102 protein-coding genes, 2 tRNA genes and 2 pseudogenes (1 of these 106 cut by a window edge) are annotated in these 114,629 nt (G+C 56.5%); 53 read left to right on the plus strand and 53 right to left on the minus strand.

Translation table 11 applies throughout. The features are described from left to right. Positions 1 to 404: the final stretch of a GGDEF domain-containing protein gene (locus tag GQR90_RS05970; RefSeq protein WP_158773310.1), read on the plus strand. Its footprint begins 721 nt before the window's first position; the window shows 404 of its 1,125 coding nt (coding positions 722-1,125); its start codon lies beyond the left edge, outside the window; its stop codon occupies positions 402 to 404. A gap of 31 nt (positions 405 to 435) precedes the next feature. Here the strand turns inward: GQR90_RS05970 and GQR90_RS05975 are convergent, their stop codons facing one another. The 3 genes from GQR90_RS05975 to GQR90_RS05985 all read right to left on the minus strand — a co-directional run bounded on the left by GQR90_RS05975 (position 436) and on the right by GQR90_RS05985 (position 2,416). Then, positions 436 to 1,647: a DEAD/DEAH box helicase gene (locus tag GQR90_RS05975; protein ID WP_158773311.1), complete on the minus strand. Its 1,212-nt coding sequence runs from the start codon at positions 1,645 to 1,647 to the stop codon at positions 436 to 438. 341 nt (positions 1,648 to 1,988) lie between these two features. Continuing rightward, positions 1,989 to 2,078 (minus strand) — tRNA-Ser (locus GQR90_RS05980). A gap of 248 nt (positions 2,079 to 2,326) precedes the next feature. Beyond that, positions 2,327 to 2,416 (minus strand) — tRNA-Ser (locus GQR90_RS05985). 252 nt (positions 2,417 to 2,668) lie between these two features. Between GQR90_RS05985 and GQR90_RS05990 the strand changes: the two genes are divergently transcribed. From GQR90_RS05990 to GQR90_RS06080, 19 genes are all read left to right on the plus strand, one after another. Continuing rightward, entirely contained in the window at positions 2,669 to 3,340 is a 672-nt protein-coding gene (locus GQR90_RS05990) for a Bax inhibitor-1/YccA family protein (protein ID WP_158773312.1), read from the plus strand. A gap of 182 nt (positions 3,341 to 3,522) precedes the next feature. Beyond that, positions 3,523 to 3,912 carry a sulfurtransferase complex subunit TusD gene (gene tusD / locus GQR90_RS05995; RefSeq protein ID WP_158773313.1) on the plus strand — a complete coding sequence of 130 codons (390 nt, stop codon included), beginning with the start codon at positions 3,523 to 3,525 and terminating at the stop codon, positions 3,910 to 3,912. A 68-nt stretch (positions 3,913 to 3,980) separates the two neighbouring features. Next, positions 3,981 to 4,373, plus strand: a complete 393-nt coding sequence (tusC, locus tag GQR90_RS06000; RefSeq protein ID WP_233266448.1) for a sulfurtransferase complex subunit TusC — start codon at positions 3,981 to 3,983, stop codon at positions 4,371 to 4,373. A 76-nt stretch (positions 4,374 to 4,449) separates the two neighbouring features. After that, positions 4,450 to 4,752 carry a sulfurtransferase complex subunit TusB gene (gene tusB / locus GQR90_RS06005; RefSeq protein WP_233266449.1) on the plus strand — a complete coding sequence of 101 codons (303 nt, stop codon included), beginning with the start codon at positions 4,450 to 4,452 and terminating at the stop codon, positions 4,750 to 4,752. A gap of 76 nt (positions 4,753 to 4,828) precedes the next feature. Continuing rightward, positions 4,829 to 5,182: a TusE/DsrC/DsvC family sulfur relay protein gene (locus GQR90_RS06010; protein ID WP_158773315.1), complete on the plus strand. Its 354-nt coding sequence runs from the start codon at positions 4,829 to 4,831 to the stop codon at positions 5,180 to 5,182. Positions 5,183 to 5,397: 215 nt separating this feature from the next. Further along, entirely contained in the window at positions 5,398 to 6,126 is a 729-nt protein-coding gene (locus GQR90_RS06015; protein ID WP_158773316.1) for a YebC/PmpR family DNA-binding transcriptional regulator, read from the plus strand. 374 nt (positions 6,127 to 6,500) lie between these two features. Further along, entirely contained in the window at positions 6,501 to 7,103 is a 603-nt protein-coding gene (gene rloA3, locus GQR90_RS06020; protein WP_158773317.1) for a retropepsin-like aspartic peptidase RloA3, read from the plus strand. 84 nt (positions 7,104 to 7,187) lie between these two features. Beyond that, the gene (locus tag GQR90_RS06025) at positions 7,188 to 7,565 is read left to right on the plus strand and encodes a thiol-disulfide oxidoreductase DCC family protein (protein ID WP_158773318.1); all 378 of its coding nucleotides are present in this window, start codon (positions 7,188 to 7,190) and stop codon (positions 7,563 to 7,565) included. A 140-nt stretch (positions 7,566 to 7,705) separates the two neighbouring features. Continuing rightward, positions 7,706 to 8,593 (plus strand): siderophore-iron reductase FhuF, encoded by an 888-nt coding sequence (gene fhuF, locus GQR90_RS06030; protein ID WP_158773319.1) that lies wholly within the window; start codon positions 7,706 to 7,708, stop codon positions 8,591 to 8,593. Positions 8,594 to 8,673: 80 nt separating this feature from the next. After that, positions 8,674 to 9,627, plus strand: a complete 954-nt coding sequence (locus GQR90_RS06035) for a thermostable hemolysin (RefSeq protein ID WP_158773320.1) — start codon at positions 8,674 to 8,676, stop codon at positions 9,625 to 9,627. Beyond that, positions 9,624 to 11,483, plus strand: coding sequence for an AMP-binding protein (locus GQR90_RS06040; protein WP_158773321.1), 1,860 nt, complete (start codon positions 9,624 to 9,626; stop codon positions 11,481 to 11,483). The genes GQR90_RS06035 and GQR90_RS06040 overlap by 4 nt, the downstream gene beginning before the upstream one ends. A 39-nt stretch (positions 11,484 to 11,522) precedes the next feature. Beyond that, the gene (locus GQR90_RS06045; protein WP_158773322.1) at positions 11,523 to 12,326 is read left to right on the plus strand and encodes a TenA family transcriptional regulator; all 804 of its coding nucleotides are present in this window, start codon (positions 11,523 to 11,525) and stop codon (positions 12,324 to 12,326) included. A 1-nt stretch (position 12,327) separates the two neighbouring features. Further along, the gene (locus GQR90_RS06050; RefSeq protein ID WP_158773323.1) at positions 12,328 to 13,239 is read left to right on the plus strand and encodes an SDR family oxidoreductase; all 912 of its coding nucleotides are present in this window, start codon (positions 12,328 to 12,330) and stop codon (positions 13,237 to 13,239) included. Positions 13,240 to 13,326: 87 nt separating this feature from the next. Next, positions 13,327 to 14,514, plus strand: coding sequence for a 23S rRNA (adenine(1618)-N(6))-methyltransferase RlmF (rlmF, locus tag GQR90_RS06055; RefSeq protein WP_158773324.1), 1,188 nt, complete (start codon positions 13,327 to 13,329; stop codon positions 14,512 to 14,514). Positions 14,515 to 14,855: 341 nt separating this feature from the next. Then, on the plus strand, positions 14,856 to 15,803 hold the full coding sequence (locus GQR90_RS06060; RefSeq protein ID WP_158773325.1) for a glycosyltransferase: 948 nt from the start codon (positions 14,856 to 14,858) through the stop codon (positions 15,801 to 15,803). Continuing rightward, positions 15,803 to 16,120 carry a lipid-A-disaccharide synthase N-terminal domain-containing protein gene (locus GQR90_RS06065; protein ID WP_158773326.1) on the plus strand — a complete coding sequence of 106 codons (318 nt, stop codon included), beginning with the start codon at positions 15,803 to 15,805 and terminating at the stop codon, positions 16,118 to 16,120. The genes GQR90_RS06060 and GQR90_RS06065 overlap by 1 nt, the downstream gene beginning before the upstream one ends. Continuing rightward, a complete protein-coding gene (locus GQR90_RS06070; RefSeq protein ID WP_233266450.1) occupies positions 16,117 to 17,961 on the plus strand; it encodes an ArnT family glycosyltransferase in 1,845 nt (614 codons plus the stop codon). Before GQR90_RS06065 ends, GQR90_RS06070 begins: the two co-directional genes overlap by 4 nt. Continuing rightward, entirely contained in the window at positions 17,958 to 19,916 is a 1,959-nt protein-coding gene (locus tag GQR90_RS06075) for an ArnT family glycosyltransferase (RefSeq protein WP_158773327.1), read from the plus strand. The genes GQR90_RS06070 and GQR90_RS06075 overlap by 4 nt, the downstream gene beginning before the upstream one ends. Further along, complete coding sequence (locus tag GQR90_RS06080; protein WP_158773328.1) at positions 19,913 to 21,016, plus strand: NAD-dependent epimerase/dehydratase family protein; 1,104 nt, start codon at positions 19,913 to 19,915, stop codon at positions 21,014 to 21,016. Before GQR90_RS06075 ends, GQR90_RS06080 begins: the two co-directional genes overlap by 4 nt. Positions 21,017 to 21,154: 138 nt before the next feature. Here the strand turns inward: GQR90_RS06080 and GQR90_RS06085 are convergent, their stop codons facing one another. Together GQR90_RS06085 and GQR90_RS06090 are read right to left on the minus strand one after the other, a co-directional pair. Further along, entirely contained in the window at positions 21,155 to 22,318 is a 1,164-nt protein-coding gene (locus GQR90_RS06085; protein WP_158773329.1) for an oxidoreductase, read from the minus strand. Between the two features lie 400 nt (positions 22,319 to 22,718). Continuing rightward, positions 22,719 to 23,162 carry a hypothetical protein gene (locus GQR90_RS06090; protein WP_158773330.1) on the minus strand — a complete coding sequence of 148 codons (444 nt, stop codon included), beginning with the start codon at positions 23,160 to 23,162 and terminating at the stop codon, positions 22,719 to 22,721. A gap of 305 nt (positions 23,163 to 23,467) precedes the next feature. On the opposite strand from GQR90_RS06090, the gene GQR90_RS06095 reads away from it, so the two are divergent. Further along, complete coding sequence (locus GQR90_RS06095) at positions 23,468 to 23,899, plus strand: OsmC family protein (protein WP_158773331.1); 432 nt, start codon at positions 23,468 to 23,470, stop codon at positions 23,897 to 23,899. 101 nt (positions 23,900 to 24,000) lie between these two features. Here GQR90_RS06095 and GQR90_RS06100 read toward each other — a convergent pair whose 3' ends face one another. From GQR90_RS06100 to GQR90_RS06110, 3 genes are read right to left on the minus strand one after another with little or no spacing between them, the layout of a single operon-like run. Further along, positions 24,001 to 24,996: a YihY/virulence factor BrkB family protein gene (locus GQR90_RS06100; protein ID WP_158773332.1), complete on the minus strand. Its 996-nt coding sequence runs from the start codon at positions 24,994 to 24,996 to the stop codon at positions 24,001 to 24,003. Positions 24,997 to 25,031: 35 nt separating this feature from the next. After that, positions 25,032 to 26,006 carry an EamA family transporter RarD gene (rarD, locus tag GQR90_RS06105; protein ID WP_158773333.1) on the minus strand — a complete coding sequence of 325 codons (975 nt, stop codon included), beginning with the start codon at positions 26,004 to 26,006 and terminating at the stop codon, positions 25,032 to 25,034. Further along, a complete protein-coding gene (locus tag GQR90_RS06110; RefSeq protein ID WP_158773334.1) occupies positions 26,003 to 26,356 on the minus strand; it encodes a DUF1904 family protein in 354 nt (117 codons plus the stop codon). The genes rarD and GQR90_RS06110 overlap by 4 nt, the downstream gene beginning before the upstream one ends. A gap of 357 nt (positions 26,357 to 26,713) precedes the next feature. On the opposite strand from GQR90_RS06110, the gene GQR90_RS06115 reads away from it, so the two are divergent. From GQR90_RS06115 to GQR90_RS06125, 3 genes are all read left to right on the plus strand, one after another. Beyond that, the gene (locus GQR90_RS06115; protein ID WP_158773335.1) at positions 26,714 to 27,628 is read left to right on the plus strand and encodes an amidohydrolase; all 915 of its coding nucleotides are present in this window, start codon (positions 26,714 to 26,716) and stop codon (positions 27,626 to 27,628) included. Beyond that, the gene (locus GQR90_RS06120; RefSeq protein WP_158773336.1) at positions 27,628 to 28,329 is read left to right on the plus strand and encodes a pseudouridine synthase; all 702 of its coding nucleotides are present in this window, start codon (positions 27,628 to 27,630) and stop codon (positions 28,327 to 28,329) included. The genes GQR90_RS06115 and GQR90_RS06120 overlap by 1 nt, the downstream gene beginning before the upstream one ends. A gap of 228 nt (positions 28,330 to 28,557) precedes the next feature. Then, entirely contained in the window at positions 28,558 to 29,547 is a 990-nt protein-coding gene (locus GQR90_RS06125; RefSeq protein ID WP_158773337.1) for an ABC transporter substrate-binding protein, read from the plus strand. 479 nt (positions 29,548 to 30,026) lie between these two features. Here the strand turns inward: GQR90_RS06125 and GQR90_RS06130 are convergent, their stop codons facing one another. After that, the gene (locus GQR90_RS06130; RefSeq protein ID WP_233266451.1) at positions 30,027 to 30,389 is read right to left on the minus strand and encodes a hypothetical protein; all 363 of its coding nucleotides are present in this window, start codon (positions 30,387 to 30,389) and stop codon (positions 30,027 to 30,029) included. Between the two features lie 828 nt (positions 30,390 to 31,217). Here GQR90_RS06130 and GQR90_RS06135 point away from each other — a divergent pair. The 8 genes and pseudogenes from GQR90_RS06135 (at position 31,218) to GQR90_RS06170 (ending at position 38,965) form a co-directional block, all read left to right on the plus strand. Further along, on the plus strand, positions 31,218 to 31,583 hold the full coding sequence (locus tag GQR90_RS06135) for a hypothetical protein (RefSeq protein ID WP_158773338.1): 366 nt from the start codon (positions 31,218 to 31,220) through the stop codon (positions 31,581 to 31,583). Next, complete coding sequence (locus tag GQR90_RS06140; RefSeq protein ID WP_158773155.1) at positions 31,564 to 32,553, plus strand: IS481 family transposase; 990 nt, start codon at positions 31,564 to 31,566, stop codon at positions 32,551 to 32,553. Before GQR90_RS06135 ends, GQR90_RS06140 begins: the two co-directional genes overlap by 20 nt. Before the next feature lie 58 nt (positions 32,554 to 32,611). Next, complete coding sequence (locus GQR90_RS06145; RefSeq protein WP_158773339.1) at positions 32,612 to 33,103, plus strand: HNH endonuclease; 492 nt, start codon at positions 32,612 to 32,614, stop codon at positions 33,101 to 33,103. A gap of 249 nt (positions 33,104 to 33,352) precedes the next feature. Next, the gene (locus GQR90_RS06150; RefSeq protein ID WP_158773340.1) at positions 33,353 to 35,743 is read left to right on the plus strand and encodes a DNA/RNA helicase domain-containing protein; all 2,391 of its coding nucleotides are present in this window, start codon (positions 33,353 to 33,355) and stop codon (positions 35,741 to 35,743) included. 111 nt (positions 35,744 to 35,854) lie between these two features. Then, the gene (locus tag GQR90_RS06155; RefSeq protein ID WP_158773341.1) at positions 35,855 to 36,211 is read left to right on the plus strand and encodes a nucleotide pyrophosphohydrolase; all 357 of its coding nucleotides are present in this window, start codon (positions 35,855 to 35,857) and stop codon (positions 36,209 to 36,211) included. A gap of 123 nt (positions 36,212 to 36,334) precedes the next feature. Further along, positions 36,335 to 37,231: pseudogene (locus GQR90_RS06160) on the plus strand (IS30 family transposase); the annotation flags it as partial. Between the two features lie 25 nt (positions 37,232 to 37,256). Then, positions 37,257 to 37,853, plus strand: a complete 597-nt coding sequence (locus GQR90_RS06165; RefSeq protein ID WP_158773342.1) for a pancortin-3 — start codon at positions 37,257 to 37,259, stop codon at positions 37,851 to 37,853. Further along, a complete protein-coding gene (locus tag GQR90_RS06170; RefSeq protein WP_158773343.1) occupies positions 37,853 to 38,965 on the plus strand; it encodes a hypothetical protein in 1,113 nt (370 codons plus the stop codon). Before GQR90_RS06165 ends, GQR90_RS06170 begins: the two co-directional genes overlap by 1 nt. 379 nt (positions 38,966 to 39,344) lie before the next feature. Here GQR90_RS06170 and GQR90_RS06175 read toward each other — a convergent pair whose 3' ends face one another. Next, on the minus strand, positions 39,345 to 39,872 hold the full coding sequence (locus GQR90_RS06175) for a flavin reductase family protein (RefSeq protein WP_158773344.1): 528 nt from the start codon (positions 39,870 to 39,872) through the stop codon (positions 39,345 to 39,347). A gap of 499 nt (positions 39,873 to 40,371) precedes the next feature. Between GQR90_RS06175 and GQR90_RS06180 the strand changes: the two genes are divergently transcribed. Beyond that, positions 40,372 to 41,268 carry a LysR family transcriptional regulator gene (locus GQR90_RS06180; protein WP_158773345.1) on the plus strand — a complete coding sequence of 299 codons (897 nt, stop codon included), beginning with the start codon at positions 40,372 to 40,374 and terminating at the stop codon, positions 41,266 to 41,268. A gap of 1 nt (position 41,269) precedes the next feature. Here GQR90_RS06180 and GQR90_RS06185 read toward each other — a convergent pair whose 3' ends face one another. The 5 genes from GQR90_RS06185 to GQR90_RS06205 all read right to left on the minus strand — a co-directional run bounded on the left by GQR90_RS06185 (position 41,270) and on the right by GQR90_RS06205 (position 47,967). Next, positions 41,270 to 42,775 (minus strand): AbgT family transporter, encoded by a 1,506-nt coding sequence (locus GQR90_RS06185; RefSeq protein WP_158773346.1) that lies wholly within the window; start codon positions 42,773 to 42,775, stop codon positions 41,270 to 41,272. Between the two features lie 33 nt (positions 42,776 to 42,808). After that, entirely contained in the window at positions 42,809 to 43,963 is a 1,155-nt protein-coding gene (locus GQR90_RS06190; RefSeq protein ID WP_158773347.1) for a M20 metallopeptidase family protein, read from the minus strand. Between the two features lie 229 nt (positions 43,964 to 44,192). Beyond that, positions 44,193 to 45,386 carry an HNH endonuclease gene (locus tag GQR90_RS06195; protein WP_158773348.1) on the minus strand — a complete coding sequence of 398 codons (1,194 nt, stop codon included), beginning with the start codon at positions 45,384 to 45,386 and terminating at the stop codon, positions 44,193 to 44,195. Next, a complete protein-coding gene (locus tag GQR90_RS06200) occupies positions 45,383 to 46,108 on the minus strand; it encodes an OmpA/MotB family protein (protein ID WP_158773349.1) in 726 nt (241 codons plus the stop codon). The genes GQR90_RS06195 and GQR90_RS06200 overlap by 4 nt, the downstream gene beginning before the upstream one ends. Continuing rightward, entirely contained in the window at positions 46,108 to 47,967 is a 1,860-nt protein-coding gene (locus GQR90_RS06205) for a hypothetical protein (protein WP_158773350.1), read from the minus strand. The genes GQR90_RS06200 and GQR90_RS06205 overlap by 1 nt, the downstream gene beginning before the upstream one ends. Positions 47,968 to 48,887: 920 nt before the next feature. On the opposite strand from GQR90_RS06205, the gene GQR90_RS06210 reads away from it, so the two are divergent. Then, on the plus strand, positions 48,888 to 49,493 hold the full coding sequence (locus GQR90_RS06210; protein WP_158773351.1) for a hypothetical protein: 606 nt from the start codon (positions 48,888 to 48,890) through the stop codon (positions 49,491 to 49,493). A 273-nt stretch (positions 49,494 to 49,766) separates the two neighbouring features. After that, positions 49,767 to 50,156, plus strand: a pseudogene (locus GQR90_RS17800) (IS30 family transposase); the annotation flags it as partial. 94 nt (positions 50,157 to 50,250) lie between these two features. Here GQR90_RS17800 and GQR90_RS06220 read toward each other — a convergent pair. The 4 genes from GQR90_RS06220 to GQR90_RS06235 all read right to left on the minus strand — a co-directional run bounded on the left by GQR90_RS06220 (position 50,251) and on the right by GQR90_RS06235 (position 55,669). Then, positions 50,251 to 50,793, minus strand: a complete 543-nt coding sequence (locus GQR90_RS06220) for a flavin reductase family protein (RefSeq protein WP_158773352.1) — start codon at positions 50,791 to 50,793, stop codon at positions 50,251 to 50,253. Between the two features lie 274 nt (positions 50,794 to 51,067). Then, complete coding sequence (locus tag GQR90_RS06225) at positions 51,068 to 52,102, minus strand: methionine synthase (RefSeq protein WP_158773353.1); 1,035 nt, start codon at positions 52,100 to 52,102, stop codon at positions 51,068 to 51,070. Positions 52,103 to 52,146: 44 nt separating this feature from the next. Then, positions 52,147 to 53,130 (minus strand): DUF1852 domain-containing protein, encoded by a 984-nt coding sequence (locus GQR90_RS06230; protein WP_158773354.1) that lies wholly within the window; start codon positions 53,128 to 53,130, stop codon positions 52,147 to 52,149. Between the two features lie 499 nt (positions 53,131 to 53,629). Beyond that, on the minus strand, positions 53,630 to 55,669 hold the full coding sequence (locus tag GQR90_RS06235) for a sigma-54-dependent Fis family transcriptional regulator (RefSeq protein ID WP_233266452.1): 2,040 nt from the start codon (positions 55,667 to 55,669) through the stop codon (positions 53,630 to 53,632). A gap of 442 nt (positions 55,670 to 56,111) precedes the next feature. Between GQR90_RS06235 and GQR90_RS06240 the strand changes: the two genes are divergently transcribed. Together GQR90_RS06240 and GQR90_RS06245 are read left to right on the plus strand one after the other, a co-directional pair. Continuing rightward, positions 56,112 to 57,908, plus strand: a complete 1,797-nt coding sequence (locus GQR90_RS06240) for an NAD(P)/FAD-dependent oxidoreductase (protein WP_158773355.1) — start codon at positions 56,112 to 56,114, stop codon at positions 57,906 to 57,908. Between the two features lie 84 nt (positions 57,909 to 57,992). Further along, positions 57,993 to 58,769, plus strand: coding sequence for an SDR family NAD(P)-dependent oxidoreductase (locus GQR90_RS06245; protein ID WP_158773356.1), 777 nt, complete (start codon positions 57,993 to 57,995; stop codon positions 58,767 to 58,769). 187 nt (positions 58,770 to 58,956) lie between these two features. Here the strand turns inward: GQR90_RS06245 and GQR90_RS06250 are convergent, their stop codons facing one another. Beyond that, a complete protein-coding gene (locus GQR90_RS06250) occupies positions 58,957 to 59,430 on the minus strand; it encodes an META domain-containing protein (RefSeq protein ID WP_158773357.1) in 474 nt (157 codons plus the stop codon). A gap of 227 nt (positions 59,431 to 59,657) precedes the next feature. Between GQR90_RS06250 and GQR90_RS06255 the strand changes: the two genes are divergently transcribed. The 4 genes from GQR90_RS06255 (at position 59,658) to GQR90_RS06270 (ending at position 63,500) form a co-directional block, all read left to right on the plus strand. After that, the gene (locus GQR90_RS06255; RefSeq protein WP_144727860.1) at positions 59,658 to 60,653 is read left to right on the plus strand and encodes an ion transporter; all 996 of its coding nucleotides are present in this window, start codon (positions 59,658 to 59,660) and stop codon (positions 60,651 to 60,653) included. A 70-nt stretch (positions 60,654 to 60,723) separates the two neighbouring features. Beyond that, positions 60,724 to 62,031, plus strand: a complete 1,308-nt coding sequence (egtB, locus tag GQR90_RS06260; protein WP_158773358.1) for an ergothioneine biosynthesis protein EgtB — start codon at positions 60,724 to 60,726, stop codon at positions 62,029 to 62,031. Between the two features lie 64 nt (positions 62,032 to 62,095). Then, positions 62,096 to 62,437, plus strand: a complete 342-nt coding sequence (locus GQR90_RS06265) for a DUF427 domain-containing protein (protein WP_158773359.1) — start codon at positions 62,096 to 62,098, stop codon at positions 62,435 to 62,437. 295 nt (positions 62,438 to 62,732) lie between these two features. Further along, a complete protein-coding gene (locus tag GQR90_RS06270) occupies positions 62,733 to 63,500 on the plus strand; it encodes a nuclease-related domain-containing protein (protein ID WP_233266453.1) in 768 nt (255 codons plus the stop codon). Between the two features lie 429 nt (positions 63,501 to 63,929). Here GQR90_RS06270 and GQR90_RS06275 read toward each other — a convergent pair whose 3' ends face one another. From GQR90_RS06275 to GQR90_RS06305, 8 genes are all read right to left on the minus strand, one after another. After that, positions 63,930 to 66,542 (minus strand): site-specific integrase, encoded by a 2,613-nt coding sequence (locus tag GQR90_RS06275; RefSeq protein WP_158773360.1) that lies wholly within the window; start codon positions 66,540 to 66,542, stop codon positions 63,930 to 63,932. Continuing rightward, a complete protein-coding gene (locus GQR90_RS06280) occupies positions 66,539 to 69,130 on the minus strand; it encodes a hypothetical protein (protein WP_158773361.1) in 2,592 nt (863 codons plus the stop codon). The genes GQR90_RS06275 and GQR90_RS06280 overlap by 4 nt, the downstream gene beginning before the upstream one ends. Positions 69,131 to 69,163: 33 nt before the next feature. After that, positions 69,164 to 69,982 (minus strand): hypothetical protein, encoded by an 819-nt coding sequence (locus tag GQR90_RS06285; protein WP_158773362.1) that lies wholly within the window; start codon positions 69,980 to 69,982, stop codon positions 69,164 to 69,166. 368 nt (positions 69,983 to 70,350) lie between these two features. Then, entirely contained in the window at positions 70,351 to 71,355 is a 1,005-nt protein-coding gene (locus GQR90_RS06290) for a site-specific integrase (RefSeq protein ID WP_158773363.1), read from the minus strand. Between the two features lie 275 nt (positions 71,356 to 71,630). Beyond that, positions 71,631 to 73,196 carry a DEAD/DEAH box helicase gene (locus tag GQR90_RS06295; protein WP_158773364.1) on the minus strand — a complete coding sequence of 522 codons (1,566 nt, stop codon included), beginning with the start codon at positions 73,194 to 73,196 and terminating at the stop codon, positions 71,631 to 71,633. Beyond that, positions 73,193 to 73,672, minus strand: a complete 480-nt coding sequence (locus tag GQR90_RS06300) for a hypothetical protein (protein WP_158773365.1) — start codon at positions 73,670 to 73,672, stop codon at positions 73,193 to 73,195. Before GQR90_RS06300 ends, GQR90_RS06295 begins: the two co-directional genes overlap by 4 nt. Before the next feature lie 317 nt (positions 73,673 to 73,989). Beyond that, on the minus strand, positions 73,990 to 74,118 hold the full coding sequence (locus tag GQR90_RS17740) for a hypothetical protein (RefSeq protein WP_267902047.1): 129 nt from the start codon (positions 74,116 to 74,118) through the stop codon (positions 73,990 to 73,992). 381 nt (positions 74,119 to 74,499) lie between these two features. Then, positions 74,500 to 75,426: a helix-turn-helix domain-containing protein gene (locus tag GQR90_RS06305; protein WP_158773366.1), complete on the minus strand. Its 927-nt coding sequence runs from the start codon at positions 75,424 to 75,426 to the stop codon at positions 74,500 to 74,502. Between the two features lie 489 nt (positions 75,427 to 75,915). On the opposite strand from GQR90_RS06305, the gene GQR90_RS06310 reads away from it, so the two are divergent. After that, the gene (locus tag GQR90_RS06310; RefSeq protein WP_233266454.1) at positions 75,916 to 76,893 is read left to right on the plus strand and encodes a phosphotransferase enzyme family protein; all 978 of its coding nucleotides are present in this window, start codon (positions 75,916 to 75,918) and stop codon (positions 76,891 to 76,893) included. Next, positions 76,893 to 78,227 (plus strand): aspartate aminotransferase family protein, encoded by a 1,335-nt coding sequence (locus tag GQR90_RS06315; protein WP_158773368.1) that lies wholly within the window; start codon positions 76,893 to 76,895, stop codon positions 78,225 to 78,227. The genes GQR90_RS06310 and GQR90_RS06315 overlap by 1 nt, the downstream gene beginning before the upstream one ends. Before the next feature lie 163 nt (positions 78,228 to 78,390). On the opposite strand, the gene GQR90_RS06320 is transcribed toward GQR90_RS06315, so the two are convergent. The 7 genes from GQR90_RS06320 to GQR90_RS06350 form a co-directional block, all read right to left on the minus strand. Continuing rightward, positions 78,391 to 79,428, minus strand: a complete 1,038-nt coding sequence (locus GQR90_RS06320; RefSeq protein WP_233266455.1) for a methylenetetrahydrofolate reductase — start codon at positions 79,426 to 79,428, stop codon at positions 78,391 to 78,393. Further along, positions 79,425 to 79,901 (minus strand): methylenetetrahydrofolate reductase C-terminal domain-containing protein, encoded by a 477-nt coding sequence (locus tag GQR90_RS06325; protein WP_158773369.1) that lies wholly within the window; start codon positions 79,899 to 79,901, stop codon positions 79,425 to 79,427. The genes GQR90_RS06320 and GQR90_RS06325 overlap by 4 nt, the downstream gene beginning before the upstream one ends. 292 nt (positions 79,902 to 80,193) lie before the next feature. Then, positions 80,194 to 81,186, minus strand: a complete 993-nt coding sequence (locus GQR90_RS06330) for a nucleoid-associated protein (RefSeq protein ID WP_158773370.1) — start codon at positions 81,184 to 81,186, stop codon at positions 80,194 to 80,196. 173 nt (positions 81,187 to 81,359) lie between these two features. Beyond that, entirely contained in the window at positions 81,360 to 82,382 is a 1,023-nt protein-coding gene (locus GQR90_RS06335; RefSeq protein ID WP_158773371.1) for a CobW family GTP-binding protein, read from the minus strand. Positions 82,383 to 82,445: 63 nt separating this feature from the next. Further along, positions 82,446 to 84,191 (minus strand): amidohydrolase, encoded by a 1,746-nt coding sequence (locus tag GQR90_RS06340; protein ID WP_199269479.1) that lies wholly within the window; start codon positions 84,189 to 84,191, stop codon positions 82,446 to 82,448. 90 nt (positions 84,192 to 84,281) lie between these two features. After that, a complete protein-coding gene (locus GQR90_RS06345; protein WP_199269480.1) occupies positions 84,282 to 85,517 on the minus strand; it encodes a YjiH family protein in 1,236 nt (411 codons plus the stop codon). A gap of 303 nt (positions 85,518 to 85,820) precedes the next feature. Next, on the minus strand, positions 85,821 to 86,561 hold the full coding sequence (locus GQR90_RS06350; protein ID WP_158773372.1) for a class II aldolase/adducin family protein: 741 nt from the start codon (positions 86,559 to 86,561) through the stop codon (positions 85,821 to 85,823). Between the two features lie 170 nt (positions 86,562 to 86,731). On the opposite strand from GQR90_RS06350, the gene GQR90_RS06355 reads away from it, so the two are divergent. Next, entirely contained in the window at positions 86,732 to 87,625 is an 894-nt protein-coding gene (locus GQR90_RS06355) for a LysR substrate-binding domain-containing protein (protein ID WP_199269481.1), read from the plus strand. Between the two features lie 346 nt (positions 87,626 to 87,971). On the opposite strand, the gene GQR90_RS06360 is transcribed toward GQR90_RS06355, so the two are convergent. After that, the gene (locus GQR90_RS06360; RefSeq protein WP_158773373.1) at positions 87,972 to 88,343 is read right to left on the minus strand and encodes a PH domain-containing protein; all 372 of its coding nucleotides are present in this window, start codon (positions 88,341 to 88,343) and stop codon (positions 87,972 to 87,974) included. A gap of 384 nt (positions 88,344 to 88,727) precedes the next feature. Here GQR90_RS06360 and GQR90_RS06365 point away from each other — a divergent pair, with 384 nt between their 5' ends. Then, the gene (locus tag GQR90_RS06365) at positions 88,728 to 88,922 is read left to right on the plus strand and encodes a CsbD family protein (RefSeq protein ID WP_158773374.1); all 195 of its coding nucleotides are present in this window, start codon (positions 88,728 to 88,730) and stop codon (positions 88,920 to 88,922) included. Positions 88,923 to 89,116: 194 nt separating this feature from the next. On the opposite strand, the gene GQR90_RS06370 is transcribed toward GQR90_RS06365, so the two are convergent. Then, positions 89,117 to 89,707, minus strand: coding sequence for an MBL fold metallo-hydrolase (locus GQR90_RS06370; protein ID WP_233266456.1), 591 nt, complete (start codon positions 89,705 to 89,707; stop codon positions 89,117 to 89,119). A 933-nt stretch (positions 89,708 to 90,640) separates the two neighbouring features. Here GQR90_RS06370 and GQR90_RS06375 point away from each other — a divergent pair. The 6 genes from GQR90_RS06375 (at position 90,641) to GQR90_RS06400 (ending at position 96,691) form a co-directional block, all read left to right on the plus strand. After that, on the plus strand, positions 90,641 to 91,309 hold the full coding sequence (locus GQR90_RS06375; protein ID WP_088743459.1) for an ABC transporter permease: 669 nt from the start codon (positions 90,641 to 90,643) through the stop codon (positions 91,307 to 91,309). Positions 91,310 to 91,355: 46 nt separating this feature from the next. Next, positions 91,356 to 92,546, plus strand: coding sequence for an ABC transporter ATP-binding protein (locus tag GQR90_RS06380; protein ID WP_158773375.1), 1,191 nt, complete (start codon positions 91,356 to 91,358; stop codon positions 92,544 to 92,546). 4 nt (positions 92,547 to 92,550) lie between these two features. Continuing rightward, on the plus strand, positions 92,551 to 93,282 hold the full coding sequence (locus tag GQR90_RS06385) for an ABC transporter permease (protein ID WP_158773376.1): 732 nt from the start codon (positions 92,551 to 92,553) through the stop codon (positions 93,280 to 93,282). Positions 93,283 to 93,385: 103 nt separating this feature from the next. Continuing rightward, entirely contained in the window at positions 93,386 to 94,267 is an 882-nt protein-coding gene (locus GQR90_RS06390) for a glycine betaine ABC transporter substrate-binding protein (protein WP_158773377.1), read from the plus strand. A gap of 151 nt (positions 94,268 to 94,418) precedes the next feature. Continuing rightward, positions 94,419 to 95,783 (plus strand): MmgE/PrpD family protein, encoded by a 1,365-nt coding sequence (locus tag GQR90_RS06395; RefSeq protein ID WP_158773378.1) that lies wholly within the window; start codon positions 94,419 to 94,421, stop codon positions 95,781 to 95,783. Positions 95,784 to 95,848: 65 nt separating this feature from the next. Next, the gene (locus GQR90_RS06400) at positions 95,849 to 96,691 is read left to right on the plus strand and encodes a nitrilase-related carbon-nitrogen hydrolase (RefSeq protein WP_158773379.1); all 843 of its coding nucleotides are present in this window, start codon (positions 95,849 to 95,851) and stop codon (positions 96,689 to 96,691) included. A gap of 230 nt (positions 96,692 to 96,921) precedes the next feature. Here the strand turns inward: GQR90_RS06400 and GQR90_RS06405 are convergent, their stop codons facing one another. From GQR90_RS06405 to GQR90_RS06415, 3 genes are all read right to left on the minus strand, one after another. Further along, on the minus strand, positions 96,922 to 98,409 hold the full coding sequence (locus GQR90_RS06405) for a CoA-acylating methylmalonate-semialdehyde dehydrogenase (RefSeq protein ID WP_158773380.1): 1,488 nt from the start codon (positions 98,407 to 98,409) through the stop codon (positions 96,922 to 96,924). A gap of 101 nt (positions 98,410 to 98,510) precedes the next feature. Beyond that, entirely contained in the window at positions 98,511 to 99,794 is a 1,284-nt protein-coding gene (locus GQR90_RS06410) for a M24 family metallopeptidase (RefSeq protein WP_088743453.1), read from the minus strand. Between the two features lie 55 nt (positions 99,795 to 99,849). Continuing rightward, positions 99,850 to 100,731, minus strand: a complete 882-nt coding sequence (locus GQR90_RS06415; protein WP_158773381.1) for a HalD/BesD family halogenase — start codon at positions 100,729 to 100,731, stop codon at positions 99,850 to 99,852. A 112-nt stretch (positions 100,732 to 100,843) separates the two neighbouring features. On the opposite strand from GQR90_RS06415, the gene GQR90_RS06420 reads away from it, so the two are divergent. Continuing rightward, positions 100,844 to 101,782 carry a LysR family transcriptional regulator gene (locus GQR90_RS06420; RefSeq protein WP_158773382.1) on the plus strand — a complete coding sequence of 313 codons (939 nt, stop codon included), beginning with the start codon at positions 100,844 to 100,846 and terminating at the stop codon, positions 101,780 to 101,782. Between the two features lie 180 nt (positions 101,783 to 101,962). Here GQR90_RS06420 and phnP read toward each other — a convergent pair whose 3' ends face one another. From phnP to phnC, 13 genes are all read right to left on the minus strand, one after another. Continuing rightward, positions 101,963 to 102,781: a phosphonate metabolism protein PhnP gene (gene phnP / locus GQR90_RS06425; RefSeq protein WP_158773383.1), complete on the minus strand. Its 819-nt coding sequence runs from the start codon at positions 102,779 to 102,781 to the stop codon at positions 101,963 to 101,965. A 107-nt stretch (positions 102,782 to 102,888) separates the two neighbouring features. Beyond that, complete coding sequence (gene phnN, locus GQR90_RS06430; protein WP_158773384.1) at positions 102,889 to 103,449, minus strand: ribose 1,5-bisphosphokinase; 561 nt, start codon at positions 103,447 to 103,449, stop codon at positions 102,889 to 102,891. Next, on the minus strand, positions 103,449 to 104,609 hold the full coding sequence (locus tag GQR90_RS06435) for an alpha-D-ribose 1-methylphosphonate 5-triphosphate diphosphatase (protein ID WP_035158730.1): 1,161 nt from the start codon (positions 104,607 to 104,609) through the stop codon (positions 103,449 to 103,451). The genes phnN and GQR90_RS06435 overlap by 1 nt, the downstream gene beginning before the upstream one ends. Beyond that, positions 104,606 to 105,400: a phosphonate C-P lyase system protein PhnL gene (phnL, locus tag GQR90_RS06440; protein ID WP_088743447.1), complete on the minus strand. Its 795-nt coding sequence runs from the start codon at positions 105,398 to 105,400 to the stop codon at positions 104,606 to 104,608. Before phnL ends, GQR90_RS06435 begins: the two co-directional genes overlap by 4 nt. Before the next feature lie 76 nt (positions 105,401 to 105,476). Continuing rightward, positions 105,477 to 106,295, minus strand: coding sequence for a phosphonate C-P lyase system protein PhnK (gene phnK, locus GQR90_RS06445; RefSeq protein WP_158773385.1), 819 nt, complete (start codon positions 106,293 to 106,295; stop codon positions 105,477 to 105,479). Further along, a complete protein-coding gene (locus GQR90_RS06450) occupies positions 106,292 to 107,152 on the minus strand; it encodes an alpha-D-ribose 1-methylphosphonate 5-phosphate C-P-lyase PhnJ (RefSeq protein ID WP_158773386.1) in 861 nt (286 codons plus the stop codon). The genes phnK and GQR90_RS06450 overlap by 4 nt, the downstream gene beginning before the upstream one ends. Then, positions 107,149 to 108,429, minus strand: a complete 1,281-nt coding sequence (locus GQR90_RS06455) for a carbon-phosphorus lyase complex subunit PhnI (protein ID WP_325064292.1) — start codon at positions 108,427 to 108,429, stop codon at positions 107,149 to 107,151. Before GQR90_RS06455 ends, GQR90_RS06450 begins: the two co-directional genes overlap by 4 nt. Next, complete coding sequence (gene phnH / locus GQR90_RS06460) at positions 108,429 to 109,133, minus strand: phosphonate C-P lyase system protein PhnH (protein WP_051510672.1); 705 nt, start codon at positions 109,131 to 109,133, stop codon at positions 108,429 to 108,431. Before phnH ends, GQR90_RS06455 begins: the two co-directional genes overlap by 1 nt. A gap of 2 nt (positions 109,134 to 109,135) precedes the next feature. Further along, entirely contained in the window at positions 109,136 to 109,612 is a 477-nt protein-coding gene (phnG, locus tag GQR90_RS06465; protein ID WP_158773387.1) for a phosphonate C-P lyase system protein PhnG, read from the minus strand. Continuing rightward, the gene (gene phnF, locus GQR90_RS06470) at positions 109,609 to 110,466 is read right to left on the minus strand and encodes a phosphonate metabolism transcriptional regulator PhnF (protein ID WP_158773388.1); all 858 of its coding nucleotides are present in this window, start codon (positions 110,464 to 110,466) and stop codon (positions 109,609 to 109,611) included. Before phnF ends, phnG begins: the two co-directional genes overlap by 4 nt. A 90-nt stretch (positions 110,467 to 110,556) precedes the next feature. Continuing rightward, on the minus strand, positions 110,557 to 111,351 hold the full coding sequence (gene phnE, locus GQR90_RS06475; RefSeq protein WP_088743516.1) for a phosphonate ABC transporter, permease protein PhnE: 795 nt from the start codon (positions 111,349 to 111,351) through the stop codon (positions 110,557 to 110,559). Positions 111,352 to 111,481: 130 nt separating this feature from the next. Then, complete coding sequence (phnD, locus tag GQR90_RS06480) at positions 111,482 to 112,537, minus strand: phosphonate ABC transporter substrate-binding protein (protein ID WP_144727879.1); 1,056 nt, start codon at positions 112,535 to 112,537, stop codon at positions 111,482 to 111,484. A 121-nt stretch (positions 112,538 to 112,658) separates the two neighbouring features. After that, entirely contained in the window at positions 112,659 to 113,519 is an 861-nt protein-coding gene (gene phnC, locus GQR90_RS06485; protein WP_158773389.1) for a phosphonate ABC transporter ATP-binding protein, read from the minus strand. Positions 113,520 to 114,048: 529 nt separating this feature from the next. Between phnC and GQR90_RS06490 the strand changes: the two genes are divergently transcribed. Beyond that, entirely contained in the window at positions 114,049 to 114,570 is a 522-nt protein-coding gene (locus GQR90_RS06490) for a LysR substrate-binding domain-containing protein (RefSeq protein WP_267902053.1), read from the plus strand. Positions 114,571 to 114,629 lie beyond the last annotated feature (59 nt).

The raw sequence follows: 114,629 nt of genomic DNA on the forward strand, positions 1-114,629 counted from the left end.
TCAACGACACCTGGGGGCGGCCGGCGGGGGATCAGATACTGAAGGAGTTGGTCAGGCGCTTGCAGAGTATTCTGCGCAGCGAAGACCTGGTGGGTCGCTACGGAGGAGAGGAATTCGTGCTGTTGTGCCCTGGCTTGCACGGCGAGCGTGCTGATCAGGTGGCAGAGCGCCTGTGCAAAGGCGTCTCGGCATTGCCATTCGTGATCAATGATGGCACCAGTAGCCTGGATGTCAGTCTGTCGATTGGCGTGGCATTGCGTCAGTCAGGCGATAAGGACCTTGAGGCGTTGATCGCCAAGGCAGACGTCAATCTGTTCCGCGCCAAGCACGAAGGGTGCAATCGGTTCATTAGCGACAATCAGCTAGGGCCGGTGTCAGGGTTAGGGGTGGTGAGAATTATATGAGCCCAGCGAATACTGGGCTCATTATTGTGAATTAGTGTTTGTTCGGCTGACGGCGACGGCCTTTCTGCGCTTTTTTAGGCGCGTGTGCGGTATTTGATTCCGGCACTGGCAGGGCAGGTTCAAAGCCTTCAATCACCTCTCGTGTCACGAAATAGCCCAGATGCTGCTCGATGGCGCACAGGTTTCTGAAGTCATCACGTGAGACAAGAGAGATGGCTTCACCTGCTGCGCCTGCTCGACCAGTACGACCAATGCGATGGACATAGTCTTCCGCTTCGTCGGGCAGGTCGTAGTTGACCACTCGCTCCAGATCATCAATATCAATGCCGCGTGCCGCGATGCCTGTAGCAACGAGGAACTGGATCTTGCCTGCTTTGAAGTCCGCCAGCAGTTGCTCACGAACCGCCTGGCTACGGCCGCTATGGAAGGACTCTGCAGCGATGTCGCGCTTTTCCAGCTGGCCGACCAGCTTGGCTGCGCCTCGCTTGGTTTCGATGAAGATCAGCGCCTGTTGCCATTTGTTCTCGTGAATCAGATGGCTGAGCAGCGAAGACTTGAATTCCTTGTCGACGGTGATCAGATGCTGCTCAATTTCCGGCACCGTGACGTTTTCAGGCGCAATGGATATCTCGGTGGCGTCCGTGACAGCTGTTCTTGCCAGGAAGCGGACCTGTTCAGACAGTGTCGCCGAGAACAACAGATTCTGGCGCTCTGACGGCAGCTTTTCGACAATCTTGTTGATGTCGCTGATGAAGCCCATGTCCAGCATGCGATCCGCTTCATCAATCACCAGAATGTGCGTCTCATCAAAGTGCACCGCGCGGCGCGTGTGCATATCCAGCAAGCGTCCGGGCGTGGCCACCAGAATATCAACGCCTTCAATGAGGCGTTGCTTCTGAGGTTCGATGTCGATACCGCCGTACATGGCCATGGAGGTGATATCGAGGTGACGTGCATAGTGCTGAACGTTGTCTTCTACCTGAATGGCCAGCTCACGAGTGGGCGTCAGAATGATGACATGTACGCGTTTGGCGCGAACCGCTGGGGCATCAATCAACTTTTCCAGGATGGGTAGTACGAAGCTGGCGGTCTTGCCGGTACCAGTCTGCGCTGCTGCAATCAGGTTCTTGCCTGCCAGGACCACTGGAATCGCTTTCTCCTGGATAGGCGTCGGCGTCTTGTAGCCTTGCTCGGTAACGGATTTTACAATTGGGTCGCTCAACCCAAGGGCTGCAAAGGACATTTTTTCTCTACTTTTGAAGTGTGAAGTGGTTTGGAGTCTTTGATGTCAATATAGAGGATAGGAAAGGCTGGGATGCGTGGGATGCAAGGCAATCACGACGTCACATGATGCTGAGTATCGGGCAGGCATCATGATGGGCTGTGGAGAGAGGGTGAGCTGAGATGTTGCGTCAGATCACCTGCCAGTGTCCTGCGAGCCAGCATGCTGCAAGGCAATGGCTTGCAGTCTTGGGTCGGCATGTGAATTCGTTGTGGCGAAAGCGCGTCGACCTCAAGGCTAGCGAGGAGCTGGCATAAGAAAAGGCCCGCTCACAGGGTGAACGGGCCTTTTCAATATCTAGGTGGTGGAGGGACAGGGATTCGAACCCTGGGTAGGTGTTACCCTACGTCGGTTTTCAAGACCGGTGCATTCAACCGCTCTGCCACCCCTCCAACTCACGAGGCAAAATACTACCGAAGTTGGTGAGAATTGCAAGTGCTTAATGATCGGTTGCGATATAAAAGTGATCGCGGACAGTCACTTGCACTGCAAAACAGGGGAGGGGAGCTGTCATCCTGCGTCGTAGCAGCTGAGGCATTGAAGCTGAGGCATTGAAGCTGAGGCATTGAAGCTGAGGCATGAAAGTCGAGCCATGAAAAAGGCCCGCTCATGAAATGAACGGGCCTTTAAATAGTCTGGGTGGTGGAGGGACAGGGATTCGAACCCTGGGTAGGTGTTACCCTACGTCGGTTTTCAAGACCGGTGCATTCAACCGCTCTGCCACCCCTCCAACTCACGAGATGAAATACTACGGATTTTTCAGGCTGGGTCAAGGGGTTAGCGTAAAATTCCTTGTCGTTCAGGCGCTTGAAAGGTTGTCTATGCAATACTCTAGAAAGAGACTGACGCTGTGGTTGCCTTTTATGCGTTTGGCTGTTGCATAAATCGGCTTTTCATCGTCCTGTCTCTTGATTAGGCAAACCCCTAAGGGCATGCTGAGTCAATTCGATGAATCCATCGTAGCAACTTGAGGATAGACACCATGGCTAACAGCTCCTGGCAGGTTTCGCAGGATACCGCGAGCCGTTCCCTCAGTACCCACAAGGTACTGCGTAATACCTACATGATGCTGGCGCTGACGCTATTGTTCTCTGCGCTTACTGCAGGTGTGGCAATGAGCATGGGCGTCGGCCGCATGAACATCTTCGTGCTGCTGATCGGGGCCTATGGCCTCATGTTCCTGGTGCACAAGACAGCTAACTCGACTGCCGGCATCTTCGCGACCTTCGCCTTCACCGGCTTCATGGGCTTCACCATCGGTCCGGTGCTCAACGCCTACATGAGTCTGCCCAATGGCGCGCAGCTGGTCATGACGGCACTTGGCATGACGGGTATCACCTTCGCAGGACTGTCAGCGGTCGCGCTGGTGACCCGCAAGGACTTCTCGTTCCTGAGCAACTTCCTGTTCGCCGGTGCTATCGTACTGATTCTGGCGATGCTGGCGGCGATGATCTTCAACATCAGCGGTCTGGCGCTTGCCGTTTCCGCAGGCTTCGTGCTGTTCGCCTCTGCGGCGATCCTGTTCGAGACAAGCCAGATCATCCACGGTGGGCAGACCAACTATCTGTTGGCTACGGTGAGTCTGTATGTGTCGATCTACAACATGTTCCTCAGCCTGCTGGCGCTGCTGGGCTTTGCCTCTTCCGACGACTGATACGGATTCGGTCAGGCTGTCGCGAAGGTAATCTCGCCAACAGATCGCTTGCATTGATAACCCCGCTCCGGCGGGGTTATTTGCGTCTGGAGGTCAGCTTCTCCCATTGCAGTGAGTGTCTGACAGTAGTGGTGACACACGGTAGAATACCTGTCTTCATGGACAGTCGAGTCGAGGTCTTCATGCGTTATGCTCTGGCCGTTTATGGCGGCCCTTACAGTCAACAGGCCAGTCACTCTGCATTGCGCTTTGCAGAGGCGTTGTTGGCGCGTGGTCATCAGCTGACCACCGTGTTTTTCTATCATGATGGCGTATACAACGCGGCGTCCATGATGGCGCCGCCTCAGGACGAGCCGCACCTGCGTGATCGTTGGCTCAGCCTTGCTGCGCAGAGTGATATGCGCCTGCAGGTATGTGTGGCAGCAGCGCTGCGACGCGGCCTGCTGGATGAGCGAGAGGCCACGCGTCATGGTAAGCAGGGTTGCACGCTGGAAGCGCCTTTCGAGCTGACAGGGCTTGGGCAGCTGGTCGAGGCCGCGCTTGAAAACGATCATCTGATCACCTTTGCCTGAGGCGAGAAGGCGTTACGGGACAAGGTGTGGATGACACGAGATGAGCGACAAGACCTATGAGTGATGAGATGGATATTGTGAGCCCCGGGGCGTCTTTGGCGCCCGGTGAGCTGCTGGTGATTCTGCGTCATGCGCCGCATGGCAGCAGCTGGCTGCGTGAAGGGCTTGAGGCAGCCATGGTCGCTGCCGCCTTCGGGCGTGAAGTCGGGTTGTTGTTCACTGGGGAAGGTGTTCTGGCTCTGTTGGAGGGGCAGCAGGCCGGAGCACTGGGTCAGAAGGGGAGTGATAATCTGCTGGCAGCATTGGAAATGTATGATGTTGAGCGCTGCTATGTCGATGCTACGGCGCTAGAGCGGCGTGGGTTGAGTGAAAATGATGTCTCTCTCCTGCCGGTGACGGTGCTGGAACATACCGAGGTAGTGGCGCTGACGCAATGCTTCTCACGTGTGCTCAGTTTCTGACACTTTTGATACTGTTGGCTGATATGCTTCTTGGGATGTCAGCAGCGTATGCAGGGAGAATCATATGGATAACGTCATGAATAGCGGTATGAATCTTCACCTGCTCAATCGCTCGCCATTCTCCAGTCGTGTCCATGAAGATGTGCTCAATGCCATGGGCCCCGAGGATCAGTTGCTACTGATTGAAGATGGCGTCAATGGTGCGCTTGGTAGTGCGGGACATTATCTGGTTGGGCTGGAAGGGCGATTGTTCGCCTTGCGTGAAGACCTCGAGTCGCGAGGCCTGTTGGGCCGCTGCGCAGAAAGTGTGATCGTGGTCGATGTCGATGGTTTTGTTGCGCTGACTGAAGTGGCCGACAAGACGATATCCTGGTTCTGAATCAGCTTGGAGATAGCGGATCAGAGTCGATGTCCTGCATCATTTCTTTCATGTTTGACGAGTAATCAGGATCCGTATGGCCAGTAGTGAAACCATTCGTACTCTCCTTCTTGATGGCCGTGATATTGCGCTGGATGCCGAGGGCTATCTCATCAATCTCGACGACTGGAGTCCGGCAGTGGCCGAGAGGCTGGCCGCCGAGGAGGGGCGTGAACTGACCGCAGAGCACTGGGACGTCATCGAGGTACTGCGCGATTTCTATCAGCGCTTTTCGTTATCGCCGGCCATGCGCCCATTGACCAAGGCCATGACCCAGCGCTTCGGGCCGGAAAAGGGACGCTCGTTGCATCTGATGCGCTTGTTCCCCGATAGCCCGCCCAAGGTCGGAGCACGCCTTGCGGGCCTCCCCAAACCGACCAACTGTCTGTGAGCACCTGTTTGTCGTAGCGCCAGCGATAACGGATAGCCGGTGCGCCAGCCACAACGGGTCATCCCGAGCATGGATGGCGACGAGGCGCGTTGTCTGCGTTACACTTCGTCACAGCGTTTGCAGTGCTGGCCCTTTGACGGCCTGCGCTACGGCAGGTCCCCTCGGTCACACACCGTGGGGGCATTTGAATTCAGGGCGAACAAGAGTCGACTTGCATGGGAAGAGCATTCCAAAACCGTAAAGAATCGATGGCGCGTACTTCACTCAACAAGGCGCGCGTGTATTCACGTTACGGCCGCGAGATTTATGTCTCGGCCAAGAGCGGTGGGCTCGATCCCAACGGTAATCTCAGTCTGCGTCGTCTGATCGAGAAGGCCAAGAAAGACCAGGTGCCGACACACGTCATCGAAAAAGCCATCGACAAGGCCAAGGGCACTGGCGGTGAAGACTTTACGCTAGCGCGTTATGAAGGTTTCGGGCCAGGCAATGTCATGGTCATCGTTGATTGTCTGACCGACAACAACAACCGCACCTTCGGCGAAGTCCGCACTTGTTTCAACAAGGGCAAGGGCAAGCTGGGCGCTCAGGGTTCAGTGGCACACATGTTTGACCACCGTGCCATTCTTGCTTTCAAGGGCGCAGAGGAAGACGAAGAAAAAGTCCTCGAAGCGCTGATGGAGGCGGATGTCGATGTCAGTGATATCGAACTCGACGACGGCATCATCTCTGTATTGACGCCGACGACTGAGCACTTCAAGGCCAAGGGCGCACTGGCCGATATCTACGGCGAAGACCTTGACTTCGAAGTCGATGAGATCAGCTTCCTTCCGCAGGTCCATACCGAGATCAGTGGTGACGATGCCGAGCTTCTCAACAAGATGCTCGAGTTGCTCGACGATTGTGAAGATGTGCAGCAGGTCTACCACAACGGCGAGTTTGTCTGAGCGAGATCGATGCCGCTGGTTGACCAGTATGCACGTAATGAAAAACGCCCTGTCGGCAAGCCGACGGGGCGTTTTTCATTGTGAGGCGAAGGGGGAAATGGTGCTGACTGCCAAGGAGGGCCCATGCAAGGGCTGGCAGCATCACCATCGTCTAGACCGCCAGAAGGCTCCAGTGAGACATGAGTTCCTGTAGTGTGGTTTGCATGGATGACTCTTGCTCGCAGTGATTGATGTGTCTCTTCCTCTCGTCATGGAGCACTGTCATTCTTTTAAACCGGAGGGCGGAGATGGGTTGTTAACCTGACTGTCAGCCGCCATCGTGGATCATGAAGATGATTGATACGCCAGACCGCCCATTATCCCTAGGAGTCACGATGTCGCGATATTCCACTACCTCTCTTGCACGTTCCGCCCGTCTGCTAGCCAGCGTGGCAGGTATCGGGCTGCTGGCCACGACTGCACTGCCCGCTGCCGCGCAGTCAGATGACAAGGTCTTTGGCTGGGTAGAAAAGGCCACCATCGAACCGTGGGGAGCGATGGTGAAGGCCAAGTTGGACAGTGGCGCCCTGACATCTTCCATGCACGCCGAGAATATCGAGACCTTCGAGCGTGATGATAAGGAATGGGTGCGTTTTGACATCGAGGTCGAGGATGAAGCGACGGGCAAGCAGGACGAGAAGTCCTTCGAGCGCCCGCTGTATCGTGATTTGACGGTCTCTGGCGCGGGAGGGCGCGATAAGCGTCCGGTGGTGCTGATGACGCTATGCCTGGGTGGCGAGCGTTATGAAGAACAGTTCAGTCTGCGTGATCGTGACGGCATGAACTATCCCGTATTGTTGGGGCGCCGTACCATTCAGAGCCTTGGGCTGCTGGATGTACGCAAGACCTTCCAAAGCACTCCCAACTGCAGTGACGATGCGCCGTTGCATCGCTACGAAGACAAGGAGTACTCCGACAAGATTGGCGCTGCCTCATAGTGGCAATTGGGTGGCTCGTGCTGGCGGACGCAAGAAATAGGTAATTAGCTGAGTTGGCAGAGGGGGGAGCGTATCTCAGACACGATGATCAGGCCGACACTCAAGGTCTATTATGATGCCAGCTGCCCCGTCTGTCGGCGCGAACGTGCTCGTTATGAGCGGCTGACGCGGCATGATTCGGGCGTGGAATGGTGGGATGCCACCGGCAATGTCCATCACCTGGAGGCGCAGGGCATCACGCTCAAGCAGGCGTTGCTGTCATTGCATGTCGAGACGGCGGAGGGCCAGATTGAAGACGGTATGCCTGCCTATCGTTTGCTGCTGGCCCGTATCCCGGGCATGTCGCCGCTCGGGTGGCTGATCACTCGCCCGCTGATTCAGCCGCTGCTGACGCGTCTTTATGATGCCTGGGTACGGCGACGGCTATGCAACGATGGACGTCTGGAGCGTGATGAGCGTTGACCACGCTCATTGGTAATGAGTCGCTCTGACAGGTGTGATGGGCTTTCGTTGTTCCATCAGCTAGTTTTTATATGCAAATGCTAATAGTTTTCGTTAAGATGTGAGGTAACGTCCGTCTCCTCACGTCTGCGAGCTTCCCGATGATCGACGCGCTTTCTCCACTCTACTCCGGCCCTCTGGCGGCCTATCGTGATCTCATCACGTCTCGCGCTCGCGTACAGGCGGATGCAGCACTGTCTCTGGACGGAGTGATCTCTGCTCGCGAAGTGCTGAGCCCTGGTTGGTTGTCGGCCTGTATCGCGGTCCATGGGCTGCAATATCAGGATCAGCAGAGCGAGGAGGGGTTACGTCACCCCGCTCCTGCCTCGCCGGATGAGCGCGCACTGCTATCACAGTGGTCGAAATATCTGTTGTCCTCGATGGTCTCGCTACCGCTTGCTGCAAATTTGCTGCTGGATCATCAGCTCCCGTTGGAGCTACGCCACCTGTCCTTGCGTTTGGGGGACAACGGCGTCGTCACTCAGCTGGTGCTGGATGATGCTGCTGGTCAGGGGGACAGTCTCACGCCAGGCATCATGGCGGCGGGTGGTGATGAGGTGGCCATGTTGGACGCGCGTTTCGGGCACTACCTGGCCCAGCTTGACGCTGTCATTGCACGGCTAGTGCCGCACACTTCATTGGGTGCCAAGGTATTCTGGAGTAACGCTGCACATTACTTCGTCTATATCGTCGGGATGATGGAAGAGCAGGGCTGGGCGCAGCAGGCAGCACCGGCCCGCCAGCTGATGGCGACGCGTGTGCTGACAAATGGCCGTCGTAATCCGCTTTATCAGCCAATCAGTACCGTCATGGACCGCCACGGAGAGCGACACACGCCGCGCAAGGTCTGCTGCGTCCGTTATCGCATCGAATGTCTCGGGTACTGTGATAACTGTCCCTTGTCGATAGAGCGACCTGTGGCCAAGCGCACCAAGCCCTTGTCAGCGACTCGAGCCAAGCTGATCTACAGTGATTTATCCGAATCCTGAGTTAGCCAAGATTTCGCTAAGAATTGCGCTTTAGAGTGACTCCTGGAATGCCAACCGCGGCATGTAAGGAGTCCTGAGTCATGTATATCAACGAGAGCCATCCCGCCGCTTTCTCCTCTTGTCATTCACATCCCCTTCAGGTGTCTTCCTCTCGCGAACAGGCTCAATGCGTAGATAGCGCATTGCACACCGATTCAGCTGCCTTGAATGCACCACGCCTTTCGATTCGCGTCGTGTGTGAGCAAGATCGAGTGATCGCTGAAAAGTTCATCGCAGATCATTATTGGCGCGAGCACAAGGCCCGCATCCAGGTGCGGCACCCGCATATCCTGGTATTGGAGAGCAATGAAAAATCCGCTTCATCAGTGGTTGCGGGAGACGATGCTCATGATGCGGAAATGCTGCAGGCAGGGGGCCAGCAAACAGATCAGTGGCAGGCCGCGGCGGGCCTGAAACGAGGTGATGAAGGGGCGTTGATGGTCGAGGCCTATCTGCAGAGGTCTGTCGAATCAGCGCTTGAACAGTATGGGTTGAGTCCGGGGATTGTCCCGCGTCATACCATCATGGAGGTTGGCGCCCTGGTGGGTGTCAAGATGGGCAGTGGCCGCCAACTGATGCTGTCGTTGGTCAATGCGTTGGATCACCTGCACTGTGACTGGTTGGTCGTCACGGCCTCGCGTGAGGTACGTAATGGATTAAGTCGTCTAGGCGTGACGATGCATTCCATGATTTCTGCAGATCCCGGAAATCTCGCTGCGTATTCCGCCGCAATTTCCATGAAGGAAGAGTGGGGCAGCTACTATGAACACGCCCCGCAGGTGGTCGCGATTCGCCCGCGCCATGAAGCTGCGCGTATGCGCCGCGACCCGCTATTGTGCCGCCTTCTAGCATCCGCCCCCGCTCCTCGCGAAGGCTGGACGGCACTGGAGCACCAATTCCCACCACGCCAGTCAGGCGTAACGTCTACATCGTACACCTACGTGAGTTCACTCGCTGATCTCGTGGCTCGCCGTGGCAGTGAGGGGGCGGCATGAGCGTACTGACTCCCCGCGCAATAGAAGCATGGCTGGCACGGTTTGCGCAGGCCTCGCCGGAGCGTATTTTACTGCGCGGCCACCGTGCCCTGGCTTCAGATGGCACCCTCATCACTGAGGAGCAGTGCTGGACGGCGGCAGCCTTGTGGCAGGCGATCACTCAGCGCCGTGACGACTTCGTGGCGCTAGGTATCCAGCACTTGGGATTGGGTGGAGATAACAGTCCTGACTGGCTGATCACGCAGCTGGCCGCCTGGCAGGCAGGTATCGTGGTAACGCCGTTGCCGACCTTTTTCAGTGCTCAGCAAACGGCGCATGTCCTGGAGGTGACGCGGCTGGATGCGATGATCTTCCCTGGCAGCACTGACGCCGATTCTACGACGCCTGATGACGAAATTACCGCCATTCTCGCATCCCTGCCAGGGGAGAGCGTGAGGCCTTTAACGGCCCAGAGTGAGTCTGTTGATGACAGGGGGGAACGAGAATATCTGGAACAGCGGGGTTCAGCGAAAGAGAGGCTGACACAAGAGCATCTGTCGCAAGAGCATCTGTCGCAAGAGCCTCGGGAGCATGAGCGGGCTGATGATGGCCATTCAGAGAGTGAGCCACTGGCGGATAAGTTTCAGGCCCATTGGCTTGCACCGCTGATCGCTGATCATCCTCGCGAGGTGCTTTGGCTGCGTCAGGGAGTACCCGCCAGCGTTCCGCCCGGCACCAACCTCATCACTTTCACGTCAGGTACCACGGGATCCCCCAAGGGGGTCTGTCTCTCACTGGAACACCTGGGTCGCGTGTTACAAGGACTTGATGCGCGTCTCGACGGTATTGCGACTGCCCGTCATGGCGTGATGCTACCGCTGGCAGTGTTGCTGGAGAATCTAGCCGGTGCGCTGTTTGTCATGTGGCGCGGCGGAGAGGTGGTCATTGATGCGCCCTCCCGGCTAGGGATGCAGGGAAGTGGCGGCCTTTCACCGGCGCGTCTTGCTGAATGGCTACTGGTACGTCGTCCGACGTCATTGATTCTGGTGCCTGGTCTGCTGCAGGCACTTGTGGGTTTGTGTGATGCCATGCCGACGTTGGCCGACAGCTTGCGTTCGACGCTGACGCTGGTCGCGGTCGGGGGTGGTCGTATCGCAACCTCGCAACTGGTACGTGCGACTGAGCTTGGGCTGCCCATCGCGCAGGGCTATGGCATGTCAGAAATGGGCTCGGTGGTATGCCTGGGGCGACCCGATGCGCCTCAGTCAGGGAGTGTCGGTGAGCCGCTGCCGGGCCTGGAGCTGCGCATAGACCATCGTGGCCAGATACTGATCAATGGGCCACGCATGTGTGGCTACCTTGGAATGCCTGGCAGCTATAGCGCACCTTGCTGCACTGCTATCTCTGACAGCAGTGGTGTCCCTGATGGCACTGAGGCGGTTGAACTGGCATGGGCCAGCGGAGATCTGGGACGGGTCGATACAACGGGCCAGCTCTGGCTTGAAGGTCGCGCTCGCGACGTCTTGATCACGGCTCATGGCCGCAATATTTCCCCTGAATGGCTCGAATCCGAACTTGAGGCGCTGCCCGGGGTTCAGCGCGCCCTTGTCTGCGGCGAAGGTTTGTTGCAGCCAATCGCGCTGATGAGTCTGATGCCAGGCAATTCAGGAGAGCGATTGGCGCAAGACATGGCCGTCCTCAATGCTCGCCTCCCCGATTATGCGCAGCTTGCCGCCTGGCAGGTACTGTCGCCCCACGACGCTTTCAGTCAGTCGCGTGGCGAGCTGACGGCCAATGGACGACTACGTCGCGCCGTCATACACGCTCGGCATGCAAGACGATTGGCAGCGCTGTCCGCTCAGGTCTTTCAGTTCTGATCCTTTTCTGATGGGCGATCAGCCCGAGGAGTCATACCCATGAATATCGCTGTTACCCCCGCCACGGAGTCGACTGGTACCCCTGACGCTACCGCTGAGGTACCGACCCATTCAAAGGCACACGCCTCCAGCGTCACCAGCAGTCATTTTCATTCCCGTCTACTGGCCGCCACTGAGACTGAGCGTGCGCAGTTGTTGGCGCGACCGCTGATCCGTCAGGCATTATCCGGCGAGGTTTCCTTGCCCACATATCGGGCATTTCTGGCTCAGGCCTACCATCACGTCCGCCAGACGGTGTCACTCATGATGGCCTGTGGCTCTCACCTCAGTGGGCCTGGTTTTGCGGGACGTGATTGGCTGAATAACGCCGTGGCGGAATACATCGAAGAAGAGATAGGTCACGAGCGCTGGGTACTCAATGACCTGCGTGCTGCCGGAGGCGATGAGGTGCATGCCGCTGCACGGCAACCCTTGATCGAGACTGAGCTGCTGGTCAGCTATGCCTACGATAGCATCGCGCGCATTCATCCCCTGTGCATGTTCGGCATGGTGCTGGTATTGGAGGGCACCAGCACTGCCGTGGCGACACAGGCGGGTCAAGGTATACGCGATAGCCTCGGGTTGCCGGAGAAGGCGTTCACCTATCTGTTCTCGCATGGCGAGCTGGATATCTCGCACATGGAGTTCTTCGCAGCATTGATGAATCGTATCGAGTTGCCGGATGAGCAGGATGTCATCATTCATGCTGCGCGCGTCTTCTATCGTCTCTACGGTGACATGTTGGACGCGGTAGTCCGTGATGCAGATCACTGGTCAGTGGATGCGATCGCACAGGAGGCGTGACATGCCAGTACATGATCGGAGTGATCTACGCTCGCGATGCATCGTCATTAGCGGTGCCACGGGAGGGATTGGTCAGGCACTGGTCCGCCAGTTGGCGGTACAGGGGGTTCGGTTGCACCTGTTGGGGCGCCGCATGGGCGCATTGGAGCAATTACGCGCCAGTCTACCGGCGTCGGCGGCTGAGCGCTGTACGCTACACAGCATGGACATCACTCAGGACGAGGACCGCCAGCGGCTGGTGCGTCGCCTGATCCATCTCTCCGCACTTGAGCAACCAGACGCACTGATCAACCTGGCCGGGCTCAACCATCTGGCAATGTTCGAGGATATGCGTGAGGAGGAGTGGGGGGCACTACTTGATATCAATCTTGTCGCGACCATGGCCCTGACCCAGAGGCTTCTGCCACTCCTGAAGCGAGCCCCCGCTGCCAACATTCTCAATGTTGGCTCGATGTTGGGCCATATCGGCCACCCGGGTTACGTTGCGTATTGCACGAGCAAGTTTGCTCTGCGGGGGTTCAGTGAAGCGCTGGCGCGCGAGCTATCAGATAGTCCGGTCAGGGTGCAGTACCTCGCGCCGCGTACCACTGCTACCGCGATGAACTCCGCGGCAGCCGATGCCCTGAACAAGGACCTTGGCAACACCACCGATACGCCGGAGCATGTTGCGGCACACATCGTAACGCTGCTGAAAAGCCGTCGATCGCGGCGTCGTCTGGGAGGGAGGGAGCGTGTGTTTGCCAAGCTCAATGAGCTGGTGCCCGGACTTGTCGATAAGGGCCTTGGTGGCAAGCTTTCCATCATTCGACGCCATGCCGATGAGGCACTGGTACAGGATGCTTCACGTGAGAGTGCCTATCTGACTTCTCCTTCTGAGCCACTGTCGTCAACGCAGGTGCTTGGCGAGCACTAGACGAGAGACTGATGCTAACGCTGATAGACCGTGCAGTGGCCTGCTCTGGTAACATGGCCGGCCATTGTCATCGCCTGGTATCCCGTTATGCGTCCGCCTTCTCGTCGTCGTTCTCCCACTGCCAATGCTGCTGATCGCGCTATCGATCAGTCCGCGCCCGCTGGCGACGGCGTCGCTTCACGCAAGCGCGATACCGTCGCTAAAGCGGCATCAGCGAAGGGCAGGAAGACTTCAGTGAAGGGCAAGCAGGCTGTCGTCAAAGGCGAGCTACATCCGCGTAACCCGCATCGTGGTCGCTACGACATGGCTTCGCTTACCACCGCCAGCCCGGCGTTGGCGCCTTTCATTACGCAAACGCCAGCCGGCAGTGCCTCGATCAACTTCTCTGATCCGCTGGCGGTCAAGGCGCTCAATCGTGCTTTGCTGGCTCACCATTACGGTGTCATGCACTGGGATATCCCGGCAGGCTATCTGTGTCCGCCAATTCCCGGGCGCGCTGATTATCTGCATTACCTGGCAGACCTGCTTGTCGAAGCCAATGCTGGCACGTTACCTGAAGGCGGACAGGTCAAGGCGCTGGATATTGGCGTCGGGGCCAATGTCATCTATCCCCTGCTCGGAAATCGCAGCTTTGGTTGGCAGATGGTGGGCAGTGATATCAGCACGCAAGCCATCGAGTCAGCGCGTCGTGTGGTGGTAGCCAATCCGTTATTACAGGGTCAGATTGAGCTACGCCTACAGGCCAATCGCCAGCGTTTCTTCAGCGGTATCTGGGCGCAGGATGAACGTTTTGACTTGGTGATGTGCAACCCCCCATTTCATGCCAGCGAAGCCGATATGGCTCACGAATCCCGGCGCAAGTGGCGAGGGCTGGAGAAGTCACGTCAGCAGCGGGGTGCAAAAGGGGGGCAACGTGGGCGCCACACGAGTGACAACAAGATGCCACAGCAAGCCGCACCTGCACTCAACTTTGCCGGTCAGGCCGCAGAGCTATGGTATCCCGGCGGGGAAGCAGTTTTCGTCGCGCGTATGGTCGAAGAGAGCCGCGATGTCGCTCGGCAGTGTCTGTGGTTCAGCTCGCTAGTGGCACACTCGACCAGCCTGCCCGTGATCAAGCGTGCCCTGGCAAAAAGTGGTGCCAGTGACGTGCGGGTCGTCGAGATGTCTCAGGGGCAGAAGATCAGTCGCTTCGTGGCCTGGAGCTTCCATTCGCCAGCTCAACGTTGCGCGTGGGCCGCGGAGCATTGGCAAATCGATACCATCAGTCCCGTCTAATGCTCAGACGCTGACACGTAGGTTGGTGCTGTTGCTTGCTTGAAGAATTGACTGGCATCAGCGAATAGCGCGAGGCTAGCGAACAAATGAAGAGGGTGGGAGTCTGTGATAGGTAAGTCGTGAGCGCGCTGCCGCTGATTCTTTGGGATATCAACGATCAATCTAGATAAAACGCCTCGCCGGTGAACCGGAAGAGGCGTTTTTTATTTTCACAAGGATGAGCCACCTGCGGTGGTGATGTGTCAAAAATGAGTTCAATGTCATTAAGTGCACATTTAATTTTGTCTTAATGCTAATCCCTCACAATCGTTATTCACGTATCAGGGAGTCTCTGTCATCACATGAATCCATCTACCGCATCCACTACGGGCTCTTCCCGCCAAGCATCGTCTGACGATGCATCATTGAGTGGCGGCATTTCGGTATTGATTCCAGGGCGCGATGAGCGTGACAACCTGCCGGGGCTAATTGCTGAAGTCCATGCTGCACTGGCTGGCAAGCGCTACGAGATCATCGTGATCGACGATGGTTCCAGCGATGACAGCTGGCGTTGGCTCAAGGATGCGGCGCTTGATGACTCGCGCCTGCGCCCCTTTCATCATGACACCAGCTTCGGGCAGAGCACCTCGATCTGGCAGGCTGCGCGACTGGCCCGTGGCGAGTGGCTTGCCACGCTCGACGGTGATGGCCAGAACGATCCGGCAGATCTCCCCGACATGCTGAGCCTTGCCGGACTGGAAGGGCTTGATCTCGTGGCGGGGCACCGTACCGAACGACGTGATGATGCCCTCAAGCGTGTCTCCTCGCGGCTGGCCAATGCCATTCGTCAGGCACTATTGCATGACGACACGCCAGATACCGGCTGCGGCATCAAGATCATCCGTCGCGACGTCTTCCTGCGCCTGCCGTACTTCGATCATATGCATCGCTTCTTGCCCGCATTGGTGCGTGCGCAAGGCGGCCAGGTGAAGTCCTTGCCGGTCCGTCACCGTGAGCGTGTCGCGGGTGTTTCCAAGTACGGTTTCTTTGATCGTCTATGGGTCGGTATCAGCGATATCGTCGGTGTGATGTGGCTTGTGCGTCGTTCTCGCTTGCCCTCACCGCTACAGAACACGTCAGGCCATGCGGCATCCGAAGCCCTCGGGCATATGCAGGGCATCATGGAAAGCACAGGGCAAGGTGGCACTGACAATTCGGGCCCGATACCGGTTGGCATGACAGATGGCGCCACTGAGTCGGGTTCGACTGACGTGGATGACGTCGTTCTCCAGCAGCCAGGGGTGCGCTAATGGACGTCAATCCGTGGTGGGTCGCCATTGGCTTTGGGGGCCAGGCACTGTTTTCAGCGCGCTTCATCATTCAGTGGCTCGCGAGTGAGAAGGCGCGCCGCTCGATTGTGCCGCGTGCTTTCTGGTGGTTTTCGCTGGCGGGCGGCATGACCTTGCTGGCCTATGCCATCCATCGTGAAGACCCGGTATTTATCGCCGGACAGGGGGCAGGTCTCTTCATCTATCTGCGCAACCTGAGCCTCATCAATCGTGATCGCAAGACTCAGAAAGAGAAGGATCTGCAAGAGGACGGCCAGCACAAGGATGACGTGGTATGAGCGTGCTGAGCCGGGCAGGTATGTCCCGCGAGGTTCCCGCACAGGTCTATCGTCAGCTCATGCGCCATCCGTGGTGGAGCCTTGTGCTGCTCTACCTGCTGGTCTCGATGATTGGGCTCGGCATGCGGATGCCGTGGCCGGCAGATGAACCCCGCTTTGCGCTCAATGGGCTCGAGATGTGGGTGACCGGCGATTGGTGGTTGCCGCATCGTGCCGGTGAACTGTATCCCGACAAACCCCCTGTTTTCATGTGGCTGAGTGGTTTGGCGACAGGGCTCACCGGCGATATCCGCCTTGGCTTTGCGTTGCCATCATTGCTTGGTGGGCTTGCGACGCTCGGGCTGAGCGTGGATCTCATCCGGCGTCTGCACGGTCGTCGTAGTGCCTTTATCGCCGGGTTGTGGTTGATCGCCTCACTGCAGTTCGTGTTGCAGGCCCGTACGGCGCAGATCGATATGCTTGTCACAGCATTCATCCTGCTGGGTATTTGGGGCATGTTGCGCCATGCGCTGCTGAATGATGGCGCGCGCTATTTCTATCTGGGCTGTTTCGCGATGGGCCTTGGCATCATTACCAAGGGTGTCGGTTTTCTACCCCTGTTGATGCTGCCGTCATGGCTGCTGGCCATGCGACATCAGTCACGCTGGCGCAGTGGTGGGCTGCGTGCTGGTCGGGTATCGCCGCGCCAGTTGCTGATCGGGCTGGGATGGCTGTTGCTTGCACCGCTGGCATGGGCAGGCCCGATGCTGGTGATGTCATTCATCTCCTCAAATCCTGAGCTGGCTGCCTATCGCGATAATATTCTTCTCAAGCAGACCGCTCAGCGTTACGCCGAAAGCTGGCACCACCTCAAGCCGTGGCACTACTTCATCACCAGCGTGATCCCCTGGGCCTGGATGCCATTGCTGCTGACAGTGCCGTGGTGGCCGAAGGCGTTGATGCGTCGTCTTGCACGACGTGACCTGCGGGTCTGGCTACCACTGATGGGGGCACTGCTGATTGTCGTGTTCTTCTCGCTATCGCCAGGCAAGCGTGGTGTGTACGTGCTGCCCGCCTTGCCATTGCTGGTGATTGGGCTGTCGCCGCTGTTGCCGGGCTTGTCGCGTCGTCTGAATCTTGCACGACTGGCCTTTGGTCTGTGTGTCTTGTTGTCGAGCATCTTCTTGCTGGCGGCGATTCTCGGTGTCTTCGGGCTACCTGCTCTGACGCATCTTGCCGAGAAGGAAGGGCTGGTGCCGTGGGGTTGGTGGGGGCTTTTGGGCGGGAGTGGCATTGCCCTGTGCGTATGGCTCATGCCGCGCGGCGGGCTGCTTGCACTGGGCACATGGTTGATCATCTTCTGGGGATTATGGGGCACCTGGGGTGCACGCCTGATGGACCCCGTCCGCAATCCTGCCGTGTTGATGTCGCAGGTGGCTGAGCGTAGTCATTTCGAAGCGCTGGCGATTCCGGACTTCCGCGAGCAGTACATCTTGCAGGCGCAGCAGCCGGTATGGCACTTCGGCTACAAGACACCGGATGATGCCCAGTTTGCCGGTTTGTTTGCCTGGTTGAAGGCGGCGCCTGAGTCACGCTGGACACTGCTGACACCGAAGGTACTCGCACGAAATACCTGTCTGGACGCCACGCAAGCAATTGATCTCAGTGAGCCGGATGAACACTGGGCGTTGCTGCCTGGTACTGCCGCACTGGCATGCGTGGGGGAGGCTGCGGCAGCGCCGTTGTATCTGGCCCCGACCTCCATCTCGGATGAAGCAGCACGTTTGATCGGATTGCCGGTGCGTCACGCACCGCGTGGCGAGACTGAGTCATCAGATCATACGCAGGAGCGCGATCAATGAAGCGCCATGATCAAGCGCACGATGCGGGTGCTTCGCCACTTTCGATCTCTCGCTCATCTTCGCGAGGGTCTGCCTCTCATGCTGGCGGCGTACGTCCTGCCAGAGGCACCTGGGTAGGGCTTGGCGGGTTTGTCGAGAATGAGCGCCTGTCCTGGGCTCTTTGGTTGGTACTGCTGGTGGCCGGTGTGCTGGCACGACCTTATCTGCCAATCGATGAGACGCGTTATGTCTCGGTCGCGTGGGAGATGTGGCACAGCAACCAGTGGTTTGTCTCGACCATGAATGGCGCGCCCTATGCGGACAAGCCGGTGCTGCTGTTCTGGCTGATTCATGCTGGTTGGGCGGTGTTCGGCGTCAACGGCTGGTGGCCGAAGCTAGTGATGCCGCTGGTCAGTCTACTGGGTATCTGGCAACTGGGCCGCGTGGCACGCACTCTGTGGCCAGCCGTGCCGGAGCAGGCAGAGGCATTCACCCATCGCGAACAGTGGGTACGGCTATCGCGCTGGACACTGGCTGGCTGCCTGATGTGGATGCTCTACAGTCAGGCGCTGATGTTTGATGTGCTATTGACCAGCTGCCTGCTTGGGGCACTTCGCCCCTGGTGTTCACCCCAGGGTGACATGTCAGTGGCACGTCGCGATGTGCTGGAAAGCGGGCTATGGCTAGGATTGGCCTTGCTCGCCAAGGGACCGGTCGCACTGCTGTGGTTCGTATTGGTGGTTGGCAGTCGCCCCTGGTGGGCGCAGGCGCCCGTGCGGCAAGTACTGGCGATTGAATGGCGTGGCTGGCTGGGCAGTCTGTTGCTGGGGCTGGGCGTGCTGAGTCTCTGGTTGGTGCCTGCCGTGATTGATGGCCCTGCCAGCTATGTGCAGGACTTGCTATGGGGACAGACGGCGAATCGTGTCATGGAGGCGCAAGATCATGCGCGTCCGCTGTGGTGGTATCTGCCTTGGCTCGCGCTACTGATCTTTCCTTTCAGCTTGCGTCCGCGCCTGCTGGTAGAGGGCCTGGCGTCGTCTATTGCACAGCGTCCGCATCAGGAGCGCCCGCTGTTACGCATGTGTCGCGTCTGGAGCCTTGCTGGCCTGGCCGTGTTTTCACTGATCTCCGGCAAGCAGATTCATTATCTGATGCCGCTACTGGTGCCGATGAGTCTGCTGATGGCATGGGCTGCGCTGCGCCAGCCGGCCGCACGTACCTCGCTGAGGCTGTTGGCGATGCTGTGTGGTGCGCTTGCTGCCTCAAGTCTGGTGTTGGGCGTACTGGTCATGCCGTCATTGACATTGCAGCCAGCAGACTCAGCGCTGGCGGCGTCAACTTCTGGCAGTCTGGCCTGCGTGTTAGCGGGCGGACTGCTGATATTGCTGATGCTGTGGTTATGGCCGTGGCAAGAGGCAGAAGCAGCATCACCGGCAATACAGCTGAATGCTCAGCGACGGCTAGTGCTGGGAAGTCTGCTGCTGGTGACCTGCCTGCTGACCCTGACCCTGCGTCCGCTATGGCCGCGATTGGATCAAGGCTCATTGGCCCAGTGGGTGAATGCACGTCAGCAAGCGGGGCAGCAGGTGGCAGTCGTGGCCAATGACTATCAGGCGACCTATCAGTTTCTGGGCCGGCTGACGCAACCACTGGACACGCTGAGTCGTGCTCCCCGGCAGTTGCATGCATGGCAGCAGGAGCATCCCGCTGGCTGGCTACTGATGGATGTCACCAAGTGTTTGTCGCTTGACGACAAGGTGCCCGCCGAGGAAATGCCGCAGCAGGCATCACTGATGGGAATGGACCCTCGCCCTGATATGCAGGCCTGGTGCCAGGCGCATGCCTCGGGGAGACCCACCATCGAAAACCATTCATCACGCGACAGCACGCCGATCTTTCATCAGGGGCGTCATCAGCTGATCGCCATTCCGGCACAGGCACTGATCGCACTGCCATACGACAAGGAGGGAGTATGAAGATTCTGATTACCGGTGCCGCCGGCTTTATCGGGGCTGCGTTGTGTGAGCGTCTGCTGAAAGAGGGCTTGCAGGTCGTGGGGCTCGATAATCTCAATCCCTATTATCCGTTGGCGCTGAAGCGTCATCGCCTCGCACGGTTGGAAGCTCTGGCAGCCCGGCCGAATGCAGTCGGCAGTTTCCGCTTCGTAAAGATGGACCTCATCGAGCGTGAGGCCCTGATGACCCTGATGCAGTGCGAGAGCTTTGATGTCGTAGTCAACCTTGCGGCACAGGCTGGCGTGCGCCACTCCATCAGTCAGCCGCATGACTATGTGGATAGCAATCTGGTCGGCTTCGTCAATCTACTGGAAGCGTGTCGAGCCGCGCGTCCGCGTCATCTGCTGTATGCCTCCAGCAGTTCTGTCTACGGTGACGATACGCGTCAGCCGCTCACGGAAGGGCAGGCCGGCGTGCAGCCACTCTCCTTGTATGCCGCGACCAAGCAGGCCAATGAATTGATGGCCTACAGCTATGCGCATCTTTATGGTTTGCCGGTGACCGGGCTCCGCTTCTTTACCGTCTATGGCGCACGTGGCCGGCCTGACATGGCGCCGTTGCGCTTCGCGCGCAAGCTATTGGCCGGTGAGGCGATTGATGTGTATAACCACGGCCAGATGGCGCGCGATTTCACGCATATCAGCGATATTGTCGAGAGTATTCGACGCCTGATGGTGCTACCCCCGACGCATGAGGCGAATACGGCGCCGTCGCGCGTGTTGAATGTCGGTCGCGGTGAGCCGGTCGCGTTAGGCGATTTCATCAGCGGTCTTGAGGACGTGCTGGGCATCAAGGCGCGCAAACGGCTGTTGCCGATGCAAGCCGGCGATGTGGAGCGCACCTGGGCTGATACCACAGCCCTTGAGGCACTGAGCGGCTTCCGTCCCGGTGTCAGCCTGAGTGAGGGCCTGGCGGAACTCGCCGGCTGGGTGCGTGCCTACCCCGAGCTGTTGGCGGAGGAAGCGACGGATGCTGCTATCCCAGACCCTATCTGCCAGTCATCTAAAGGCATGTTGGCATTCACGCCTGGCGTGCTATCGGATGCACGCGCGATCATCTAGCCAGTGATAACCCGAGCACCAAACGCACCAGGGCCCGTCGTGTGATGACGGGCCCTGGTGCGTTTGGTTGGCGCTGATGACTAGAAAAGCAGAGAAGATGACTGGTCTGTCATTGTCTGAGCAGCGCCTGGTGGTGGATCAGCAGCGGCCTTCACAGTTGGCGGGCTTGTCGTTGGCAATGCGCCAATCTTCCTCATTCCCCAGTGTTGCCAGCGGCGACAGCATGCCGAAGTCGAACGGCGTGATGCAGGTGCCACGCTTGATTCGCTTGGGCCAGTCATGGTTAGCCAGCGCAGAGCGCCCAATGGCGACCAGGTCTGCCTGGGTGAGTGCCACCTCAGCTTTCTCGAGATTATCGATACCCCCATTGGTGATCAGGGTGACATTGGCGCGCTGTGCTGTGCGCACCTGGGCTGCCAGTGACGTCAGACTCAGCTGGCGATCAGCTTCGTCCTCTGCTTCTGGGAAAGCCGGTGTCTGTATATCGCCGCCGGTCAGGTGCAGGAAGTCCACACCGCTATCCATCAAGCGCGCCAAGCGCTCACGTGCTGCGTCTGGGCCACCCTGCCACTGAAGACTTGGCTCCGTCACGGTGCCTTGTGACAAACGCATGCCGACAGGAAAATCGTTGCCGACAGCCTCGCGCACACTGCGAATGACTGCCAACGGGAAGGCTAGGCGTGCGAGCGCATCGCCACCCCAGGCATCGTCACGCTGATTGAAGCGCTCGCTGATGAACTGGTGAATCAAGTAGCCGTTGGCACCATGCAGTTCGACACCATCGAAACCTGCTTCCTTGGCCAGTCGCGCGCTGGTAGCAAAGCCGGCAATGGCTGCGTGAATTTCTGACTCACTGATCTCACGTGCCAGCGGGAAGGGGCCAGTACCGCCATAGAAGCTGAGCATTTCGCCGCTGGCTCGGCTCTCTGAGGGTGCGACAACCTCATCCTTGAAGCGATTGTGTTGCGTCTGTGCACCGGCATGCATCAGCTGAGCGACGATACGGCCACTCTGCTGATGCACGGCGTCTACCACACAGCGCCAGCTGTTCTGTTGGGCCTGATTGGCAAGCCCTGGCTGATTGGCATAGCCCTGACTGAACGCCTCATCGGTGTAGATGCCTTCGGTGATGAGCAGTGAGAACTGGCCGCGCGCGAAATCGCGATAGTAGTCCACCATGTCATGATGTACCCGGCCGTCATCCTTTGCGCTAGTGCGTGTCATGGGGGAAAGCACTGCTCGGTTGCCCAGTTCAATCCCGGCGAAGGCAATAGGGGTAAATAGTGACGTCGTGTCTGTCATCGGTACTTCTCCCGCGGAGCGAATCCGCTGTCATGTCAGGTAATACAGCCATCCATCACCGGCGTACTGAAAAAGGTAAAGTCCGACGCCGGGGGGCTGTGTGAATGATCGATAGATCATCAGCATGCCCTTATCCTGCCTGCCGATATTACGTGTCACAAGCGGAAAGCATGGAAGGAGAGTGTTGTCGTTTCGACAACCAATGATGCTAATGCACTGAATTTTCTTGTTTTTTTCTTATTGTTTTGTAGAAGACGTAAGCAAGGGCAACGCAGAGCTGCTCGTTGGGCACAGGGTCACGTCGCGCCTGAATGACACGCGCCCCGTCAGCGATGGGCTGCGGGGCGCGGGAGGGTCGCAAGAGACATGAATGACCGGATGATGGCGTATATCTACACGATCACTGGTCAGTACAGCGTGCGGATTTTTTACCGCCGGTGGGGGGGCAGCCAAACCAGTTTTCGGTGGGCTTGGCTTGTCCTGTCGTGGCATGACGTCCGCCTTCGCTACCTTCCTTGCCGCCCGTGAGGCTTTTCTGTACCTGCTGCTTGGCCTTGTCCTTGTCCTGTTGGCTGGCGACTGGCTGAGAATCTTGCTGATAGTGCGCGTTGTTATCGTTCATCTTGTTTGCCGTACGGCTCGAGTTGCTACCGGTGGGCAGACCTTGTGAGGAATGCTGGCTAGTGGCAGTCCCGCTGACCCCTGCTTCGGTATCCATGCGGTCGGCGGCATTCGCCGGTGACAGTGTCAGGCAGCCGATTACCAGCAGTGCTGCGCTGAGGCTATACATGAACGTGCGCGCAGGCGTATATGTTGCCGCGAGAGAGGAAACCTTGTGAGACATGTCTGGAACTCCTGACGGGTCAGACTGCCGTTGTCACTTTCTTGGGGCAGCCCCGCTGACGAGGCGGATAGTGAAACGTTGTATAACGCAATCCTGCGTTGCCATATAGGGGTTATCGGGGCAGTCGGGGTAATTTCAACTCTGAGATATTTCCTGAGTGCTATCTCCGAGGTATTTTTGAGTGCTACTGCAGAGACATTTTGAGACTGGCCTTGAAGTTGCGCCATCTCGGGACAATGTCATGGGTACGGGGCAGCCGCCCTTTGGAGCTCCTCTCGGAGTTCTCTTTGGTAAAGGAGACATGCATGACGATCAAGAAAACCGGTTCCGCGCATTGGGAAGGTAGCGTCAAGCAAGGCAAGGGTACCGTCAGCACGCAAAGCAAGGCGTTGGATGCACAGCCTTACGGCTTCAATACGCGCTTTGAAGACGGTGCAGGCACCAACCCGGAAGAGCTGATTGGTGCGGCACATGCCAGCTGCTTCTCGATGGCGCTTTCGATGATGTTGGGTGAAGCAGGCTTTGAACCCACCGCCATCGATACTTCTGCGACAGTGCACCTCGACAAGGATGACAGCGGCTTCAGCGTGACGAAAATCGCACTCGAAACGAAAGCCAGTGTACCGGGTATCAGTGAGGCAGACTTCCAGTCAGTGGCTGACAAGGCCAAGGCAGGTTGCCCCATTTCCAAGTTGTTTACCGCTGAGATCACGTTGGCAGCAACGCTCGCGAACTAATTTACGCTTGAGTATGAATAAGCGCTCAGTGCTGAAAAGCCGCCCTACGGGGCGGCTTTTTCATGCATGGCGGATGCGTATGATTGCCTGATTCTGGATGCTCAAGGTTCGCTGCCTGATATTTCGTCCTCGGCAATTGCACCGGTATGCTGCATCGCATTACGACGCGATTGCAGGCGCGTCAGCGGTGTGCGCGTCGGTGTACGATACCAGCGGATATTCTCGCGAGAGCACTGCTCCAGTTCAGCGATGACCTGTGCACCCAAGAGCAGAATGATCGCGCCAATTTCTAGCCCGAGCAGTAGCACGATCAGTGTGGCGAGAGAGCCGTAGATGGCACCGATGAATGACAGATGCGTGAAATACCAACTCAGTGCCAGTCGCGTCAACTCCCACAGGGTCGCGGCGACCAGCCCGCCGACCAGTGCGCGCCGTGTCGAGACGCGCGTCTGAGGCAGAATCTTGTAGATGGCGCTGAAGAGGCCAAACATGCCGACGATGCTGATCACGTAGATCACCTCGCTACCGGCATCGCCCAGCGTCACCTCGATGCCCGTCAACAGTGTCAGGGCATCATTCATCGCGGATGCCAGTGCCACCAGCAGTGTCAGGGCCAGCAAGCCTGCGCCGAGCACCATCACGAAAGCGTAAGGCAGCAGGGCGGAGATCCAGGCGCTGCGCTTACGTATCACCGGATGCTGATGGAAGATCAGCGCGATGGCATCTTCCAGCATGCGAAAGGCCAGACCCGCAAAGAACAGCAAGCCCCCCATGCCCACCCAGCCAATCACTTCGCGGTTATCGAGTAGCTTGCGCACTGCATCGAGCAGAATATCCTCCTGCCCCGGGCCCAGGTGTTGTACCTGAATGGCGATGATGCTCATCAGGCGTGACTCATCCACCAGGTGGGTCAACATCACGCAGCTCAGTGCGAACAGCGGCACGCTGGAGAGCAGGATGTTGTAGCCGACACCCCCTGCGAGCAGTACACCGCGATTGGCGATGAACTGTCCCAGAACTCGCCAGGCAAAGGCGATCAGGCGTGGAAGAAAGCGCAACAGGCGTGCACTTAGGCTATCGACAGCAGCGTCCGACATGTAATGACTCCCCATGATTCAGTGGCGCGAGTGGCTCAGGACACACGATCCCCAGACTCGCGTCGACGTCGTTCGCTGGCACGGTGTTCTTTCCAGGTCGAGGCGGAATAGAGCGCCAGCCCTGTCCAGATCAGTATGAAGGTGATCAACATTGAGGGTTGCAGTGTTTCCTTGAAGATCAGCAGTGCGATCACGAATTGCATCGTTGGATTGATATACATCAGAAAGCCGACGGTAGCGAGGCGTAGCCGACGTGCCGCCCCCGCGAAAGCGAGCAGGGGCAGTGCGGTCAGTACCCCGCTGGACATCAGCAGTACGCTGGCGGGAACTCCCAGCGGGCCGATGTCGGTGGCCAGGAAGTGCGACTCTCCCGTGTGCCACAGGCTGCCGATCAACAGCAGCGCGATGGGCGCGAGCATCAGGGTCTCGACGAAGAGTCCCGAGAGGCCGTCGAGCGCGACACGTTTTCTGAGCAGTCCGTAGGTGCCAAAGGACAGTGCCAATGACAGCGTGATCCACGGTAGCTCCGTCAGACCGATGAGTTGCAGGCCAATGCCACCAGCCGCCAACAGCAAGGCCACGCCTTGAAGGCGCGTCAGGCGCTCCTTCAAGAACACCATGCCGAGAGCGACGTTGACCAGCGGTGTCAGAAAGTAGCCAAGGCTCGCCTGCAGCACCTCGTGTTGCTCCACCGCAAAGATATAGATGCCCCAGTTGACCGCAATCAATAATGAACACGCCAGCCCAGGCAATAACAGGCGTGGTTTGGCCAATGCAGCACGAATCGGAGACCAGCGCCTGAGCAGACTGATCAGGACGACCAGGAATAGGCAGCTCCAGAGAATACGATGCAGCAGTACTTCCCATGCGGGAATGCCGGAGAAAAGTGCAAAGTAGAGAGGGAAGCAACCCCACATGATGTAGGCGCTCAGGCCATAGCCGACGCCCTTGAGTTCCTCACTGCGTGCTTGCTGTAATTCAGTCTCGACTGTCGATGCAGACTGGCTCATGACGCCTCGCCTGATGTGTTGCGGCTCAGCGGCTGGCCGGCGATGTAATAGCCGGAGGCACTTAGTGCGATGAAAAAGGTTTCTGCCTGAGGGTAACCGGCGTCACGCATGGCCTGATCAATCGCCGCTGCACAGGCATCACGAACGGTCTGTCCGCGCTCGAACCACAGCACTTCGACAAAGGGGAAAGCATCGACCGTCTCGCCATCGAAGATATAGTGGGTCGCCACGCATTCCAGGGTGAATTCGTCACGTGCCGTCGTGGCCGCCTCGCTCAGCTGATCGATCAAGGCCCGAGAGACAGGCGCAAGGCGCGCAGGCGTGACGCCGTGGAAGCGAAGCTGTGGCATGTGAATCTCCTGAAGCGGGTGCTGTCATTGTCTTTGATGGGCCAGAAACCGAGGTTCACACCAAGATGAAGGTGCCGGGGACTGGCTGGTTGTTTGCCAATATATCATCGGCTTCTGATGCTCACACCCGCACCACTACGTGTCGCCATCTCTGCCAGGCACTTTGCTCGAGTGCCCTGATCAGAACTCTGCCAGCTACGATGCGTAAATGATAAGCCGACGAAGAAAAGCAATAGAGGGCTGATAGCGCATTGCTACTCACATCTGACGGCCACAGGCGGTAGAATGAGCGCATTCAAGGCCAGTGCCGAGGGAGTACAGCACCCTACAGGCATCGAACGTGATCAGGGAGGCAGCATGACAGAGACGATACAGGCACAGACGAAGCAGTCTCAATCATCGGCAATATCAGACAGGCAGTGTCTACGCGTGAGTCTGGTGCAGGCGGATCTGCGCTGGGAAGACCCTGCGGAGAACTGCCGTTTGTTGAATGAGCAGCTGGATGCTGCCGGTCTGATCGCTGGACCTGATGGCCGTAATGTCGTGACTGATTTGATCGTGCTGCCAGAGATGTTTGCCACTGGCTTCACCATGAACTCGCGCCAGATGGCCGAGCCGATGGCGACCAGCAGTAGCGTTGCCTGGCTCAAGCAGCAAGCCGTCACTCGTGGCTGCGTGATGACCGGCAGTGTTGCCATTCTCGACGATGAAGAATGCTACAACCGCATGCTGTGGGCCACGCCAGACGGGCAGGTGGCGCACTATGACAAGCGTCATCTGTTCCGCATGGCAGGCGAACATGAACGCTATGGCATGGGATATGAGCGAGTCATCGTGGAGCTTGAAGGCTTTCGCATTCAGCTCTCTGTCTGCTACGACCTGCGCTTTCCCACCTGGCTGCGTCAGCGGCCGGTGATCGGCGGTGTCAGTGAAGCAGAAGCGGCCACCGAGAGTGCTTTTGAGTATGACCTGTTGCTCTGTGTCGCCAACTGGCCCGGTGTGCGGCGTCATCCGTGGCGTACGCTGCTTCAGGCCCGCGCGATCGAGAATCTGGCTTACGTGGTGGGCGTCAACCGTGTGGGTGACGACGCCAACGGCCTGCATTACACCGGCGATTCCATGGTCTGCGATTTCAAGGGAGAGCCCATCCTCGACCCTGCGCCAGACCAGCCTTTCATCGAGACCGTGACGCTTGAACGCGCGGCGCTCGACGAGTTTCGTACCAAGTTTCCGGCGTGGATGGACGCCGATCATTTCACTCTGGAGGCCTGATGCGCCTGGACAAATTCCTTACCGAAACCACAGATCTTAGTCGCAGCGATGCCAAGAAGGTCGTGCACCGCGGCGATGTCACCGTGGATGGTGAGGTAGTCAAGAATACCGCGAGCGCCGTCAAGGATGGCATGCGCGTCGAATGGAAAGGCGAGCACCTTGAGCTGATGGGGATGCGCTACCTGATGCTCTACAAGCCGGCCAATGTCGAATGCACTACCAAGCCCGGCCTTTACGAGCGTGCGCATGACCTGATTGATCTACCCAATGTCGATCGCCTGAGCATTGTCGGCCGCCTGGATGTCGACACCACAGGTCTGGTGCTGATGACAGATGACGGCCAGTGGAATCATCGCGTCACCTCGCCCAAGAGAGCCTGTGCCAAGCGCTACCGCGTGACCCTGGCGCATCCGCTGGAAGGTGATGAGCTGACCAGCGCCGTGGCCGACTTTGACCATGGCCTGATGCTGGATGGTGAGGAAAAGCCGACCCGTCCCGCGCGTCTCGAGATGGAAACGGCCACCGTCGGCCTGTTGTGGATCACCGAAGGCCGTTATCACCAGGTCAAGCGCATGTTCGCGGCGATCGGCAATCACGTCGAAGCGCTGCACCGTGAAGCGATTGGGGATCTGGAGCTGGACCCTGATCTGGAACCGGGTGAATGTCGCTTCCTGCGTCCTGAGGAAGTGGCCAGCTTCTAGGCTTTTCTGCGACATGGGCTCTGTCATCGCATGTCGAGCCAAGGCATAAACGCCCCCGTCATCTTGACTGATGACGGGGGCGTTTGCGTTTCGCGGGTAAGGATGTACCTGCATCTCGTTAGTGACAGTGCCAGACAAGAGGTAATACGTAGTGTGTAGTAGCCTAAAGAAGCAGCATGAGATGGAATGCATTACCCGCTTATATATAATAAATAGGGAATATTTACCATGTCGACCCCATTACAGAAATCTCGCCGTATTGGCGCACTTCCGCTTCACCTGCTGCTGACGAGCAGTGGATTGTTATTGGCTTCACTCGCCTCCCCTGTTAGTGCGGCGGAGGATGCCAGCATAATGTTCGCGGCTCCGCCCTGGCCTGGCGTGACCATGAAAACAGAGATTGCCTCTGAGATATTCGAGGCATTGGGCTACTCCCCGAGTACACGTCAGCTAGGCGCACAGATTACTTACGAAGGTATGTCATTAGGTGAAGTCGACGTCTATCTCGCAGCCTGGCTACCGGGACAGAGCACCATGTACAACGCCGCCATGGAGAAGGATGCCATGGTCGATTTCGGTAACAACGTGAATGGCGCGCGGGCCAACTTCGCCGTGCCGCGCTATGTGGCAGAAGCCGGCGTCACGTCACTGAACGATGTCGACAAGCCAGAGTTTGCCGACAAGTTCGAGAAGACCATCTATTCCATCGAGATCGGCTCCGGTTCCAGCGAGATAGCCAATCGTGCGGTAGACGAGGACATCTATGGTCTGGGCGATTGGGATCTCAAGGAATCCTCCACGGCAGGCATGTTGGGCACTGTTGCCAATGCCATCAAGCGCGAAGAATGGGTCATGTTCGTCGGGTGGACGCCGCACTGGATGGGCATCGAATATGACATGGTCTTCCTGGATGACCCGAAAGACCTGTGGGGTCCGGGCGGCGGCGAGAGTGATGTAAGAACGCTGGCCAACAAGAAGTGGTCAGAGGCACACCCCAATGCCTCCGTATTCCTTGACCAGATAGCCTTCACCTCCGAAGAGCAGAGCGCGCTCATCTTCGGCTACGGCAAGGAAGAGCGTCCTCAGGAAGAGGTGGCGGGTACCTGGATGAAGGCCAATCCGGCCAAGGTCAAGGGCTGGCTTGACGGCGTGACCACGCGTGACGGCGAACCTGCCTGGCCTGCGGTGCAGGAAGCGCTGGGTCTACCGGATGCCTGATAGAGATGACAGCGTTACGGTAATGGCGTTGATCAGGATCTGCTCTGTCCTCTGATCCAGGGAATTGCCGCAAGACTCTGGAAATATGACCCTCGCCAAAGCCCGCTCTCGTAGCGGGCTTTTTCATGCCTTGGATATATCGGGTGCCAAGCGGAGCAAAGATCTCTAACTCACGCCATGCAAACTTTGCAGGGACACACAGAACAAGGGCGTGGTCGAGCACTGTGCCGCGATATCACCCTTGTCCTGAAACTGGTCAGCCGCCTTTGGATCGCCGGTAATGAGAGGTACGCGGCACCACTGGATATCTGCCTGACAGATACGCCGAGCATGATCAACATGTCGCTGAACGTATCTGATAGGCCTGCCTATAGGTAGGGAGAGGGTTGTCTGGCGAAGCGTGACTAATAGTTGCGCCTGGAGGACCAGAGTGCAGGGCAGGCCATGGCTGATGCTGATGAGCGGGTATTGCCCTGACTTCAGGACAGGCGACGCGAGTTGGCTGTCGTACGTTTATGGAGCGGTTTGATGAACTGCGTACCTGTCGTCCACCACGGCGCCACCTTGCCGCCCGTCATCGCACTGGACCATGCCTTCTGCATCACGAACCACATTTCCCAGCTCGCGGCGATCTTCTCCGACACCATCTTCTGGTTCTCGACGATCATCTTCGGGTCCAGTGGTGACTGAGTCCCCCACAACTGCGTGCGAGAAAAGATGGTCGACAGCGTTGTCGACCACAACTCCACCGATGTCGTCCCCAACTTCCAAACATCAAACATCGCTGCAGGTGTCGTCGGGACCATTGACTCGATTGTCATAATTTCAGATTGCTTGCTCATCAGTCTCTCCATCAATAGTGAATCACGTACTCAGTCATACGCCTGTTTTTGTTGCAGTGCAACATGAAGAGATGATGTACAACCAATCTTGACGTGATCACGAGCCTCGATTATCACCACTTTTCATATAAAACAATGAGTTATCGATAGAGGAGGCTGTGAAAACCGGAATTTTCCGTGCGTAGGCGGAAATTTCCCAGGGGAGTGGGGAAAGTGCGTTATCGAGGTTGTGGGCGATATCGTACCTGGTATCCAGCGTTATGGGATGTTGTGTATCAGTGAAATATGACAATAAAGAATAAGTCATGCGGTATTGCCCAGAAATTTACAGTTTTTAGTCGGCAGGGTGTCTGCGGCGATCAATGACTGGATGCAATGATAGTGTACCGTCTGTGCGACGCAGGATGTCGTTTAAGACTGACGATCTATACCCAAGTGAGAGTCAAGTCAGCTACTATGAGATTTCATGAAATTTCACATATTCGGGTTTGCGGTTGTTGACTGACTCAGCAGGACGTTGGTTCGTACGATTCCTGGACGGAGCTTGCCCTTATGCAGCGCCGTGCGGTAGCAATGCATATCGTTTTTATAGTGTAATGAAAAGTCACATACCCTTCATTGGTCATTTATTACAAAAATACATGAGTAGTAATACATTCTCAGCCCGTCCGTGGATTAGTATGTGAAGTTAGATATTAACAAGTATCTTAGGCTGCCCTTTTATATGCCGTGCCAGATCTATAAATATTATAGTTGTCGTATATGCAGCAGCTGTTAAAAGATAGCAATTATTTTTATTAAGTCAAGATCGCTACCTTGGTGATATGTATGAATCAAGAAACAAAAACTGAATTTGTGAATAGGTTTATGGATGTGCCTTTTAAATCTATTCAAGGTAAGTATTCCTTTTGTAATGAAACAGACAAAAAGGTACTGTTTAGCTTGGATGTCGGAGGCAATGAAGATAATGACGTTATCTTAAGTTCTGACTGGAGTCGTAATGGCTATGCGCACTCAGTTAAACATATTGACAAGATCGTAAGTCAAGGTTATGACCTTTTTGTGTTTAAAGTAAGAACTAAGTGTAGGGTGCCGGATGATCAAATTTCACAACGAAGCTATCCTTTGTTAGCCTCTTGTGAGCTCATCAAGCAATTTATTCAGGAAAGGCTTCATGGACATCAAGCTGCATAAGCAAGCGACGACGACACCGAAAATTCGTGCCGACATCCAAGCAGCTCCTGCCAGCATGACGAACAAAGATCTCGCTCGTCAGTTTGGGGTCAGCATCTCAACCATCCAGCGCTGGCGTTACCGTGATCATATCCAGGATCGCTCACACACACGCCATAACCTGCTGGCGACTCTGACCTCTGAACAGGAGGAGGTGGTCATCGCCACCCGCGAACTGATACGCCTGGGGCTTGATGATCTACTTGTCGTCGCGCGTGAATTCCTGAACCCCAAGCTGTCACGTTCCGCGCTTCAGCGCATGCTCAAACGACGTGATGTGCCGACTCTCGCCAAGCTGGCGCGGCGAGATGCGGAAGGGGACGAGAAGCCCAAACACCGGCCTTTCAAGGATTATGAGCCCGGATATGTGCACATCGATATCAAGCACCTTCCCCAAATGCCTGACGAAGATCAGAAGCGCTATCTCTACGTCGCGATTGATCGCGCCACTCGCTGGGTATATCTGGAGGTCAGATCAAGCCAATCTGCGAAGGACGCCCAGGCGTTCATGAAGCGGGTGAAGGAGAAGGCTCCCTTCACGATTCACACCGTGCTCACTGACAACGGCAAATCATTTACCGATCGTTTCACCGTGGGAGGTGAACGTAGGCCCAGCGGGCGCCATCTATTCGATCAGGAGTGCCAAAGCCATGGTATCGAACATCGATTGATCAAACCGGGAAGACCGCAGACGAACGGGATGGTGGAGCGCTTCAATGGCCGTATCAGTGATGTATTGGCGACTCGGCGCTATGACTCAAGTGAGGACTTGGAACAGACGCTTGAGCGTTATTGCTGGCTATATAACTACCACATTCCTCAGAAGGCACTACATCACAAGGCGCCAATCGCAGCGATGAAGGAATGGCAAGCCGAACGGCCGGAGTTATTCACTAAGCTCGTAGTTAATCAGACGGGACCCGACAACTAAGTATAAAGACGGTAAAACTATACCGGTTGGGTTTGATAAGGTAGTGGAAAAAAGAAAATTGGTTCGTGATGATGGAGGTTTATATCGTGCGACGCCTATTGGTTATATAGTTTTTGACGAGAGTATCGAAGCCCAAATACGTAATGACCTCAATCTGACCGAGACTGAAAAGTATCAGCTTGTAATGGCACGCCGTGGGCAAGGTCGTTTCCGGCAGGCTGTGGCAAACATTGAACCACGGTGTCGTATCACCGGTCTCGCTGACATGCAGCACCTTAGAGCTAGCCATATCAAGCCTTGGCGTGTGGCCTCAAACCTTGAGAGATTGGATGGACACAATGGTTTGATGCTGACGCCACACATCGATCATCTCTTCGATCAAGGTTATATCTCCTTCTCTGATGAAGGCGATGTTATCTTGTCAGCAAGTCTTGGCCAAGAAGCCGCCCAAGTTTTTGGGATATTTAATGGTCTGTCTACTGGTAGCTTCAGTGATATGCAGAAAGCTTATCTTGCATACCATAGAGATAATGTGCTGAGGATTTTATAGGTTAAGGAGGCATATCCACTGGTTTACCTTTATGAGTAAATAAACGATTAATGTTCATGCTCGCTTTTATGTTGTGGTGGTAAAAAGCTTTTTTTGAAGTTTTTCATGTTCAGAAATGTAATTCTCATCAGGCAGGATTCCATTATATAAGACCATCAGACGGAACTCGCCCCAGTGGTAAGCGTCGTGCGGTAGCCGTGTGATTGCATCAGTGAAGTCACGTACTCCACCAAAAGGATTTTAAAGGGTATGTTGGTTTATAACGCCACCAAGCAACAGTTCATCGACGATGTTCGGGCCAATGTTATTGCTGACGCCATCGAGAATGAGGTGTCACGCAAACTAAGCCGCAATTCGCCACGCAATGAGGTGGCCTCCTGGGAGAACTCCTTGCGCTTCATGATGAGCGTTCTCCTCGACGAGGGGATACCCGCTTCGGCAGGTGTGGCCATCGAATACAACATTCCGCTGACCAATCGCCGAGTGGACTTCATTCTGACCGGCAAGAATGATCAGCGTGAAGATTCTGCTGTCATCATTGAATTGAAGCAGTGGCAGACCGCTGAGGTGACGATGAAAGATGCCATCGTTCGCACTCAGCTAGGGGGCGGTGTGCGGGAGACCAACCATCCCTCCTATCAAGCCTGGTCCTATGGTGCGCTGATCGAGGACTATAACGAGACCGTCCGCAAAGATTCGATCCGGCTGGTGCCTTGTGCCTATCTGCACAACATGAAGCAAGGCAATGCCATCAATGACCCTTTCTATGCGAACCATACTAGCCGCGCTCCTGTCTTCATCTCACCGGATGCCTTGAAGCTCTCCAGGTTTCTGAGTCAGCACATCAAGTACGGCGACAGTAGCGACATCATGTATCGCATCGAGCACGGTGTGATCAAGCCAAGCAAGAATCTGGCGGATGCGCTCAGCTCGATGATGCAGGGCAATGCTGAGTTCTTGATGATCGATGAGCAGAAGCTTGTCTATGAAACCGCCGTGGATCTCGCTCACAAGGCTAGCAAAGGTCAGAAACAGTGCCTGATCGTCAAGGGTGGCCCGGGGACGGGCAAGTCAGTTGTCGCCATCAACCTGCTCGTCGAGCTGACGAATCGAGAGATGATGACGCAGTACGTGTCTCGCAACTCTGCCCCTCGTGAGGTCTTCAAAAAGCGTCTGACCGGTACGCGCAAGAAGACCCACATCGATAACCTGTTCAAGGGCTCAGGCAGTTATGTCAGTGCGGAGCCTGATACCTTTCATGCGCTGATCGTGGATGAAGCACATCGCCTGAATGAAAAATCCGGGATGTATCAGAATCTTGGCGAGAGCCAGATCAAGGAAATCATCTCGGCATCGCGATTTTCCATCTTTTTCATCGATGAAGCGCAGCGGGTCACGCTGAAAGATGTCGGGACGGTTGAGGAGGTCACGCGTCGGGCGGACGAATGCGGCGCCGAGGTGTATGAGCTCGAGCTATCCTCGCAGTTCCGTTGCAACGGTTCCGATGGCTACCTCGCCTGGTTGGATCATTCCCTGCAGATACGGACGACGGCCAATACCGATCTCGACGGTATCGATTACGAGTTCAAGGTATTCGATGATCCGTGCGAACTGCGCAAGGTGATTCTTGAAAAGAACCGCAAGGCCAACAAGGCACGGATGGTAGCGGGTTATTGCTGGCCCTGGGCGAGCAAGAAGGACAAGCACGCCATGGACATCGTCTTTCCCGAGTATGGCTTCGCCGCTCAGTGGAACCTCGATGACGATGGGATGCTGTGGGCGATCGCCGATGGATCAGCAGAGCAGGTTGGTTGCATCCATACCTGCCAAGGGCTCGAGTTTGACTACGTCGGCGTGATCATCGGAGACGACTTCGTGATTCGAAATGGTCGAGTCGTGACAGATGCGGCCAAGCGGGCAGGGCAAGACCGCTCGGTGCATGGGTACAAGAAGATGCTCAAGGAACAGCCAGATCAGGCTCGTGCCGTGGCGGATCAGATCGTCAAGAACACCTACCGTACGCTGATGACGCGTGGCCAGAAGGGCTGTTACGTCTATGCCACGGACTCGGAGACTCGCGAATACTTCTCAGCCTTTGCTCGTTCACAGGCCTCATTGGAGCATGCCGAGCTGGCTGAAGAGGCCGAGACGCTGGATGGCATGCACCTTCCTATCGTGACGCGTGATGAGGCCGCGCCGTTCGAGCGCCATGTGCCCGTTTACGATTTGAACATCGCCGCTGGCGAGTTCAGTGAGATTCAGATCGCAGAAGCCGAGCACTGGGTCGAGCTACCGGATCATATCCGTGTAAGTCCCGATCTGTTCGTCAGCCGAGTAGTGGGGGAGTCGATGAATCGGCGCATCCCCAACGGTGCTTGGTGCCTGTTCCGTGCCAATCCTGGGGGCACACGGCAAGGTAAGGTCGTCGTGGTACAGCATCGCGCCATCGAGGACCCGGACCACGGCGGCAGCTTCACTATCAAGCTGTATCAGAGCGAGAAGGTCGAGGAGTACGGCGAGTACGTGAACCAGCGCATCGTGCTCAAGCCCCAGACCAACGCCTTCGGTTACAAGGACATAGTGCTCGAGGACGAGCTTGAAGATTTGAAGGTCATCGGCGAATTCCTCTCAGTGCTGTAAGCGGGTGGGCGACCGGTTGGCTGTCTATCTATAGCGATGCTAGCTGGATAGCGGGTGGCAGAATCGTCATGCTACTCGCTATCCAATACCCAAATATCAGGTGAGTTCGATATGTCAGACCCGTTCAAGTACCTCCACGATGCGATGGAAGAGTTCTCCGCCGAACGTGACTGGGACCAGTTCCATTCCCCCAAAAACCTGGCCATGGCACTTACGGTGGAGGCAGCTGAGTTGCAGGAATGTTTCCAGTGGCTGACCGAGGCACAGTCCCAAGAGCTCGCTGAAAACCAACTGGCCGCCGTCCGTGATGAAATCGCTGACGTTCAGCTCTATCTGGTCCGACTGGCGGGCAAGCTAAACGTGGATATCGAAGCAGCTTGCCGGATGAAGATGGAGAAGAATGCGGAGAAATATCCCGCCGTGCAAGTGAAGGGAAGTGCGCAAAAATACACGCACTATCAGGATTGACGTGATGTGTGGCCGCTTAGTCCCCTGCAGCGGCCTTCTCTGCCTGGCTTCGTCCCTCAAGCTACCTCCCGTTGAACTCGGGCTCAAGCAGGGCCGAAGAATTAGCTTTCGGTTCCTAGATTCATAGAAAACAGCACGATCAGCCGTGAAATTCGCCGTAACGCCACCGCTGATGGCTATGATCCCGAGCAAGCCCAGACACTCAGTGATCATCGGCGCCGCACTGCTACCAAGTGGACAAAGCGCCTTCCAGGCATGATGGCCGCCGTTGCCGGTCGGCTACGTGAGGAATGGAGCCCACAGCAAATCAATGGCTTCATGGCGCCCTTGGCCGGCGTTAGTGTCAGTCATCAATGGATCTACTCCTTAATCTGGGACGACAAGGCACGGGGTGGTGACCTTTGGCAGCATCTTCGTCAGTCCAAACGCCGCAATAAGTACCGTGCGCATGCCAAGAGCGCCGGGTTGGGCAAGATCTCCAACCGAGTCGGTATCGAGCACCGCCCAGATGAGATTGATGACCGGCGCTTCATCGGCCACTGGGTGGGCGACACCGTGATACAAGGCCACAAGCAATCAGGCCTGGTCACGCTGGTCGAGCGTCGAAGTGGCTATTTACTGTCAGCACGACTGCCCAGGATCTCGGCCGAGTTGACGCAAGCAGCCATAATCCGCTTGTTGAAGCCGCGTCGGGGAGCGGTCCAGACGATCACACTGGACAATGGCTCGGAATTCGCTGGCCACGAAGCAGTGGCCAAGGCTGTGACGGCGGCGATGTACTTCTGCGATCCCTACTGCTCTGGACAGCGTGGGACCAACGAAAATACGAATGGCCTGATACGGCAGTACTTCCCCAAAGGAACGGATTTCCGCTAGGTCAGCAATGCAGAGCTACGCAAGGTGGTCGAAAAGCTGAACGACCGTCCTCGAAAGCGACTCGGCTATCGGACACCGGCGCAGGTGTTTCTAGGGGAATACTCAGGAGGCTTGGATACCGCAGGTGCTGCGCTTATTGCTTAAATTCAGGATTCATAGGAGCGAACAAATGCACGACTACGCAATATTTGGGCACAGCAGAGCCGCTATTGGAAGATGGCTCGGTGTTGCATCTGTAATATTAACAGGTGCTGTTTCTTCGTTATTGGTTTGGTTATACGAAGCGACAAACATAGAAGCATTCGCAACTGCCATAATAACGCCAGCCATAATCTACTTTGTCCTTCACTACTGTTTTGATCGGTTTGGCTGGAAAATTACATTATTCAGCATCCCTGATATCAGTGGAATATGGTTAGCGAAAGGTGAAACGCTAAATGAAGACGGCTCCACAAAGTACAACTGGGAATCCGAAATAGATATCGAACAAACTTGGGAGAAAATCTCTATAACCTTAAAGACGGCAAAGAGTTCAAGCGAAAGCTATACTGCTACTCTAGGAAAAAAGCCAGGAACAAAAGGGGGTTGGATTCTTCACTATAGCTATACGAACAACCCTGATAACGATCAATTTCATGAATTGAATTCTCACAAAGGCTATTGCGAATTAGTTTTTAACAAAGATTTAAACCAAGGTGAAGCCGCTTACTTCAATAGTAACGGGAGAAGGACTTTCGGGAGAATGACTTTAAGGAAAGAACAATAATGATCAACTTTGAAAACAGACTAGCAAACCTAAAAAACCGTCGCCAAGGGACAGCCGAAAGAGATCGCCTAGAAAAAGGTATGTATTCGTACTACGGCGATCTAAGGCCGACAGAAGCGCATGAAAAGCTACATGAAAATACTGCAATAAAATATGTGATTGGTTCCATGGCGGCAGTCAGCCAAGAGTCTACAAAAGTTTCGAAAGATGAGGGTGAGCGAGTAGCATCAACATTGATTGATATGCTTAAAACATCGGGGATCAATGCCGAAGCTAAAATGCAAGGCTCTGTTGCATTGGATATTCATATCGAAGGCCATTCTGATGTAGATATGTTGATACTGAAATCGGACGTAATTACTATCCAAGGGCCAGCTTTGCCCGATACCTACTACTCAGATTCAAGCGATACTCGGCCAATGGTTGATATTGTAAGAGAGCTGAGGCTTCAGGCGGAAACGAAACTCAAGTCTCGCTATCATGCCGCTGAAATAAACACTAGTGGAGCCAAGTCGATTGCCCTTAGTGGGGGTAGCCTTAGACGAAAAGTGGATATCGTTCCAAGTAGTTGGCACGATACGCATGACTACCAAAGATCAAAGCTTGAGCACTTCAGAGCAGTAAAAATTTACGACAAAGCCAATCATGCTTTAATTGAGAACATGCCTTTTCTGCACATCAAGAAGGTAAATTACAGAGACACTCAGTACGACGGCAACCTTAAAAAAGTAACTCGGTTAATGAAGAACATAATTGCCGACATGCCAAATTACAAGAAACCAAAAGCAAAAAAACTGACTAGTTATGACATTGCTGCGATTGCCTATTCTATGAACGAAAGATTGTCTTGCAGCCAGTACCTACCGCTAACACTCCTCGATAACTTGCGTTCATACTTGCGAATCATTTCATATCTTGATGACGAAAGAAACGCGCTAATAGTCCCTGATGAATCAAGAAAGATATTCAATGCAGAAGAAAAAGTAGAGGCATTAAGGATACTCTACAACGAAGTCAATGATCTTGCTGAAGCTGTTCAAAAAGCCATTAACCCTCTGAAAGATAAATATGACGGTGAGGTATTACGAAATCGCCAAGTGGTGTTTTTTTAGCAGACGAATTAAATTCCCTTCTCGCAAAGAGGGGGACATCACACTTAATCAGAAATCAAATCGGAAACTGACACCCTCAAAGAATCAAATATCTGATAGATCTTGGCGAGGGTAGTGTTCTGATCACTTCTCAATCCGTTTAGGTGACAACTACGCTGGCAGATAGGGACCCGGAGAAACGCTTAGCTGTAAGGTGCCGGATGATAGGACTCCACAATGAAGCTAATCTTTCGTGAACTCCAAACATCCGGCATCCTACAGTTAAAGCAGAATATCAGTGTTTAATAACATCATGAGTCCTGTAATAATTCTTCAGCGATTCCTTAAATAAGCTTATGTATGAACTCGAATCAGATTACACGCTGAGCTTCATGGAATGTCACTCTCCCCCAGCCAAGCCCCCATACTTCCCCTTGAAATACAGCAACGGCCGTGAGGTCGCTGAAACATCCAGATTCAGTCCCTTCACTTCCCTGATCACGATCAGGTAATCGCCTGCAGGATGCTCGGCGTGAATCTTGCAGTCGAGCCAGTGCAAGCTGTCATTGATCACCGGGTTGCCAAGCGGGGAGAGCTGCCAGTCGATGCCTTGCCATTTATCCGCGCCGCGCATGGCGAACTGGTTGGAGACATGGCTTTGCTCACTGGAGAGAATATTGACGGCAAATCGCTCTGCCTGGCGAATCTTCGGGTAGCTGAAGGAGCTTGCCTTGACGCTGAAGGCGACCAGCGGCGGATTCATCGAGACGCTGTAGAACGACTGGCAGGTGAAGCCGATCGGCTCGTCGTCGACCTGGGTGGTGATGATGGTGATGCCGGAGGCGAAGTGGCCGAGGGCTCCACGGAACCTGGCGGGTTCGATGGTGGTGTCTGAGTGGATGTCTGAGTTGGTGTCGGGAAGAAACATGACAGGTCCTGGGGGAGTGTCGGGAGGCGGTGAAGATCAGCAGTAGGGAAGGGGGCTGCAGCGATGGCGCGGGACTGGGGGCTTGGCTGACAAGAGTGCGAGTGATGAAGAAATGGCCGTCGTGAATTCTTCACGATGGCCATTTTTGTTTGCGTTAGCGTTAGCCGCTGCTACCTCTAGGGCTATCACAAGTTGTATTTCTCATGGACTGTTATCTCTACTGACCAGCTTCGACATACAGCAATTGGTGAGGGGGCTTGCCGGCGTCCACTTTCTCGCCTGATTGACGACTGTGGCCTTAGAGGAAGCAGGTAATTGCGCAGCACCATGCACGAAGATGTGAAATGAGCGGAAAAGAACCCAATCCCCCGTTCGCTTCGACACGATAAGGCTGTCAGATTGGTAATATCTTCCGAGGATAGTCTGCAATCCCAGAAGGTTCGTGGTTCCTGGCTAGTCATCAACCCATGACGGTGAAACACCAGAGGCGTAGTGGCAAATGGAGTGTCTGGACAAGCGTGCGCTTTATCTGCAGGAAGTTAGCAGTTGTGGTGGGGTACGGGCGGCAGCGGAACATCTGGAGGTAAATCCTTCTGTGGTGACGCGTCAGATCCGAAGCTTGGAGAATGAGCTGGGCGTGGCGTTGCTAGAGAGAAATGGTCGCCATGTGTTGCCAACAGAGGCGGGGAGGCTGGTGCTGGAGAGTTATCTGGCACAACGGCAACTCAATTCCGAGCTTCGCGATACGCTGTCACGCTGGAAGAATCTGCAGACGGGGCAGGTCACTGTCTCTGTTGGTGATGGTTTCGTGGACAGCTTCATCAAGTCGGTGCTGAGCACCGTCGCAGAGCGTTATCCGGATGTAATGATCGATATGCGTACTGGCATCTATGTGCCGCGCGAGCCCCATGACATGGTCTTGCATGATGAGGTGGATATCGCGGTGACTTACGGCCCGGTGGTAGACCCACGTCTGGTCGTGCATTCCTTTGCCCGCGGGCCTTTATGTGCCCTTGTGGCGAGGAGTCACCCTCTGGCTCGCCATGAGAGTATCTCCGTAGCGGAGTTGGCGCGTCACAAGTTGATCTTCCTGCCGGAGGTTTCGGGGTCGCAGCGTCTGGTCAATGACATCTTCCGAACGGCGGGCCAGGTCGCGACACCTTCCTATCGCTGCAATCTGCACTCCATTTCGCGCCGGATGGCCTGTGCGGGTATCGGTGTCGCCTTCATGACGGCCGCCGCCGCACATGAGGAAGTCTCGGCGGGGCTTCTGTCTGCCATTCCGATCGAGCATCCCCTGGCAGAGGCGACCCAAGGCAATCTGGTACGCAGAGTCGGCAGACGGCTAACGCCGGCTGCCGACTATTTATGGAAGGTGATGATGGGGATGCACTGACTTAACTCGCCATCATGTAGACCCCCGGCCCGATGGCCCAGCCCAGAGAGAGCCATAGCATCAGGAAGGCCGACCAGGCGATCAGGAAGCCAAGCGCCAGCGGCAGCATGGTGGCCACGAGGGTGCCGAGTCCCATTTCCGGTTGATAGCGCTGCATGTAGACCAACGCCACCGAGAAGTAGGGGCTCATCGGCGAGATGATGTTGGTACTGGAATCCCCGATACGGAACATCGCCTGCACGAAGGCAGGGTCGAAATCGATCATCATCAGCATGGGCACGAAGACCGGTGCCATCAGCGCCCATTGCGCGGAGCCGCTCGTCATGAAGATGTTGAGCACTGCCGTCATCACGATGAAGGCACCGACCAGTGGGAGACCCGTGAATCCGGTACTTTGCAGGATATCGGAGCCTTCAATGGCGATGAACTGCCCGAGCTCAGACCATTTGAAGTAGGCGATGAACTGCGAGATCGCAAAGAACAGCACTAGTGTCGGGGCCAGCTCGCTGGCAGATTCCGCCATCTTTTTTGGCACATCGCGACTGCTGGTGATCTGGCCGACAGTCGTGCCATAAACCAGGCCAATCAGTACGAAGTACAGGAACATCAGCGGCACGAGGGACTTGAGGAACGGAGAGGGGATCAAGCCGCCATCTGCATTGCGCAGCGGGGAAGCCTCAGGCAGTACCGCGATCAGTACAAGCGCGATATAGGCAAGAGTGGCCAGACCAACACGCTTGATACCGAGCCATTCTTCTGCCTTCAGTTCAGGCTTTTCGCCCTGTGCCGTGAAGTCCTTGCCCATGGGCAGGACGCGCTGCAGACGCGGCTCCACCACCTTGTCGATGATGAGAGTCCCGGCGATGGCCAGCACGAATACCGAACAGGCGACGAAGTAGTAGTTGTCGACCGGTGAGACATAGGCATTGGGGTCCACAAGCCTGGCCGCATCCGTCGTGATACCGGAGAACAGTGCGTCCCCCACGGTCACGAACAGACTGGCATCGTAGCCAGCGCCTGCGGCGGCATAAGCCGCCGCTGCCCCGGCGATGGGGTGGCGGCCTACGGAGTGGTACACCATCGCAGCCAGAGGAATCAGAATCAGATAGTTGGCATCCGAGGCGATACTACCGCAGATACCCGCCATGAAGACGCAGAACGTCAGCAGGACCGGAGGCGCTTTCGCGACGCTGACCTGCATGAGGGTCGATAACAACCCCACCTTGTCGGCCAGGCCAATCCCGAACATGACGACCAGGATGAGGCCCAGGGGTGGGAAGTTGATGAAGTTGCTGACCACGCTGGTCAACATGAACTCAAGTCCTTCCGCCGACACCAGGCTACGCACATGTACTACGGTATCGCTTTGCGGATTGACGGCAGAGACGCCGAGCAGATCCAGCACTGCAGAGATGACAATGATCAGCCCTGCCAGGATCGTGAAGAGAATGAAGGGATGAGGGAGCTTGTTCCCTGCACGTTCGATGGAAGCGAGAACGGCTTGCATTGTTGTTGTCCTTTTTATGTTGATCACACTGACTCAATCGCGCGCCAATAGATCCTTGGCAAGTGACAGGAATACGCCGCCCGCAATCGGGAGGATGTCATCGTTGAAGTCATAATGCTCATTGTGCAGATAGGCACTGTCGCCATTGCCAACAAAGAAGAAGCACCCCGGAATTTCCTTGAGATAGAAGGCGAAGTCCTCAGCGCCCATGGTGGGCATGTAGTCCAGCTTCTGGATGTCATCACTGACCTGATGGCGTCGAGCGATCTCGAGTACCTTGTCAGACCATTCGGCGTCATTGAGGAGAGGGGGGATCTCGAGCTCATGCACCATTCGGTAGCTGGCACCATGCGCACTGCACACGCCTGAAATGACTTGCTCAAGTTTGCCGGCCAGTGCATCACGCGAAGAAGTGCGGTCACTGCGGATATTGATCAGGATCTCGGCTTCGCCCGGGATGATGTTGGCCGCATCACCGGCATGGAAGGCGGCGATCGTGATCACGCCCGCTTCTAAAGGCGATTTGTGGCGTGCGACCAGCCCCTGAAGCTGCTGGATGATGGACGTGCCCACATAGATCGCATCCACTGCCAAATGTGGCATGGCGGCATGCCCTGTTTTCCCTTCGACAGTGACCCGGAAGGTGTCGTTACCCCCCATGGCCGGGCCGGGTTTGACGAATACCTGGCCGGCCGGGAAGTTCGGGCGATTGTGGTAGCCGAATATCGCGGAGACCTTCGGGTTGTCCAGTACACCTTCCTCGATCATCCGCGCCGCGCCGTTGCCGCCTTCCTCCGCCGGCTGGAAGATCAGCTTCAAATGCCCGGACAAGGTGCCGCGCTGCTCCATGATGGCTTCAGCCGCCAAAAGGAGTGTGGCGGTATGGCCATCATGCCCGCAGGCATGCATCAGTCCGCGCTTGGTGGAGCAATGGGAAAAGGTATTGGCCTCATCAATCGGCAGCGCATCCATGTCGGCGCGAAAGGCGATGACGGGACCCGGACGACCAGTATCCAGCTCTGCCAGAACCCCCGTCTCTGCGATCCCTTCGGTGACCTGGTAGCCCAGCTCGCGCAGTCTCTCTGCGACCACCTTGGCTGTCTGGGTCTCCTCGTACTTCAGCTCTGGATGCTGATGGAAGTGATGCCGGAGCGACTTGGCCGTCGCTAATTGGCTGTCGGTAAACATCGTTTGTCCTTGTTCTGGTTTGGGAGCTGCTTGCCTACGCTAGAACAAGGTGGGGGCACGGAGGGAGACCAAGGAGGGGCGTGTTTGTTGACTTGAGTGCAACGGAGGTTGGTGAGTGCTTACGAATTTCCAATAGATCTCCAGGTTTTGGAGAGTCGAGTTAGGCAAAAATATCAATGGATATCGCACGTGGAGCATCAGCGCGCCACATGCGATAAATGCTGAATATCTAGCCTAAGTTCTTCACAAAATAATCCGGATGCGCTAAGACCTGCTCGACCGATAGAGTGTTCCAGCCTTGCTGGCGGGCAGCTACCGCATCCTCGTCTGTAATGGCAATCGCGAGTTTAGCTACGGGCCATGCCAGCTCCAGGGTAGCGACGACAGCTTCGTTATCATCCTGAATGTCCAATCCCACCGCCGGTATCGGGACTTGATTGTGCTGCAGAAAGTGCATCACTCCATTCATCCCCGGGTCCGCAAGGTCGAACACATGACGCCAATCCGCAGGCGCAGGCATGTCCTGGCGTTGGCGAAGCTGTGCAATCAAGTGTCGGTCTTCAATACTCACGACCATATGGTCGTGATAGGGCTGTTTGCTATGACAATCGATGCAAAGCGCACGCAGATTTTCGTCACGATTATCCTGCTTGTTGGCATTCACGTGATGAGAATGGAGCAAATACGGGTAGTCATTGAGATCTACCGTGCACTCTTCACAGCAGTATTTCCGTGACGTGCGATATTGGCGTGAAACCTCCGCCCAATCTTCTGTATAGCCCTTTTCCTGCAAAGTCCGGGTGGCTCCACGCTGTGGATGGGCAGAGAAGAACGATGCATAGCGTTCGAAGAAAGCCTCAAAGGAGAAGTCCTTGAAGATCGTTCCCTTGCGCCGCCCGGGAACGGCGTAGCCGTCATAATTGAGTGTGTTCAGACAGTACTTGCATACCTTGAGATCCGTTACTCCCTTCGTGCCACTCTTGTTGTCATGGATGGTGAAATTGCCATCAATGGCTTGAGTCGCCCGATATTTGGCGTCGTATTTGCCAGTCTGTTTCATTTTTTCCAGGTGAGTACAGAAGGCGATATGCATTCGATTGCCATCATTGCCATCCAGCAAGGCCTTCTCAAAGCGCTCACTGTAATGGCCTGGCATATACATCATGATTTGTTGACCATTTAAGGATAACAAACCACTCCCCGATCCCGTAATGATTCGCTTAAGCGTCTCGGGATCTAAATCAATCCCCCCAGCACCGGCGACAGGCACATAAGGACCGGATTCCCCTAGATCTCCTATAGGGGGATCTGGAGGAGGATCCACTATATGGGGGGGCGCAGGCTCAAGAATTACCTTGGCCCTGTTTTGCCCCATCTTGTTGACATTACTCCAGAGCTGTCCAAGATCGATCTCCAGCTTCATTGGCCGACCTCATCGAGAATCGCGCGAATCTGGCTTTCGGCATTGGTCAGAATGCGGAAGCTTACACGGCGCGAGCGTTCCGCATTTTCCTGCTGATTCTCATCCAGCTCCGGATGAGCCGAGGAGTAACCGACCGCAGCGGTCGTCTTCTTGACCCATGACTTGTCAGCCTGGGTCTCCGGCAGCTGATAAAGATATCCCAGTACGGAACGCGTTCGGTCCTGCGAGAGCTGCATGTTCAGAAAGTAAGCCTCGTCATCGCTGACACGATGGTTCCAGCGGCTGGAGGTGTGGCCCTCGATACGCACTTCTTGGATTCTGTCCTTGAAAGGCGCGAGCACCTTGAGATAACGCGGATAGAAATCGCTAAGAATCTGCTCGAAGCGTGGGCGAAGGCTGGCCGAGCCGGTGGCAAACAGCACCTCCGGTGACTGGAAGGTGAAAGCCAGCGTTTCAGGGTCTATCTCCGCTTCCCAGCCAGAGAGGTCATCCGAGAACTCATCCTGCAAGGCCCTCAGGATAGCGACCTGAGTATCCTGATAGGCCTTGGCGACATCAGTGACGCCCTGGCGTACCTGATTGGCATGCATCATCAAGGCGACGGCGATCAGCAAGAACACCATCATCAGCCCTGCCATCAAGTCAGAGACGCTGAGCCAATGGTGTTCCTCTTCGCTACCGGCCGCGCTGCCACGACCGAAGACGGCATCAAGACGACTCATCAGAAAGCTCCTTCCTTGTCAGCCTGCTGAATGATGCGATGCATCTCGTTGGTCAAGCGACCGTAATCATTGGTGAAGCCTTGAGTAATGGTTGTCAGTGCGCTTCCCATTTCATTCATGACTTTCAGAAGTTGAACCTGTGTTTCTTTATTGAGTGTCTCGAATTGGCCATTGAGTGATTTTTGAGTGTCTTCGGTTACTTTCTTGAGTGCACCTTGCAGTTGCTCCTGAGCCGACGTCAGCTGGCCTTGATACTGCTTCAGGCCATTTTCCAGCGTCTCGCGCAGTTGCTTCTGATTGGTTTCTCCGGCCTCGCCAAGCTGGCGGGTAAGCTGGGAGGAGTGTTCGCCTAGCTTGTCGCTGAGGGAGGTCACTTGTTGTTCCGCGATCTCGATTCCCTTGCGATGCGTCTCGCTCAGACGGGCGGAGCTTTCAGACAATTGCCCAGCAATACGCTCATTGCCTTCGGTAATATTCTTGCCCATGACTTCATGTTGTTGCTGGAGGTGTTCAACCATCGTGCGCACCTGAGCATTGACGGTTTCATGGGCGTCACGGAATTGACCGGCGATCTGCTCGGACTGGGTGGCTAGGTGATCCGACGTGCCTTGCAGTGACTGGTGAACGCTGTTGTAGCGTTCGTTGAGGCCAGACGCGCCTTCGATCATCTCGGCGTTGATCTTGGCGGTGCCGTCGACCAGTTCTTTCTTGAGTTCTTCACCCCCGCTGACCAGCTGAGTCGCGGCATTGAGAGCGGCCTGGGAAATATCGGCCACTGTCTTCTCGACCTGCGCATTGATCTGCGGTACTGCCTCGACGGCCTTGTCGTGCATGTCGGCGAAGGCGGCGAGGTGGGCTTCGAGGTCTGCCAACTGGCGCTGGGTCGCGGTCAGCAGTGTTTCCAGGCCTGACATCGTCTCCGGAATGGCGCTGGCACTGGTGCTGATGTTGGCGACGCTCTTCTCGGTTTCGGTGATGGCAGTGACGCCTTGAGCGTACTGATCACGCATCTCGCCCAGCTGCTGGCGGTAGTTTTCCTGCCATTCCACCAGCGATTTCACCGAGGCATCCAGTGCCTTGAAGTTCTCGCCAAATTGCTCTGTCAGCTGCTTGTTGAAGTCTTGGATGACTTCCTTCAGGGCATTGATGACTTGCTCGGTGGCGGACTTCGACATCATCTCGGCGAACTCGCGCATCTGCTCGCTCAGCTCACGCGCGAAGGCGTCAAAGCGCTGACGTTGGGCTTCGGCGTGGGTACCCAATGCCTCAGCGGCGGTAGACTGGCGATCTACCTCGCGCACCAGGGCCTTGTGGTTGTCATCCTGATTCTGACGTAGCAGGCGAATCTGGCCGGTGAGGGTGTCGCTGTCATCACCGGCAATCGCCAAGTGCAGCTTTTCCAGATTGGCAGTTTGCTGAGCGAGTTGCTCATTCTGTTGCAGCATCACTTGGTGGATGTGCTCCGGACCGACTTCATCCGGACCCGTTGCGACATCCGTCTTGGGCTGCATGGGCTTCAGGCCGCTGAGCACCTTGTAGACCATGGCTAGCGCCATACCAAACAGGCTGGTCATGAAAGCGGTCTTTAGCCCGTTCAGCAGCAAAGAGATACTGCCCTCGATATCGGCGCTATCAAAGTGCAACAGGCCAATGACGATACCGGTGAAGGTACCCAGCATGCCCAGTGAAGTGAGCAGGTTTGGAGTGTAGTGGGTAAAGCTGCGCGCCTTGTCTTTCTTGTAGCAAACCAGGGCGACAATACCTATGAGGAGTATTGCCCAACAAAATATACCGGTAATGCTATCGGCATTGCTGCTGTACAGCAGGCCTTCCAGCTGGCTGGAAATCAGTTCAATCATGTTATGTGCTCCCTGCAGGGCCTCTGTGGGCCCTCGATAAGATATGCCAGCCGTGACAGACTTTTGTTGTCAGCGGCTATTGCTAGGTAAAGGTTCAGTAATCGTGATTCAGTGGCGAGCGATCATGGCGGTGTCGTAACTCTGACTCGTCATGCGTGCTGCTATGTGGTTCGTGTCCATATTGCTCATGTCTGATGCAAAGAAGGCCCATGCCTAGAGGTGGTCAGCCTCTCTGTCTAGTTGAATTAGGGGGGCGTGATATTCCACCGTGTCCCTGGACGGTCTGGCGGGCAGTATGCCGTTCTGATAGGTCTTTCAGACAACACCTTGCTTCAGGTGCTTGATGTCTTTCCAGCTCTAGGCAATACCGTATTCGTTCAGCTCCAGTCGTTCGATGGAGTAGCGAATGCTGTTATTCAGCACTGCACTGCGTGCCTTGTAGGGCAGGTCTACGGCTACTAGTCCTTTGCTGGGTCAGTGCATTGCGAGCAGATTGACTGGGCTCCGACTGAGCATGAGCTTATGTATATATATTCAGTATGCCTATAAATTCACAGCATGCCGCTCATCGCCAAATGCTCTCCAGAATCGTGGTTGTGGCGATCCTGGCCGTGACCTGATTCTGTAGCATGCTGCACATCCGAGTTGACGGTGCTAATCTATTTGTCTCAATTGCGAGACGCAAATGTCGTTTTTTTGCACATTATTGTATACTGGTTACGTTTCGAAGGTAATACCCATGTGTCTTGAATGGACACAGGGGTAGCTATGGCGTGATGGTGCCTTGAGGGGGACCACTCGGATAGCAAATAACCTAGTTGGCCGCTGGCTCAATAAGTTACTTCGTCATCATTAAGTAGGCTATGAAGCCTGTTGACAGATTATATAGTTGATTTTTCATAAATTGATGCGGAAAGGCAATGTTCAAGAAAGTATCACGATGGTGGCGGCGTCCTGAAAGGGCTTCAGGTTATGTGGTTTACACGAAAACTATCGTAAGTGAGAAAGTTCTATACGAGTTAAGATTCATTCCTCAAGGTGAGGAGGAACTTGCTGACTTGAAGAAACATCCTGACGAATCTTTACTCCTCTCTTATCAAGAAGGTGGATGGGATATAGAGCAAACTCTTCTGGATCATTTCGGTCGGCAGGCAATCCGTATTGATAAAGGTAAACGTGCAGATCGTTATATGAGTCGTTATCGATGCGGAGCCATATTTGATAAAGATGTACTCGGCTTGGATGATCAGTTATATCTCGAAGCTATAAAAGCGCAAAAAGAAGCTGAATTGAAAGAGCAGGAGAATGCCGGTGAGGGCTGCTTGTCTTTGATAGTTGCGATCGCTTTGGCACCTTTCACACTTGGATTTTCTTTATTATTTGTGTTGTATGGTGGAGCTTGTTTATGGGAGTCAGCGAAAAGTACGGAAAAAAGAGAGCAGTATAAAAAAACTAAACGTCCAGTCCACCCTGGAAGCATTCAAGATTTGTTGAAAACTTTGACCAGTAGCAAAGTTCTACCATAAAAAGCATAGTGCTCCAAGGAGGGAGGGCGCCCTCAATGACCAAGTGCAACACGTAACCCATCAGGTACGGCATTGCCATGACTCAATGCTTTCATCATCTTCTGGATTCAGAGAATAACCGCAGCACTTTGGACTGCACGGTAGAGGCAGGAGGATCTCACAGCAGTACGATTGGCCGTGAGATTCGCCGCAACGCCACCAAGTTGAAAAACGCCTGCTGAGATCTTTTGCGGCATCTACATCATCTCCAGCGCCGCAATCAGTACCGCGCGTAAGCCATCAGGTCAGGTCATACTAGTCGAGCGTCGCAGCGGCTATCTACTAGCGGCACGACTGCCCAAGGTCTCGGCCGAGCTAACGCAAGCGGCCATGATCTGCTTATTGAAGCCGCGTTGAGGAGCGGTCCAGACGATCTCACTGGACAATGGCTCGGAATTCGCCGGCCACGAAGCGGTGGCCAAGGCCGTGACGGCGACGATGTACTTCTGTGATCCCTACTGCTTCGGGCAGCGTGGGGCCAACGAGAACACGAAAGGCCTGATGCGGCAGTACTTCCCCAAAGGAACCGATTTCCGCTAGGTCAGCAATGCAGAGCTACGCAAGGTGGTCGAGAAGCTGAATGACCGTTCTCGAAAACGGATCAGCTATCGGACACTGGCATAGGTGTTTCTGGGGGAATACTCAGGCGGGCTGGATACCGCAGGTGCTGCGCTTATTGCTTGAATTCAGGGTTTCAGCCGACCAGTATTCACCAGTTTTATTCTTCTCCCCCAGCGAACCCCCCATACTTTCCCTTGAAATACAACAATGGCCGCGCCGTCCCTCTAACATCCAGATTTAGTCCTTTCACTTCCCCGATCACGATCAGGTGATCGCCTGCAGGGTGCTCAGCGTGAATCTTGCAGTCGAGCCAGTGCAGGCTGTCATTGATGACAGGGTTGCCGAGGGGAGAGAGCTGCCAGTCGATGCCTTGCCATTTATCCGCGCCGCGCATGGCGAACTGGTTGGAGACATGGCTTTGCTCACTGGACAGAATGTTGACGGCAAAGCGCTCTGCCTGGCGGATCTTCGGGTAGCTGAAGGAGTTTGCCTTGACGCTGAAGGAGACCAGCGGCGGATTCATCGAGACGCTGTAGAACGACTGACAGGTGAAGCCGATCGGCTCGTCGTCGATCTGTGTGGTGATGATGGTGATGCCGGAGGCGAAGTGGCCGAGGGCTTCACGGAAACTGGCGGGTTCGATGGTGGTGTCAGCGTTGGTGTCTGAATGGATGTCTGAGTTGGTGTCGGGGAGAGACATGGCAGGTCCTGGGGGAGTGGGAAGGCGGTGAAGATCAGCAGTAGGGAAGGAAACTGCGCTGATATCCCGGGGCTGAACGGTTGAGTGATGAAGGGGATGATGCTGAAAAAATGGCCGTCGTGAATCATTCACGATGGCCATTTTTGTTTGCGGCGGTGTCAGCCGCTACTGCTTCCACTCTTGAGCACTATCGTCGGGCCAACTCGGTTTGGAACTAACTGGGCGCTATCTGTCAGTTCTGTGTCTTGGCCAGCTCGGTGTCTCGGCGAAGATGTCAGCGCTGTGCTTCAAGTTCCTTGCGCACGATGGCGGCACCGGCGCTCAGTGCCTGCAGCTTGCCGCGGGCGACTTCACGCGACAGTGGTGCCATGCCGCAGTTGGTGCAGGGGTAGAGCTTGTCGGCATCTACGAACTGCAGTGCCTTGCGCAGGGTATCTGCGACTTCTTCAGGGGTCTCGATGGTGTTGTTGGCGACATCAATGGCGCCGACCATCACCTTCTTGCCACGCACCAGTTCGAGCAGGTCCATCGGCACATGGGAGTTGTGGCATTCCAGCGAGATGATATCGATATTGGATTGCTGCAGCTTCGGGAAGGCTTTCTCGTACTGGCGCCATTCGGAGCCCAGGGTGTTTTTCCAATCGGTATTGGCCTTGATGCCATAGCCGTAACAGATATGGATGGCGGTCTCGCATTTCAGGCCTTCAATCGCACGTTCCAGCGTGGCGATGCCCCATTCATTCACTTCATCGAAGAACACGTTGAAGGCCGGCTCATCGAACTGAATGATGTCGACGCCTGCTGCTTCAAGCTCCTTGGCTTCCTCGTTGAGGATCTTGGCGAATTCCCACGCCAGCTTTTCACGGCTCTTGTAATGACCATCGAAGAGGGTGTCGACCATGGTCATCGGTCCCGGCAGTGCCCACTTGATGGGCTTGTCAGTCTGCTGGCGCAGGAACTTGGCATCCTCGACGAAGACTGACTTCTGGCGAGAGACCGGCCCGACCACAGACGGCACGCTGGCATCATAGCGATCACGAATCTTGACGGTTTCACGCTGCTCGAAATCCACGCCATTCAGGTGCTCGATGAAGGTCGTGACGAAGTGCTGACGCGATTGCTCGCCATCGCTGACGATATCGATGCCGGCATGTTGCTGCTCCTGCAGTGAGACGCGCAGGGCATCCTGCTTGCCCGCGATCAGCGCTTCACCCTCGAGCTTCCAGGGAGACCAGAGCACTTCCGGCTCGGCGAGCCAAGTGGGTTTCGGCAAGCTTCCAGCGGTGGACGTCGGCAGTAATTTGTTCATGAAAAAGACCTTTTATTGAGTATTGAGAAAAGTGTGAAGATTGATCAAAGAGTGAAGTCAGCAGACCACTTTTCCAGAATGTCTTGATACGGCTTGATGAAGCACTCTTCCACGAACTTGCCTTGCTCGATTGCCAGCTGGCCACGTTCTTCGCGGTCATAGACGATACGCGTCAGGGAGTGGTCCTGCTGCTTCAGGCTCGCCCGGTAGGATTTGCCGGCCGCGGAATTGGCGTTGTAGACCTCGGGACGATAGATCTTCTGGAAGGTATCCATGGTGCTGATGGTGCTGATCAGCTCCAGATTGCTGTAATCGTTGAGCAGGTCGCCGGTGTGGTAGAAGGCCAGTGGCGCGACAGTGCCTTTGGGCATGAAGTAACGCACCTTGAGGCCCATCTTGCTGAAATACTGATCTGTCAGAGAATGCTCATCCTGACGATATTCAACACCGAGAATCGGGTGCACGTTCTCGGTCTGCTGATACGTCTTGGTCGTCGATACGCTGATGCAGATGATCGGCGGCTTCTTGAAGCATTCCTTGTAGGTCGCGGAATTCACGAAGGCCTGGAACAGGTTGCCGTGCAGTACCCCGAACTGTTCCGGGACACTGAACCCTTCCTTGCCCTTGTTGTGCTCCAGCAGGCGCACGCTGAAATCGTAATCACGCACGTAGGAAGAGAAGTTGTTGCCGGTGACGCCCTGGAACCGCTGATTCGTCTGGTGATCGACGATCGTGGTCTGCAGGATCTCGATGATCGGCAGGGCGTTGTCGGAACGCGCGGCATCGATGTTCAGCTCCACGGAGATGATGTCCAGCTCGACGGAGTAACGATCGCCCTTGGGGTTATCCCAGTTGGCCAGCGCATTGAACCGGTTGTCGATCATGTCCAGCGTGCTGCGCAGGTTCTGTTGACGGCTCTCACCACGCGCCAGGTTGGCGAAGTTGGTGGTCAGGCGGGTGTTTTCCGCCGGAGTGTAGTTCTCGTCAAAACGCAGGCTGTTGATGCTGAAACCGAATTCATTGCTCATTGTCGCTCGCCTTGATCCTGAAATAGAAAATTCACTGTGTCGTCGACATCTTCCCGTGATCTTTCAGGCGTCTCGTGAGCGGGTTGCTCTCTCTGAGAACGCATCCATGCCGGGAGAGGCACGCTGCTCGCCATCACGTTCCATGTGGAGGCTGTGAAGTGCAGCGCCATGGGAAGTCTTCATCAACGATCTGATGACAGGCATTGTCTATTTCTCAAGGCGATGAGACAAACTGGATGTTTTCATTATCAATATGAATTAAATTCATAGTGATGACTGGCATCATCTTGGAGACGGCCAAATAGGGCGAATTGAGTGGAGGGAAAGCTGGGTGATAAAGCGTGCTATATAAGCGGCTGAGCAGCTGAAGCGAGCCTAGGTACAGACACAAGCTGACCAATCTTCCGCTCGGGCTTGCTTATGTTTCAACTAGATAACGCTCCAGTGATCACGAGAACTCTACCCACTCTTCATACACGGCCATGAAGATGAGGCTGCCTCATGAGGCGAGCGGCTGATGATTGGGCGCCACCAGGCCGTGGCGTCGCATGCGGCGGTAGATGGTGGGCCGCGAGACGCCGAGTTGGCGGGCGACCTGGCTGACGTTCCAGTCCGTGTGACGCAACAGCTCGAGCAATTCGCTGGCCTCTGTCCCAGCCTCCGCCCACGAGAGTGCTGGAGAGGCCGTGTTCGAGGAAGAGCGGCAGGCAGGGCTGGAGGAAGTGGCAAGTGGACTGGCAGCCCAGCGGACACTGCCAGTGTTGGCTTGGCAGACGTCCGGCAGATCATGCAGGGTGATTTCATCGCCCTCTGCGGTGGCCATCGCGAAGGCAATCGCATTGCGCAGTTGTCGTATGTTGCCCGGCCAGTGGTGGCTCAGCAGCGCACTGATGGCGTCCGCGCGCAAGTGGAGTGTCTGGTCGCGCTCGGCCTGCAGTTCCGCATGCAACTTGCGAATGAGGTAGTGGCGATCGGCGCGCTCACGCAGTGCGGGCAGCAGGAGTTCGGCGCCATTGAGTCGGTAGTAGAGGTCTTCGCGGAATTGCCCGCTGGCGATCAGCTCCATGACATCACGATGGGTGGCAGTGATGACGCGAATATTCACTTTGATAGGCATCTCGGCCCCCAGAGGTGACACCTCTCGTTCGGCGAGTACGCGCAGCAGTCGTGATTGGAGCGCTAGCGGCATGTCGCCGATCTCATCCAGAAACAGCGTGCCACCGTCGGCCTGTTGGATCAGGCCGCGCATGCCCTTGGGCCTTCCTCCCGTGAAGGCACCTGGCAGATAGCCGAAGAGCTCACTTTCAATCAGTGACTCCGGGATGGCGGCGCAGTTCACCGCTACAAAGGGTGCCTTGGCACGTGGCCCGCTGTCATGCAGTGCTCGAGCCAACACTTCCTTGCCCGTGCCCGTTTCGCCACGAATCAGGATGCTTACATTCTCGTGGCGCATGCGGCGTGCCAGTTTGAGCAGGCGGTGCATGGAAGGGTCGTCTCCCGCGAGCTGGTCCAGCTCGGGCACCGGGTCATCCTGTCGACTGACTGTGGGGTGGGCCTGCACCGGATAGCCGCGTGGCTCGATCAGTGTCACGAAAACGATGGCGTCATCAGCCCGCAGGCGAAAGGCGCGGATCTGATCCAGGCTGGCATTCGGAATGCTCAACAGCTCATTGAGCTCCCCATCAAACAGCTGCGTGACCGCAGGCAGGGTGGAGACCATCCACGGTGGCCAGCGCTCCAGATGCGTATCGATCAGGTGTCGACCTTCGTGATTGGCGGCGATCACCTTGCCATCTTCCTGAATGGCAAGCAGGCCGCGGCCATTAAGATGCACGAACTCCCGTGCCGTGTCGAAGCGCAGGATCAGGCAATCCCGATAGCGATGCAGGAAGTAGGCATCCTCGATCATGCGGGCATGCAGGGTGACGAGGGAGAGCGCAAAGGTCTGGCTCTCCTGGGGGCGTGGTGATTTCAGCGCTGAGATGTCGAGCGCGGCGATCACGCGCCCCTGAGGATCAGTGATGGGGGCCGCCGTGCAAGTCAGGTCGATGTGGGTGGCATCGAAGTGCTCGCGCTGATGGCAGGTAACGGCTTCACCATCGTGCAGACAGGTGCCCACCGCCGAGGTACCAGCGTAGCGCTCGTTCCAGTCCGAGCCAAGATAGAGGCCGGCGCGGCGCAGCTCACTCAACTGGTCGCGCTGACCGCGAAAATCCATCGCGATTCCGCGTTGATCGGTGAGAATCAATGCATAGCCATGTTGTGCGATCTGGCTATAGAGCCGCTCCACACCGGCACGCGCCACGTGCAACAGCTCATCCGCTGCTTCCTGATGATCGCGCAGCGCTTGTTGGGTGAGGACGCGTACGGGGCGAGGGCGGCTGGGATCTAGCTGGTATTCCTCCAGACAGCGATGCCAGGAACGTTGGATGATATCGCGCTGGGTGTCAGGGAAGGCGTCGCGGCCTTCGCCCAGTTGCATCAGAGTCTGGATATGCTGCCGCTTATCGGGCTGCATCGTTTCGAGTTGGCGGATCATGGCTACCTCGGCGCTGGCCGTCTCGGGACGGCTCTTTTGGTAATGGCTGGGGTCATCGTGACTGTCGTATTAGTGGTATCGCAATCAGGGACTTGGCGAGAGCTGTCGTAGCAATAGCGGTCGTAACAGTAGTGGCAGTAAAGAGCGGCGTGCCCTCCTTCAAGCGTATGCGGTGTGGCGGGAGCGTCAATCACCCTCTCCTGCATCCTTGGTCGGGGCGTTACAGGTGTAACGCCCCGTGTCAGGCGTACGGCGTACAGCTGTCACAAGGAAGGTGGAGAGCCTAGCGAGGCGAGGAGGTTGGCGGTGCGGTAGTGGCGAATTTTTGTCATTCACGACAAGTGCTTACGAGCTTTGTCAGTCGTGCATGATGAAGCTGGCATGCTTGATGCCTTGGATGAAAGGCGTGACTACAACATCCAACAACACGCGGAGAGACGCCATGACCGCACGCACGCCAACTCAGATCGCTCAGCAATGGCTCGATGATTTCGAGTCCTCCCTGACTCAGCGCGATATCGCCCGGGTTCTCTCGTTGTTTGGCGAGGAATGCTACTGGCGCGATTTGATCGCCTTCACCTGGAATCTCAAGACGTCGGAGGGCAAGGACGAGATCCAGTCGATGCTCGCGGCGACCCTCGAGCATGTCGCTCCTTCTCGCTGGCAACTGGATGGCGAGGCCAGTGAGGCCGGCGGCATCGTCGAAGCCTGGTTCACCTTCGAGACCGCAGATGCACGCGGCAAGGGCTTGTTGCGCCTGAAAGAAGGGCGCTGCTGGACGCTATTGACCGCCATACGCGAACTCAAGGAATTCCCCGAGCCGCTGGGCATGCAGCGCCCCAAGGGCGCCGAGCATGGAGCCAACAAGCAGCGTGAGACCTGGCTTGAGTCGCGTCAGCGCGAAGAGGTAGAGCTGGGGTACGAGCGCCAGCCGTATTGCGTGATCATCGGTGGCGGTCAGGGCGGTATCGGGCTGGCCGCGCGGCTCAGACAGATGGATGTGCCGACCATCGTGATCGACAAGAATTCGCGTGCGGGCGATGCCTGGCGTAATCGCTACAAATCTCTGTGTCTGCATGATCCGGTGTGGTACGACCACATGCCTTACATTCCCTTCCCGGCAAACTGGCCGGTCTTCGCCCCCAAGGATAAGGTCGCGGACTGGCTGGAGATGTACACCAAGATCATGGAGCTCAATTATTGGAACTCCACCGAGTGTGACAGTGCCCACTTTGATGAGGCGAGCGGAGAGTGGATCGTTGAGGTCACGCGCAACGGTGAGTCGGTGACCCTGCGTCCCAAGCAGTTGGTGCTGGCCACAGGCATGTCGGGCATGCCCAATGTGCCGCGCTTCCCGGGGGCCGAAACCTTCGAAGGCGAGCAGCAGCACTCCAGTCAGCATCCGGGGCCAGATGCCTATCGTGGCAAGAAAGTGGTCGTGGTGGGCGCCAACAATTCCGCTCACGATATCTGCGCCGCGCTGTGGGAGCACGATGCAGACGTGACCATGCTGCAGCGCTCCTCCACGCATGTGGTGAAGTCCAACTCGCTGATGGAAGAGGCACTGGGGCCGCTTTATTCCGAGCAGGCGGTACAAAATGGCATCGACCACCACAAGGCGGATCTGATCTTTGCCTCGATTCCCTACAAGGTACTGCCTGACTACCAGCGTCCGATCTTCGAGGCAATCCGCAAGCGCGATGCTGACTACTACCGTCGGCTGGAGGCGGCAGGTTTCCTGCTCGATTTCGGAGATGACGATTCTGGCCTGTTCCTGAAATATCTGCGCCGCGGCTCCGGCTACTACATCGATGTGGGCGCCTGTGATCTGGTCGCCAACGGCGATATCAAGTTGCGTAGTGGCGTCGGCATCGAGTGCATCAATCCGCGCTCGGTCACTCTGACGGACGGCTCGGAATTGCCCGCCGACCTGATCGTCTATGCCACCGGCTACGGCTCGATGAATGGCTGGGCGGCACGAATCATCTCGCAGGATGTGGCCGACAAGGTCGGCAAATGCTGGGGCATGGGCTCCGATACGCTCAAGGACCCCGGCCCTTGGGAGGGGGAGCTGCGCAACATGTGGAAGCCGACCCAGCAGCAGGCACTGTGGTTCCACGGCGGCAACCTGCACCAGTCCCGCCACTATTCCCAGTATCTGGCGCTGCAGCTGAAGGCGCGGCTCGAGGGTATCCCGACGCCGGTCTACGGTCTTCAGGAAGTCCACCATCTGAGCTGAGGTCAGTGGCGCTGGGCAGTGTGCCAGTGCCATGACAGCAGCGCAGCATTTGCAGAATTCAGTGAGAGATTCAGGAGACGACTCATGCAGCTGAACGACAAGATTGCCTTGGTGACAGGGGGTGGCCGCGGTATCGGTCAAGGGATCGCGCTGGCATTGGCCAAGGCGGGCGCGGATGTGGTGGTGGCGGATCTGGATCTCGCCATTGCCCGTGAGACAGCGGCGGAAGTGGAGGCACTGGGTAGACGATGCCTGGCGCTACAGGTCGATGTCTCGGATGCGGCCTCCGTGCGGCGCTTGATCGAGGAGGCCGAAGACGGGCTTGGCCCACTCGATATCGCCGTCAACAATGCCGGCATCATCGGCATCCACTCCATCGATGCACTGACAGTGGAGGAATGGGACCGCGTCATGAACGTCAACGCCCGAGGCACCTTTCTGTGCACTCAGGCAGAGGTCGCCGTGATGCGCTCACGCCGCTTTGGGCGGATCATCAACGTGGCCTCGATGGCCGGCAAGGTCGGCTTCCCTGATCTGTCGCACTATTGCGCTTCGAAGTTCGCGGTCATTGGCTTCACCAACGCGGTCGCCAAGGAAGTGGCAGTGGAAGGCATAACCGTGAACGCCATTTGTCCAGGCATCGTCGGCACCGGCATGTGGCGAGGTGATGGCGGACTTTCTGCACGCTGGAGCGAAAAAGGCGAAAGCGAGGAGGCCGCATGGGAGCGTCTCCAGAAAAGCCTGCTGCCCCAAGGCGTCGCCCAGACCCCCGAGGATATGGGCCGACTGGCGGTCTATCTCGCACAGGCCGAACATGTGACAGGGCAGGCCATCGCCGTGGATGGTGGCTTTACGCTATGAGCCAGCGTTACGCTCATAGCCACCACTGATTCTCATAGTCCGATACACGGGGGAAAGGCTGTAAGCCCGGGCCACACGACGCAATACAGACAACGCCGCCCCCGGTAACGGGAGGCGGCGTTGCGGTGTCTGTTGCGCAGAGTATTCAGCCCAACTTCACTCTGCACTGAGAGGCCAGCGATAGGGATCAGTAAAGATGAACGGCCTCCAGGTGAGCACGCGACACACCTTGGTCATCGGTCAGCGTCAGTGTCTTGCCTGCTATCTGCCAACCCGAGACGTCGCTGAGTGTCGTGAGGAAAACGCGCTCGAGCGTCGCTACTTCACCGGGGCATGCCATGCGTGTAGTGGCCAGTCGATTGAAGCTGAGTTCGTGCTCATCATGGTGATACTCGCCCATCAGGCGATTGCAGCCGGTGGTACCGGCCACTCGCGAGTGCTGTGTCGAAGAGTCAGGGCTATGCAAGACGATATGGGCTTCACGCTGGCCCTCCACCACGGGTGTCGGCTGGTCATCGAGTGTCACCAGTTTCCAATAGGTGTTCTCCAGCGGCTCGTCGACGCCTTGAGGGTTGGCAGAGGACTGAGCACCTGCGCAGCCGCCCAGGGTGAGCGCCGCGCACATCATCGTCACCAGCACTGGAATCTGCACCTGTTTCATCACGATATCTCCCTCTTCTCAAGTGATCGGACTTGACCTGATTGCTGGTTCGGCATTGCCATGGATAGCACGATGATTCAGTACCTCATAAGGCTTCGCGCCGTGATGATATTGCTGAAAAAGGAAGCGCTGAGGCTCGATGATGATGCCAACCCAATGCCAGCGTTGTAGTCTGAAGGCGGGAAGAGGCCTCACGTGCATTCTGAAAGAACCTCCAAGGAGTTGTCATGCCTGCCACCCGCACAACCTCGTCCGCCAGAGAGCGGGCACATCTGTTGTGGGACCTGTTCATTATCGTGCTGGTGATCGTCAATCTGACACTGTTGCTGTTCGATAGCCTCTTTTTGATTCCCCCCCTGGGCGCTGCTTTCGAGGCCGTTGCCCCCGGTTTGCATGGGGCTTATGAGCAAAACATCCACGCCAATTTCCTGAGCATTGATCTGGCGTTCGTCGCGGTCTTCCTGCTGGATGTGTTGCTGGGATGGGCGGTGGCCATCGCCGAGCGTCGCTATCACCGCTGGTTCTTCTATCCCTTCGTGCACTGGTATGACGTACTGGGCTGCATTCCGCTCAGCGGTTTCCGTCTGTTGCGTGTGCTGCGTGTCGTCTCGTTGTTGCACCGCCTGCAGCGCATGGAGTTGATCGACGTGCGCCATTGGTACCTCTATCGTGTGGCCGCCAAGTACGCTGATATCCTGATGGAGGAGCTGACGGATCGCATCGCCATTCGCATGCTCGACAATGTGCAGCAGGAGCTGACGGCTGGCGACGATCTCTCATCCTCCGTGATCGAGCGCGTGGTGGAGCCACGCAAGCAGGCCTTGATCCGCGAGGTCAGCCAGCGACTCGAATCCATGGCGGGGGATATCTATACGCAGAACCGTGACGATACCCTGCGTTATGTACGGGGGTTGGTCAGTCGTACCCTGGCAGAAAGTCCCGAGCTCAAGCGGGTGTCACGCTTGCCCATGGGCAGTCAGCTCACAAAAGGGCTTGAAGGCTCGCTGTCGGATCTGGCCTGTCATCTTGTCGATGAAGCCTTGTCTGGCCTACGTTCCAAGGAATTTGCCTCCCTAGTGGAGCATCTGGCCGAGAGCGGTTTCGATGCCTGGTTGCGCACAGACCCTCAAACCGAACAGATCACTGAGCAGGTACTGGTCGATATGCTGGAACTGCTCAAGGAGCGGATCGCGGTGAAGGGCTGGCAGCAGAAGTACCAGTGATAGGATGCAAGGGGCAGGCCGCGCCTGCTCGATCATGTTCCACCAAGTCAGTTTCAGGAGAGAATCATTCATGTCATCCGCTCATGATGCCGTTATCGACAGACCCGATAGCCTGCACGCGAAGGAGTGGTTACGTGCGTACCAGCGGGTGCGTGCTGCCACTGAAGCCATTTGTGCGCCACTGCACAAGGAAGACTACATGGTGCAGAGCATGGCGGATGTCAGCCCGCCGAAATGGCACATTGCCCATGTCACCTGGTTCTTTGAGGCTTTCATCCTGAAGCCGTTTTACGCCGCTTATCAGATCCTTGATCCCGCCTACGATCATCTGTTCAATTCCTACTACGAGACCCATGGCGTACCGTTTCCGCGAGCTGAGCGTGGCACGCTCTCGCGGCCCACTGTCGATGATGTCTATCGCTATCGCGCACACGTCGACCTGGCCATGCAGGCACTGCTCACTGATCCCCCTCAGGAACATCTGCCCGAGATTCTTCGCCGCCTCGAGCTGGGGCTGCCGCATGAACAGCAGCATCAGGAACTGCTGTTGATGGATATCAAGCATATCCTGGCGCAGAACCCGCTGTGTCCGGCCTATCGGGACGATCTGGCGACGGCCCACGCACCAGAAGTGAAGGCACTCGGATGGCTTGCCTATCCTGCCGGCATTCAGCACATTGGCCATGACGCCTCTGCGGGTGGCTTTGCCTACGACAATGAGATGGGGCGTCATCGCCAGTTCGTCGAGGTATTCGAGATCGCTGACCGTCCGGTGACCAACGGTGAGTTTCTCGCGTTCATGCAGGCGGGCGGGTACACCACCCCCGAGCACTGGTTGGCGGATGGCTGGGCCACGGTCAAGGCCGAAGGTTGGCAGGCACCGCTTTACTGGGTCGAACGCGATGGCGTCTGGCATCACTACACCCTGGGGGGCTTGGTGCTGGTAGACATGAATGCACCGGTCTGTCACGTCAGCTTCTACGAGGCCGATGCCTACGCACAGTGGGCGGGCGCGCGTCTGCCCACCGAGGCTGAGTGGGAGGTGGTGGCTCAGGATACCCCCCTCACGGGCAACTTCGTTGATCAGGATCATCTGCAGCCAGTCGCGGCCGAGAGAGCCGAAGGCATGCCGAGTCAAATGTTCGGCGATGTCTGGGAGTGGACGGGCAGTGCCTATCGCCCGTATCCGGGCTTTCGCAAGCTGCCTGGCAGCCTCGGCGAGTATAACGGCAAGTTCATGTCCGGCCAGATGGTGCTCCGCGGAGGCTGCTGTGCCACGCCCGCCGACCACATTCGCGCGACCTATCGCAACTTCTTCCCGCCTCAGGCTCGCTGGGCGTTTTCCGGCTTCCGCCTCGCCAGGGACACTGATGCGTAACTGACCGGGGTCCTTGATGCCCTGACGTTAGACGCTGTCTCTGCCAACCCACAAAGGAGTGTTCATGGCCGACCATCCCGAACCCCGTATTACCCTGCACTCGCTATCCTCACGTGTGCGAATTCTGGTTGGCGAGACGGTGATAGCCGATACCTGCAATGCGCTGGAATTGCGTGAGAAAGGCTATCCGCCGAGGCTTTACCTGCCGCGCGCCGATGTCGTGATGGCAAAGCTCTCGGTCTCCAGCACTGTCACCCATTGTCCGTTCAAGGGTGACAGCACCTATTACTCGCTACCTGATCTGCCGGATATCGCCTGGAGTTACGATCATCCCATCGAGGAGATGCAGGCGATCGCCGGGCGACTGGCGTTTGATGCCGAAAAGGTCACGCTGGAGGAAGGATAATTCAGGCGAACGAGTCGCTACCAATCTGACCCTCTTTCGTGGGCCACCAACTGTCCGTTGTGCTGATTTCATGGATAAGTCGATAGTAAACAGTGGCTTGTCGTTACATTGGTGGTTAGAATCCTGCGCTTGCTGCACCGCGCCCAGCCATTGGGCGCGGTCAGTGTGCAACAGCATTGGCTTGGCGCAAGCGCGCCGCAGGCTTATCTCTCTTTCATCACGACCCAGTACTCTCGGTTGGACGAATCACCCTGCTTGATTCCTTTCCGTACAGGCTGTACCAGGAGTCAAGACAGTGGTTGTCCCTTCGAACATCGCGCCAGTGATGAGTGTACTGCTATGCCTCGCCCTCGGGTCCTTCGTCAGTCGCTACCTCAAGTCTCCCCGCATGAAAGGGCGTATCGGTGAGTGGCGGGTACGTTGGATGGCACGTCGCCTTGGCAAGCAAGGCTTTCGAACGCTGCACAATGTCACGCTCAAGACGCCGGGCGGAACCACTCAGATCGACCACGTTCTGCTGTCGCGTTTCGGCTGCTTCGTGCTGGAAACCAAGAACATGAAGGGCTGGATCTCCGGCAGTGAGCATGAGGCGAACTGGACCCAGCAGTTTCCTCGTCAGTCGTTCAGCTTCCAGAACCCGCTACGTCAGAACTACAAGCATCTCAAGGCGCTGGAGGCGACGCTCGGCGTGACTCCCGAGCACCTGCATTCGGTGATCGTCTTCGTCGGCAGTGCGGTCCTGAAAACCGAGATGCCGCCCAACGTGACGCATGGCACTGGCTTCGTTTCCTTCATACGGACATTTCAGACCCCCGTCTTCAGCGAGGCACAGGTCGAGGCCATGCATGAGGCGCTACGGATGGGGCGTCTGGCACCGACTCGGGCGACGCAGCGTGCCCACGTGCAACATCTCAAGCAGCGCAATGATTCCCAGGCGAGATGTGAATGCCCGAAATGTGGCAGCCGGATGGTGCTGCGCACTGCCAGGGCCGGAGCGCGTGAAGGTCAGCAGTTCTGGGGCTGTTCGGCCTATCCTGAGTGCCGTGTCACTCAGGCACTGTGATGCCTGGATTTAGGGAACAAGTGCTGCAATTATTCTATGAACCCAGAAAGTTATCCCTATAGGGATAATTAGCCAGATATAGCGGAGCTAACCATAATTTTTCCCTATAGGGAAAATGGTTAGTATGCGGGCTGTGAGCGCTTTGATTTTTCTCTTTCAGGACAATTTGGGGCGATCAGTCTGTCAAAGTGTCATGGAAGACCGCGCCACAAAAGAGCTGCAAGTGCTCCATCCGTTCGTACTGGCCCAGGCGGCCTACACTCGCTCCTGGTTCATCCCGACCGCCAAGCGCGAAATTGGACGGATGCAGACACTAAGTGCAACACCCCTATTAATTGAGGGTGGTGCATAGTCGTTGTGCCATCTCCAGCCCGCCGACCACCTGCGCTTCGGTATCGATAGGCGATAGCTAGTATGCGGCCTTCGTCTTTAGCGTCGCTTCATCAGCTCATGCAGTACTTCGCCATGTATTTCACCAAGCAGATGCGTGTAGTGATGGGTCAATGTCTGGGAGCTACGGTGACCGATCAGCTTGGCTAGCAATTCGAGACGATGACCTCGTGCCTTGGCATCCTTTTCCAGTACGTCGTAGACCGCTCGGCGACAGTTGGCCAGTGATTTTGGAGTGAAGCACCAATGTCCTCGACAGGCGGAGGAAAGACGATCCAAGAGCTGAGGGTAGTCGTCGCTGTAGAGTCGCAGTACGAGCCACGAGACCGCATTGTGCCTCAGAAGGTGAAAGTCAAAGTGAATGTCCTCCAGGTTGAGGCCGGGCGTGAGGGCCCCTCGGAGAGAGTGCCGGACCCATGCCATCAGCGGGGTCAGCAAGCTCATCCTTGAATAGCCCAACGGAGAGCTCTCTGGGCCCAGCAAGGCAATATTCTGTAAACGATGCTGGTCAGCAAAGGACTCACGGCGCATATCAATCCATTCTCGCACTAGCTTCATCAACTCTGGTGATATCAGAAGGTGAAGTGGAACGCTGCGGCGAGCATTTGCCGTTTTCCCGGCATGAATCTCCACATAACAGTAGCTAGGCCCGTCTTCCCCCGGCTGATTGATGATGATGTCATGCAGTGTCAATGCCATCACTTCTCCTGCCCGCAGGCCCCCGTAGTAGCCAAGGAGGAAGGCGATCAGCCAGCTGCGCCGCAATCCACTCCGCCCTCGGGAGAGCGCCCGGGTCAGATGTTCTGCCTCATGTGGCATGATCAGATGTGTGCGCAGAGTACTGATGAAACGACCTCCCTCACCTTGTGGTGGGGTGATATGCGATAACCGATCGTTGCCTTGGCAAAAGCTGATGAACTGATTGAACGTCTGGAAGAAGTTGTGGGACGTCGAAGTGTCCCAGCCTTTCCGAGTCGGTAGCTGCTCACCGATCGCTTCCATCAGTTCTTCATCCCAGAGTGTCAACCATGGGATATCGGGCAACATCATCATATGGGCAGACGTCAGTCGGCTTAGATAAGTCCTGAGCGTGCTGGCTTTGTTGCCTTGAGTGCTCGACTGATAAGACAGCCATAGCAATATCCAGAGTGGGTAGCTCTCTTCGCCAAGCATGCGTATCAATATCTCAGCGTAGCGGGATGTAATGGCGTCATGCCGCTGGGTCGCGGATCCCCCTTTGGGGTTTATCAGACCTTCATGCTCCAGCTCGGTGATATACGCATATAGCTGGTTTCCTGCCTTCACATACCAGTCTGTTACTAGTTGATCCTGCCGGTATCGAGAGGAGGTTGAAGCTGGTTGTTCACTGCTTCCGGCGCTTGCTCCCATAAGCAGCTCGGGGGTGTGGAGGTCGGTCTCGATGTTTTCCGTCTCAGAGACATCCATTGCGCCAGGAGCGCTTGACGTACCGGAGGTAGGGAGAGTTTTTTTCGGGAGAAAGAGGCTTTCATCATGCTGCCAAGGGGAGCGCCAGCTGCACACTGGCAGAGGATAGCGCCGAAGCAGTTGTGACCAGACTGGCGCGGGTCCCAACAATGTCGTGCACCGGAAGGCATGACGAAGCAAGAATCGGACACGCTTTGGCGAAACGGGGGAGCGTGTCCCGTGGGGTGCCTGGCCATCTTTTAGCTGTTCCAGACCAGTGACCAGGAGCTGATCCAGATGAGCGGCTCGCGCTTCCAATGGACTGTTCAGGTCCAGCGTATTATCCGGTGAGAACCACCATTGATCTGCTCGCTGGGAGGAGAGGGCTGGTGATGCGACAGGGGACTGGCGGCAAGCCCTGAGTAGCCTTCTGAGATGATTCGGGATTTTTAGCCGGTAATGCGCCGGATGTGCTCGAGGTAGCCCTGGCAGACAGCCAATGAACCAATGGTGGGGTCCGCGTTTGGTGTTCAGGCGTGGCAGGTGTTCTGAGCTCAAGTTCAGCAGGGTATGGCGAATCACTTCTTCCTCCATTCCCAGCAGGGTGCCCATGCTCAGGGCCAGGAAGAGAAGAGACTGCTCTGGCGTGCATTGGTTGGCGGGAATGCTCTGCAGGGCGCGTACCGGATCCAGCACCCGTTGCTGAACCTTGATATCTCGTGACGAGGTAGCCGCTGATGAGGGTCTGATCGGGCGCTTGATACTGGTCGGAATCGTGGCCTCGAATTCAGGCTCCCGGTTGAGATGAGTGAGTACTAGCGCAACTTCCTTGCTGACCTTTCGGGAACTGAAGCCGAGTTCTGCCTGCTTGGCTATCTGGATGGCATTGCGAATCAAGGCTTGTACATCTCGCTGCTTCAAGCGAGTGGCATTGTGTCGAGCGCGAGAGGGCATGGTCGAGGACGCACTTTGCTGTCTGGCCTGTTCCCTGGCTACCTTTTTCTCATGTCGTCGCCAAGCGTAGCGCGCGACATCCTTGCGGAAATGCCAGTGTTCTTCAGAGGACGAGTAAAGACGATGGTCTGTATTCCCCCAGCGACGGAATATCTTACCCAGTCTTTTCGATAGTTCGATCGGAGGAAGCTTGGAAGACACGAGGTTCTGGGGGGTGGCACGCGACGGTACATCGGCATTCTTTCGAAGGTCAATGGTGGTGATGGCGCTCATTGTCCACCTCCTGAAAGAGCTTGCGCAGTGTGCTCAATAGGCCATGGGAGGTCGTCTCTGTTAAGCAATCCAGGTGTCAATCCGCATAGCCGGGCAATCTCGGTGAGTGCACTTCGTGTATCCGATTGAATCAGGCTCCGATCGCTTGACGGGGATTGGAGCGAATGTCCCAGGGTGATGTGCCCAGCGAGCGCGTGAACCGTAGCCTGGGGAAGTCGCGACTGCAGCGCGGTGATCATGCTGTGACGCGTAACATTGGAGGGCTTGCGGCTCCATTGACTCAATTCACCCGCCAAAGGCGATGACGTGAGTGTCGGGAGTTCCTTGAGCCACTGTCGCCAGTCAGCATGATACATGCGCTGTTGCTCCAATGTCTGCGTGAAGGCATTGAACTTCCAATGCACTGGATAGGCGACTCGCGCATGCCCAAGGAAATCTGCTTTTCCACTTCGACGCTCCCACCACTGCTTCCATGCCATCCGCCATTCATGTTGAAGCTCAAGCAATGCGCCAAGTGCCGGGACAAGTGGAATCTGGCGGCTTTCCTGCGCTCGAGCCGAATCCTTGTCACGTAGCCAGAGCGTATTTTCCAGCTGCTCACACTGGGTCGCGGGACCGAGAGGACGAGCCAAGGTACATACCTGCCAAGCAAGCAAGATCAGCGCTCCCAAGGCCTGACCTTGTCGGGCAATGACATCGCCGACTGCACGCAAGTCGCTGTTATGACTCCCTTTCAAGGTAATCAATGACTCGACCAGCGCGGAGTGGTTTTTGGCCCATTGGGCCAGTAGGCGAAGCGGGCGTTTGAAATAGCTCGGCTCCTCGGCTTTTGAGGAACCTACGAGATGATCTCCTCGAGACGTGAATGAGCTCTCTTGTGGAAGAGGAAATAGCCCAAGCGCAGATTGAGCCGAGAGAAAAGCCGTCTGAATGTTGTGCAGAGGAATCTGTCGATACGTTGCCGGGGCAGCGAGCGAGAGGGGGAGCTCACCTCGTAACCATGTTGCGATCACTTCATCTTCGCAGGCTGGAACCACCCAATGGTGGTGGCTGGCAGACAGGCGTCTAAGCGTCAGGGCGCTACCTGGGCGATTCTTCCCCCAGCGCTTGAGTTTTTTCTCGATCAGTGATTTCAGTGCTTTGAAAGGCTGAGACCCGATGGGCCATACCTTCCCCGCCATGAGTGATTGGTTGAGTGTGTCGGACAATGGCAACGTGATAGTGGTTTCGGTAGGCGCCTTGTTGACAGCGTAGTGGAGTAGCCCTTCCTCCGGTGACCAGCCAGGAATTTGGTTCAGCGTTTGGCAGGTCGTCCATGCATTGGTGATGGTGGGTGATAGCGCAGGGGATCGGGCAATCACGGTTGTCTGGAGCAAGCGCTCAGGCGCTATTCCGGTGCAAAGTAGGATGTTGAGAAATGCCAGGCCCTGACGCTCTTGAATGACGCTGACAGGTACTACGATAGACGCCTGATCTTGTCGCGAGGGAAAGGTACGCAAAGCTGCGAGGATCTCTTCCTTGGGCCGCACGCCGATGTCTGCAGACGTCTTGAGGCTTCGGGTCTGTTGCAGGAGCTGAATGCGTTCGAGGTGAAGCGCCTGATCACCTTGGGATAACAGTGTGTTATGGAATATTCCTTTGATTGCCGCATCGGTGGAGCTACTGCTGGTATTGTGGTCGTCGGCTGATGATTCACTCCTATCATTCTTGTCTTGAAGGTGCTCTTCATCATCTTCAAACGCGATATCTTCGAGCGCTTCGATTACCTTCTCAATTTCAAAATTATCGGAAGCTTCAGCGAGGTTTTCTCGAGAATCATCGCTGATCCAAAGGGGAGAATCTCGTAAAATGATCTCGACATGTCGGCGTTTTCTATGATTCTCGTTACGTGCTCTCGGTTGCTTTCTGCCTGCACCACGAAAGGTCTGACTTGACTGATAAATATCGTCAAGCAAAGCACGTGTCGTCTTCTTGTAGCGCAGGTGCTTGGGATCCTGCGGTAGACGATCCGTTGCTCTGTCATAAGCATGAAGAAACTGTTCAAGTAGTTTCAGATCAGCATCGGAAAAATGCTCAGGAGGAGGGACTAACTGCTCCTCCAGGCTGGGTGAGATGGGCTTGGGGATATTGTTTTGAATATCGTCCAGATCTCCCCAGTCAAGTAGCCGCTTAATCGTCTTTCTAAGCTCAAGTATCTGGGTATAATATTTGATGGCAGAGCCACGTATTACAGTATGATAAGGCTGACAAAAAATCAGTCTAAGCAGCTTGCGGATACTGCTTACGCGAGGATCAGTGAGCGATGTAAATCGGTAATTAACCGTATAATGAAGGCAGTGAGACATTCTATAATTTCGATGTGTCTCATCTTCCATAAAAAATTGGCTTACTAGGAACTCCTCTACTTGGGACACAAGGTCTGGCGCCGAGTAATCGGTGGCAAAGAGGCGAGCACTGAGGCGATATTCTGAGGCAATCAAGGGAGGGAGACTCCCCTTGAGCCAGTCTGGTACAAGGGGCCAGCGGGAGCCGATTGCATTGAGATCGTAATCAGCCAATACTTGGTCAGGTAGTTGGTGTTCACTCATGTGAAAGCCTCCTGTTTATCAGTCAATCGAAATTCATATCGCTAATTCCATTTGCGAATCTGAGTCGGTTTCCCCCTTGTTGTTTGAGTGCTTGCTTTTTTCTTTTATGTTGATTTGCTTGGTGGTATCTGATTCCTGCTTCCTATCATCTTTCCTTTTACTATTGGTGTTATTCTTCTTTGTTTTAGTGACAGTAGCCCAGTGTGCCGCATTTTTGTTTTTAGATGCACCACTTTGGCTAGTGTTTGTGTTATTTTTTGTTTCGTTCATAAACTTCCTGATCGAGTCAATCGAATAACGATGCTTGAACATTGATGAAATTTGTTTGTATGTCATTGGCAAGTTCTGTTGAGTGGCTACATTGCTCCATGCGTATTGTAATTTTTCATCCCTATTGAAGTTTCCCAGTATACTGTTCCATAGTTTTTTTTCGTTCACTTTGAAATCGCTTGCGGTATAAAGGTTGTATATATTTATCCATTCCCATCCAAGCTCAAGCAGAGGCTGTAGCATCCGGAAATAGAATCTCAACACCTGGATTTCATCTTCGTTGAGCTTGCCTATATCAATCTCGATGCAAAATACACTTTGTGAAGCGGGAACTTTTTGTGTTGAAATAATGGCCTTTATGACGTCAAAATTCACGAACTCCTCAGAAGGGTGAGTAGATTGTACGTTGCTCCGGAAGCGGACAGGTACCAGTGGCAGGCTTTCTGTCGCGACCGTTGGTCGAAAAGCATGCTCCTCACCCATGAGCTCGTCTGTGTCTACCTCGAGCATTCGCTGGTTAATGATCAGTGTCTTGTCTGCGCTGATTTTCAAGAGAGATGGCGTATAGCTAGGTACTGTCATGTTAGCGACTCCTGAGATAGGCAAAGGGGTACCGAGACGTATGAAAGAATCATTCGTCAAATCCGCGAAAGGGCAACGGAGCATTAACTTGAGAAGTGGGTAATCAGTTGAGTGATTCACCTGAAAGGTTGAATGGGGTCTCTGTGGAAACAGCCTCCTGATATGTCCAAGCCGAATCATTGTGTACTAATAGCATAACTCAAGTGGTGAGATTTTACGGCATCAGTTAACCGTCAAAATCGACCGTTTCGCGAGCATTAGGCCCTTTTAGTGCAAATCTCGGTAGTAATTTATTATCAGGAGAATGATTCCTGATTGATTTTTGTAATTCATCGGTTGTTGAACGGTGATGGTCTTCAAGCACTGCTTCAGAAATTATTGGCGCTGTTCTCAAAGGGATCTGCGACCCGGATGTATTCCGCCAACGTGTCGAGATGCTTGTGTCCTGTCACTCGCTGTATCTGCTCCAGGCTTTTCCCCCGCAGGTGAGCTTCAGTAATCAGACCAGCACGCATGCTATGTGTACTGAAACCCCGTGACGTCAGGTCTGAACGCTCGAGCGCCCTGATCAAGGCATTCTGGAATGCGGTGTGAGAGAGTTTCGAGCCTCCTGGCCTGCCGCCCAGCGACACGCTGCGAAATACCGCACCTCTCTTGATCTGAGCGGCTTCCAACCAGCGATACAGTAAATTGACGGGGCAGTAGGGGAGCGAGGCGTCCGCATTATGAATGGCTTTGACTTCATGTCGTCCCTCTTGATTTGTCTTGCTGCGAGCGAGCCTGACCAGCACACCACGTGCATCCTGTGTGAGGTGCTCGACACGAAGATTGAGCACTTCGCTGTAACGGAATGCTCCATAGAACGTCAGGCAGAACATGGCGGCGTCGCGCAGATCTCGCAACTCGCTCAAATCAAGGCTATTCAGCAGCTGATGTAGGTCATCTCTCATCAAGGCTGGAGCTCGTTTCACCGGGACTTCATTGAGACGTGCGCAGCCGCGCATGACTCCCTTGATCATTTGCTCATTGCCCAAGGTGGGATAGTTCATGACGACGTGCCACCGGCGTAACGAGCACAGCTGCCGCTTGAGTGTGTTCGGTTTATAGCCGTCCTCGAAACACCGGGTGAGATAGTTGGCAATCTCCGTGTCGGTGCTGGGAAGGGTGCCGCCACGCCTGAGAAACATCCGTATGTCGCTTTGAAACGCTCGAATGGTACTCGGCGCAAGGCTGGCCATTATCAGTTTACGTGCCGAGACCGTCAGGCAGAGTCCCGGCAGAGAGTCCTGGTTATCCTGATAAGGGAGCACTTGCATTTTCTGATGCCACCTTCTTTGAGGAGGCTGAATGCCTGCCAGTGGTCTGGACACCATGAGCTATCTCCATCGATGACGAAAAGTTGGAATGATGGCCGCCATTCTCCGATGAGATGGCCATTCAATTTCACGCTATCACCTTTCATAAATCAGCCAACCCGAAATGCATGCCCCTAAAGCTACGGAGAGTTGTAAATCATGCATATTCAAAATCATGAGGAATTTACAGGGCATGATTGATTACTATGCGTGCGTTATCTCTGGGATGGGATTTAAAAAAAAGTGAAATTCCCTGCTTGGTTGTTCTGGCGGGTCTACCTTGCCGCCTGTGTTCAGAGTGATACCAAGCGCGCCAGAAAGGCATTAGAGAACGCCACATCATTTGCCAAATCGAGCGACATTTCCCGTAATCCATCTGAGAGGCTCACACACCCACTCATCGGTGCCTGAGAATGTGATGTGCCGTTCATTTCGATAGTGGGTAGGTCTCCGCTCGTTCCAGGATCGTTGGAGGCTGTTGAATCAGTTGCTGGACAGATGGCTGGGGCGGGCACTGTCGGGGAAGCAAAGGGATTTAGTTGGATCGCGGCATGCTCGTCGGGCAAATCTTCAAACAGCCGGTTGGCGTAGTGCCGTAGCGTACTTTCATTGAGCGCATAGAAATAGCACGCATCATCCTGCGCATGTCGACGACGAATGACCCGCCCAAGCACTTGACGAAAATACTGCTCGGTTCTGACATGGCTGAGGTAACAGCAGACCTGCAGACGGGGGATATCGACCCCTTCACTGACCATGTTGACGGAGACAATCCACGAGGTATGGCTGTAGCGAAAGGCTTCGAGCCGTGCGTGTGCTCCAGCCGTTTGGCTCGTCACCAGACACACGGTCTGTCCCATCTGTTGCAGACTGTCTGCAATATCTTCCGCATGGGAAATGCTGGATGCCACTACCAGGCCGGCAGTTGTGGGGTCTTCCTCTTGAAGCCGTCGCAAACGCTGGCAACTGACTTCCAATAGGTGCTGCTGAGGGCCTGGATGGCGTAGCAAGGCGGAATAATGCACCCCGGGGTGGCGTAACAAAGCCGGGATACTTTGATAATGCAGTGTCTCACGTTGCGCATGCTGCTCGGCCACCAGACGTATATCGTCGTTATCTATTAGATAAAGGCGTGGTATGCGGCAGACGTCATCCTGAATGGCATCGCGCAGGGTGTAAGTGAAGTCTGGGATCAACGCGAGGCTGTCACTTTCGGGATGCGAAAGCGCCTGCGCCGCTCGCTGGGACGTCGAGATCACTCCATGGCCTGGAGCCATATAACGAAGCAAGGGGAGACAGCTGCCATCAGTGCGCCAGGGGGTGCCTGACAAGGCCAGGGTGAAGCGTACATCGCGCTCCAATGCCAGGAGTGCCAAGCCCCACTGATTGGCGCCGGTGACCGCCGGGTTGGTGTGGATGTTTTTTGCGGCGCCTGCTGTGGCGCCTGCGGCATGGTGGCTTTCGTCCCACACCAGCAATGTACGCCCCTGGCGACAGAGCTGCTTGAGGTCCTTCAGGCGAAAACTGAGTGCCTGGTAGGTAAGCGCAATCCCGATGTCGCCCAGACGCCCATGCATGGGATGCCCCAGAATCTGCGAAAACGTTTCGCGGGCGCGTTCCACCACCGCGGTCGTGGGGCCCAGGTAGATGACATGATCAATGCTCCCATTGAGAACTAGCTCTTCGGTCAGTACTGCTGCCATCAGCATCTTGCCTGCACCGGGTGTTGCCTGGCACAAAAAATGGGGCTGTTGATCCGAAAGGCGTTGAAGCGCTGTCTCAATGCAGCGTGCCTGCCAGGCTCTGAGTGTCGGGCTGGTCAGGGAAGGCAGTAACCGATTGATCTGACGCGGCGTCATGATTCACCTCCTGCATGGCGTTTCCCATAGAGCGCCAGCACGGCTGCCAGCTGTCCTTGGAATTCGCAGGCGCGCTGGAGCGCATCGTCTTGCAAGGGAGCGATGTCGGATTTTGCGTCTGGATAGTCTTGTGCGAGCTGGTACAGATGCTCGGCTTCGGCTTTCGCGGCATGCATGGCTTTCTTGAGGGTTCGCCGCTGTTCTTGAAGCACTGCATCCAGCGGCAAGTGTGACCTGCTATCGATTTGGGGCGGGGGTGCCGTTGCCGAGTTCTCAGCGATGTTATGCCGATTGGCGGGAGCCGTAGAGGAGGTGGGATGCCCTGAGGTGCTATCGACCAGCTGATAGACGCGCCGCCGTCTGCCGATGGTATCGACCTGGGCGACTTGCCCATCAATGACCAATCGATCAATCAGGTCGCGAACGCGCTGCAGGACAACGATAGTCTTGCAGTCCGCTAACTCAGGGTGCTTCATCAAGTCGTTGCGACAGCTGACTTTGGTGAAGGTAACGGGGTGTTTCCTCTGAGCTTGAAGCCACTGCTGGAAGTGCTGTTTGATCAGCTGCCCGCGCCGGTACGCTGCCGTAATTGACGAGTCATTGGAAGGCGAAATATCAGAGATATTGGAGGACGAGGAGTGAGCAGAGTGATGTGTCGAGGTGGGCGGAAGTTGGCTATCAGACCTCTCTGGCGTATCAGGTGTCCTGGTAGGCCCGGATAACATCCCTTCCGAAGAAGAGGGATCAAGAGGGGCAAGGGGGGCTGTCGACGTGGGGTATGAAGGATTCGAGGTCATGACAGCACCTCGCTGCAGCCGCTGATGCTGCATGCACGACAGTCTTGATAAGGGGGATCGGGATAGCCGCCGTAAGGGGTCGGTAGGTCGGGGTTGCGCGGGGTTGCCGTAGTCAAGATGACCATGGTTAAAGCTCCTTGGATATGGGAGCCGCACCCGCTGTCGCCAAACAGTGATGGGGGCGGCCGTACGCAGGTTGGCGAACCGGCATCCAAGAAACCGGCAGACCCGGAGGTCTCCCGCGCACGACCGCCATAACGCATGGCAGGCACAAAAAAAGCGCCAACCATGGTCTGGGGCGCTTATGCGCCTTGGATGATTTCGAGTCGCCAAACCCGATCGAGGATTTTGCCTCGATATATTAAATCTAGCAGATGGTTGGACTGCCGTAAATATTACTTGATTGAAGGGACATGGGTGATCGACCTAATCTCACGATTTTCTCGAAAGTTCACTCCTTCGCTTATGGCACTGGTCTTCATGTTCTCGCGGTCTTTTGAGTATGCTCATGCTTCAAGTATTGACCGGGTTCGATAACGCGAGAGCGTCGCCGATGGAGCCTCGCCAAACAGACGACGGTAGTCCTGCGCAAACTGGCCCAGATGATAGAAACCCCAGTCGCTGGCGATCTGGCCCACCGTGCTGTGGGCGTCAGGTTCGCACAGACGGCGGCGCACATTGTTGAGTCTGTTGAGGCGGATGAATTGCATGGGGCTCACGCCGAGGATACTGGTAAAGCTGTTGTGCAACGTTCTCTGACTGACATGAGCGATACCGCACAGCGTGTCGATACTGACAGGGGCGGGCATACCGCTATTCAGGTAGTCGCGCACCCGCGCCACGACCTGACGTCGGTGGTGATAGCTGGGGTAGCGCTCTGTGTGAGGCGTCTCTTCGCGCAAGATTGCCTCCACCGCCAGAGAGAGAATGCCTTGGTGGGCCTGAACCTCGAAATCAGGACTCCTGCGCTCCAGCAATCGTTCCATCAGGAAGATGACTCCCTGGCGCGTCTTCTGCGATACGCCCAGGCGCATTGTCTGCTGCGGATCGCCCTCCAACAGGGATAACGCAGAGTCCCCAGCGACATTGACCAGCCAGTCGCGTTGGATCACCAGGCAGTAGATGCCGAAGGTGTCCGGTGTCGTCAGCTCGAAATCATGCCCTCCCGGCTGACACATGATGTCCTCTTCCTGCAGGGGATAGCCGTTGATGCGACATTCACGGGTGGCGGGCAGGCCAATCCATAACGAGTCCGGCCAGACGTGACATTGCTGCCCCAAGGCATGGCTCGTGTATTCCTTGAACACCTGCATCCCTGGTAGGTGAAGCTCATCAATACGGCCATAGAATTTCCCCTGGCCATATTGATCATATTCCTGTGACCAATCCGTCAGATTCTGCGCCTGCTCGTTGACATCCCATGCCTCACGCATGCACTTGCCTGGTGCGTGCGCATCTTTCCTGTCGCTCCGTGTGGCATCCCACATCGGCATCTTTGTTCCATTTCCTGGCATTTAACTTCCAACTCATTGTTTTTTAATATCTTTACAAGGTTTGCCGGATGCTGATAACGCTCATCCCGTCAGGTCAGTAATCTGGGTCATGCAAATTCCGCGCACAACTTCAAAGAGGGAACGGGATTTCAGGATGTCGCTTCTGCAACCCCTGTCTGTTTCCTTTGCGAGGTGGCACCGAGACCACAGGGACAAGACATGCCGAGAGAGGGGCGTGGCCTCGACCATGGGGCGGCCCTTCAAGCGACACCGCGAGGCAGTGGGTATTTCGCAACGTCCCGGCACTTCTGATGTCAGCGAGGTAGTGAGATGTATACGGAAACTCTTATAAATCAAATAAAAATCGAGTTGGCACACTGTCTGGAGAAATGGAGCCTGTCTGCACAGGCTCGAGTATCACTCTTGACCATGTCGGAGAACGCGACCTTCCTCGCTGAGGATGATGCGACAGCTCGCAAGATCATCATTCGAGTCCATCGGCCGGACTATCACTGCCGGGAAGAGATCGAGTCTGAACTGGCCTGGATACGCGACATTCGGGCGACCACCGAGGTCGACACACCAGCCCCTCTGCCGACCACGACGGGAAGCCCGGTACTGAGCATTATCGCCGGAGGGCTGACATTGCAGGTGGTGGCCTTTGAACATGCTGCGGGGGCCGAGCCGGATATCGGAGACAGTCTGCCGGAATGGTTCGAGCGCCTGGGGGCTGTCACCGCCACCTTGCATGCGCACAGTCGTCGCTGGCAGCTGCCGGAAGGATTCGTTCGCAAGCGCTGGAATCTCGAGACGATGATCTCTGCAAAAGGGCTATGGGGAGATTGGCGTGACGCGCCCGGCATGACGGTCAGCGAGGTCCACACCATCAATGAGGCCATTCCCTACATCAAGTCAGAGATCGCGCTATATGGCATAGCCCCCCATCGCTATGGCCTGGTGCATGCCGATCTACGGTTGACCAACCTGCTGGTGTCGCAGGAGGGCATGTCGATCATCGACTTCGATGACTGTGGCTTCTGCTGGTATGCCTACGACTTTGCCGCCGCCATCAGCTTTCACGAGACGGACCCCAGTGTTCCGCAACTGCGAGAGGCCTGGCTCAAGGGCTATCGCTCCGTTGCTGAATTCTCGGTCGCGGAAGAGGCGATGCTGGACACCTTCATCATGATGCGTCGCATCCTGCTGTGTGCCTGGTTGGCGACGCATCAGGAGAGCAAGGAAGGCAAGACATTGAGTGATGGTTTCAGTCGCGAGACTGCCGAGATGGCGCGGCACTACATGACACAACGTGGCCATCAGGTTCGCGAGGGCCATGATCCTGTCGACCAGAGTCGAGAGGGTCAACAAGACAATCAACTGCAGCACAACAACATGAGGATGGCGTGATGGAAAAGGTACGCGGAATTCTGGATCAAAACGCCTTCAACATGGCGCATATCGACAAGGCGGATGCGCGTATCGGGGCGCTGGTGCGCAAGCGTCTGGAAACGGTCGGGCCGACCTCCATGCTGTTCTATGAAGAGCCGTTGCACATCGTGCGTGGGGAGCGTGTCTGGTTGTTCGATGACACCGGCAAGCGCTATCTGGACGTGTACAACAACGTGCCGTCGATCGGGCATTGCCACCCGCGCGTGGTTCAGGCCGTGGCAGAGCAGATGGGCACCTTGAACGTCCACAATCGCTACCTTCATGAAGGTATCCATCGTTATGCCGAGCGTCTGTTGGAGACGCTGCCGACGACGCTCAATCGTCTGGTGATGATGTGTACCGGCAGCGAAAGCAACGACATGGCCCTGCGGCTGGCGCGTGGCTGGACCGGACGACACGGCATCATCGTCACCGAGGCGGCCTATCACGGCAATACGGCGGCCGTGACCGAAGTCTCACCATCCTCCTACAAGCAGGGCACGCCGCCGGATCATGTGCATATCCTGCCGATTTCCGAGATGAGTCAGCAGGCAGACCCCGCCGCCTGGTTCACCGAGCAGGTGCGTTTCGGCATCGAGCAATTGGAGGCCCGTGGTCATGGTTGTGCGGCCTTGCTGGTGGACTCGATCTTCTCCAGCGACGGCATCTACGCGGACCCCGTCGGGTTCCTGAAGCCCGCGGTCGAGATGCTGCAGGCGCAGGGCGGGCTATTCATCGCCGATGAGGTTCAGCCCGGCTTCGGGCGGACCGGTGATGGCATGTGGGGCTTCTCACGCCACTCAGTCGTGCCGGACGTGGTCACCATGGGCAAGCCGATGGGCAATGGCTTCCCGATGTCTGGGCTGGCGGCGCGAGAGGAATTGTTGGCGGTATTGAATGCTGATGTCGGCTACTTCAATACCTTCGGCGGGTCGCCGGTCGCGGTGGCAGCCGGGACGGCAGTGCTGGACGTTATCGCCGAGGAAAACCTGATGGTCAATGCGCAGCACCAGGGCAAGTACTTCATGCGACATCTGAAGGACATTCAATCCCGCTTTGATGAGGTGAGTGATGTGCGTGGGGCGGGGCTGTTCCTGGGGTTGGACCTGTGTGATCCCTTGCGTGACGGCGCGCCGGATGCGCAGCGCACCACCGCCTTGATCAATGACCTCAAGCACAATGGCATCTTGATCGGGGGGGCGGGCAAGTCGGGGAGCACCCTCAAGATTCGACCGCCGCTCTGCATCACTCAGGCAGAGGCCGACATCTTCCTGGAGACGTTCGAGCAATCCTTGAGAGCCACGGCCAGGTAAGGCCCAAGTCAAGGCGACGCTGAAGCTTAAGAAGCGCAAGACGCCCACGGGTCATCCGGTGGGCGTCTTGCGTTGGTATGTCAGCCGTTGGCATTGTCACTTGGCAGGCAAGGCACCCGTCAGACACGTCATCAAGCCGATAGCATCGCAAGTCCGCAGATCATCAGGCAGGCGCTTTCGTGCGGGGGGTCTCGCAAGAGGGCGTCCAGGGCATTCGGTCACGCAGGACACCGGACTGCTGGATGATGCCGACGACAGAGGTTTCCTGACGATGCGCCATGATATGCACACCACTGACGCCTTCGATCTCACGCAGTTGCTGAATCATCTCGATGCAGATATTGCGTCCTTCTGCCTTCTGATCCTTGGCACCTTCAAGCCGCGTGATGATGTGATCAGGGATATGCACCCCGGGCACATGCTGACGCATCCAGTTCGCTGTGCGTGCAGAGGCGAGTGGGCCGACACCGGGCAGAATGAAGCATTTTTCCAGCAATCCCAGATCTTGTGAGCGTTGCATGAAAGCCGTGAAGCGCGGCAAGTCGAAGCAATACTGTGTCTGGATGAACTGGGCACCGGCGGCGATCTTCTTGGCCAGACGGTGCGGGCGAAAATCGAAGGGCGGCGCAAACGGATTCTCTGCCGCGCCCAGGAATATCCGTGGGGGATCGGTGAGTTTTCGTCCACTGGCAAAGGCATGCTTGTCGCGTAATCCGGCGACGATCTCCAGTAGCGACAATGAATCAAGGTCAAAGACCGGCTTGGCTTGCGGGTGATCCCCGACCTGTACCCCATCGCCCGTCAGGCACAGCATGTTGTTGATGCCCAATGCTGCGCCGCCCAGGATGTCGCCCTGGATGGCGATGCGATTTCGGTCACGACAGGAAATCTGCATGACCACCTCATGCCCCTGACGCGCCAGCAGGGCACACATCGCCACGCTGGACATATGGCAGTTGGCCCCCGAGCCATCCGTCGCATTCATGGCATCCACATGGCCTTCGAACAGGCGCGCTCGTGCGTAGACATCCTGTGGATTCGCCGAGTCGGGTGGCGCCAGTTCGGCGGTAATCGCGAAGTGCCCATTCTTCAGGACTTGCTCCAGGCGACCACGGGAGCTATGTCCGGGCAGGCCAGACTCTGGCTCCGATTCAGAGCCAGCGCCAGCGTTGCCATCTTCGATATCGACATGGAGGGTCACGGCTTGCTCTCCCGCTGTGCTGCGTGTCGTTGTGCTGTCTGGCGTGCCACGCGTAGCCACGAGGACGTGCCTTTCAAGCGATGGTCTAGCGGTAACTGCACCACCTGAATGGCATCGTCGGCTCGCATCTGCTGACTGCCTTCCCACGCCTCGACCCAGACACAGCGCTGCTCGGGGATGACTTCGCAATTCCCGTTCTGAAGCACTCCACCGCAGGGGCCGTTGCGTATGTTCTTGGGGCAGTTCATGGAGCAGGACATGCCTGTGGAGCTCAAGATGCACTGGCCACACATCTGACAGTCAAACACCAGGCCCTTGCACAGTTGCTCCAGCTTTGCGATGGGCTTTTCTGCCCGTTCGTAGCCCACGGATTTCCACAGCGGATGCAGCTTGATGATCACCGGCTCGACGGCCTGATAGGTGAGTTCCAGCAATCTTGCGTGGCGTGTCGCCCACAAGCGAATGGACAGCATGATTCTCTCCTGATGCGTCGTGACCTCTTCTTGCCATCTGCCTCCGCGAGATCATGGGGGAGATGGCAACAGCCTGCCTTTCCTGTCAGGGCACTGCAATGACCTTGCAGGAGGTGCGAGGCTCAATGTCCGGTCACTGGCTCACCGGAAAGTGTCGGCAGGGCGTCCATGGTCTTCGCCAGCGAGAGGGCGAGCTGTTCCTGAAGCGACTCGGGCAGCCTGCAGGAGCGACGGTGAAATGAGACGGATGAGGGACCGTCATATTTTGCCAGCCGTCCCGGATCATCCGCGCTCAGCGCTGCTTGAGTTGCTCGCGCAGGCCGTTCGGGACCTGCTTGATGATCAGACGATCCCCGGCCTCGTCATATTCCACGGCGGCGCCCAGCAGGTGCGAGTCAAAACTGATCGAGACGCCCGCGGCGCGCCCGGTAAAGCGCTTGAACTGGTTCAGCGTCTTCTTGTCCGGTGGGATTTCCGGAGACAGCCCGTAGTCGCTGTTGCGAATGTGATCGTAGAAGGCTTGTGGGCGCTCTTCATCCATCAGCTCAGATAGCTGATCCAGCGTGATCGGCTCGCCGAGCTTGGCCTGATCGGTGGCGTAGCCGACAAGTGCATCGGTCTTCTCGCGGCTGGCTTCCTCGGCCATGTCTTCCTGCTCGACATAGTCACTGAACGCCTTGAGCAGGGTGCGCGTCTCCTGGCCGGCATCGCGTTGTTCCTGCGCGCCCAGCGTTTCGGCGAAGGCCTCGGCGAGCTTGGTGCGTCCGCGATCACGTGCCCAGGACAGATAAGGATGAGAGGCCGAACTGCCTTGCCATTGGCTGATGTCCAGTCGCGCGGCGAGCGACATCTGCGTCAGGTTGAGCTGACGAGCCGGCGTTACCGCGAGAGTCTCGTCGATCGCGAAGCCATCACGATGGTGCAGTAGCGCCATGAAAAGATGACGGATCTCGCCCAGTTGGTGATCCACCACCAGCAGATGGCCGCCTGTCGGGAGATTGTCATCGATCAACGGCATGAGTCGACCGGCAAGCGTCTGGGTCAGGCTCGCGAAATCGGTATCACCTGCGAGGAAAGACGCCAGCTCGGTGGGAAAGGCGGCCGGCGCGTCTTCATTGAAACGCCCCCAGTTCTTGGCCTTGCCGTGGTAGGCATCATTGAGACCGGACACCAGATCCTCCAGTGCATCGGATGTCGGCAAGGGACTGTCTGCGGGCACCAGACGGGCTGATGTCTCGCTATCGCCCTTGTCGATACGGTGAATGATGCTGTGCAGGATCGGCATGGGAACCTCCCTCGGCTTCAATGAACGGGCTGAGGATGATACCCGTCACGTTGCTGAGGGGATAGGGCAAAAGGGGCCACTGACGAAGCGCCTTTTCGACTCACCGTTGTGCAATACGTCTTTCTGGAACTCACTTGTCAGAGAGAGTCTCTGGTTTATTTTGATTGAACGCATCAATCAATGACGACCCCAAGATTGCTCTCGTCATGACATGCCTCAAGGAGCGTCCTCAAGGTATTAGCGTCGATAGCACCGCGCTTCCCAATCACGATTAATTGAGTGCCTGGCGTTGCTCCCTTCCATGGCCCCGCAGGCGTGATCTCGCAACGCGTTCCTACAAGATGAAGAATGCACCTCTGGTCGCGAGCTTCCGCGACATGACAAATTCCCTTGGCACGATAGATGGCGGCAGGGAGGCTAGCCATCACGTTGCGGAGAGCCTTCAGGTTGAGCGGGATGTCGCTTTGCCAGCTCCATGTGTTGAACAGGCTGTCGTGTTGATGAGGTACTGCCTTGAACGTCTCGAATGTCGTCGTGGGTGCCGTCAATGCCGGGGTGTGACGGCCATCAGGACTGACAGGTTCAGCAGTGGTCTTTCTTTCCACGCCGAGCAATAACGCCAGCGGAACCACGCCATGTTCACTTTCTATCACGCGTGCGTTTGGATATAGCCAGCGTGACTTGAGTGCAGTGCGTTGATCCGGTGTGAGCAGGTCGGTTTTGTTGAGTATGATGATATCGGCGGCATCGAGCTGCTCGGTGGCCAGCCGTGTCATATCACTATCCAGATCATCAAACTGAGCAGCATCGACTACCGTCAGAATGCCATCGATATGGAGTGACTGACGAAACTGAGGGTAGCGCAAGGTGTTGGCGATCTTGACAGGATTCGAGACACCGCTGGCTTCGATGATCAGATGCTCGGGACGTGTCTGTGGGTCTGCCAACAGCGTGGAAAGTTGCGCGATCAGGTCGCCCTCCACCGTGCAGCAGATACATCCATTCGCCAGACTGACGGTGGTCTGGGTCTGGCTGACGATCAACTGCGAATCAATGTTGATAGCCCCGAAGTCATTCACCATCACAGCCATGCGGCGACCATGATCACTGTTGAGCAGATGATTGAGCAGCGTCGTCTTACCCGCACCGAGAAATCCTGCGACCAGCGTGACGGGAATGCTGTGCTGTTGTGACATGGAAGTTTCCTCTCATTATTGAGCCAAGCGGCTTCGCTTGGCTCGCGGTCAGGAAGGTGGGTGTCAGAATGCGGGCAGTGGTTCCTGCCAGGTAGCAGCCATATCGGTATCCGTGAAGGCCCCCATACGATCCCAGGTGACTTCTCCTTCCAGCAGAGTCAGCTCCACTTGTGTGGCATGCAGATTTCCCTTGATGGCGATATCGAAGAGGTCACGGTCCAGCACGATGAGATCGGCAGACTTGCCGATGGAAATTGAACCGGCGTGTTGCTCGATACCCATGCACCATGCGCCGTTGATCGTCATGACACGAATAGCTTGCTCGAGTGAGATGGGCTGGCCAAAGAATTGACCCTCTTCTTCACCGAAGGGATTTTGACGGGTAATCATGGCCTCGAACCCGATCCACGGGTTCAGGCTGGAGACCGGCCAGTCTGTTCCCATCACGGCATTGCCTTCCGCCTCAATGACGCCCTTGAAGTTATAGGCACGTTGCATGCGCTCTTCGCCAAAGACAGCGCGAGCATTCGCGAAGGAGGAGGGGAACCATCCGACGGGCGAGAATTCGGCAGTGACATCCAGTGCCTTGAAGCGTGCAAGGTTGGTGTCCAGTAGCGTTGTGCTATGGGCGCATTGATGACGCACGCCACTATTGCCATTACGTGCTCTTGCCTGAGCGACGGCATCCAGGAAGATATCGGAAGCTCCATCACCGGTGCAGTGCGCGATGACACGAATCCCCTTGCGATCCATGTCGACTACCATGTCGACGATATGCTCTGGCGTGAGATTCAGGTGTCCTCTCCAGTTCTTCTCGCCTGGCCAGGGAGTTGATAGATAGGACGAACGTGATTCGTGAGTGCCATCGAAGTGAAACTTCACCGCATTGGCATTCAGGCGATTGCTCCGATAGTAATGGCGCTCTCCTGCCAGTAGCTCCCAGCGCCGTTTGACCGGGAAAATATCATCCTGCCAGCTGATGGCTGCCTCTACTCGGACGGATAGCTTGCCATCTTGATCGAGACTGCGAAGTGCATTCAGGCGATGTTCGCAGACGTGCACGTACTTGGTGCCTACCACGCCATGTCCACTCTGAAAATGCAGCCCCTCTCGATAAGCGCGTGTCAGCGCATGCTGCGGTGTTGGTGGCATGGTGGCGTGAATGATGGCGTAGGCACCATCGACCAGAATGCCGGAAGGTTCATGGGTAATGGAGTCTCGCTCGATATAGCCATGACGTGGGTCCTGAGTCTCAGCAGTAATGTTTGCCAGCGCCAGCGCGCGCGAGTTGACCATCATGCAACCCCATGAGCGATCAAGAATGGCCACGGGGCGATCAGGCATGAAGCTGTCCAGCCAGTCACGATCAGCGACCAACCCAGCCTGCTTGAAGGTATAGCGCACGAAATATTGGCCGTAGACCCAGCCATCGCCCGGATGACTGTCGGCGTAGTCGAGTATTGCCTGCTTGACCTCCTCCGGGGTGGGATCCTCAAGGCCGATATTCAGATAGTCGGCATAGCCGGGTGCCAGCGCCAGGTCGGGGTGAGTATGCATGTCATAAAGACCGGGCATCACGAAACGACCTTCAAGATCGATGACCTTGGTGTGGTCTCCAATGAATGGTGTCACATCCTCTTTATTACCGACGGCCATGAAGCGACCACTGCGAATCGCGACGGCTTTCGCCCAGGGAATATTGTCGTCCACGGTATGGATGTTGGCATTGATCAATACGATATCGGCGGTCTCTTTCGGTGAGGAGGCCGCTATAAAAGAAGGTGTCGACAGGGTGCTGGAGGTAATCATTATCATGAACTCATAATCTAAAGGAGAAGGCACAGCACGAGAGAAGAGCGAGGCACGGGCGTGCATCACGATGAGATACACGCCCGTTCATCAGCCGATCATCCAATGTCCCAGCAGGGCGAGGATAGGTAGCGAGATCAGCACTCGCAGGGCATAGATCATGACCAGATCACGTAATGTGAGCCCAATGTCAGCTCTGACCAGGATGATGGCAGCTTCGGTAAAGAAGATGATTTGAGTGACGGCGACACCCGCCATCACGAAGCGTGTCACTTCGCTTTCGATTCCAGCACCCAGAATGGAAGGCATGATGCTGTCGACGATGCCGGCGAGTAGCGCGGGCGCTGCCTGAGCAGCTTCCGGAAGACGCAACAACTCCAGATAGGGCACCAATGGCAGTGATAGCACCTGGAATAACTGGGTGAACTCGATCAGTGCCAATCCGACACATCCCACCAACATCATGGCCGGATAGATGGAGAAGGCCACATCTGCGCTGATCTGAAGCCCTTGCTTGAGCTGTTCTGTGGGAGAGTTGGCTTGCTCGGCACGTTCGACGGCGCGGCGTAGACCAAGGGCCAGTACACCTTCTCCAGGACGACGGTCTGTCTTGAGCTGCTTGCCGACTGCGGGATGGTAGACAGGCAATTTGTTACGTAGCGGCGGCAGCTTGGGCACAATGATGGCGCATAGGACGCCGGTGATGGCAACGGCGATGTACCATTGAATGAACATCTCCTCGAGGCCGATCAGCTTGAGCAGCAAGTAAGAATACGCAATCGAGACGATCGAGAAGTTGGTCGCGATCGTGCACGCCTCACGACTGTTGTAAAACCCCTGACGGTACTGCTGAGTCGTAAGGATGATGCCCACGCTAGAGGCTGACAGCCAAGAGGCGAGGCAGTCCACCGCTGCTCTCCCCGGCAGACCGAAGAGACGCTCGAACATGCGGCTGCACAAGGTACCGGCGAACTCCATCAGACCGTAGTCAGTCAGCAGAGGTAATAGCAGTGCTGACAGGAAGTAGATGGCCAGGACGACTGGGCCAATATCATAGAGCATCACGCCGCCGGTATTGCGGCTCCATACCCACTCAGGCCCTACCTCGAAATAGACCATCGTCATCAATAAGGCGCCGATGATGCGTACGATGGTCCAGCCCATGCCGGGATTGAATAGCGTGATCAAGCGTCCCTTGCGGTGGCGTAATGGACTGAAGGTGACGGCCAGAGTGATCAGACTGGGAATGATGGCGACCGCGGCCGTTGCCGTCACCATGAGGGGTTTGAGAACATCATTGATGTAGTCGATGACGAACGCGATCATGATCGTCGTCCGCCCATCAACACTGATGGGCGTAAAGAAAAGCAGAACGCCGAGGAGAGTGGGGATCAAGCATTTGAGCAGCTGTTTCGTGCTGTAGCGAGATTGAGGGACTTCTGAGGCGACGGGAGTCGGACGGTCGGTCATGGGACGCGTACCTTTTTTATAGTTGTAATGACGTGTTGATGGTTGTCGTGAATCATCAATCTGTGCTTTTACGGTGTCATCGTGCAGACAACTCGTGCCAGGGCGGATGTGTCCAACGCGAGTATGTCTGCCGTGCTCATCCGGAAACGGCGTGCCGTTCTAGACACGGAAGTCGGGCGCTTCTCTATCCAGACGCCGTAGTTCCGCAGCCCAGGTCAATGCCACGCTTTCTGCGTGGTAGCGAGGGTCCTCGAACTGCTGAGCAGTGAATTCACACTCTTGTGGTGAAGGCATGATGAGTGGACGACCCATTTTCATCGCCTCAAGCTGAATCTCACAGGCCTTGTTGAGGTAGAACATGTTGAAGTAAGCCTCAGCGACACTGCGGCCGGTGGTTAACAGTCCGTGATTGCGCAGAATGGCGCATTGTCGATCACCGAGTGCTGCCACGATGCGATTACGGACCTCAAGGTCGAGTGGAATACCTTCGTAGTCGTAATAAGCCACGCGATTGTAGAAGGCCATGTTGGTTTGATTCAGAGGAAGAAGACCCTCTTCCAATGCCGCAACTGCCATGCCAGCCAAGGTGTGAGTATGCATGACGCATACGGCATCATGACGATGCATGTGGATGGCACTGTGAATCGTGAAGCCCGCAGGATTTACCTCAGGGTCATCGATATTTAGTTTCTTCCCATCAATACCGATAGTGACCAGATTGGAGGCGGTAACCTCTTCTGGCAGCAAGCCATAGGCATTGATCAGGAAAGCCGGTGTCTCACCTGGCAGGCGTACGGAGATATGAGTGAAAACTTGATCGCTCCAGCCGTTTCGCTCCAGCAGGCGATAGGCGGCGGCCAGATCGGCTCTCAAGGTCTCTTCAATCGCGGGGTTTGGCATGTGGCGCACTCTCGGACGGGAAGGCATAAGACAGCGGTGCGGCTCAGGACACGGGATAAGTGAGTACTCGTCCTGTGGCAGGCTGGCCTTGCATGCATCCTAGGTTGCTTGTGAGAGAGCGAATATCGATTTATTCTTCAGAAGATCATTCCAAAAAGTCATGACCTACCATGCAACGACAGCTCCCCAGCATGATCTCTCTTCGGTGTATCGTCGCCTTCGCACGCTTTTCCAGCGTTACACGTGCAGCCGAAGAACTGAATATTACCCAGAGTGCCGTGAGCCGCCAGATCAAGAATCTGGAGGAGTTTCTGGGCAGCCCGCTGGTAACGCGTTCTCGACAGCGGCTGACGCTCAATGAGTTGGGGCAGGCCTATGTTCATGAGGTGTTGCCATTGCTCGAGAGCCTGGAAACAGCAACTCATCATGTGCGTACCAGCCATGTTGGTCATCTGCGTATCGGGGCTGAACCTTCGTTTACCTCTCGCTGGTTATTGCCAAAACTCAAGTCCTATGCCGGACTCAATCCCGAGATTGAGCTCGAGATCATGAACGATCTGCGCCGGCTGTATGACAGTCACGAAGGCTATGATGTCGGCATTCTTTTTGGAGAGGGCAACTGGCCAGGGTTTGATGCACGCTTTCTCATGTCCAGTGAACTGCTTGCCGTCTGCACACCGGACCTTTTGACAGAGAGAGGTCCTGTCATCGAACGACAGGATATTCTGCGTTACCCGATTCTCCATCACGTGGCGCATTCACCGTTGATGAAGTCCTCCACTCAGTTGTGGTTGGAAGCAGCGGGGCTGTCGATCAGAGAGTGCAATGCATTACCGGGTCAGCGGTTGGAGCATTTCCAGTTTGTTCTTGAAGCGGCTTTGCATGGACTTGGATTAGCGATATTGCCGCGTTATTTCGTGGCACCAGAACTTGCTGAGGGACGGCTGGTGGTCGCAAGCACCTCGCCCTTGATGTGCGGTGGCTATTATGTGGTAGTGCCCTCAGGGCAGCATGATCCCAAGGTCAGTCGCTTTGCGGATTGGTTATTGTCTTGGGAATCTTGAGATGAGTCGCGATACTGCTCTTGGCAAAACGCTGTCAGTTCGTGGTCTTTTATTCTGACATGGTCAATGAATGCCGAGTGTTTAGTCCCAGGGTGTAGTGGTCTATGGTATGAATCAATCTCGCAGGAGGACTCATGGCTCAAGTACTTCACAAATGCGCCAAGACCACGTACTCCACCTGAGAAGATTTAAAACGATCATTCAACAGGCGTGGAGGGGCGATCATCAGCCCCAAATTGATGTTCATGGCCATGAGTCCCTTTCATGACACGACTACATTTTGACCGCTAATATCAAACTTGACGATATATATTAACATATCCAATTATCTTCCGGTCAAAGAGTGTTACTCGAATATATGTTTGGAAATGTATTTTGAAATCTCGACGATCTCTGTCTTTCCCGTGAATTCGAATTTTATCTTGCCGAGTGAGGAAAAGTATATCTCCAGTTCCGAATCCAGATCGAAGGTGCCAGAAGTTTCAATAGAGTAAGCGACTATATTTTTATAGGGCAGTGAAGTGAAGTCTTTCTTACTGCCCGTGATACCTTGGACGTTGACCGCGATAATACGTTTGTTAGTAAATACGACACCATCGCGCATGGTTTTATAAGCATCAATTACCTTTTCGCCATCCAGTAGCAAGGTACTGACGCGATCAGCATATTCATTGTTTTGTTTGAGCTTGAAGAAGCCTTTATTGTCGAAATCGATCATGTCGTAAGTCTCCATACCTTGAAAGTGATATTAGTCATTTAAGACAGTGTGGGTGAATGCTTGATGCAATATTCTGGACATTTCCCCCTATATAGTAAATGACGATTTTACACTAGTACTTGTAGGCGGAAAAGGCCGGTATGCCACGCAGGGCTGAAGGGAACTTTTTGTCAATAATGTTGTATCGCTTCGGCTGGATAGCACTGTGCTTTTATTCAAAGCTAATGATGATGCCGTCCATGGGTTAAATGAGAGAGTTGTTGTTGAGCCCTAATATCTGTGCTAGCTTATATTCATGGCCTGCCATGAGGTTCAATCATCCCATGTGGTTGGTCATTAGTTGGTTTTATTTGTCGTATCACCTGATTGACTTAGGAGACTGCCATGAATAGCGATATCGCTGAAGGTAAGTGGAAGCAACTCAAAGGTAAGGTTCGTGAAAGTTGGGGAGAACTTACTGATGATGATGTCGACGAAATTGCGGGTCGTAAGGAACACTTTGTCGGGAAGGTTCAAGAGCGATATGGCATGAAGAAAGACGAAGCGGAAAAAGAATGGGATAAACTATCCGATTCTTGAAGATTTGGTAATATATATTCCATGTGACCGATGCCTGCACTCTGCAGGCATCGGTTTCTTTGTGTTTGGTCATGTTTTATCGCGGTGATCTATCGTCTGTCCTACCCAGTGAACTGCTCCTGACGAAAGACATCCAGACCCATTCTCTTGTGTCAGCCATGATGCAATAGCGTTGACCGGTATCCTGGTGATGGTCATCTGCGGTCTGGTATTGAGCGCGAGGCGATAGCCGCGCCTGTCCCAGCCAGGCGATCCCAGTCCTCCAGCGTTTCACCGTCCTGGGCAATACGCACGTTGGCAGGCAGCAAGGGAGGAGCCACCAGACACTCGGCATCGAGTTCGTGACTGATATGCGTCAGGTAGGCGCGTGGCGGGTTGAGTCGCGCGATGATATCCAGCGCTTGAGTGATGGTGTTGTGATTGCGAGGGGTGGTGAACGCGGCGGGGTGGCTGGAATCCAGTATCACTACATCGGGCTCCCAGCTGCGTAGGAAACGTTCGGTTTCCGGGGGCAGGCCGAGCGTATCAGTGAGATAGGCCAGCCGTGTGCCACCGTCGTCAAGGCAATAGCCAAGTGTCGGTTTCGAGTGATTGAGCGGTACCGGTGTCACCGTCAGGCTATCCAGCTTCAAGGGCTTGAACGGCTTGAGTCCGGACTGAAAGTCCAGAATGCCGGGATTGCGGTAGAGGTCCGCGCAGCCTTGTGGGTCCTTTGGGCCGTAGACAGGAATGCGCTCACCCGCACCCCCAGCGCAGATGGAAAAGCCCCTGTACGTGATCAGCATGATAATGGGTGATCAGGATTGCCGCGGGACGCGCGAGCTTACAACTGTGCGCCAGATCCATGCGGCCGGCATCCAGCAGGTAGCGCTTGCCATCGATGCGAACCTCGGCGGAACACGGCCTACGCGTGAGGCTCGTGAAGACGCGGGCCCTGTTGCAGGCTGGGCATTCGCAGCCAAAGCAGGGCACCTGAGCGACAGAATCATTATCACCAGACAAAGCGAAGCTAGATTCTGATTTACCAACTGGCTAATAAATTGTGTGCTTTACTCTAGCCGTGTCTTGTGACCCGTGCCACTTGGTGCGGGTTTTTCGTTATTTAGCAATCACGACTTTGCGTCATCGGACGTTGATCTTCAAAAACGACATGCCGATTGTACGGAAAAATGCCTAGTACAAAGCGTTCGGCCACAGCGAGTAGGGATGGTATTGGTGCTGGCCTGTCGGTTCTTCTATGAGGGAGGCTCATGCCACGAGCCTTTACTCTTTTCAGGGAAGCCATTGCCATTGCTCATGGACAGTGATTCACTAATTTTTTTGTTAATCGATATTCTCTAATTGATTGATATTGAATGATTTTTTATTTCTTCTAGAAGGTTTTTCTTGTTTTTTCAACCCCTTGTCACGATGAATTGTGCAACAAATCTTTGTATGGCCTTATTCCTGCAGGATCAATTATTGCTTTCGCAATGCAGCCTGCCGAGTTGATCTCGTGGCCCTTTCAGACAGGTAGGATCACTGATTTTAATAACTGGCATTTTGCATACTCATCCAAAACGATAAATAGATGCTATCTCACTTTGCTAAGCTAAGCAGGCTCCAGCGCTGGCCTCTACATGACGTCCTCCCTGAAACGTCTTCTTGATACGGCGTCTGTGGTGCCATTGGGAGACTGCGCCGGCCGTGAAGAACACAACAACGCAAGGAGACCTCGCTTGGAACTGATCCAGTATGCTCTGGACAATCTGGAGCTCTTGACCACACGCACCCTTGAGCACATCTCGCTGGTCGGGGTGGCGGTGGGTATCGCCACGCTCACTGGTGTACCCATCGGTATCGCGATTACCAAAAATGAGCGCGCAGCCAAGACAGTGCTGTATATCGCCTCGATCATCGTGACGATCCCCTCCATCGCACTGTTCGGCATCATGATTCCGATCCTATCGTTGATCGGGCAGGGCATTGGCTATGTGCCGGCTGTCATTGCCGTTTTGCTGTATTCGCAGTTGCCAATCATCCGCAACACCTATACCGCGATCAACAATGTCGACCCTGCTCTGCGTGAAGCGGCCAGAGGGCTGGGCATGAGTCAGAACCAGCGCTTGTGGATGGTCGAGATTCCACTGGCGGTACCGATCATCATGGCCGGTGTGCGCACTGCCGTAGTGCTGAACATTGGAGTGATGGCGATCGCGGCCTATATCGGTGCCGGTGGGCTTGGCACCTTTATCAGTCGAGGAATTTCCCAGTCAGACCCGCGTCAGTTGATTGTCGGGGCGGTAGCAGTCAGCGTGCTTGCCATCCTCGTCGACTACGCATTGTTGGCGCTACAGAAGCGCCTGACGCCCATGGGTATGGACCGTGCAACAGCGGCCAATGCCTAACAGCGTCATACGCGCGCCATTCTGCCAACTAGACAAGGAATTCTTCATGATCGAACTCGACAATCTCACCAAAGTCTTCGACACCCCCAAGGGTGCCGTCACGGCGGCTGACCATATCAGCATGAAGGTGCCGAGCGGCGAAATTTGTATCCTGCTCGGACCGTCCGGCTGTGGCAAGACCACCAGTCTGAAGATGATCAATCGCATCATTCGCCCGACATCTGGCCGAGTGCTGATCAATGGGGAAGACACCACCAATCTCAATACGCAGGAACTGCGTCGCAACATCGGCTATGTCATCCAGCAGATCGGACTGTTCCCGAACATGACCATCGAGGAAAATATCACGGTGGTGCCCAAACTACTGGGCTGGGACAAGACTCGGTATCGCGAGCGTGCTCGCGAAATGATGCGCATGATCGCGCTGGAACCCGATGCCTTCCTCAAGCGCTATCCGAGTGAGCTTTCCGGCGGGCAGCAGCAACGGATAGGTGTTGCGCGCGCCTTGGCGGCGGATCCGCCTGTGATGCTGATGGATGAGCCATTTGGCGCAATCGACCCCATCAACCGCGCGGTGATTCAGGATGAGTTCCTCAAGATGCAGCAGGATCTCAAGAAGACCATCATGTTCGTCAGTCACGATATCGATGAGGCGATCAAGATGGGCGACCGCATCGCGATCTTCCGTGGCGGCAAGCTGGTGCAGTATTCCCCGCCAGATGAGCTGTTGGCAGCGCCGAAGAATGACTTCGTCGAATCTTTCCTGGGAGAAGACCGTGCTTTGAAGCGCCTCAACCTGGTCAAGGTGCGTGACTTGGCGAGTGAGGACATAGGCATGGTGAGGCCGGATGACACCTTGACCACGGCACTCGAACGCATCGAAGCCTACGGCTACCAGAGCAGCATCGTGATGGTGAACGACAAGCGTCAGCCGGTAGGCATCATCAGTGCTGCCATCGCACGTACTTCCAAGGGGCATTGTCGGGATCACTTCCAGGGCGTGCCTGTCGTAGTCAGCCTCGATGACGATCTGCGCAAGGTGGCCTCGTTGATGTTTGCCAATGACATGACCTGGATACCGTGCGTGGATGATGAGGGTCGCATCGTCGGTCAGATTACGCAACGGGCCATCACGCATCATCTGAGCTCCCGCTACCGGGCACATTCGGGGTCTTCCGCTGCCTTGGCTTCCGGCCAGCAGGACGAGATGTCCCCGACCACGGTGCACAAGGAATAAGCCCATGCCAACGTTGAAATTCACGGGCGTATTACGACTGGTGGCAGTGATCGCGATCTTCATGGCTGGTGTCTGGAGCCAGTCGACTGGTGTGATCGAAGAGTTCATGTTCTACCTGCCGGATATCCAGTTCCTGACGGTACAGCATCTGTGGCTGACGGCGCTGTCCGGCGGGTTAGCGATAGTGGTTGCCATTCCATTGGGGATCGTCCTGTCGCGCCCCAGCATGACGCGTTATGCCGAATCGGCCATGCAAGTACTCAATGTAGGCACCACCATCCCGACGCTGGCGGTATTGGCGTTGTCGATGAGCTTCCTGGGTATCGGCACGGTACCTGCTGTCTTTGGCTTATTTGTGGCGACCCTATTGCCCATCACCCGTAACACCTATGTGGGGCTCAAGGGAGTGTCACCCGCCTTGAAGGAAGCGGCATCCGGAATTGGCATGTCACCGTTCCAGCGCCTGGTGCGTGTGGAACTCCCCAATGCGCTGTATGTGATGTTTGCCGGAATCCGTACGGCACTGGCCATCAACGTCGGTACGGTACCGCTGGCTTTTCTGATCGGTGCCGGTGGGCTGGGTGAGCTGATCTTCACCGGTATCGATCTCTATGACCCGGTCATGATGTTGTCTGGCGCCATCCCTACCACACTGCTGGCGGTCGGTGTGGATGTGCTGGTGGCCTTCGTGGCCTTCATCGTGGTCCCGCGCGGCGTCAACCCTGCGCGAGCATGAACGAATACGCCTGTGGCAGCCAAGGCTGCTACAGGTTGGCATACCGCTAGACCTTAAAAATAACAAGTTGTTAGACCGATTTTTCATAGGATAGGAGAGCATCATGAAGACCTTGACGACCCTGCTGACAGGCGCTGCCCTAGCCGCCACGCTATCAACGGCGTATGCCGAAGAGATTGTGGTGGGTGGCAAGAACTTCACCGAGCAACAGATCCTCGCGAACATGACAGGACAATATCTGGAAAGCTTGGGCTATGACGTGGAGGAGCGTTCTGGCATGGGCTCTGCCGTGCTGCGTCAGGCTCAGGAGAATGGCCAGATTGACCTCTATTGGGAATACACCGGCACGTCACTGATCAACTACAACGATGTCAGTGAACGTCTGAGTCCGGAGGAGACCTATTCCCGTGTCAAGGAATTGGATGCCAAGAAGGGTCTGGTATGGCTAGTACCTTCCGCGGCCAACAATACCTATGCGCTGGCGATGCGTGAGTCGGATGCCCAGGAGCGTGGCATCGCCTCACTGTCGGACCTCGCGCAGGCGGTCAATGATGACAAGGGACTGACCTTCGCGCTGAACGCCGAATTCTATGCGCGGGATGATGGATGGCGACCACTGCAGAAAGCCTATGACTTCCGTGTCGGGCGCGCCGACGTCAAGCGTATGGATTCCGGTCTGGTCTACCAGGCCCTGCGTGATGGTCAGGTCGATGTCGGTCTGGTGTTCGCCACCGATGGCCGCATTCCGGCGTTCGATTTCACGGTGCTCAAGGATGACAAGGGTTATTTCCCGGCCTATGCCCTGACACCAGTAGTGCGTGAGGAATCTCTCAAGGCCAATCCGGAGCTTGAGGCCCAGATGAATGCCCTGTCTGCCGAGCTCAATGACGACACCATGGCAAGCCTGAACGCGCAGGTCGATGTCGAGAGGAAGTCTGTCGAACAAGTCGCCGAGGACTTTCTTAAGGAACACGGCCTCAAGTGACACTCGGCAGCGCTTAAGTCCGAGCGCAGCGATGTCATGACAAGGCCGCCCACGAGGCGGCCTTGTCATGTCTGACGGCTCACTTTATACCACTTACGCCTTTCTCTTTATCCCGCAATATTTTAGCCGCCCGCTACAGTGGAGAAGCCCTATGTCGGTCGTGGATTCCTCGCTTCATGTAACTACCTCCCTCGATACGCACATCGATACGTCTGCTGATATTTCTTCGCTAGTGCATATCCACGAGTATGATCTCACTTGCCTCAGCGTTGATCAGCTTCATCAGGTCAAACGTTGCCTACTGGATCTGTTGGGTGTCGCTGCTGGTGCCACTCGCACGCCTCTGGCAGCCAAGGCAGCGCGTTATGTGACGCGCCAACATGGTGGTGACTTGCCGCTGTTGTTTGCGCATGGCAGTGCCTCTTCCAGTGGCGTTGCCCTGCAGGGCGGCTGGTTGATTGATGCGCTGGATGCCCATGACGGTCAGGTATTGACCAAGGGGCATGCCGGAGTTGCCTTGTTGCCCGGCCTGTTGGCGTTGCCGGAAACCCGCGAGCTTGCCGGGCGTGATTTTCTGGCACTGCTGGCCTATGGCTATGAGATCGCGACGCGGGCAGGAATCGCTTTGCATGCACAGAGCCCGGATTACCATACCTCGGGTGCCTGGAATGCACTGGGTGTGGCTGCGGTGACGGCGCGTCTGCGTGGCTTTGATCGCGAGACTCTGCACCATGCGCTGGGCATCGCCGAGTTCTACGGGCCGCGCAGCCAAATGATGCGTTGTATTGATCATCCCACCATGCTCAAGGATGGCTCCGGCTGGGGAGCCATGACAGGGATCTCGGCAGCGCTGCTGGCGGAGGATGGTTTCACTGGCGCGCCGGCATTGACAGTCACAGCTCCTGCCGTTGCAGAGCTGTGGAAAGACCTCGGTCAGCGACACTACCTGTTCGAGCAATATTTCAAGGCTTATCCGGTGTGTCGCTGGGCGCAGCCTGCGGTAGAGGCGGTGCTGTCGTTGGCTGACGCCGTCCCTGAGCCTGAGCATATCGCGCGTATCGAGATTATTACCTTCCACCAGGGCAAGCGACTGCATGTCATACATCCCCAGACTACCGAACAGGCTCAGTACAGTCTGCCTTGGTCTGTCGCCTGCGCACTTGGGCGTGGTGTCGTGGATGTCGAGGGCGTCTGTGAGGCATTGGGTGATCCATTACTCAAAGCTCTGGCGAGCAAGGTGGTGATTGAGGAAGATGACGTGTTCAATGCTCGCTTCCCCGCCGAGCGCTGGGCCCGCGCGCGTATCGTGCTGGCGAATGATGATGTGCTCGAAAGCGAGGACCACGAGGCGCTGGGCAATCCGGACAAGCCGCTGAGTGATGCTCAGGTGCTGGCCAAATATCAGGCCCTGGCTGAACCCGTGCTGGGCGCGCGAGCGACTCAGTTACGCGATGTCGTGATGAGCCTTGAATCACGCCCGGTATCGGAGCTGCTGGCGCTACTGGGTGCGCCTTGAATCTGGCTGCCGCGGCTGACATTCTTCACGGTGCTTTCCCTTTCTTTTGTCTTCGAGATCATCCAATGCACCATCAAGATCACTTACGCGTTGGCGCGGCACAGATCAACGCCACACTCGGCGATATTGATGCCAACCTTGAGCGTCATCTCGATGTCATTCACCAGGCCCGCGATATCGAGTTGGATCTGCTTGTCTTCCCGGAGCTCTCGTTGACCGGCTACGGTATGGGGAATCGGGTCATTGATCTGGCTTTTCCTCTGCATGATCCACGCTTGCTGATTCTGGCGCGCGCGGCGGACGACATGCAGTTGGTGGTGGGGTTTGTCGAAGAGGCAAGTCCGGGCGAATACTACAATGCGTTGGCGATCTTGCAGCACGGCAGTCTTCAGATGGTGCACCGCAAGCTAAACTTGCCGACCTACGGAGGGCTGGAGGAGGGCAAGCTGTTCACCCACGGCAATGATTTGACTCAATCAAGCGTGCGCGCAGGGTGGTCCGCCACGTCATTGATCTGTGCGGACCTTTGGAATCCGGGGCTGGTGCATGCTGCTATGCTCGCGCGTCCCACCGTGTTGTGCGCGCCGATCAATTCGGCATCTGGCATTGTCAGTGATGACTTCTCCAATGAGCAGAACTGGGCGATCAACCTCCAGTTCTACGCCATGACTTATGGCACACCGGTCATCATGGCCAATCGCTTCGGGCCGGAAGGTGGCAGTCATTTCTGGGGCGGCTCACGGATTCTCGGCCCACGCGGGGAAACGCTGGCACAGGCGGAAGACCGCGAGATGCTGATACATGCCGAACTGTCGCGCACCGCGATCGCCAAGGCTCGTTTCGAGCTGCCGACGCACCGCGACGCTGATACGCCGCTGGTACGTGATTTGATGCTGGGCTATCGCTGATCGGGAGGGCAGCCTGCTGGCGATTAGCGCTGTCAGTAATGCCACTGATGAAGGCAATACGAAAAACGCCCGCTCCAGAGTTCAGGAGCGGGCGTTTTTCGTTCCGGGGCAATTTCAGAACAGGACAATTTGCAGGACGGGTGTGACATGAAAGCCATTGGGGATAACTGGACGGGGTAGCTCAGTTGCTGGCACTCATTCTTTTATCTCGCGGCGAGAACAGTGACGCCTCAGGAAGGAAAGCTGAACTGGGCGGATTCCTGGACACTGCGTTCTGGCCAGCGCTGGGACACGCTTTTGCGTCGAGTATAGAAGCGCACAGCATCTGGGCCATAGGCATGCAGATCGCCGAACAATGAATCCTTCCATCCGCCAAAGCTGTGGAACGCCACCGGTACCGGCAAGGGAACATTGATGCCGACCATACCGACTTCTATCTTGTCGGCGAATCTCCGTCCAGCTTCTCCGTCTCGGGTGAAGAGGCAGGTACCGTTGCCATACTGGTGGTCGTTGATCAGTGTGATGGCATCTTCGAAGCTTGCCACTCGTACCACGCACAGTACCGGACCGAAGATTTCGTCGCGGTAGATGCTCATCTCGGGCGTGACTCGATCAAACAGTGTCGCCCCCATGAAGTAGCCGGGTGAGCTGGAGACTAGTGAGTGAGTTCGCCCATCCACTACCAAGTGTGCACCCGCGGTAGCTCCTGCCTCGATATAGCCAGCGACCTTGTCGCGCTGTGAGGCATTGATCAGAGCTCCCATGTCGTGACCTGGCTCGGTGCCCGGGCCGATGCTCAGTGCACGTGCCTGTGGGGCGAGGCGTTCAATCAGCGCATCCGCTGTGTCATCCCCCACACAGACTGCGACAGAGATGGCCATGCAGCGTTCACCGGCGCTGCCGAAGGCTGCACCAATCAACGTGCTGGCGGCGTTGTCAAGATCGGCATCCGGTAGCACCACAGCATGATTCTTGGCGCCCCCCAGTGCTTGGATGCGCTTGCCCTGGCGTGTACCTCCTTCATAAATGCTGCGCGCCACGGGGGTCGAGCCCACAAAGCTCATCGCCTTGACCTCCGGTGCAGCGATCAGTGCCTCGACTGCCTGGCGATCACCGTGCACCACGCTGAAGAGACCTGCAGGCAGGCCAGCCTCTTGAAGCAGAAGGGCCATCTTGTTGGCCGCCGACGGGCTCTGTTCTGAAGGCTTGAGGATGAAGGCATTTCCACAGGCGAGTGCCATGGGGAACATCCATAGCGGTACCATGGCCGGGAAGTTGAACGGTGTGATGCCAGCCACGATTCCCAGCGGCTGATGGTTGGACCAGGTATCGATACTCGGGCCAGCGTTGTGGGAGTATTCGCCCTTGAGCAGTTCCGGCACGCCACACGCATACTCGACATTTTCAATGCCTCGTTTGAGTTCTCCCATTGCATCATCTAGCACTTTGCCGTGTTCTTCGCTGATCAGCGCACAGATCTCATGGGCATCACGCTCCAATAGCATTTTGAAGCGATACATGACCTGGGCACGTTTGGCGGGTGGCATGTTGCGCCACGCAGGTAAGGCAAGCTGCGCTGCGATGATGGCGCGTTGCACGATGTCGGCATCTGCCAGCGGCAGGCGGCGAACTGCCTCTGCGGTGGCCGGGTTCAGTACGTCTAGAGTGCGATCGCCAGTAACGGCTTCACCACCAATCAGGTGAGTCAGGGTATCCATCAGTCAGATTCCAGCCTTGTATTCAGTCGCGAAAATAGTCGGTGTCATGAAGCGTTAGTCACTCGAAGAGCCGCGCGTGCGTCTCATCAGGCGTTGCCTGTCTAGAACTGACGACCGAGTAGTGCTTCATCAAAGGGATAGCGCGAAATCTTCTCGATGCCGGTATCGGTGATCAGCACTTCTTCTTCCAGTTTGACGCCATCGGCTGCTCCGACTTCGCCAATATAGCTCTCTACCGAGACCACCATGCCGGGTTCCAGCACGCCATCCTTGGAGAAGCGATCAAAGTCCATGTGGTGTGCGACCAGTGGCGTCTCGCCATGCATGCCGACACCATGAATGATCGAAGGATAGCGGCGGTCGAGGAAACGCTCGGGAATCTTCCAGGCGCTCTCAGCGATTTCTCGATAGCTGATGCCGGGTTTGAGTATCGACATGTTGTGATGCACTTGCTCGTGAGCCATCTGATAAAGGGCTTGTTGATAGCCACTGGGCCGACCCGGGCCGACATGGAAGGTGCGTGAGAAGTCGGAGTAGTAGCCATGACAGCCGATAGTGTCGGTATCGAGGGCTACCAGCTCTCCGGGGCGAATCACACGATCACTGGCTTCGTTGAACCACGGATTGGTGCGCGGACCAGATGACAGGAGGCGTGTTTCGATGAACTCCCCGCCCTGGCGAATGACATCACCGTACATGATGGCGAATAGCTCGTTTTCGGTGACGCCGGGCTTGATGGCGGCCTCTACGGCAGCAACGGCAGCTTCGCTACCCGCCATTGACTGTGCGAGACAGGCGATTTCTTCGGGTGTCTTGAGGCGACGGCAATGCAGGGTGTCTTGCATGCAATCGAACACCTCCAGTCCTTGAGCCTCCAGCGAGCGCGCCAGATTCAGGGTGCAGCGATCCAGGCCTACCTTGCGATTACCGCCACCATGCTTCTCGACCAGTTGGGCGATCTCGATGCCGAAGGGGTCGCTCGACAGATTGTCGCGCTGGTTGACGGCTGACCACACCACCTTGGAGGTGCGTGCCTCATCGATAGTCTCGAGCCAGGTCGAGATATGAGCGCTACCGGGATACTCGAAAAGTATCACTGGGCCTTCGAGGGGTACGTAGATGTAACGGGTGGAGTTGCGCAGAAAGTAGCCGAACATGTTGCGCGAGCCAGTGGCATAACGCTGATTGTTGGGATCAAACAGCACTACGGCGGCATAGCCTTGTTCAGCCATCATGGCGCGCATGCGTGTCAGGCGTCCGCCACGTAGCTTTACGGGATCAAAGGCGGTGGGAATGCTATCCCCATTTCCCATCGGTGCAGAAGGTACTACCGAGAAAGAGGCGGGTTCACTGTCTGTCAGGCGTTCGAAATCGACGATGCTCATGTCAGGTAGACTCACAGTCAAAATGAAAAGGAAGATGAAAAGGTCGCCAAGAAGCTCAGTCAGCTAAGTTGTCGCTGCGCTTCATGCCTTCCTTGAGCAGTTGCTCATGGATAGGTGCCATGCGCCCAAAGATCCGCTGCGCTCGCTCGGGACGCCCAATGAAGCCTGGCTCCTTGGCGTAGGCGAAGATCACGGTATGACGTTCGCGTTCACCACTGACCTGCGTGACGCGATGCAGTGAGTAGCGCCCGAAGAAGATCTGCAGGTCGCCCGGTTTCAGATCGATGGCGGTGAGGCGTGAGCGGTCCCCATCAAGCACCTTCTCGACATCGGCGAAGTTCTCGCTTTCGGGATTACGAATGCCTGCGGCGTATTCGAAGCGGCCTCCCGCATGCGACTTACGGGTCATCATGGTGACGATGAATTCGTTGGTGTCGTAGTGCCAGGGGTGCTGACAGCCATCGCGCAGGACATTGACAACCAGGTCTGCGAGTGGATCTGCGTACTGATGGATCTGCTCCATGCCCACTACGCTTGCGATGAAGTGCTGGAAATCGGGATGCGAGTAGACCTGACGAATCAAAGTATCCGTACCGATGCGATCACCTGCGACAAAGCCATTGGTGCGATCATCGAAACGATTGCGCGGATGGGAGTCGGGCAGTGAGGTATCGCCGTCGCTGTTATAGGGATTGGTTACGGTCTGGTTGTAATGCGCCAGTGGCGACAGACGTTCTGTTTCTTGCTCCAGTCGCATCAGAGCTTCTTGGGGCACGAAGCCCTCCAGCACGACACAACCATCCTGAGCGAGCTGTTCGCGACATTGGCGCATCAGTTCGCGACCACGCGCTTCTTCCAGCTGATGGATGGGATAATGTTCAAGATCTAACAGCCCATCGAGAGAGGTATTACTTTCCTGCCCTTCGATTACGTGCATGCCCAACCTCCTATTTCCTGCTCTCTGAATAACGTAGGAATAGGTTAGGGGGTGTGTTTTGATAATAGAAATGAATGGTCAAGATCAAATGCATTGCGAGGGCTCATAGATCATGGATACCGACTTGCTACGTGCGTTTGTCACGGTTGCCGAATGTGAAGGGTTCAGTGCCGCCGGTAAGGTGCTGCATCGCACACAATCTGCCGTCAGCCTGCAGATCAAGCGGCTGGAGGATCTGATGGGAGGACCTCTGCTATCCCGAACCAGTCGTAGAGTAGAACTTACGGCCTCGGGTGGTCGGCTCTTGCCCTATGCGCGACATATTCTCAAGCTTCAGGATGAAGCTCGGCAGGCGATGGGAGTAGATCGCAAAAGTGAGCTGATACGGCTGGGGACGTCAGAAGAGCAGGCCAGTATCTATCTGCCAGCATTGTTGTCGCGCTTTGCGGCTGACTTTCCTGAGGTACGTCTGGAGGTGACGTGTAATATCAGTGCTTCACTGGTGCATGACTTTCAGGAGGGGCTGTTGGATGCAGTACTTGTCGTGCGGCACGGACCGACACAGACCGGACGCTTGTTGGGACGAGAGCGCATGGTATGGGTGGTGGCCGAGCACCAATCCATCGAGGAGTGGGATGTGCTTCCTCTCGCACTTAATTCGGAAGGCTGTATTTTCCGCGCGCATGCCTTCGCCGCGCTTGGCCGTGAAGACAGGCAATGGGACGTGCGCTATTCCAGTCAGTCTCCGACTGGTATCAATATCCCAGTAAAGGCTGGCTTGGCACTGACGGTCAAGACGCCGCGTAGTGTGCCGCAAGGGTGCCGCATTGTCGGTGATAGTGAAGGCCTGCCGCCGCTTGGGTATGTGGAAATTGAGTTACATCGCTCTCCTGGGCATGTGAGTGATGCCGTGACCGCTTTTTGCAATTATCTGGAATCGATCGTGACGGAAGAAGGAAAACTGGAGAGTTTCGGAAAGCTTAATAAATCTTCAGCGGGTGAGTGTGGTGCCATGAATCTGGAAGCCGAGAGCATTGCGAAAATGATCTGATATACCGTGAACCAATGATTCCGGGCATCAAGGTAGGTGGGAGACTCGCCACTGCAATTGAGGTGTCTTATGACGAGAGAGCGACATGCCTTTACTCCCGAATTCAAACAGGAAGCAGTCAGTCCCGGCACTGTACTGCATCGTTGAGGAGCTGATGTATATATTCGCACTCTCCAACACTCACCCAGTGGCTCCCTTCCGCGAATATATGTCGTGAGCCGCGCCTGTCCCAGCCAAGCGATCCCAGTCTTCCAGCGTTTCACCGTCCTGGGCAATACGCACGTTGGCAGGCAGCAAGGGAGGAGCCACCAGACACTCGGCATCGAGTTCGTGACTGATATGCGTCAGGTAGGCGCGTGGCGGGTTGAGTCGCGCGATGATATCCAGCGCTTGAGTGATGGTGTTGTGATTGCGAGGGGTGGTGAACGCGGCGGGGTGGCTGGAATCCAGTATCACTACATCGGGCTCCCAGCTGCGTAGGAAACGTTCGGTTTCCGGGGGCAGGCCGAGCGTATCAGTGAGATAAGCCAGCCGTGTGCCACCGTCGTCCAGGCAATAGCCAAGTGTCGGTTTCGAGTGATTGAGCGGTACCGGTGTCACCGTCAGGCTATCCAGCTTCAAGGGCTTGAACGGCTTGAGTCCGGACTGAAAGTCCAGAATGCCGGGATTGCGGTAGAGGTCCGCGCAGCCTTGTGGGTCCTTTGGGCCGTAGACAGGAATGCGCTCACCGCACCCCCAGCGCAGATGGAAAAGCCCCTGTACGTGATCAGCATGATAATGGGTGATCAGGATTGCCGCGGGACGCGCGAGCTCACAACTGTGTGCCAGATCCATGCGGCCGGCATCCAGCAGGTAGCGCTTGCCATCGATGCGAACCTCGGCGGAACACGGCCTACGCGTGAGGCTCGTGAAGACGCGGGCCCTGTTGCAGGCTGGGCATTCGCAGCCAAAGCAGGGCACCTGGGCGCTGTCACCGGTGCCTGAAAACCGAAACTCCATCGTAAGCTCTCCTGACCTGCGTTTCCGGCACCGCGATGCGGTGCCGGTCTCTCGTGCCTGCATATCTTGTCGAACCACCGAACGACTGCTGTCTGATGTTCGAGGCGTCAGGCCAGTGTCGCGCCATGCCCTTCGATGATATCGCTCAGTGCCGCGAGGCTTTCCGCGAGCGCTCCACCGTTGTCGATGCTGGCGACATCGGCGCAGGCGCCCATCAGCTCAGCCTGTACCTCCTGATGACGTTCCAGTCGACGTTCGATGTCGTCACACGACTCTCGACCGCGCTGAGTCAGACGCTGACGCAGCACCTCGGTCGAGGCCGTGATCAGCACCGGCACCAGCGCCGCCCCGAAGCGTTGTCGTGCCTGGGGCAATGCCCGTCGGCTGCCGTTGAGCAACACGGTAGCACCACGCGCCAGCCATGCCTCGATTTCCACGCCGATGCCATAGTGCAATCCATGCGCCTGCCACTCGAGGCATAGCACCTCCAGTTCACGGCGCACGGCAAACTCGGTATCACTGAGTGTCACGCATTGCTCATGGGCGCCACTGGCCCTTGTCAGATAGCGATGCGCCACCAGCCAGTCAGGTTGTTGATGGCGGACAGCCTTCAGCAGGCTGTCCTTGCCGACGCCACTGGCGCCCATCAGGTAGATCAAGCGTCCCATCAGTGCACCTGCTTGCCGGCGCTCCAGACGCGCTGCACCAGCGGGTGGCCATCCACCTCACGGACGCGCACAAGATCGGCACGCAGCCCCACCGCGATACGCCCACGGTCTTCAAGTCCTGCCGCTGCCGCCGGATTGCGCGATGCACAGGCCACGGCACGCGGCAGGTCATAGCCGTCTGGCAGTTGAGTGATCCGGAACACGGCATCCAGCAGCGCAGCGGGGTAGTAGTCCGAGGACAGAATGTCGAGCACTCCCAGCGTGACCAGTTCACTCGCGGCGATATTGCCGGAGTGGGAGCCGCCCCGTACCACATTGGGCGCGCCCATCATCACCGCCATGCCGTGCTGGTGAGAGGCACTGGCGGCTTCACGCGTGGTGGGGAACTCGGCGATTCGGGTGCCGTATTCGAGACTTTCCACGACGTGCTCCACGGTCGCATCGTCATGACTGGCCAATGCCAGCCCACGGCTGCGACAGGCCTCGGCGATGGCCTTGCGATTGGCGCTGGAATACTGGGCGCTGAAGGCCTGCTGGCGGACGATGAAGTCTTCCAGGCTGGCATCATCGAAACCGTGCTTGCCCTTGTAGTAGATGCGATAGGCCTCGAGGCTCGCGAACTGGCGTTGCCCCGGCGAGTGGTCCATCAGCGAGACAAGTCCGAGTTCAGGCGTGTCGGCCAGTGATTCAAACCGCGCGAGGGTGTCCGGGTGGCAGACCTCGCAACGCAGGTGCAGGCGATGATCGACCCGCGCCATGCCGCTGCGGTTGATCTCGCTCAGGGCCTCGACCATCTTGTGCAGCGCATCGTGGCGCATGCTCTGATCATCGACATCACCGATGGAGACGGCATCGAATACCGTGGTGATACCGCTGGCCGCCATCTGTGCATCGTGTGCCAGCGCCGCTGAGCGCGCCGGCCATGACACTTTCGGGCGTGGCTGGAAGTACTTTTCCATGTTGTCGGTATGCAGCTCGATCAAGCCGGGGATCAACAGATCACCCTCGCAATCGATGGCCCCTGGCAGAGGGGAGGGCAGTGGGGTCGCGCCTTCCGCGATCGACAGGATCTTGCCGTCTCGAATCACGAGGCTACCGAGCACCACCTCATCGTCGAGTACCAGGCGGGCGTTGGTGAGAATCTGGTCTTGGGAACTCATTGCAGTGACTCCTTGTGGGACGGTGCGGTGGCGGATGATGACTCGGATGAGACGGGCATGGCGGATGAGGCAGGCATCTCGGTACCGCCCAGCATGTGGCCTTCCAGCGGTAGCAGACGATCGGCCACCCGCGTACGTACCTCCTCATCGTGGAAGATGCCCAGCATGGCCGTGCCGCGGGCCTTGGCTTCCTGAATCAGCTCCACCACCACATCGCGATTGGCGCTATCCAGCGAGGCGGTCGGTTCATCCAGCAGCAGCAGGGGATGTTCGGCGATGAAGCCACGAGCGATATTGACGCGTTGCTGTTCGCCCCCCGAGAAGGTGCCCGGTGCCAATGCCCATAGACGCTCGGGCAGATTGAGTCTGGCCAGCAGCGTTTCGGCGCGTTGATGGGCGTCGTGGGTATCACACCCACGGGCCAATAGCGGCTCCATGACGACCTCGCGGGCAGAGACTCGCGGCACCACGCGCAGGAATTGACTGACATAGCCGATCACGTCGCGACGCAACCTGTGCCAGGCCTGGGCAGGCAGGTCTGAGAGCTCCAGCGCACCGTCATCGAAGTGAAGCGTCAACCGGCCGCCGGAGACGCGATAATTGCCGTTGACCATCTTGAGCAGCGTGCTCTTGCCAATACCGCTGCGGCCCGCCAGTACCAGACATTCGCCCGGTGCCAAGCTGAGTGACAGTCCACGCATGACAGCCAATTGCTGGCCGCCCTGTGCATGTAGCACGAAGGTCTTGTCGAGCGACGAGGCGCTCAGAAAGGGGGAGCTGTTGGCGGTCATGATGGCCTCTGGATAAGGGGATCTTGCGCTGAGCAGTGACGCGACGGGTGGCAGATGCCAGGGAGGAATATTCCGCTCATGGCGTCAGCACCGATGACACCAGCAGCTGGGTATAGGGGTGCTGCGGATCGTCGAGGATCTGGTCGGTCAAGCCGGCCTCCACGACACGGCCTTGGCGCATCACCATCAATCGATGGGCCAGCAGGCGTGCCACGGCCAGATCATGAGTCACCAGAATGACGGATAGCCCCAGCTCCCGCGTCAGGGTACGCAGCATGTCGAGCAGACGTGCCTGCACGGACACATCGAGGCCGCCGGTGGGTTCATCCATGAAGACCAGTCGCGGCTGAGTGACCAGGGTGCGCGCGATCTGCAGGCGCTGCTGCATGCCGCCGGAGAAGGTGCGTGGCGCATCATCGATACGGCGCGGGTCAAGCTCCACCCGCTCCATCCAGTCCTGTCCGGCAGCACGTAGATCCCCGTAATGGCGTTGTCCCAATGCCATCAGGCGCTCACCGACATTGGCTCCGGCAGAAACCCCCAGGCGCAAACCATCGCGGGGATTCTGATGCACCAGCCCCCATTCCATGCGCAGTAGCGCTCGGCGACGCGCTTCCCCGATCGCGTAGAGATCGAGACTCTCAGTGGCGCTCCCAGCGGCGGCGCTGGCCTGATGAGTGCTGTGATAGATCACCTGGCCCTCATCGGGTGCTTCCAGGCCTGATAACACGCGCAAGAGCGTCGACTTGCCGGAGCCGGACTCCCCGACAATGCCCAGCACTTCGCCCTGATGCAGGGTGAAGTCGATGTCCTGACAGCCCTGATTAGGGCCATACAGCCGCGTGATGTTACGGGCGTCAAGCAGAGCGGGACGCTTCAGCTGAGGGCGTTTCATGCCACCTCCTCGCGACGGTTCTGGCAGTAATCGGTGTCAGAGCACACGAACATGCGTCCGCCCTGATCATCGGTGATGACTTCATCAAGAAAGCTGTCCGTGGCGCCACATAGTTCACAGGGCGTGTCCCACGCTTGAATCTCGAAGGGGTGATCCTCGAAATCGAGACTCTTGACGCGGGTGTAGGGCGGAATGGCGTAGAGGCGCTTTTCACGTCCCGCCCCGAACAGCATCAAGGCGTCACTCATGTCGAGTTTGGGATTGTCGAACTTGGGGATGGGCGAGGGATCCATCACATAGCGCTCGTCGACCTTGACCGGATAGGCGTAGGTGGTCGCGATATGGCCATGGCGAGCGATATCTTCATAAAGCTTCACGTGCATCACGCCGTATTCCTCAAGGGCATGCATGACACGAGTTTCTTCCTCACTGGGTTCGATGAAGCGCAACGGTTCCGGTATCGGCACCTGATAGACCAGAATCTGGCCCTTGGAGAGCGCTTTTTCAGGAATGCGATGGCGGGTCTGGATCACGCTGGCGGCTTCGGTGCGGGTGGTCGTCTCGACATGGGCGACGCGCTCGAAGAAGGTGCGAATGCTGACGGCATTTGTCGTGTCATCGGCACCCTGATCGATCACCTTGAGGACATCATTCGCGCCCAGGATGCTGGCGGTCAGCTGCATGCCGCCTGTTCCCCAGCCATACGGCATCGGCATCTCGCGCCCTCCAAACGGCACCTGATACCCCGGGATGGCGACCGCCTTCAGCAGGGCGCGGCGAATCATGCGTTTGGTTTGCTCGTCCAGGTAGGCGAAGTTGTAGCCGCTGTACTGGCTGTCTTGACCAGAAGTGTTCATGCCGAGGTCTCCTGTGAACGCCGCGGCGCTGAGGGTGCAGAAGAAGGTGCAGAAGAAGATTCAGAAGAGCTTTCTGACGGGAGTTCTGAAGAGGGCGCAGACAGCGGAGCTGATGCGGTCGTATCTTTCAGCCCAGCATCCATCTCGTGCGCTCTTGCGCTCTCGACTTCATCATCAGTGCCACCGCCACCGCCACCGCCACCGCCACCGCCGTCGCGGGCCGCATGCTCACGGCGCAAGCGACGCAGCAGCTCAAGCTCGGACTGAAAGTCGACGTAATGAGGCAGTTTCAGGTGAGAGACGAAACCGGACGCCTCGACGTTGTCAGCATGCGCCAGTACGAACTCTGGTTGCTGAGCCGGGCTTTCGACGGGCTCGCCCAGCTCCTCGGCGCGCAGTGAACGATCGACCAGCGCCATCGCCATGGTCTTGCGCTCATTGCGGCCAAACGCCAAGCCATAGCCCCGCGTGAATTGCGGTGCTTTCTCACGGCTGCCGCCGAATTGATTGATCATCTGGCATTCGCTGATGATGATCTCCCCGATACACAACGGGCCATCGAAGCCCTCTACCTCGATTTCCACCTCGACTGCCCCTTGGCGAATCTCACCGCTAAAGGGGTGGTTGCGGCCATAGCCCCGCTGAGTGGAATAGCCCAAGGCTAACAAGTAGCCTTCATCACCGCGTGCCAGCATTTGTAGTCGTGTTGCGCGGTCTACCGGAAAGTCAGGTGGATCACGTGTGATGTCATAGGGCATGGCACCGTCATCGACTTCCTGCTCGATCAGACCCTCTGCATCGAGGCTATCGAGAACCTGAGGACAGGCCTCTAGCGCGACCTCGGCGCGTGCTGGTGCGGGGCACTCACCCTCGGCCAGCAGCATAAAGTCGAGCAGGCGGTGGGTGTAGTCGTAGGTGGGGCCAAGCACCTGACCGCCCGGAACATCCTTGAAGGTGGCGCTGATGCGGCGTTCGACTCGCATGTCGGCGGTGCGCAGGGGCACGCTGTCAGCTAGACGCGGCAGGGTGGTGCGGTAGGCGCGCAACAGGAAGACGGCTTCGGTCAGATCGCCGCTGGCCTGCTTCAGCGCCAGTGCCGCAAGGTCAGGGTCATGCAATGAGGCTTCTGCCATGACACGGTCGACCGCGAGTCCGAGTTGTTCGCGGACCTGTTCGACGTCGATTTCGGGTTGATTGCGATCACCACGACGGCGGTCTGCCATCCAGCGATGCGCATTGGCGATGGCTTGCTCGCCTCCTTTGACGGCAACGTACATCAGGCGTGCTCCTCGGTAGCAGTGACGACATCGATCTGAGTGCTGCGGGGGATGGCGATCAGATGCGTATCAGCGGTCAGAATGGCATCGAGCCCCAACGGAAAATGCGCCCGATTGCAGGCCAGTCGCTGCATCAGGGCCTCTGCCTTCACGTCCAGCGCCACCACACGGCTGTCACGGATGCCGGGGCCGCTCAGGCGCCAGTCTCGAGTCGGCAATGGCCCATGTGCCGGGGCGTGAGGGAACCCCTCGGCAGACTTCAAGGTACCCGTTGCCGCCAGTACGACGATCAAGGTGGTGCTGCGATCAGGGTAGGTATCGCTGCCTTCACTGACATTCGGCATGCGCTGACAGCTGTGCGGTGTCACGAGGGCAAAGTCGGCCTCGTCCGCGCATGTCACGATCCGTGCACCGGTGTGAAAGCTGATGGCGGCGGCCAGGCCATCACGGTTGAGCTCATCGGCGATCCAGAGGCGTGACTCGAGATCGCACAGGGCCAGCAGCGTCCCCCATGCCGCGCTGGACAGCGCCACGCCCTGGGGCATCGACGACACTGGAATGTCGTGCACGGTCCCCGGCTCTGACATGGCGCTCAGTAGCTGGCGGAACAGGCGCTGGCTGTGGTGGACGGCATCATCGAGCGCTGGCCAGTCGTGCGGACGCAATTCGCGGGTGGCGACATCGTGTTGAGCTGCATGAGGCATGGTCATTCCCCTCGAACCAGAGTGAAGAAGTCGACGCGGGTCGCTGCGGCTTGTTGAGACTGTGCGTCATGCTCGGCCGCGAGGCGCTGTGTCAGCGGGGCAATCAGGGCATCATCGATCTGGCGTGACCAGCGCGCTTCTCGGGCACACGCATCGATCACCGCGATGAGTTCGGCATGTTCGCGATCTCGCCCGGCTATCCAGCCGTGGCCCAGGGTGCCGCCACTGGACGTGCCGTCGTCGAGCGCGACACTGACGCGGGTGAGGGTCATCTCACCGAGATTGAAGGCATTGCCCGAACCGCCCATGCGGCCCCGGACCATGGCCATGCCGATGTCGGGTCCACGCACACAGCGATGTGAGACGGTGATGTCGAGCCGCGCCCAGCACTCGCGCAGGTGCGCAAGAGGTGTCAGTGCGAGCACGCGGTGACGTTGTGCCGGGGTGACGAGCTCTGATAGAGAGGAGTCAGGAGTCATGATGCGCCTTCGTCGTGGTCAGCCTGATGAAGACCAGAGTCGTGTCGTGGACTCGGGTCATGAGGGAAATCAAAGTGATAGGCGACGCGGTCAGCACGGGCTCGACTGACCGAGACTTCGACCAGACGCCGTTGCTCATCGACGTTGTCACTGGTCAGCACCATCAAGGGCGACAGGTGCGGGCACTGCAGCAGACGGCTGTCATCGCGATCGGCCTGGCTGGCTTCCAGTCGTACCTGAGCGCGGGACAACCGCAGGTGGTAATGCTGGTCGAGTAGTGCCCGTGTCGACCCCCCGCGATAGCGCTCGCACCAGTCCGGCACGCGCGCGGGATCAAACCAGTGGCGCAGGCGCAGCAAGGGCGCGCCATCGACGCTGCGCAGAGTGTCCACGCACAGCAACGATGCATCGTCATCCAGTCCGAAACGCGCGGCGATGCCGGCGGGAGGGCGGAGCAAGCCCTGATCCAGGCAACAGGTGTCGGTGTTGAATCCCAGCTCCGCCAGGTTGTGCGTCACTTTGCTGCCGGCATTGACCATGTAGTCCAGGCGGCGATCAACCACCTGAGTGCCCCAGCCTTGATGGCGCGTCACCATGCCCGCCGCCACCAGCTCATCGAGCGCGCGGCGCACGGTGTGGCGATTGACGCCGAAGCGCTTGGCCAGAGCGGCCTCGCTGGGCAACTGGTCCCCCGCGCTATGCTGGCGACGAATCTCATGCGCCAATTCATTGGCGAGCTGGCGATAGCGCGGCTCGCTTTGGGGCTGTTGACGCGCTTGCTGGCGCTGCTGTTGTTGACGATCAGTCTGACGATTGTATTGCTGACGCTCGGGAGCGGCGACTTGTCTAGACATGTTAGCTCCTGGAGAAAGACCCCTGCATCAGGGCCTCTTCTCATCCTTGTTGATCAATGGGCGCGATCTGATGATCATTCCCTGCAGTCGCTAGATGAAGCGTTTGCGCAGTCGTTGTGAGGCCATGTCCAGTCCGGTCACGGCGACGATGATGACCAGCATGACGGCGGCGGTTTCGGCGTACTGAAAGCCACGCATGGTTTCCCACAGCGCCACTCCGATACCTCCGCCCCCGACCATGCCCAGCACCGTGGCGGAGCGGATGTTCGATTCAAATCGATACAGGCTGACCGAGATCCACAGCGGCAGGACCTGAGGAATCAGTCCGAAGATGATTTCCTCGATGCGCCCGGCCCCCGTCACGCGGATACCTTCTCGGGGGCCGGCATCGCTGGCCTCGACCGCTTCTGAATACAGCTTGGCCAGTACGCCCGTGGTATGGATGAACAGCGCCAAGGTGCCAGCGAAGGGCCCCAGACCCACGGCAACCACGAACAACATGGCAAAGACCAGCTCATTGATGGCGCGACAGGCATCCATCAGGCGGCGCATGGGTTGATAGACCCACCACGGCACCAGGTTTTCGGAGCACAAAAGGCTGCAGGGCACCGCGACGATGATGGCCAGCAATGTGCCCCAGATGGCGATCTGGATCGTGATCAGCATCAGCTCGATGTAATGGCTGAGATTGCCCCAGGTGGGCGGGAAGAAGTCGCCGGCGAGAATGGCCATGTTGTCGGCATTCTCGATCAGCAGTCCCGGGCGCATCTCGGCGCCTTGCCAGGCCCAGCTCAGGACGCTGATGACCACGAACCAACCCAGCAGGGTGGTCCAGCGGCGCGGTGCCGGCAGGGACAAGGAAGGATGTGTGATCGGAGTACTCATCGTGTCTCTCTCAGAGGCGTTCACCCGCGGGTGTCGGCAGTCGCTGTCGTCATCGTGATGATCAGGCGGAGCGAGCATCTCTCGCTCATGGGTCGCTCATGGGTCGCCCCGCCTGACAGGGATGCAATGCTTAGCCCGCGACGGCTGCTTGCTCAGCCTTGGCATCAGCCGTCTTGTTGTCAGACGCTTGGGTATCAGCCGCCTTGATTTCCTTCATGCGCATGTCGAGTGCTTCAAGCTGTGTGTCCAGCGCGGCCAGCTTTTCCTTGCGGTCGTCGTCTGACATACCCTCGTCCTTGGCGACTTCGGCGCGCTGCTTGAAGAGGGCCAGCTGGCGAATCGGCAGCAGCTGGTCGTTGTCCGACTTGACGAATCCGGCCCACTGCAGCGGCGTGAGCACGGCCTGTTCTTCCGGGCTATCGCCATAGTTGAGGAAGAAATCACGCAGGTGGGTCTTGGTGTCTTCCGCCAGATTGGTGCGCCATACCAGTGGATCAGAGGGGATAAGCGGGGACTTCCAGACAACACGAAGCTGCGCGGCCTTCTCGGGTGCCGTGATCTCCAGGCGCTCCATGCCTTCGCTGTTGAAGGTGGCAACATCCACCTGCTTGTTGGCGACTGACAGCGCGTTGGTCTCGTGGCTGGAATTCAGGGTGCGTTTGAAAGCGGTGGACGCATCGATTCCGTTCTTGGCAAACACGTAATAGCCCGGGACCAGATAGCCGGAGGTGGAATTCGGATCGCCGTTGCCAAAGATCAGGTCAGGCGCATTTTTCAATACGTCATCGATGTCGTGTAGATCACTGTCACGATTGACGATCATCAGGCTCCAATATCCCTGCTTGCCGCCTTCTGCCACGGTCTGGGCAAAGATTTCACCACCGGCACGATCCACGGCTTCCATGGCTGACTTGTTGCCGTACCAGGCGATGTCGATCTGATTGAAGCGCATGGCTTGAATCACCGCGGCGTAATCCGTGGCGAAGAATGGCTCGACCTTCATGCCGAGGGACTTTGACATGTCAGCCAGGAAGGGCTTCCACAGCGGCTGCTGGTTCTGGCTCGATTCAGTGGAAATGATGCCGAACTTGAGCGTCTCGGCGGCAGCGGCCAACTGGGCACCAGCGGCCAGACCGAGACCTACGATCAGCGGAAGGGTCAGACGACGAAAGGAAGCGAAAGCCATGGGGGAGTCTCCAAGAGGCAAGCAGTGGATCGAGCAATGGGGGAATGAAGCGCTGGTCTTGAGATGGACTGGTCCATAAAAGTGCTGGTCAACAAGTAGTGCTGGTCATGGAAGTGCTGGTTCACACCATGGCCGGTGCGACTTTTCGGGGCGCCGTGTTCTTGACTGCGCTGAGGGCAGGCGTTGTTGCCGAAGGCTCACCCGCGCGGAGTTCATCGAGCCCGGCATTTTCATAAAGTGCCTGCAGACGCTCGTCCGTCAGCTCGCCAATGGCGCCGTCGAAGTAGAGACGGCCATCTTTCAGTGCAATGGCGCGATGACAGTAGCGGCGGGCGACATCGACTTGATGCAGTGTGATGACGACGGTACGACCATCCTCGGCATGGATACGACTCAGAATCTCCATCACCTCGCGGGCGCTGCGCGGATCAAGCGAGGCGATGGGCTCATCGGCCAGGATTACCTCGGCGTCCTGCATCAACACCCGCGCGATGGCGACGCGCTGCATCTGGCCACCTGACAGGGTATTGGCCCGCTGATGGACCATTTCTTCCAGCCCGACGCGTGCCAGGCAGGCGAGGGCGCGTTGACGCTCCTCATCGGTGAAGCGGCCCAGTAGCGAGCGCAGACGCGGCATGCTGCCCAGCGTGCCGATCAGCACGTTGGTCAAGACGCTCAAGCGGCCGACCAGGTTGAATTGCTGGAAGATATAACCCGTGCGGCAACGCTCACTCCGGCGGGCACGACGCAGTCGTCCGGCACTCTGGATTTCACGTTCCATCAGTGTGACGCGCCCACCGCTGTGACGGTTGGCGCAGGTCAAGCCAACCAGGTGACGCAGCAGCGTGGACTTGCCAGACCCCGAAGGGCCGATAAGGGCCACCATCTCGCCGGGAATGACACGAAAGCTCACGTCGTCGAGCACCTGGCGGTGTTCGAAAGACTTGTTCAGGCTCTCGACAGTAATCGTGGGAATGCTCATGACGCCTCTCCTCTGGGGATGGCATCAGTGTGACGGGAGAAGATGAATGGCAGTTGTCTAGACAATGTCAGTTTGATGATGATCGTGGCTCAGCATCTGGCTGACAAAGAGATGTAGCTGATAACAATTCATTTAAAATCAATAACTTATTATTTAGCGAAACAGTAATGACATATCAGTGCCATCAAAATGCCATCTGGGGTCGTAGGTTCTTGGTCGTGTTGTCAGGTTATGGATTTAGCTGGCAGGATGAAATTGTTGCGCTTTACTCGAAGCTTCAGATCCACGGTATATCGACCCATGCACTGTCACTAATGACATCTCTCCCCATCATCGGGAGTAAGTGATGTTGATAGGTAGAGAAGGACACCTCGTTAAGTAGACGCTGATGGGGTAGCTCGTCAGTATCTAGCGAATTTTATGCTCGTTAGCTTCAGGAGGTCGCAGTGTGGCACTGACGGATGAAGGACGTGGCTTTGTCGCACGTGTGAGGAAAGGTTTGTAGCTGCTTGAGAGTGCAGAAGAGGCGCTGGAGCTTTCGGCCACGGATGACATCATCAACTTGCTTGAGCAACGTACCGATGTTGCCATTCGTATCGGAGAACTGGATGACTCCACGCTGCATGCCCAGGTGCTGGGGCGTTCGCCCTTGCACTTGGTCGCAAGCCCTGCGTACCTGATCGAGCATGGGGCGCCGTCGAGCATCTCCACCTTGCAGGCTCACCGTCTGCTGGGCTTCATGCCGCCCAGTCGCTTGAATCGTTGGCCGCTCAAGGGCGCTGCACACGGGTTTGAGGCGACACCGTTCCTACCGACAACCAGTGGAGAAGTCATGCGTCATCTGTGTCTCGCAGGCCACGGCATCGCCATGATCTCGCGTTTCATGCTCGGTGATGACCTCGAGTCCGGGGCGCTGGTGGAAGTGCTGCCCGGAGAGATTCAAAGTCCCAATGCTCGTGAGCAGGTACAGGCGGTTTACTATCGAAATAGCACGTTGTCCCCGCGTATTGGCGCGTTCCTGGACTTTATTAGCCCGCGATTAACGCTTTAAGTGTTGCGAGAAGTGCGTTGGCACCCAGAATATCGCCATTGTCAGCGTATTATTAAAGG

Source organism: Cobetia sp. L2A1 (assembly GCF_009796845.1).
Taxonomy (GTDB): domain Bacteria; phylum Pseudomonadota; class Gammaproteobacteria; order Pseudomonadales; family Halomonadaceae; genus Cobetia.

What these genes read in the sequence shown, in the direction of transcription:
- GQR90_RS05975 (WP_158773311.1), bottom strand. Translation starts at nt 1,647, where the DNA reads ATGTCCTTTGCAGCCCTTGGGTTGAGCGACCCAATTGTAAAATCCGTT.
- GQR90_RS05990 (WP_158773312.1), top strand. Translation starts at nt 2,669, where the DNA reads ATGGCTAACAGCTCCTGGCAGGTTTCGCAGGATACCGCGAGCCGTTCC.
- tusD (WP_158773313.1), top strand. Translation starts at nt 3,523, where the DNA reads ATGCGTTATGCTCTGGCCGTTTATGGCGGCCCTTACAGTCAACAGGCC.
- tusC (WP_233266448.1), top strand. Translation starts at nt 3,981, where the DNA reads ATGGATATTGTGAGCCCCGGGGCGTCTTTGGCGCCCGGTGAGCTGCTG.
- tusB (WP_233266449.1), top strand. Translation starts at nt 4,450, where the DNA reads ATGAATAGCGGTATGAATCTTCACCTGCTCAATCGCTCGCCATTCTCC.
- GQR90_RS06010 (WP_158773315.1), top strand. Translation starts at nt 4,829, where the DNA reads ATGGCCAGTAGTGAAACCATTCGTACTCTCCTTCTTGATGGCCGTGAT.
- GQR90_RS06015 (WP_158773316.1), top strand. Translation starts at nt 5,398, where the DNA reads ATGGGAAGAGCATTCCAAAACCGTAAAGAATCGATGGCGCGTACTTCA.
- rloA3 (WP_158773317.1), top strand. Translation starts at nt 6,501, where the DNA reads ATGTCGCGATATTCCACTACCTCTCTTGCACGTTCCGCCCGTCTGCTA.
- GQR90_RS06025 (WP_158773318.1), top strand. Translation starts at nt 7,188, where the DNA reads ATGATCAGGCCGACACTCAAGGTCTATTATGATGCCAGCTGCCCCGTC.
- fhuF (WP_158773319.1), top strand. Translation starts at nt 7,706, where the DNA reads ATGATCGACGCGCTTTCTCCACTCTACTCCGGCCCTCTGGCGGCCTAT.
- GQR90_RS06035 (WP_158773320.1), top strand. Translation starts at nt 8,674, where the DNA reads ATGTATATCAACGAGAGCCATCCCGCCGCTTTCTCCTCTTGTCATTCA.
- GQR90_RS06040 (WP_158773321.1), top strand. Translation starts at nt 9,624, where the DNA reads ATGAGCGTACTGACTCCCCGCGCAATAGAAGCATGGCTGGCACGGTTT.
- GQR90_RS06045 (WP_158773322.1), top strand. Translation starts at nt 11,523, where the DNA reads ATGAATATCGCTGTTACCCCCGCCACGGAGTCGACTGGTACCCCTGAC.
- GQR90_RS06050 (WP_158773323.1), top strand. Translation starts at nt 12,328, where the DNA reads ATGCCAGTACATGATCGGAGTGATCTACGCTCGCGATGCATCGTCATT.
- rlmF (WP_158773324.1), top strand. Translation starts at nt 13,327, where the DNA reads ATGCGTCCGCCTTCTCGTCGTCGTTCTCCCACTGCCAATGCTGCTGAT.
- GQR90_RS06060 (WP_158773325.1), top strand. Translation starts at nt 14,856, where the DNA reads ATGAATCCATCTACCGCATCCACTACGGGCTCTTCCCGCCAAGCATCG.
- GQR90_RS06065 (WP_158773326.1), top strand. Translation starts at nt 15,803, where the DNA reads ATGGACGTCAATCCGTGGTGGGTCGCCATTGGCTTTGGGGGCCAGGCA.
- GQR90_RS06070 (WP_233266450.1), top strand. Translation starts at nt 16,117, where the DNA reads ATGAGCGTGCTGAGCCGGGCAGGTATGTCCCGCGAGGTTCCCGCACAG.
- GQR90_RS06075 (WP_158773327.1), top strand. Translation starts at nt 17,958, where the DNA reads ATGAAGCGCCATGATCAAGCGCACGATGCGGGTGCTTCGCCACTTTCG.
- GQR90_RS06080 (WP_158773328.1), top strand. Translation starts at nt 19,913, where the DNA reads ATGAAGATTCTGATTACCGGTGCCGCCGGCTTTATCGGGGCTGCGTTG.
- GQR90_RS06085 (WP_158773329.1), bottom strand. Translation starts at nt 22,318, where the DNA reads ATGACAGACACGACGTCACTATTTACCCCTATTGCCTTCGCCGGGATT.
- GQR90_RS06090 (WP_158773330.1), bottom strand. Translation starts at nt 23,162, where the DNA reads ATGTCTCACAAGGTTTCCTCTCTCGCGGCAACATATACGCCTGCGCGC.
- GQR90_RS06095 (WP_158773331.1), top strand. Translation starts at nt 23,468, where the DNA reads ATGACGATCAAGAAAACCGGTTCCGCGCATTGGGAAGGTAGCGTCAAG.
- GQR90_RS06100 (WP_158773332.1), bottom strand. Translation starts at nt 24,996, where the DNA reads ATGTCGGACGCTGCTGTCGATAGCCTAAGTGCACGCCTGTTGCGCTTT.
- rarD (WP_158773333.1), bottom strand. Translation starts at nt 26,006, where the DNA reads ATGAGCCAGTCTGCATCGACAGTCGAGACTGAATTACAGCAAGCACGC.
- GQR90_RS06110 (WP_158773334.1), bottom strand. Translation starts at nt 26,356, where the DNA reads ATGCCACAGCTTCGCTTCCACGGCGTCACGCCTGCGCGCCTTGCGCCT.
- GQR90_RS06115 (WP_158773335.1), top strand. Translation starts at nt 26,714, where the DNA reads ATGACAGAGACGATACAGGCACAGACGAAGCAGTCTCAATCATCGGCA.
- GQR90_RS06120 (WP_158773336.1), top strand. Translation starts at nt 27,628, where the DNA reads ATGCGCCTGGACAAATTCCTTACCGAAACCACAGATCTTAGTCGCAGC.
- GQR90_RS06125 (WP_158773337.1), top strand. Translation starts at nt 28,558, where the DNA reads ATGTCGACCCCATTACAGAAATCTCGCCGTATTGGCGCACTTCCGCTT.
- GQR90_RS06130 (WP_233266451.1), bottom strand. Translation starts at nt 30,389, where the DNA reads ATGAGCAAGCAATCTGAAATTATGACAATCGAGTCAATGGTCCCGACG.
- GQR90_RS06135 (WP_158773338.1), top strand. Translation starts at nt 31,218, where the DNA reads ATGAATCAAGAAACAAAAACTGAATTTGTGAATAGGTTTATGGATGTG.
- GQR90_RS06140 (WP_158773155.1), top strand. Translation starts at nt 31,564, where the DNA reads ATGGACATCAAGCTGCATAAGCAAGCGACGACGACACCGAAAATTCGT.
- GQR90_RS06150 (WP_158773340.1), top strand. Translation starts at nt 33,353, where the DNA reads ATGTTGGTTTATAACGCCACCAAGCAACAGTTCATCGACGATGTTCGG.
- GQR90_RS06155 (WP_158773341.1), top strand. Translation starts at nt 35,855, where the DNA reads ATGTCAGACCCGTTCAAGTACCTCCACGATGCGATGGAAGAGTTCTCC.
- GQR90_RS06165 (WP_158773342.1), top strand. Translation starts at nt 37,257, where the DNA reads ATGCACGACTACGCAATATTTGGGCACAGCAGAGCCGCTATTGGAAGA.
- GQR90_RS06170 (WP_158773343.1), top strand. Translation starts at nt 37,853, where the DNA reads ATGATCAACTTTGAAAACAGACTAGCAAACCTAAAAAACCGTCGCCAA.
- GQR90_RS06175 (WP_158773344.1), bottom strand. Translation starts at nt 39,872, where the DNA reads ATGTTTCTTCCCGACACCAACTCAGACATCCACTCAGACACCACCATC.
- GQR90_RS06180 (WP_158773345.1), top strand. Translation starts at nt 40,372, where the DNA reads ATGGAGTGTCTGGACAAGCGTGCGCTTTATCTGCAGGAAGTTAGCAGT.
- GQR90_RS06185 (WP_158773346.1), bottom strand. Translation starts at nt 42,775, where the DNA reads ATGCAAGCCGTTCTCGCTTCCATCGAACGTGCAGGGAACAAGCTCCCT.
- GQR90_RS06190 (WP_158773347.1), bottom strand. Translation starts at nt 43,963, where the DNA reads ATGTTTACCGACAGCCAATTAGCGACGGCCAAGTCGCTCCGGCATCAC.
- GQR90_RS06195 (WP_158773348.1), bottom strand. Translation starts at nt 45,386, where the DNA reads ATGAAGCTGGAGATCGATCTTGGACAGCTCTGGAGTAATGTCAACAAG.
- GQR90_RS06200 (WP_158773349.1), bottom strand. Translation starts at nt 46,108, where the DNA reads ATGAGTCGTCTTGATGCCGTCTTCGGTCGTGGCAGCGCGGCCGGTAGC.
- GQR90_RS06205 (WP_158773350.1), bottom strand. Translation starts at nt 47,967, where the DNA reads ATGATTGAACTGATTTCCAGCCAGCTGGAAGGCCTGCTGTACAGCAGC.
- GQR90_RS06210 (WP_158773351.1), top strand. Translation starts at nt 48,888, where the DNA reads ATGTTCAAGAAAGTATCACGATGGTGGCGGCGTCCTGAAAGGGCTTCA.
- GQR90_RS06220 (WP_158773352.1), bottom strand. Translation starts at nt 50,793, where the DNA reads ATGTCTCTCCCCGACACCAACTCAGACATCCATTCAGACACCAACGCT.
- GQR90_RS06225 (WP_158773353.1), bottom strand. Translation starts at nt 52,102, where the DNA reads ATGAACAAATTACTGCCGACGTCCACCGCTGGAAGCTTGCCGAAACCC.
- GQR90_RS06230 (WP_158773354.1), bottom strand. Translation starts at nt 53,130, where the DNA reads ATGAGCAATGAATTCGGTTTCAGCATCAACAGCCTGCGTTTTGACGAG.
- GQR90_RS06235 (WP_233266452.1), bottom strand. Translation starts at nt 55,669, where the DNA reads ATGATCCGCCAACTCGAAACGATGCAGCCCGATAAGCGGCAGCATATC.
- GQR90_RS06240 (WP_158773355.1), top strand. Translation starts at nt 56,112, where the DNA reads ATGACCGCACGCACGCCAACTCAGATCGCTCAGCAATGGCTCGATGAT.
- GQR90_RS06245 (WP_158773356.1), top strand. Translation starts at nt 57,993, where the DNA reads ATGCAGCTGAACGACAAGATTGCCTTGGTGACAGGGGGTGGCCGCGGT.
- GQR90_RS06250 (WP_158773357.1), bottom strand. Translation starts at nt 59,430, where the DNA reads ATGAAACAGGTGCAGATTCCAGTGCTGGTGACGATGATGTGCGCGGCG.
- GQR90_RS06255 (WP_144727860.1), top strand. Translation starts at nt 59,658, where the DNA reads ATGCCTGCCACCCGCACAACCTCGTCCGCCAGAGAGCGGGCACATCTG.
- egtB (WP_158773358.1), top strand. Translation starts at nt 60,724, where the DNA reads ATGTCATCCGCTCATGATGCCGTTATCGACAGACCCGATAGCCTGCAC.
- GQR90_RS06265 (WP_158773359.1), top strand. Translation starts at nt 62,096, where the DNA reads ATGGCCGACCATCCCGAACCCCGTATTACCCTGCACTCGCTATCCTCA.
- GQR90_RS06275 (WP_158773360.1), bottom strand. Translation starts at nt 66,542, where the DNA reads ATGAGCGCCATCACCACCATTGACCTTCGAAAGAATGCCGATGTACCG.
- GQR90_RS06280 (WP_158773361.1), bottom strand. Translation starts at nt 69,130, where the DNA reads ATGAGTGAACACCAACTACCTGACCAAGTATTGGCTGATTACGATCTC.
- GQR90_RS06285 (WP_158773362.1), bottom strand. Translation starts at nt 69,982, where the DNA reads ATGACAGTACCTAGCTATACGCCATCTCTCTTGAAAATCAGCGCAGAC.
- GQR90_RS06290 (WP_158773363.1), bottom strand. Translation starts at nt 71,355, where the DNA reads ATGGTGTCCAGACCACTGGCAGGCATTCAGCCTCCTCAAAGAAGGTGG.
- GQR90_RS06295 (WP_158773364.1), bottom strand. Translation starts at nt 73,196, where the DNA reads ATGACGCCGCGTCAGATCAATCGGTTACTGCCTTCCCTGACCAGCCCG.
- GQR90_RS06300 (WP_158773365.1), bottom strand. Translation starts at nt 73,672, where the DNA reads ATGAAGCACCCTGAGTTAGCGGACTGCAAGACTATCGTTGTCCTGCAG.
- GQR90_RS17740 (WP_267902047.1), bottom strand. Translation starts at nt 74,118, where the DNA reads ATGGTCATCTTGACTACGGCAACCCCGCGCAACCCCGACCTACCGACC.
- GQR90_RS06305 (WP_158773366.1), bottom strand. Translation starts at nt 75,426, where the DNA reads ATGCGTGAGGCATGGGATGTCAACGAGCAGGCGCAGAATCTGACGGAT.
- GQR90_RS06310 (WP_233266454.1), top strand. Translation starts at nt 75,916, where the DNA reads ATGTCGGAGAACGCGACCTTCCTCGCTGAGGATGATGCGACAGCTCGC.
- GQR90_RS06315 (WP_158773368.1), top strand. Translation starts at nt 76,893, where the DNA reads ATGGAAAAGGTACGCGGAATTCTGGATCAAAACGCCTTCAACATGGCG.
- GQR90_RS06325 (WP_158773369.1), bottom strand. Translation starts at nt 79,901, where the DNA reads ATGCTGTCCATTCGCTTGTGGGCGACACGCCACGCAAGATTGCTGGAA.
- GQR90_RS06330 (WP_158773370.1), bottom strand. Translation starts at nt 81,186, where the DNA reads ATGCCGATCCTGCACAGCATCATTCACCGTATCGACAAGGGCGATAGC.
- GQR90_RS06335 (WP_158773371.1), bottom strand. Translation starts at nt 82,382, where the DNA reads ATGTCACAACAGCACAGCATTCCCGTCACGCTGGTCGCAGGATTTCTC.
- GQR90_RS06340 (WP_199269479.1), bottom strand. Translation starts at nt 84,191, where the DNA reads ATGATTACCTCCAGCACCCTGTCGACACCTTCTTTTATAGCGGCCTCC.
- GQR90_RS06345 (WP_199269480.1), bottom strand. Translation starts at nt 85,517, where the DNA reads ATGATCGCGTTCGTCATCGACTACATCAATGATGTTCTCAAACCCCTC.
- GQR90_RS06350 (WP_158773372.1), bottom strand. Translation starts at nt 86,561, where the DNA reads ATGCCAAACCCCGCGATTGAAGAGACCTTGAGAGCCGATCTGGCCGCC.
- GQR90_RS06355 (WP_199269481.1), top strand. Translation starts at nt 86,732, where the DNA reads ATGCAACGACAGCTCCCCAGCATGATCTCTCTTCGGTGTATCGTCGCC.
- GQR90_RS06360 (WP_158773373.1), bottom strand. Translation starts at nt 88,343, where the DNA reads ATGATCGATTTCGACAATAAAGGCTTCTTCAAGCTCAAACAAAACAAT.
- GQR90_RS06365 (WP_158773374.1), top strand. Translation starts at nt 88,728, where the DNA reads ATGAATAGCGATATCGCTGAAGGTAAGTGGAAGCAACTCAAAGGTAAG.
- GQR90_RS06370 (WP_233266456.1), bottom strand. Translation starts at nt 89,707, where the DNA reads ATGCTGATCACGTACAGGGGCTTTTCCATCTGCGCTGGGGGTGCGGGT.
- GQR90_RS06380 (WP_158773375.1), top strand. Translation starts at nt 91,356, where the DNA reads ATGATCGAACTCGACAATCTCACCAAAGTCTTCGACACCCCCAAGGGT.
- GQR90_RS06385 (WP_158773376.1), top strand. Translation starts at nt 92,551, where the DNA reads ATGCCAACGTTGAAATTCACGGGCGTATTACGACTGGTGGCAGTGATC.
- GQR90_RS06390 (WP_158773377.1), top strand. Translation starts at nt 93,386, where the DNA reads ATGAAGACCTTGACGACCCTGCTGACAGGCGCTGCCCTAGCCGCCACG.
- GQR90_RS06395 (WP_158773378.1), top strand. Translation starts at nt 94,419, where the DNA reads ATGTCGGTCGTGGATTCCTCGCTTCATGTAACTACCTCCCTCGATACG.
- GQR90_RS06400 (WP_158773379.1), top strand. Translation starts at nt 95,849, where the DNA reads ATGCACCATCAAGATCACTTACGCGTTGGCGCGGCACAGATCAACGCC.
- GQR90_RS06405 (WP_158773380.1), bottom strand. Translation starts at nt 98,409, where the DNA reads ATGGATACCCTGACTCACCTGATTGGTGGTGAAGCCGTTACTGGCGAT.
- GQR90_RS06410 (WP_088743453.1), bottom strand. Translation starts at nt 99,794, where the DNA reads ATGAGCATCGTCGATTTCGAACGCCTGACAGACAGTGAACCCGCCTCT.
- GQR90_RS06415 (WP_158773381.1), bottom strand. Translation starts at nt 100,731, where the DNA reads ATGCACGTAATCGAAGGGCAGGAAAGTAATACCTCTCTCGATGGGCTG.
- GQR90_RS06420 (WP_158773382.1), top strand. Translation starts at nt 100,844, where the DNA reads ATGGATACCGACTTGCTACGTGCGTTTGTCACGGTTGCCGAATGTGAA.
- phnP (WP_158773383.1), bottom strand. Translation starts at nt 102,781, where the DNA reads ATGGAGTTTCGGTTTTCAGGCACCGGTGACAGCGCCCAGGTGCCCTGC.
- phnN (WP_158773384.1), bottom strand. Translation starts at nt 103,449, where the DNA reads ATGGGACGCTTGATCTACCTGATGGGCGCCAGTGGCGTCGGCAAGGAC.
- GQR90_RS06435 (WP_035158730.1), bottom strand. Translation starts at nt 104,609, where the DNA reads ATGAGTTCCCAAGACCAGATTCTCACCAACGCCCGCCTGGTACTCGAC.
- phnL (WP_088743447.1), bottom strand. Translation starts at nt 105,400, where the DNA reads ATGACCGCCAACAGCTCCCCCTTTCTGAGCGCCTCGTCGCTCGACAAG.
- phnK (WP_158773385.1), bottom strand. Translation starts at nt 106,295, where the DNA reads ATGAAACGCCCTCAGCTGAAGCGTCCCGCTCTGCTTGACGCCCGTAAC.
- GQR90_RS06450 (WP_158773386.1), bottom strand. Translation starts at nt 107,152, where the DNA reads ATGAACACTTCTGGTCAAGACAGCCAGTACAGCGGCTACAACTTCGCC.
- GQR90_RS06455 (WP_325064292.1), bottom strand. Translation starts at nt 108,429, where the DNA reads ATGTACGTTGCCGTCAAAGGAGGCGAGCAAGCCATCGCCAATGCGCAT.
- phnH (WP_051510672.1), bottom strand. Translation starts at nt 109,133, where the DNA reads ATGCCTCATGCAGCTCAACACGATGTCGCCACCCGCGAATTGCGTCCG.
- phnG (WP_158773387.1), bottom strand. Translation starts at nt 109,612, where the DNA reads ATGACTCCTGACTCCTCTCTATCAGAGCTCGTCACCCCGGCACAACGT.
- phnF (WP_158773388.1), bottom strand. Translation starts at nt 110,466, where the DNA reads ATGTCTAGACAAGTCGCCGCTCCCGAGCGTCAGCAATACAATCGTCAG.
- phnE (WP_088743516.1), bottom strand. Translation starts at nt 111,351, where the DNA reads ATGAGTACTCCGATCACACATCCTTCCTTGTCCCTGCCGGCACCGCGC.
- phnD (WP_144727879.1), bottom strand. Translation starts at nt 112,537, where the DNA reads ATGGCTTTCGCTTCCTTTCGTCGTCTGACCCTTCCGCTGATCGTAGGT.
- phnC (WP_158773389.1), bottom strand. Translation starts at nt 113,519, where the DNA reads ATGAGCATTCCCACGATTACTGTCGAGAGCCTGAACAAGTCTTTCGAA.